This window comes from Streptomyces sp. NPDC003393 (genome assembly GCF_053589015.1).
The window spans coordinates 57,198-152,555 of sequence record NZ_JBSFRB010000016.1 but is presented as its reverse complement, the minus strand read 5'-3'; the positions used below and the strand labels follow the sequence as shown (position 1 = coordinate 152,555).

General features: G+C 70.2%; 80 protein-coding genes, 3 pseudogenes and 1 riboswitch (1 of these 84 cut by a window edge). Of the genes and pseudogenes, 43 read left to right on the top strand and 40 right to left on the bottom strand.

The window, feature by feature from the left end:
- Positions 1 to 163: 163 nt before the first annotated feature.
- From ACWDUZ_RS18220 to ACWDUZ_RS18210, 3 genes are all read right to left on the bottom strand, one after another.
- Entirely contained in the window at positions 164 to 1,339 is a 1,176-nt protein-coding gene (locus tag ACWDUZ_RS18220; RefSeq protein WP_451632811.1) for a hypothetical protein, read from the bottom strand.
- Positions 1,336 to 3,978 carry an ATP-binding protein gene (locus ACWDUZ_RS18215; protein WP_451632810.1) on the bottom strand — a complete coding sequence of 881 codons (2,643 nt, stop codon included), beginning with the start codon at positions 3,976 to 3,978 and terminating at the stop codon, positions 1,336 to 1,338. The genes ACWDUZ_RS18220 and ACWDUZ_RS18215 overlap by 4 nt, the downstream gene beginning before the upstream one ends.
- Positions 3,979 to 4,139: 161 nt before the next feature.
- Entirely contained in the window at positions 4,140 to 5,321 is a 1,182-nt protein-coding gene (locus ACWDUZ_RS18210) for an HNH endonuclease (RefSeq protein ID WP_451632809.1), read from the bottom strand.
- A 683-nt stretch (positions 5,322 to 6,004) separates the two neighbouring features.
- Between ACWDUZ_RS18210 and ACWDUZ_RS18205 the strand changes: the two are divergent.
- Positions 6,005 to 7,356: pseudogene (locus ACWDUZ_RS18205) on the top strand (PP2C family protein-serine/threonine phosphatase).
- A gap of 383 nt (positions 7,357 to 7,739) precedes the next feature.
- On the top strand, positions 7,740 to 8,627 hold the full coding sequence (locus ACWDUZ_RS18200) for a haloalkane dehalogenase (protein ID WP_451632808.1): 888 nt from the start codon (positions 7,740 to 7,742) through the stop codon (positions 8,625 to 8,627).
- A gap of 466 nt (positions 8,628 to 9,093) precedes the next feature.
- On the opposite strand, the gene ACWDUZ_RS18195 is transcribed toward ACWDUZ_RS18200, so the two are convergent.
- On the bottom strand, positions 9,094 to 9,585 hold the full coding sequence (locus ACWDUZ_RS18195) for an SPW repeat protein (RefSeq protein WP_451632807.1): 492 nt from the start codon (positions 9,583 to 9,585) through the stop codon (positions 9,094 to 9,096).
- A 731-nt stretch (positions 9,586 to 10,316) separates the two neighbouring features.
- On the opposite strand from ACWDUZ_RS18195, the gene ACWDUZ_RS18190 reads away from it, so the two are divergent.
- Positions 10,317 to 10,778, top strand: a complete 462-nt coding sequence (locus tag ACWDUZ_RS18190) for a GNAT family N-acetyltransferase (RefSeq protein ID WP_451632806.1) — start codon at positions 10,317 to 10,319, stop codon at positions 10,776 to 10,778.
- Between the two features lie 192 nt (positions 10,779 to 10,970).
- On the opposite strand, the gene ACWDUZ_RS18185 is transcribed toward ACWDUZ_RS18190, so the two are convergent.
- The 6 genes from ACWDUZ_RS18185 to ACWDUZ_RS18160 all read right to left on the bottom strand — a co-directional run bounded on the left by ACWDUZ_RS18185 (position 10,971) and on the right by ACWDUZ_RS18160 (position 17,134).
- Positions 10,971 to 11,492 carry a DivIVA domain-containing protein gene (locus tag ACWDUZ_RS18185; RefSeq protein ID WP_451632805.1) on the bottom strand — a complete coding sequence of 174 codons (522 nt, stop codon included), beginning with the start codon at positions 11,490 to 11,492 and terminating at the stop codon, positions 10,971 to 10,973.
- 49 nt (positions 11,493 to 11,541) lie between these two features.
- Entirely contained in the window at positions 11,542 to 12,648 is a 1,107-nt protein-coding gene (locus ACWDUZ_RS18180) for a globin domain-containing protein (protein WP_451632804.1), read from the bottom strand.
- An 87-nt stretch (positions 12,649 to 12,735) separates the two neighbouring features.
- Positions 12,736 to 13,149 carry a globin domain-containing protein gene (locus tag ACWDUZ_RS18175; protein WP_451632803.1) on the bottom strand — a complete coding sequence of 138 codons (414 nt, stop codon included), beginning with the start codon at positions 13,147 to 13,149 and terminating at the stop codon, positions 12,736 to 12,738.
- Between the two features lie 497 nt (positions 13,150 to 13,646).
- Complete coding sequence (locus ACWDUZ_RS18170) at positions 13,647 to 14,039, bottom strand: hypothetical protein (protein ID WP_451632802.1); 393 nt, start codon at positions 14,037 to 14,039, stop codon at positions 13,647 to 13,649.
- Complete coding sequence (locus tag ACWDUZ_RS18165) at positions 14,039 to 16,531, bottom strand: DUF4132 domain-containing protein (protein WP_451632801.1); 2,493 nt, start codon at positions 16,529 to 16,531, stop codon at positions 14,039 to 14,041. The genes ACWDUZ_RS18170 and ACWDUZ_RS18165 overlap by 1 nt, the downstream gene beginning before the upstream one ends.
- Before the next feature lie 177 nt (positions 16,532 to 16,708).
- The gene (locus ACWDUZ_RS18160) at positions 16,709 to 17,134 is read right to left on the bottom strand and encodes a nuclear transport factor 2 family protein (RefSeq protein ID WP_451632800.1); all 426 of its coding nucleotides are present in this window, start codon (positions 17,132 to 17,134) and stop codon (positions 16,709 to 16,711) included.
- Positions 17,135 to 17,268: 134 nt separating this feature from the next.
- Here ACWDUZ_RS18160 and ACWDUZ_RS18155 point away from each other — a divergent pair, with 134 nt between their 5' ends.
- Positions 17,269 to 18,063, top strand: a complete 795-nt coding sequence (locus ACWDUZ_RS18155) for a helix-turn-helix domain-containing protein (RefSeq protein WP_451632799.1) — start codon at positions 17,269 to 17,271, stop codon at positions 18,061 to 18,063.
- Between the two features lie 346 nt (positions 18,064 to 18,409).
- Positions 18,410 to 20,212: a beta-ketoacyl-[acyl-carrier-protein] synthase family protein gene (locus ACWDUZ_RS18150; protein ID WP_451632798.1), complete on the top strand. Its 1,803-nt coding sequence runs from the start codon at positions 18,410 to 18,412 to the stop codon at positions 20,210 to 20,212.
- Positions 20,213 to 20,379: 167 nt separating this feature from the next.
- On the opposite strand, the gene ku is transcribed toward ACWDUZ_RS18150, so the two are convergent.
- Positions 20,380 to 21,459, bottom strand: coding sequence for a non-homologous end joining protein Ku (ku, locus tag ACWDUZ_RS18145; protein WP_451632797.1), 1,080 nt, complete (start codon positions 21,457 to 21,459; stop codon positions 20,380 to 20,382).
- Positions 21,460 to 21,531: 72 nt separating this feature from the next.
- Between ku and ligD the strand changes: the two genes are divergently transcribed.
- Positions 21,532 to 22,413 carry a non-homologous end-joining DNA ligase gene (ligD, locus tag ACWDUZ_RS18140; RefSeq protein WP_451632796.1) on the top strand — a complete coding sequence of 294 codons (882 nt, stop codon included), beginning with the start codon at positions 21,532 to 21,534 and terminating at the stop codon, positions 22,411 to 22,413.
- A 37-nt stretch (positions 22,414 to 22,450) separates the two neighbouring features.
- Here ligD and ACWDUZ_RS18135 read toward each other — a convergent pair whose 3' ends face one another.
- Complete coding sequence (locus tag ACWDUZ_RS18135; RefSeq protein ID WP_451632795.1) at positions 22,451 to 23,296, bottom strand: nuclease-related domain-containing protein; 846 nt, start codon at positions 23,294 to 23,296, stop codon at positions 22,451 to 22,453.
- Positions 23,297 to 23,592: 296 nt separating this feature from the next.
- Between ACWDUZ_RS18135 and ACWDUZ_RS18130 the strand changes: the two are divergent.
- From ACWDUZ_RS18130 to ACWDUZ_RS18120, 3 genes and pseudogenes are all read left to right on the top strand, one after another.
- A pseudogene (locus ACWDUZ_RS18130) lies at positions 23,593 to 24,324 on the top strand (ATP-binding protein); the annotation flags it as partial.
- A gap of 147 nt (positions 24,325 to 24,471) precedes the next feature.
- Positions 24,472 to 24,975 (top strand): SH3 domain-containing protein, encoded by a 504-nt coding sequence (locus tag ACWDUZ_RS18125; protein WP_451632794.1) that lies wholly within the window; start codon positions 24,472 to 24,474, stop codon positions 24,973 to 24,975.
- A 62-nt stretch (positions 24,976 to 25,037) separates the two neighbouring features.
- Positions 25,038 to 25,487 (top strand): annotated as a pseudogene (locus ACWDUZ_RS18120) (FtsW/RodA/SpoVE family cell cycle protein); the annotation flags it as partial.
- Positions 25,488 to 25,529: 42 nt separating this feature from the next.
- Here ACWDUZ_RS18120 and ACWDUZ_RS18115 read toward each other — a convergent pair.
- On the bottom strand, positions 25,530 to 26,642 hold the full coding sequence (locus ACWDUZ_RS18115; RefSeq protein ID WP_451632793.1) for a ferritin-like domain-containing protein: 1,113 nt from the start codon (positions 26,640 to 26,642) through the stop codon (positions 25,530 to 25,532).
- Between the two features lie 161 nt (positions 26,643 to 26,803).
- Between ACWDUZ_RS18115 and ACWDUZ_RS18110 the strand changes: the two genes are divergently transcribed.
- From ACWDUZ_RS18110 to ACWDUZ_RS18095, 4 genes are all read left to right on the top strand, one after another.
- Positions 26,804 to 27,742 (top strand): AurF N-oxygenase family protein, encoded by a 939-nt coding sequence (locus ACWDUZ_RS18110; protein WP_451632792.1) that lies wholly within the window; start codon positions 26,804 to 26,806, stop codon positions 27,740 to 27,742.
- Between the two features lie 118 nt (positions 27,743 to 27,860).
- The gene (locus ACWDUZ_RS18105) at positions 27,861 to 28,517 is read left to right on the top strand and encodes a TetR/AcrR family transcriptional regulator (RefSeq protein WP_451632791.1); all 657 of its coding nucleotides are present in this window, start codon (positions 27,861 to 27,863) and stop codon (positions 28,515 to 28,517) included.
- The gene (locus ACWDUZ_RS18100; protein ID WP_451632790.1) at positions 28,510 to 28,836 is read left to right on the top strand and encodes a hypothetical protein; all 327 of its coding nucleotides are present in this window, start codon (positions 28,510 to 28,512) and stop codon (positions 28,834 to 28,836) included. The genes ACWDUZ_RS18105 and ACWDUZ_RS18100 overlap by 8 nt, the downstream gene beginning before the upstream one ends.
- A gap of 105 nt (positions 28,837 to 28,941) precedes the next feature.
- Entirely contained in the window at positions 28,942 to 30,267 is a 1,326-nt protein-coding gene (locus ACWDUZ_RS18095) for an NlpC/P60 family protein (RefSeq protein ID WP_451632789.1), read from the top strand.
- Here the strand turns inward: ACWDUZ_RS18095 and ACWDUZ_RS18090 are convergent.
- From ACWDUZ_RS18090 to ACWDUZ_RS18070, 5 genes are read right to left on the bottom strand one after another with little or no spacing between them, the layout of a single operon-like run.
- Positions 30,231 to 31,493, bottom strand: coding sequence for a styrene monooxygenase/indole monooxygenase family protein (locus ACWDUZ_RS18090; RefSeq protein ID WP_451632788.1), 1,263 nt, complete (start codon positions 31,491 to 31,493; stop codon positions 30,231 to 30,233). The genes ACWDUZ_RS18095 and ACWDUZ_RS18090 overlap by 37 nt on opposite strands.
- Positions 31,494 to 31,508: 15 nt before the next feature.
- Positions 31,509 to 32,120 carry a GTP-binding protein gene (locus ACWDUZ_RS18085; RefSeq protein ID WP_030170383.1) on the bottom strand — a complete coding sequence of 204 codons (612 nt, stop codon included), beginning with the start codon at positions 32,118 to 32,120 and terminating at the stop codon, positions 31,509 to 31,511.
- Positions 32,101 to 32,553 carry a DUF742 domain-containing protein gene (locus ACWDUZ_RS18080; RefSeq protein ID WP_451632815.1) on the bottom strand — a complete coding sequence of 151 codons (453 nt, stop codon included), beginning with the start codon at positions 32,551 to 32,553 and terminating at the stop codon, positions 32,101 to 32,103. The genes ACWDUZ_RS18085 and ACWDUZ_RS18080 overlap by 20 nt, the downstream gene beginning before the upstream one ends.
- Before the next feature lie 20 nt (positions 32,554 to 32,573).
- Positions 32,574 to 33,077 carry a roadblock/LC7 domain-containing protein gene (locus tag ACWDUZ_RS18075; protein WP_451632787.1) on the bottom strand — a complete coding sequence of 168 codons (504 nt, stop codon included), beginning with the start codon at positions 33,075 to 33,077 and terminating at the stop codon, positions 32,574 to 32,576.
- Positions 33,074 to 36,067, bottom strand: coding sequence for a nitrate- and nitrite sensing domain-containing protein (locus tag ACWDUZ_RS18070; RefSeq protein WP_451632786.1), 2,994 nt, complete (start codon positions 36,065 to 36,067; stop codon positions 33,074 to 33,076). Before ACWDUZ_RS18070 ends, ACWDUZ_RS18075 begins: the two co-directional genes overlap by 4 nt.
- A 415-nt stretch (positions 36,068 to 36,482) precedes the next feature.
- Here ACWDUZ_RS18070 and ACWDUZ_RS18065 point away from each other — a divergent pair, with 415 nt between their 5' ends.
- On the top strand, positions 36,483 to 37,271 hold the full coding sequence (locus tag ACWDUZ_RS18065) for a protein phosphatase 2C domain-containing protein (RefSeq protein ID WP_451632785.1): 789 nt from the start codon (positions 36,483 to 36,485) through the stop codon (positions 37,269 to 37,271).
- A gap of 55 nt (positions 37,272 to 37,326) precedes the next feature.
- On the opposite strand, the gene ACWDUZ_RS18060 is transcribed toward ACWDUZ_RS18065, so the two are convergent.
- Positions 37,327 to 37,830, bottom strand: a complete 504-nt coding sequence (locus ACWDUZ_RS18060) for a MarR family winged helix-turn-helix transcriptional regulator (RefSeq protein ID WP_451632784.1) — start codon at positions 37,828 to 37,830, stop codon at positions 37,327 to 37,329.
- 274 nt (positions 37,831 to 38,104) lie between these two features.
- Here ACWDUZ_RS18060 and ACWDUZ_RS18055 point away from each other — a divergent pair, with 274 nt between their 5' ends.
- Complete coding sequence (locus ACWDUZ_RS18055; protein ID WP_451632783.1) at positions 38,105 to 39,091, top strand: lysozyme; 987 nt, start codon at positions 38,105 to 38,107, stop codon at positions 39,089 to 39,091.
- A gap of 75 nt (positions 39,092 to 39,166) precedes the next feature.
- Here the strand turns inward: ACWDUZ_RS18055 and lon are convergent, their stop codons facing one another.
- Positions 39,167 to 41,590 (bottom strand): endopeptidase La, encoded by a 2,424-nt coding sequence (gene lon, locus ACWDUZ_RS18050; protein ID WP_451632782.1) that lies wholly within the window; start codon positions 41,588 to 41,590, stop codon positions 39,167 to 39,169.
- A 337-nt stretch (positions 41,591 to 41,927) separates the two neighbouring features.
- Here lon and ACWDUZ_RS18045 point away from each other — a divergent pair, with 337 nt between their 5' ends.
- The 7 genes from ACWDUZ_RS18045 to ACWDUZ_RS18015 all read left to right on the top strand — a co-directional run bounded on the left by ACWDUZ_RS18045 (position 41,928) and on the right by ACWDUZ_RS18015 (position 51,150).
- Positions 41,928 to 42,605: a spermine/spermidine synthase domain-containing protein gene (locus tag ACWDUZ_RS18045; protein WP_451632781.1), complete on the top strand. Its 678-nt coding sequence runs from the start codon at positions 41,928 to 41,930 to the stop codon at positions 42,603 to 42,605.
- A gap of 124 nt (positions 42,606 to 42,729) precedes the next feature.
- Positions 42,730 to 43,467 (top strand): response regulator transcription factor, encoded by a 738-nt coding sequence (locus ACWDUZ_RS18040; protein WP_189902244.1) that lies wholly within the window; start codon positions 42,730 to 42,732, stop codon positions 43,465 to 43,467.
- Complete coding sequence (locus tag ACWDUZ_RS18035) at positions 43,464 to 44,570, top strand: ATP-binding protein (RefSeq protein WP_451632780.1); 1,107 nt, start codon at positions 43,464 to 43,466, stop codon at positions 44,568 to 44,570. Before ACWDUZ_RS18040 ends, ACWDUZ_RS18035 begins: the two co-directional genes overlap by 4 nt.
- 290 nt (positions 44,571 to 44,860) lie before the next feature.
- Positions 44,861 to 48,670, top strand: a complete 3,810-nt coding sequence (locus ACWDUZ_RS18030) for a multifunctional oxoglutarate decarboxylase/oxoglutarate dehydrogenase thiamine pyrophosphate-binding subunit/dihydrolipoyllysine-residue succinyltransferase subunit (protein ID WP_451632779.1) — start codon at positions 44,861 to 44,863, stop codon at positions 48,668 to 48,670.
- Between the two features lie 95 nt (positions 48,671 to 48,765).
- A complete protein-coding gene (locus ACWDUZ_RS18025; RefSeq protein ID WP_003992906.1) occupies positions 48,766 to 48,945 on the top strand; it encodes a DUF6104 family protein in 180 nt (59 codons plus the stop codon).
- 263 nt (positions 48,946 to 49,208) lie between these two features.
- Positions 49,209 to 50,105: a DUF4097 family beta strand repeat-containing protein gene (locus ACWDUZ_RS18020; RefSeq protein WP_451632778.1), complete on the top strand. Its 897-nt coding sequence runs from the start codon at positions 49,209 to 49,211 to the stop codon at positions 50,103 to 50,105.
- A 1-nt stretch (position 50,106) separates the two neighbouring features.
- Positions 50,107 to 51,150, top strand: coding sequence for a helix-turn-helix transcriptional regulator (locus tag ACWDUZ_RS18015; protein WP_451632777.1), 1,044 nt, complete (start codon positions 50,107 to 50,109; stop codon positions 51,148 to 51,150).
- 87 nt (positions 51,151 to 51,237) lie between these two features.
- Here ACWDUZ_RS18015 and ACWDUZ_RS18010 read toward each other — a convergent pair whose 3' ends face one another.
- Positions 51,238 to 52,203: a zinc-binding dehydrogenase gene (locus ACWDUZ_RS18010; protein WP_451632776.1), complete on the bottom strand. Its 966-nt coding sequence runs from the start codon at positions 52,201 to 52,203 to the stop codon at positions 51,238 to 51,240.
- A 193-nt stretch (positions 52,204 to 52,396) separates the two neighbouring features.
- Positions 52,397 to 53,620, bottom strand: a complete 1,224-nt coding sequence (locus ACWDUZ_RS18005) for an NAD(P)-dependent malic enzyme (protein ID WP_451632775.1) — start codon at positions 53,618 to 53,620, stop codon at positions 52,397 to 52,399.
- 548 nt (positions 53,621 to 54,168) lie between these two features.
- Here ACWDUZ_RS18005 and ACWDUZ_RS18000 point away from each other — a divergent pair.
- The 3 genes from ACWDUZ_RS18000 to ACWDUZ_RS17990 are packed head-to-tail and all read left to right on the top strand — an operon-like array spanning position 54,169 to position 56,901.
- A complete protein-coding gene (locus tag ACWDUZ_RS18000) occupies positions 54,169 to 55,128 on the top strand; it encodes an ABC transporter substrate-binding protein (protein ID WP_451632774.1) in 960 nt (319 codons plus the stop codon).
- A 31-nt stretch (positions 55,129 to 55,159) separates the two neighbouring features.
- Positions 55,160 to 56,098, top strand: coding sequence for an amino acid ABC transporter permease (locus ACWDUZ_RS17995; protein WP_451632773.1), 939 nt, complete (start codon positions 55,160 to 55,162; stop codon positions 56,096 to 56,098).
- Between the two features lie 50 nt (positions 56,099 to 56,148).
- Positions 56,149 to 56,901, top strand: a complete 753-nt coding sequence (locus ACWDUZ_RS17990; RefSeq protein ID WP_451632814.1) for an amino acid ABC transporter ATP-binding protein — start codon at positions 56,149 to 56,151, stop codon at positions 56,899 to 56,901.
- A 114-nt stretch (positions 56,902 to 57,015) separates the two neighbouring features.
- On the opposite strand, the gene ACWDUZ_RS17985 is transcribed toward ACWDUZ_RS17990, so the two are convergent.
- Positions 57,016 to 57,792: a class I SAM-dependent methyltransferase gene (locus ACWDUZ_RS17985; RefSeq protein ID WP_451632772.1), complete on the bottom strand. Its 777-nt coding sequence runs from the start codon at positions 57,790 to 57,792 to the stop codon at positions 57,016 to 57,018.
- A 98-nt stretch (positions 57,793 to 57,890) separates the two neighbouring features.
- Here ACWDUZ_RS17985 and ACWDUZ_RS17980 point away from each other — a divergent pair, with 98 nt between their 5' ends.
- Positions 57,891 to 58,541 (top strand): CGNR zinc finger domain-containing protein, encoded by a 651-nt coding sequence (locus ACWDUZ_RS17980; protein WP_451632771.1) that lies wholly within the window; start codon positions 57,891 to 57,893, stop codon positions 58,539 to 58,541.
- Here ACWDUZ_RS17980 and sodX read toward each other — a convergent pair.
- Positions 58,424 to 58,858 carry a nickel-type superoxide dismutase maturation protease gene (sodX, locus tag ACWDUZ_RS17975; protein WP_451632813.1) on the bottom strand — a complete coding sequence of 145 codons (435 nt, stop codon included), beginning with the start codon at positions 58,856 to 58,858 and terminating at the stop codon, positions 58,424 to 58,426. The genes ACWDUZ_RS17980 and sodX overlap by 118 nt on opposite strands.
- A 145-nt stretch (positions 58,859 to 59,003) precedes the next feature.
- Between sodX and sodN the strand changes: the two genes are divergently transcribed.
- Positions 59,004 to 59,399 carry a superoxide dismutase, Ni gene (gene sodN / locus ACWDUZ_RS17970; RefSeq protein WP_451632770.1) on the top strand — a complete coding sequence of 132 codons (396 nt, stop codon included), beginning with the start codon at positions 59,004 to 59,006 and terminating at the stop codon, positions 59,397 to 59,399.
- A 222-nt stretch (positions 59,400 to 59,621) separates the two neighbouring features.
- Positions 59,622 to 60,404, top strand: coding sequence for a VOC family protein (locus ACWDUZ_RS17965; protein WP_451632769.1), 783 nt, complete (start codon positions 59,622 to 59,624; stop codon positions 60,402 to 60,404).
- A gap of 29 nt (positions 60,405 to 60,433) precedes the next feature.
- On the opposite strand, the gene ACWDUZ_RS17960 is transcribed toward ACWDUZ_RS17965, so the two are convergent.
- The 3 genes from ACWDUZ_RS17960 to ACWDUZ_RS17950 form a co-directional block, all read right to left on the bottom strand.
- Positions 60,434 to 61,066, bottom strand: a complete 633-nt coding sequence (locus ACWDUZ_RS17960; protein ID WP_451632768.1) for a GNAT family N-acetyltransferase — start codon at positions 61,064 to 61,066, stop codon at positions 60,434 to 60,436.
- A gap of 264 nt (positions 61,067 to 61,330) precedes the next feature.
- Positions 61,331 to 62,530 carry a family 2 encapsulin nanocompartment cargo protein polyprenyl transferase gene (locus ACWDUZ_RS17955; RefSeq protein WP_451632767.1) on the bottom strand — a complete coding sequence of 400 codons (1,200 nt, stop codon included), beginning with the start codon at positions 62,528 to 62,530 and terminating at the stop codon, positions 61,331 to 61,333.
- Between the two features lie 130 nt (positions 62,531 to 62,660).
- On the bottom strand, positions 62,661 to 64,067 hold the full coding sequence (locus ACWDUZ_RS17950; RefSeq protein ID WP_451632766.1) for a family 2B encapsulin nanocompartment shell protein: 1,407 nt from the start codon (positions 64,065 to 64,067) through the stop codon (positions 62,661 to 62,663).
- A 219-nt stretch (positions 64,068 to 64,286) separates the two neighbouring features.
- Here ACWDUZ_RS17950 and ACWDUZ_RS17945 point away from each other — a divergent pair, with 219 nt between their 5' ends.
- Positions 64,287 to 65,195 (top strand): 1-aminocyclopropane-1-carboxylate deaminase/D-cysteine desulfhydrase, encoded by a 909-nt coding sequence (locus ACWDUZ_RS17945; RefSeq protein WP_451632765.1) that lies wholly within the window; start codon positions 64,287 to 64,289, stop codon positions 65,193 to 65,195.
- A gap of 34 nt (positions 65,196 to 65,229) precedes the next feature.
- Here ACWDUZ_RS17945 and ACWDUZ_RS17940 read toward each other — a convergent pair whose 3' ends face one another.
- On the bottom strand, positions 65,230 to 66,825 hold the full coding sequence (locus ACWDUZ_RS17940) for a Na+/H+ antiporter (protein ID WP_451632764.1): 1,596 nt from the start codon (positions 66,823 to 66,825) through the stop codon (positions 65,230 to 65,232).
- Positions 66,826 to 66,903: 78 nt separating this feature from the next.
- On the opposite strand from ACWDUZ_RS17940, the gene ACWDUZ_RS17935 reads away from it, so the two are divergent.
- The 3 genes from ACWDUZ_RS17935 (at position 66,904) to ACWDUZ_RS17925 (ending at position 69,086) form a co-directional block, all read left to right on the top strand.
- Positions 66,904 to 67,164: a UBP-type zinc finger domain-containing protein gene (locus ACWDUZ_RS17935; protein ID WP_451632763.1), complete on the top strand. Its 261-nt coding sequence runs from the start codon at positions 66,904 to 66,906 to the stop codon at positions 67,162 to 67,164.
- Positions 67,165 to 67,413: 249 nt separating this feature from the next.
- Positions 67,414 to 67,830 carry an ATP-binding protein gene (locus ACWDUZ_RS17930; RefSeq protein WP_100828178.1) on the top strand — a complete coding sequence of 139 codons (417 nt, stop codon included), beginning with the start codon at positions 67,414 to 67,416 and terminating at the stop codon, positions 67,828 to 67,830.
- 17 nt (positions 67,831 to 67,847) lie between these two features.
- Positions 67,848 to 69,086 (top strand): RNA polymerase sigma factor SigF, encoded by a 1,239-nt coding sequence (locus tag ACWDUZ_RS17925; protein ID WP_451632762.1) that lies wholly within the window; start codon positions 67,848 to 67,850, stop codon positions 69,084 to 69,086.
- A 237-nt stretch (positions 69,087 to 69,323) separates the two neighbouring features.
- Here ACWDUZ_RS17925 and ACWDUZ_RS17920 read toward each other — a convergent pair whose 3' ends face one another.
- Complete coding sequence (locus ACWDUZ_RS17920; protein ID WP_451632761.1) at positions 69,324 to 69,779, bottom strand: hypothetical protein; 456 nt, start codon at positions 69,777 to 69,779, stop codon at positions 69,324 to 69,326.
- A 115-nt stretch (positions 69,780 to 69,894) separates the two neighbouring features.
- Here ACWDUZ_RS17920 and ACWDUZ_RS17915 point away from each other — a divergent pair, with 115 nt between their 5' ends.
- Together ACWDUZ_RS17915 and ACWDUZ_RS17910 are read left to right on the top strand one after the other, a co-directional pair.
- Positions 69,895 to 70,863, top strand: coding sequence for a diacylglycerol/lipid kinase family protein (locus tag ACWDUZ_RS17915; protein ID WP_451632760.1), 969 nt, complete (start codon positions 69,895 to 69,897; stop codon positions 70,861 to 70,863).
- Between the two features lie 320 nt (positions 70,864 to 71,183).
- Complete coding sequence (locus ACWDUZ_RS17910; RefSeq protein WP_003992873.1) at positions 71,184 to 71,441, top strand: WhiB family transcriptional regulator; 258 nt, start codon at positions 71,184 to 71,186, stop codon at positions 71,439 to 71,441.
- 300 nt (positions 71,442 to 71,741) lie between these two features.
- Here the strand turns inward: ACWDUZ_RS17910 and ACWDUZ_RS17905 are convergent, their stop codons facing one another.
- Both ACWDUZ_RS17905 and ACWDUZ_RS17900 read right to left on the bottom strand, forming a co-directional pair.
- Positions 71,742 to 73,217, bottom strand: a complete 1,476-nt coding sequence (locus ACWDUZ_RS17905) for a sensor histidine kinase (RefSeq protein ID WP_451632759.1) — start codon at positions 73,215 to 73,217, stop codon at positions 71,742 to 71,744.
- 463 nt (positions 73,218 to 73,680) lie between these two features.
- Positions 73,681 to 74,331, bottom strand: a complete 651-nt coding sequence (locus tag ACWDUZ_RS17900; RefSeq protein ID WP_451632758.1) for a TetR/AcrR family transcriptional regulator — start codon at positions 74,329 to 74,331, stop codon at positions 73,681 to 73,683.
- Positions 74,332 to 74,422: 91 nt separating this feature from the next.
- Here ACWDUZ_RS17900 and ACWDUZ_RS17895 point away from each other — a divergent pair, with 91 nt between their 5' ends.
- Entirely contained in the window at positions 74,423 to 75,211 is a 789-nt protein-coding gene (locus tag ACWDUZ_RS17895; RefSeq protein WP_451632757.1) for an SDR family oxidoreductase, read from the top strand.
- 173 nt (positions 75,212 to 75,384) lie between these two features.
- Positions 75,385 to 76,170 (top strand): glucosamine-6-phosphate deaminase, encoded by a 786-nt coding sequence (gene nagB, locus ACWDUZ_RS17890; RefSeq protein WP_451632756.1) that lies wholly within the window; start codon positions 75,385 to 75,387, stop codon positions 76,168 to 76,170.
- 325 nt (positions 76,171 to 76,495) lie between these two features.
- Here nagB and ACWDUZ_RS17885 read toward each other — a convergent pair whose 3' ends face one another.
- The 4 genes from ACWDUZ_RS17885 to ACWDUZ_RS17870 form a co-directional block, all read right to left on the bottom strand.
- Entirely contained in the window at positions 76,496 to 78,001 is a 1,506-nt protein-coding gene (locus tag ACWDUZ_RS17885) for a glycoside hydrolase family 3 protein (protein ID WP_451632755.1), read from the bottom strand.
- A gap of 9 nt (positions 78,002 to 78,010) precedes the next feature.
- Positions 78,011 to 78,865: a carbohydrate ABC transporter permease gene (locus tag ACWDUZ_RS17880; RefSeq protein ID WP_451632754.1), complete on the bottom strand. Its 855-nt coding sequence runs from the start codon at positions 78,863 to 78,865 to the stop codon at positions 78,011 to 78,013.
- Between the two features lie 5 nt (positions 78,866 to 78,870).
- Positions 78,871 to 79,857, bottom strand: coding sequence for a carbohydrate ABC transporter permease (locus ACWDUZ_RS17875; RefSeq protein ID WP_451632753.1), 987 nt, complete (start codon positions 79,855 to 79,857; stop codon positions 78,871 to 78,873).
- 125 nt (positions 79,858 to 79,982) lie between these two features.
- Positions 79,983 to 81,266: an extracellular solute-binding protein gene (locus tag ACWDUZ_RS17870; protein ID WP_451632752.1), complete on the bottom strand. Its 1,284-nt coding sequence runs from the start codon at positions 81,264 to 81,266 to the stop codon at positions 79,983 to 79,985.
- 474 nt (positions 81,267 to 81,740) lie between these two features.
- Here ACWDUZ_RS17870 and ACWDUZ_RS17865 point away from each other — a divergent pair, with 474 nt between their 5' ends.
- The 7 genes from ACWDUZ_RS17865 (at position 81,741) to ACWDUZ_RS17835 (ending at position 90,417) form a co-directional block, all read left to right on the top strand.
- Positions 81,741 to 82,505 (top strand): GntR family transcriptional regulator, encoded by a 765-nt coding sequence (locus ACWDUZ_RS17865; RefSeq protein ID WP_451632751.1) that lies wholly within the window; start codon positions 81,741 to 81,743, stop codon positions 82,503 to 82,505.
- A 417-nt stretch (positions 82,506 to 82,922) separates the two neighbouring features.
- A complete protein-coding gene (locus ACWDUZ_RS17860) occupies positions 82,923 to 83,195 on the top strand; it encodes a DUF3311 domain-containing protein (RefSeq protein ID WP_451632750.1) in 273 nt (90 codons plus the stop codon).
- On the top strand, positions 83,192 to 84,802 hold the full coding sequence (gene mctP / locus ACWDUZ_RS17855; RefSeq protein ID WP_451632749.1) for a monocarboxylate uptake permease MctP: 1,611 nt from the start codon (positions 83,192 to 83,194) through the stop codon (positions 84,800 to 84,802). Before ACWDUZ_RS17860 ends, mctP begins: the two co-directional genes overlap by 4 nt.
- A 106-nt stretch (positions 84,803 to 84,908) precedes the next feature.
- Positions 84,909 to 85,415: a GNAT family N-acetyltransferase gene (locus tag ACWDUZ_RS17850; protein WP_451632748.1), complete on the top strand. Its 507-nt coding sequence runs from the start codon at positions 84,909 to 84,911 to the stop codon at positions 85,413 to 85,415.
- 62 nt (positions 85,416 to 85,477) lie between these two features.
- Positions 85,478 to 85,638, top strand: a riboswitch (cobalamin riboswitch).
- A gap of 122 nt (positions 85,639 to 85,760) precedes the next feature.
- The gene (locus ACWDUZ_RS17845; RefSeq protein WP_451632747.1) at positions 85,761 to 88,130 is read left to right on the top strand and encodes a ribonucleoside-diphosphate reductase subunit alpha; all 2,370 of its coding nucleotides are present in this window, start codon (positions 85,761 to 85,763) and stop codon (positions 88,128 to 88,130) included.
- Entirely contained in the window at positions 88,130 to 89,152 is a 1,023-nt protein-coding gene (locus ACWDUZ_RS17840; RefSeq protein WP_451632746.1) for a ribonucleotide-diphosphate reductase subunit beta, read from the top strand. The genes ACWDUZ_RS17845 and ACWDUZ_RS17840 overlap by 1 nt, the downstream gene beginning before the upstream one ends.
- A 299-nt stretch (positions 89,153 to 89,451) precedes the next feature.
- Positions 89,452 to 90,417, top strand: a complete 966-nt coding sequence (locus ACWDUZ_RS17835) for a GlxA family transcriptional regulator (protein ID WP_451632745.1) — start codon at positions 89,452 to 89,454, stop codon at positions 90,415 to 90,417.
- A 130-nt stretch (positions 90,418 to 90,547) separates the two neighbouring features.
- On the opposite strand, the gene ACWDUZ_RS17830 is transcribed toward ACWDUZ_RS17835, so the two are convergent.
- From ACWDUZ_RS17830 to ACWDUZ_RS17810, 5 genes are all read right to left on the bottom strand, one after another.
- Positions 90,548 to 91,924, bottom strand: a complete 1,377-nt coding sequence (locus tag ACWDUZ_RS17830) for a bifunctional albaflavenone monooxygenase/terpene synthase (protein WP_451632744.1) — start codon at positions 91,922 to 91,924, stop codon at positions 90,548 to 90,550.
- The gene (gene cyc1, locus ACWDUZ_RS17825) at positions 91,921 to 93,006 is read right to left on the bottom strand and encodes an epi-isozizaene synthase (protein WP_451632743.1); all 1,086 of its coding nucleotides are present in this window, start codon (positions 93,004 to 93,006) and stop codon (positions 91,921 to 91,923) included. The genes ACWDUZ_RS17830 and cyc1 overlap by 4 nt, the downstream gene beginning before the upstream one ends.
- A 308-nt stretch (positions 93,007 to 93,314) precedes the next feature.
- Positions 93,315 to 93,965: a peptide deformylase gene (gene def, locus ACWDUZ_RS17820; protein ID WP_451632742.1), complete on the bottom strand. Its 651-nt coding sequence runs from the start codon at positions 93,963 to 93,965 to the stop codon at positions 93,315 to 93,317.
- A 104-nt stretch (positions 93,966 to 94,069) separates the two neighbouring features.
- Positions 94,070 to 95,050, bottom strand: a complete 981-nt coding sequence (locus tag ACWDUZ_RS17815; protein ID WP_451632741.1) for a tetratricopeptide repeat protein — start codon at positions 95,048 to 95,050, stop codon at positions 94,070 to 94,072.
- 105 nt (positions 95,051 to 95,155) lie between these two features.
- Positions 95,156 to 95,358, bottom strand: partial view of an HD-GYP domain-containing protein gene (locus tag ACWDUZ_RS17810; RefSeq protein WP_451632740.1) — the end only. 1,036 nt of this gene lie beyond the right edge of the window; the window shows 203 of its 1,239 coding nt (coding positions 1,037–1,239); the start codon falls outside the window, past its right edge — the gene reads right to left on this strand; it ends in the stop codon at positions 95,156 to 95,158.

Below are 95,358 nucleotides of genomic sequence, written 5' to 3'. Positions count from 1 at the left end.
GACCGCGGCCAACTCCCCACCCAGCACACCCCGTCAACGACACACCCGATCAAACGGACACGCCACCGGCGAGTGAACCTGACCAAGCCCTACTACCCCTCCGCTCTCGCACCCCAGACCGTGTTCGGCTCGGCGCCTTGCCGACTCGACATATACTCAGAGGTCACGAGCGCTCGAACGTCAAAATGACTTCCTCCTTCATCCTCCCGTCGAGGGCACCAGTAGCTTCCCTGGGCGGTGGCAAGTAGCGTCGACTTTCAGGCAACGGACGGGAAACGCGCCCTGTTCTCGATAGTCCGTTCCGACTAGCAACACGCAGCAGTATTTCCTCGATCGAAATATCCACGCCATTCATTCGTGCGTTAGCCATCACCAATGAAACCGGGCTGCCAGGCTTAACGACCCTCGCAATTTCAGCCATCACCTCATCCATGTCACGAACATAGCGCCCGAGAATGCGACGGCTACGCTCAGAAAGATCTCCAGCGTACGAGGCTCGGGCTACCTCCTGGAGGTCTGGGTCCACCAAAAGCCCAGCTTCAGAGCCGATGTTGCCGGAGCGTAGGGCGCGCAAATATGAGATCGAATACCCCATCCAGACCAAACTCATCCGATGCCCACGAAGGTAGTCGATGGCGATAAGGTAAGGGGGGCTAGTCATTACTGCGTCTACGGAACCCGATGCTAGGGGCAGTCTGCGAGCATCAGCACGCACTATCGTTGGTGACAGCGAGCCATCAATGGTCCCATTCTCAAGTCGGGAAGCAGAAACGCGTTTGGCGACAGCATTGGCAGACGCGGCAAACTTCTCGATGGGATCGAACGATGCAGACTCACGGACCCTATGAGGGCGAGAGTGTGATACATCCCGGGCCCGAGAAGCCCCAGCATCTTTCGCAATAATCAAACGCGAGAATGCACACCAAAGTGGCGCAATCAGATGTCTAGGGCGACTTTCGATGGACACCGCCAGCGCAGCAAGACTCAAGCGTGCCTCAGCATCGAACCAGAAATCAATGAACTTGGACGTCTCCGAGTCAACGCGAATATCGATGCCGCGAACTCGTTGGGCTTGGCTGACAACGGATGCGGCAGCAGAGAGGAACTCGGCGAGGTCGTAGTCGTCAGCGAGAGTGTGCGCAATTACGAGAGCCAGAGGGTCCGTGTCGCATCCAATGGCGCTGTGTCCAGCCCTAGCAGCAGTAAGTGGGAAGGTTCCAGACCCCATCATCGGGTCCAGGACGACCGCCCTGCCCTTCAGATGAGATACCTTGGCGGCAGCCAGCTCTGGGGCCATCCGGGCAGGAAACGGATGCACAGCCGCCCGAGTAACGATCACGATCCTTCTCCTTCTCGCTGCCTCGGAACAGGCACCGCGCTCCTATAGGTATCAGTCAGGCGACTCGGGTATTCGCTTAGAGTTTGTGCAAGCTCACCCAGCAGCCCTTGTGGTGTGGCATTGAGTGCAACCAACTGACCATCGAAGTACATGGTTACCGGCGCCAAGGCAGCAAGCCCCCGGACGATCGCAGTCGCTTCCTCACGATCCAGATCGATCCCGCGACGCTCGTAGACGGCCGTCATAAGCGTATCGATCGTGACAGGCGTACGCCGTTCGGAGTATTGCACTAGGAGGTCAATGACTTCGGCCACAGGAGGGGCTGCGGGAGCTGCTTGGCCTGCGATCTTGTTGACGTATTCCCTGACCGTATCCGGAGTGTGCAACTGGAACATTTCCCTCAACTTCAGTGGGGAAAGCCTACGGAGAGGAAAGAGTTCAACCAGCCGTGCAAAGTCTTCAACGGTGATGGGCGTGATTCCGTCATTGCGGCAAATTTCGCCGATAAGCGCCCTACTGTCGCCGTCACCTTGGAATCCAGGGGCAACGAGCAGCGTGTAGGTTGGCGCGATCTCAAGCTTGAACTGTTCCGCAGCCCTCTCGCGATGAACCCGTAGTACAGACGTACGTGCGGTCCCAGCCTGGATGCGCGGTGTTTTGGCTGCCGATTGTTTGGTATTCGGATCAAGCATGCGCTGCGCATCCGACCCGCTTGACTTGGCATCGTACGTGAGAGCATAGCTCTCGCTTTTCTCTCCGTCACGACGCCCCAGACGTACCGTGGCAATGCCGTCCGGTGTCCCGCTCCCTCCTACACGCTGGACGTGATATCCCATCACGGAGAGAGCGTCGGCAACGGCGTCTTCGAGCAGCTTCTCGTCATTGCTGGCATCACGAAGGTTCTTAGCAATCACTGGAGCTGTGCGGGGGTGGTAGCTCACGAGATCACGAAGGAAAGCATCGCGCCGTTTCATGATGCGGTTAACAGTTACCGCGTCAATATTTTCGTCCAGCATGTAGGCCTGCGTCAGCAGCTCGGTAAGGCCGAGTAGTTGCAGTGCTTCCTGGGTACCCTTGTAGTCGACGTAATTACTAATGAAGGGGTGCGACTGGTTAATTACCGCGGCTCGACGTCGAGGATCATAGGAAATCAGGCGACTCTCTTCACTGGACGGTTCGACTAGAATCTGGGCGAGAACTTCGTTCTCACCTTGGTCGAAGATCTCAGGAACTATCGCGTCATCCGGCTTGATTCCCAGCGAGTCGCGTACTGCCGCATCTCCCTGAGAGGCTCTTTTCAGCATGCGCCTGAGTGGGCCCTGGGTGAGGCCTGGAGGCGGATTGGAGATTCGTCCTTGCTGCGTCAGGACGCTCATGTGGTCTTTTGCGTCGATCGCCGAGAGGGTAGAGCGAGCTCTGTTGAAAACCGCCAGCATGTAGTCTTTTAGCTCACGAACTTCCGGCGAGTCTCGGATACTCTCACGCGGGCTAGCAACTAGCTCATCGAGGTCATCGGCGTTGATGACCATATTGAACCTTGTGAGAGTTCCATGCCTGAGTTCAGGCCCGACGTTGAAGGTGGGATCGTCAAGATTAATGAGTCGATTGCGGACTCTGACAAAGAAGCCGTGGCTTCGGCCGAGCTTTTCGCTGTTTCCCTTCTGCAAGGAATCTGCGAAGAGCTGAGCGTTACCCCACACCCTCCCTGCTAGAGGAAGGGTGTACGTGGGAACTTCGGTACCGTCCAACGTCGCTCGACCGGCCTTACCGACCCTCTTTTCAGGCGGGAGGCTTTCTTCTGACTCGCCAATGGTGAATCGCCAGATGACCTCACCTTGAGCCTTAGATGCCTCGATTGGGTCACCGTTGTAGTACAGGTTGAACGACGGATTGAGTGGAATGGCGCTCGACAGTACCCACTTGAGTCTGCCTTGCTGGATCTGCTGTGCCGGCTTTTTCAGACGGGTCATAACAGCGGCGGTCCAGTTTTCTGGTCCACATCCTTGATCCGGGAAGAAGTTTTCCATAACCATCTTCATCCGGATGCCATAGTCGCGCAGGTTCGAGAGGAGAGTCTCTTTGGCCTCATCCTTCGTCAGCTCAACGACCTCGAGAGTGAGCGTGTGAGGGTCACTCATGTCACCCTGAACCATCTGATAATCCATGGTGACAGCGCGGTAGGTTCCGTCCTTAAATACGAGGTAAGTCAGCTCTTCGGCGAGCACATAGGTTGCCAGCTTACCGATGCCGAACTTGCCAATCGGCTCTCTTTTACCCCGCCGTCCCTCTTCACGCTTTCGTGACTTCCCGATTCGCCAGAGGTCTTGCAACCCCTCGACGTCCATTGACTCGCCGTCATCCATGACCAGGATCGACGCGCTTGGGGTAGCGAGGTCACTCGGCATGAAGACCCAAACGTTTTCCGCGCCCGCGTCGTATGAGTTGGATACAAGCTCTTCGAAGGTCTTATTAGGAGAGCTGTAGAGACCCTCAGAGAATCGCTCAATAATGGCCAAGGAGATTCGTACGGGAACGAGATCCGTCGCGTCACGCGAGGTGGCTACAAACGGCGCAGGGCTGATGCTCACCGCCTCACCAAAGGACAGCTGCTCCGCCTCGCCGCTCACGACGTCTGCCATCGTCTCCCCGCCCCCCTGCCGACTCACTGTCATGACACCTAGGCACCATGATTGTCTATGCTCGACGCAGCGCAGTCTACGAGGCGTCAGCTGACAGTCTTCGGAAGGGTCCAGGCAGTCGGTCAAGTTGACGATCGGTCATGGCTCTGCGGAGCCCTCGCTTACTTCCTGCGGGTCACGCCGACCCGCTCCAGCCACCTTGCGTACCGCCACTCCAGGGCCTCGCGGTGCGGCCCCCGCTCAAGGTCCCGGAGGTGGGGTGTCGCTATGTGGAGGTCCTCGAGGGTGGGACCTCCGGGCTGTGTGACAACCTCCAAGGTGTCAGGGTCAATGGCGAAGAGGTGAGCGTCAAAGGCCCGGTGCAGGCCCGCGCTAAGGGGAAGGCCGTTCCGCGGGTCATCGGTACCGTCGTCCTGCACAGGGCGCAAGTGAGCAGCTTCGATCATCTGGGGAACCGCAATGCCGGTGAGGGGACATCGAGGCCCGTAGCGCTGGAAAACACGCAACTTGAATCGGGCCTGGTCAGGGCGCTCTTGCACATCGCGCTGCCGCCTGCGCCGGCGGTTCCCCACAAGGTCGAAGGGCTCCTGGTCCGACTCATCTCTCTTCAAAACTTCCTGGGGAGCTGCCTCGCCGTACGTGATGAGGAACTGCTCGCTCTTGTCCTCCCAGCCCTCTACCCAGGCAAGGCGCACGACCCGTACTGGCGAGCTCGGGGTTGGCTTAGCCATGACGAAGATCGGCAACTTCAGGTCAGCCGCGGACTTGGTGGCCGCGATCTCGGACTCGTCGCGCCCCGGCTGGCGGCCTGTCTTCGGATAGTGGTAGAGGGCTGATCCTTCCCCAAGAACGTCGGCGTAATGGGCTCCTGTGTGGAGCACACCCACCGTGACACCGCCTCCCCGGATGTGACGCGTGCGGCTGACATCCACCCAGATGCCCTGTCCTCCGCCGTAGGCTCCAAGAGCTCGAAGAACGTTGGGGGCAACTTGCTGAACGTTCTGTGTCGTCCGCAGGTGCTCCCAGATGGCCAGGCGCCAGGCGAGTTCACCCTCTACTGTCACGGGGCGGCCATCGACGACCGAAAATCCAAGTTGTTCCAACAGCCTGTTGCTGTGCGCGAGGCCTCCGCTGATGGTTCGACGTGCTTCCGCACCGTGCTGGTGGCGGTACGCAACGTTTGCGATCGCCTTCGCGTCGTACAGTGCGCCTTCGAACTGGACGTAGTACTGGTTAGCCTCGTCGAACCCGTGCTCCTGGAGGAATGTGCTCCGGCCACGCTCCCGATACTGCTTCATGGCGAACAGCACAGCTTCACGGTCCGTCAGCTTTGGGTGGGTCATCGCTCGCTCCCCCGGCTCATCGTCAGTGATGCGGAAGATACGCCACACCACTGACAGTCGTTCCCGGACCATGTGTGGACGGCAGGAGCGAGTTCCGCCGCTGACAGCCCTGTGACCAGGCCAGAAGCGGGCCTATGAAAGGGCCTCCGGAGCCGTGTGCGCAGGTTCGAATCCTGCCGGGGGCACTCGCCAACCAGGCAGCGTGAATCATCCGCTGACCAGCGCGAATGCCGACATGAGAAAGCGGGAGTCAGTCTCACTGGCTCCCGCTCTTTCTTGTTGTCTCTCACTGTCCGCGCACCATCTGCGATACACGCGAACGCACGTGTGGACGTCACGCGGCGGCAGCAGGAAGCGGATATGCCCAAGCCGACACTGTGTGGGGGGCGGGACCCACAAGGTTCCACCCGCTCGGCGCGTCCGCGCCCAAGCGGTCGCGGCCGACACCGCCCGAGCGCTGCCAGACACCGGGGAAAGCGCCATGGCCAGCGCCTGCGCACGGCACCGAGCCCTTTGCCACCGGTCCGCCGCAAGGTTGGCTATATGTGGACAAACCGGCAGGCTTGGCAGTGTTGCCGGTTACCAGCGCAGTAGTGGCAGGAGACGAGCGGTGACACAGCCAGGGTCAAGCGCGGACGGACACCGCAAGGTGGACGGGCCCGACGGTCGCGTGCCCACGGGCGATGGCTGGCTCTCGAGTGCCCGACGCGCCTCCGGCACTTCCAGGCCGTCCGGTGCCTTCGGGCCGTCCAGGGGCCGTGCGGAGGAACCCCCGCGCGGCGGTGGCCGGCCAGAGCATGCGTCGCGCGCCGACCCTGGCCACCGCTACAGGGCCGGGGGCGGGGCCGCGGGGTCCGCCTGGTACAAGCAGGTGCCGGGCAGCGTTCTCCTGGCTCAGGCTGTCCCCTCTGCTCACTCCCGTCCGACCCGCGGGCGACCAACTCCTCGCACCCGGCGGCAGCAGGTGGACCCGCGTGGCGCGCGTCCTAGTCTGGCTGGCACCGTGGGTGCTCCTCGCGGGCGCCCTGTGCCTCGAGGCGATCGTGCCGGCACGCTACAGCGGCCTCCTGGCGATCTTCGTGGTGGCACCGCTGATCGCCGCGCCGTTCTACCGGATGCCGTACGTGATGATCGTCAACGCGATCGCGCTCATCGGCGTCGTGGCGCGCAACGCCGATCGCATGTCGGTCGGCTCCTCCAACGGCATCACCCAGATCAGTACCTCCTTCGCGGTGGCCCTCCTCACCGTGCTCATCAACCGCGTCGTGGACCGGGGCTACACCCTGCTCGTCTCCGCGCGCGAGATCGCCTTCGCCGCCCAGCGCGCGATGCTGCCCCAACCGGCCGAACGTATCGCCGGGCTGGAGGTGGCGGCGCACTACGAGGCGGCGCAGGCGGGCGCGCACATCGGCGGCGACCTGTACGCCGTACAGGACACCCCGTGGGGCGTACGGGTCCTGGTCGGCGACGTAAGGGGCAAGGGGATGGGCGCGGTGGCCGCCGTCGCCGCGCTGATCGGCGCCTTCCGGGAGGCCGCCGACGAGGCGTCCTCGCTGGAGACAGTGGCGCAGCGGCTCGACCGCGCACTGGCGAGAGAGGCCGCGACGCGACGTGGCGAGGAGGTCTTCGAGGAGTTCGCCACCGCTGTCTTCGCCGAGATCCCGCACGACGACGGCACCGTCCGGATCGTCAACCGCGGTCACCCTGGCCCTGGATCGTATACGCGGACGGAGCTCTACAGGAGGTGGCAACCGAGGAGGGCTCGCTGCCGCTCGGCATGTCCGAATTGGGTGTTTGGTCGCCGCAGTCCCAGAGCCTCGCTTTCCCCCAGGGAGCGATCCTGCTCATGTTCACCGACGGGGTCACCGAGGCCCGCGACGCACAGGGCATCTTCTTCGACCCCGTCGCAAACCTGAGCGGGAGGGCGTTCAACGCGCCGGGCAGGCTGCTGAGCGTCGTCGTGGAGGAGGTCCGCCGGCACACCGCCGGCGTCGGCGCGGACGACCTCGCGCTGCTGGCGGTGCGCCGGCCGTGAGGTGGGGGCTGCCGTGCCGGAGTGCGGGGCGGGTGAGGCCGGCACGTGCGCGGGCGTTCACGCGGCGGGCTCGTAGGCGCGGTTGAACACGTAGAGCGGACACGCGCCGCTGTGCTCGGGAATGCTGACTGCCCCTGGTGGCGGCCCTGCCCCTTGTCCGTCCAGCAGGTGATGCCAGCCCGCCCGTCCACACAGGACGCGACGCTACCGGAACGGAGATGACATCTGGGCCGCCGCATCCGCCGCCAGCAGTACGCGACTAATATCACCAATGAATGTAACTTGTGAGCGTATGGCCAGTTATGGTGTCGAATGCCCGGTACCCAAGATCCATGGCGTGGGCCGGTCATGACGCTCGGTTGCTACATGAGGGAGAGGCGAACATGATCTCCGCGGCATTTCCGTACCAGAAGCAGCGCCGACGGGTTCTCGGTCTTGAGATGGCCTACGTGGAGATTGGAGAGGGCGACCCCATCGTGCTGCTGCACGGCAATCCCACCTCGTCATATCTCTGGCGTAACGTGCTGCCGTATCTACAGCCGCGGGGCCGCTGCATCGCCCCCGACCTGATCGGCATGGGTGATTCTGACAAGCTGCCTGACAGTGGCCCCGACTCGTATCGCTTCATCGAGCACCGCCACTACCTCGACGCCTTGCTGGAGGATCTGGACGTGCGTGAGCGTGTCACGCTCGTCGTCCATGACTGGGGCTCGGGTCTCGGCTTCGACTGGGCCAACCGTCACCGCGAGGCGGTGAAGGGCATCGCGTATATGGAGGCGATCGTGCGGCCGCAGGCCTGGGACCACTGGGACAAGATGGGACAGCGCTCGCTCTTGCAGGCGCTGCGTTCTGAGGCCGGCGAGGCGATGGTTCTGCAGGACAACGTCTTCGTGGAGGAATTGCTGCCGCAGGCCGTCTTGCGCACGCTCTCCGTCGAGGAAATGGAGGCGTACAGAAGGCCGTTCGCTGAGCCCGGGGAGGGGCGGCGGCCGACGCTGTCATGGCCTCGGCAGATCCCCATCGAGGGCGAGCCCGCCGACGTGGATGGGATCGCGGCTTCATACGCAGATTGGCTGGCTACGAGCGATGTGCCCAAGCTGTTCCTGAAAGCCGAGCCCGGTGCGATCCTCGCCAGCGACTGGTTGCTCGACTTCGTCCGTGGGTGGCCGGCGCAGACCGAGGTGACGGTGGCAGGCATCCATTTCGTCCAGGAAGATTCGCCGGACGAGATCGGGCAGGCCATCGCCGAGTGGATGGGCTCGTTGGAGTGACGGAGCCGGACAGGCCATGATGGCGCGACGCCGTGCCACAGATGCAGCGAGGTCACGCGCAGTTGCTTCATCCCGCGAGGCGAACACGGCGGGCGGATCATGCGGGCTGTCGGCGGGGGCTGGCCAGTACCGAGGCGCCGTCAGACGCTCGCCGGGCGGCACCAACCACTCCTCTGCCGCGCGCCCACCAGCAAGAGTCTGGTGTCCCGGCCTTCGCAGCGGCAGCCTCCGAGAAGGCCACGCAGAACTCATCGCTGGTCAAGAAGGGGATGCGGAGGAGGTGCGGCGCTGGCGTCACGGGCGGCCTGCAAAGCGGCCGTTAGCCTGAGCTGTGGACGGCAGCATCTTGGGGTGACGTCCTGAGACCCGGAATGCGAGCCTCGAGGCGCCCCCCACAGCCTCCTCCGGAACGGGGCCACCGGCCCTGACTTTCCTTGTGGCGGGGCGCCCTGTCCCCCACTCCTCGTCAGCTCCGCCCTCCTGTATATGGTTCGGACATACGGCCCGAGGTTGTCCGGTCCCGGCCTGTCGGGCGGCCGATCATGGCGGCCATGAGGGCCACCAGCAGGCCTATGACACCGACGATGATGTTGTTTGTGATGGTCTTGGTTGTGGCGACGTCACCGGACACGACCCACGGTGCAATGATCGTCCACACGCTCAGCGCACAAGCTGCCCACGCCATGCTGTGCACACGGTCATAAGCCCGGCCGAAGCCACCGCTCATGATGAGCGCGTAGGCGATGCCGACGATCAGGTTGTTGACCGTCAGGGTGGAAAAGCCGTTGAAGCCCGTGATCCACGGTGACGCAGCGAGGTAAAGTCCGGTGAGGAGGGCCAGCGTGTCGATGGCTTGTGCCCTCGGAGTGCTCGTGCTGCGCTCGGCCATCTCGTGGCGTTCGCGCATGGCGAGGATGTCAGGATGGGTCGCCATGTCCGACCGAGGAGTGGTCGCCATGCCAATCACCTCCAAAGCTATCGATTTCGCATAGTTCGGTGTGCGGGTACCCAAAAGGGGCGCGCCAACCGCAGCAGATCAAGCGCCATCACGCTGCCACCGGAGTCACGCTGCCGGCTCGGATGAGTCGACCCGCGCCGGTACCACGCTCACTCGTGGTCGTAGAGCAGGTTTTCGATACCGCGATCAGCAACTCGTGTCACCGCACAAACACTGTGCGTAGCGGGTCAGCGATACCTCGGCCCCTGCTGCCGGCGCGCTCGCCCACCTGGGTACGGCTAAAGCCCGCGTCGCGTTGAGCCACGTCCAGAGCGCCCCATAACGAAGGTCGTACGGACACCTCGCGAGAGGAGACCACCACGACTGGCGGCAGTGGCGACAACCGGCCGGACCTCCTGCCACACGCGGTAGTGGGAACGCTGGGACGCCCCGGCTCAGGCCGATTCCACGCCTGGCGAGGCTGGCGATGTCGTACACGCGTTCGATCTGGCCGGTCGTCGGCACCCGAGAGAGCAGTGCCGAAGGATGGCTGGGCGGGACAGGGACGGCGGAGCCGCCTTGGACGCGTCCCAGCCCGGCGTGCCGGCCCCGCTCCAGATCGCCTGTGTCACATACGCTGCGAACAGGTCCGACCCGAAGGCCCGACAACGCGTATGCGCGGAGATGCCACTGCCGGCGGCTCTTCACGTGGGTCGGGACGGTGCGGCTGCCGGCTGCGGAAGGGGTGTGGCGTGAGACCCCCCAGCGTTCTCCTACGGGAGATCACCGGCGACAACCGGGATGCCGTCCGTGCCCTTCGCGTCCGACGGGACCAGAAGCAGTTCGTCGCCTCCGTTTCCCACTCCCTCAAGGAGGCGGCGAAGAAACCGGAGGCCAATCCCGGGTACCGCGCCGTGTACCGCGGTGATGAGCCGGTCGGCTTCGTGATGCTGTCGTGGAGACCCCCGGCCGGTCCTTACACAGGGCGTCACTTCATCTGGCGCCTCCTCGTCGACGAGCGGTACCAGGGGCGAGGGATCGGCCGGGAGGCGCTCAGGCAGGTCGCCGCCCTGGTGCGCGCGGACGGCGCCACCGAGCTGCTGACCAGCTACGAGCCTGGCGACGGGGAGCCGTGGCCCTTCTATCGGAAGTTCGGGTTCGAGCCCACCGGGGAGATCGACGACGGCGAGATCGTTCTGCGACTCATCTTCTGATCGCACTGCGACGGCGACGATGTCCGGCGTCCGTCTGGTCGATGTGGTCGGTGAGGCAGCGGTGCCGCACCCGAGCCCGGCCCAACGCGGTCGCATCCTCGGCGTTTCTCGAACTGGTTGACTCGTGGAGCAGTGGGAGCCCGCTCCGCTGTCGTTCCGGGTCCGTACGCTCCGGGCCCGGGGCCGCGTGGGTCAGCCGCCGGGCGGCAGAGTCGTCGCAGGCGTCGGCGGTGCCGTCTCGGCGAGCTTGGAGGCGTATTCGTCCGCGGTCACGTACAGGGACTCCGCGACCTGGCGCAGGTAGGAGATGAGCCGTTCGGTCTCCTGGGGGCCGTCGTCGGTCGCCTGGGTGTGCTTCTCCCAGGTCTGTTGCAGGATCGACTCCGCCTGGGCCCGCGCGGCGCGCACCATGTTGCGGGCCTGTTCGCGGGCGACGCTGACGGTCTGTTCGGCCGCCTGCTGGGCGCGAGCCTGTTGGAGGACGGCGTCCACGGTCGGTACCCCGGTCAGGCTGGTGGTGTCGCCGATGTTGTTGGCGCGGATCCAGTCCCGGTGGCGCTGCATGTCCGTTCGCAGGCGGTCGTTCTCCTCCTGCAGTTCGATCAGGGCCACCGCGCAGCGGCGCAGGGCGTCGTGCACCGCTTCCTCGCTGTAGCCGCGCCGGGTCAGGGAGGCCCGGGGGAAGGTCATCGACCGCAGTGCCTCCGGGGTCACCCGGTGCTCCCTCGGATGGTGCGCTCCTGTCCTGTTCACGTGTCTCCGATCACTGACCGTCTTCGTAGTGCAGCAGCTCGCGGGGAATGCCCGCGCCCGCGAGATCGCGTACCGTCGCGGAGACCATGGCCGGCGAGCCGCAGACATAGATGGAGCGCCCGCGCCACGGGGCGGCGCGCAGAACGGGGCCGGCCAGGCTGCGGTTGTCGAAGGTGCCGGCGTCCGCGCCGATGAGCGGGGTGACCCGGAACCACGGGTGGACCTCGGTCAACCGGTGCAGCGCGGGCTGGTCGTACAGGCCCTGCGGGTCGCGTACGCCCACGAACAGGTCGACCTGCCGTTGCGGTCCGTGCCGGGCGATCTCTTCCACCAGGGCGCGCATCGGGGCCAGGCCGGTGCCTCCGGCAACCAGCACCAGATCCCGGCCGCCGGACGGCTGGAGCCTGAGCCGGTCGCCGACCGGGGCGCCCAGCCGCAGCGTGTCACCGCGTCGCAGCCCGTAGACCAGGGCCGGGCTGACCATGCCGCCGTCGATGGCGCGTACGTGCAGTTCGACCGTCCCGTCGGCGCGCGGCGGGTTCGCGGGGGTGAACGACCGCCAGGTGCTGGGCAGTGCCGGGGTCTCCAACATGACGGACTGGCCCGCCAGATACGCCATCGGCCGGTCCAGGCGCAGGGTCAGGACCGCCAGGTCGAAGCCGCGTTGTTCGTGCCGTACCACCTCGGCGTTCCACCAGGGTGGGTTGACTCTGCTGTCGGCGTCGGCGGCTTCCACCATGGTGCGGGCCACCAGGGTGTATGCCTCGGTCCAGCCGCGTTGCAGTTCCGGTGTCCACGCCTCACCCAGGAAGTAGGCCAGTGTGGCCAGCAGCGCCTGCCCCACCGCCTCGTAGTGCTGCGCCACGACCTGGAACTTCCGGTGGTCGCGGCCCAGCTGCTGGACGTAGGGCACGAGTTGGTCCGGGTTGTCCGCGTCCGCGACGATCCGGCCCAGGGCGGCGACGAGCCGGTCCCGCTGCAGTCCCATGGAGACCGGGAACATCGGCCGGACCTCCGGGGCGATGAGGAACAGGTACGAGTAGAAGTACCGGGGCACCTCGTCCCCCGACTTGCCCACCAGGGCGAAGCTGTCTCTCAGTGCCTGGGAATCGCTCATGCCTGCCCTTCGATGCGTGGTGTCAGGGGTGACCCGCGAACGATGGGGTACCGGGCGTTGGTCCCCGTGCCAGCCTTTGGGGAGGGGTCAGCGCGCGACGGCCTCGCCGGCCTCGACCATGGTGCTGCTGATCACGCCGTAGACCGAGGTCCAGGACTCCTCGACGGCGGGCGTCCAGGCATCGCCCGCGAAGTGCCGCAGGGCGGCTATCAGGCTGTCGCCCACGGCGGGGTAGTGCTCCGCCAGTGCGCCGTAACCGGCGTGGCGGCGCCCGAGGTTCTGCAGCATGCCCACGAGCGTCTCGGTGTTCTCCAGGTTGGCGACCAGAGCTCCCAGCGCGGCCCACAGGCGGTCGCGCTGCTCGTCGAGGTGGGCGGCGAACAGCGGGCGCACGCCGGGGTGGTGGGCGAACAGGTGGTCGTAGAAGTACGCGGTCAGCTCCGGCCCGTGGGGCTGGACGGCCGCGAAGCTGCTTCGGATGAGCGAGGGGTCTGCGGTCATGCTGGCCGACTGTAGTCAGGCGATCACTGATCGAACAAGCTTGGCTCAAGGTTGCCGCCGAGCGGTGGAGTGCCCCCTGCCGGCGGGGCGACCAGGGCTGTCGGCGCGCGGGCCAGTGGCTTCAACTGGCGTGCCGAGGCGTCTCCTTGAGTCCGAGGGCCATGCTGTGACCTTCGCCACTTTGGGGCACGTACCTCTTCTCGGCTAGGCTGCCGAGGATGTCGCCTGGTGGGGATCGCCGGGTGACCCGTCCTTCCGGTACAGCGACCCTGACCGACGGGCGAGTGGGGAGTCATGGCGGGCAGGCGACGGCCTCCCCGCATGGAGTTCCGTGCCCCTATCGGCGCCGTCCGCACTGTCCTCACCTCCGGCCCGGAGAGCCCGATCGTCCTGTGCGGCGACGATGCCGCCGGGGGCGAGGTCTGACCGGAGCCCTGCTCGTCTCGGGCGGGTGCGCGGTGTCGGGCTCGCCTCGGAGGGTGTCAGGTCACGGCCCGTCAGCCGCCGACGAGAGCCACGAGCTTGATGAAGACCAGGTCGGGACCGGCGGTGAGGTCCACGGCCTCGTCGAGGTCCTCGACCTGGCGATCGCCGGCCAGCATGAAGAAGCCGTTGGCCAGGAAGGCTCGTTCGGCGATCTCGGCCTGGCGTTGCCAGTCGATGCGGCGTACTTCGTGGAGTCGGTAGCCGTTCAGCTCCGTCTCGGCGTCGTCGGGGCGGACGAGGCCGTGGAAGCGGTCGGTGGGGCTGGTGTTGTGCTGTGCCACCTCCTCGCGGACGCGCAGTCTGATGAGCTCCCGCACGGTCATCCGGTCGGGCAGGCCGGTTACCTCCCACTCGGCGAGTGTTCTGCCCGTCGCCGTCTCGTCGCGGAAGGTCACGGTGGTCATCAGGCGCCTCGCTTGATCTGGATGAGGATGGACTCGTCGGTGATCTTGGTGTCGGCCGCCAGGAGGAACGCCTTGCTGAGGATGAGGGAGAGCCGGTCGTCCTCGAACGGCAGGAAGACCTTGCCGTGCGACGAGCGCCGTGCCGGGACGATGCACAGATAGCTGTCGTCCGGTTCCATCAGGATGTTGGACGAGCCGAGATGGATCTTGTACGTGCGCAGATCGCCGCGGACGGTCAGGAAGCGGCCGTCGAGCGAGCAGCGGTCGGCGATCTTCAGGCGCGGCAGGATCCGCGCCAGGGCGTCGCGGCGCGCCTCGGCGCTCGCCGTCAGCGCGCCGAACGTGGCCGTCCGCCAGTACACGGCGTAGCGGTCCTCGCCGCGGTCGGTCCAGTCGGGGTCGGCGGCGATCGAGGTGACGCCGACGAACAGGTCGACGTCGCGCATCGCCTCACTGAACACCAGCGGGGGCACCTCGGCGAGCGGGACCTCCCGCCAGCGCCGGCCGTGCCGCCGCTCGAAACGGACCTGGTCGGTCGCGGCGTGCTCGGGTGCGTAGCCACCGTCGTCGTCCGCGGCGGGCTCGTGGTGGAAGCAGGCACGCCACTGGCCGTCGGCGAACCCGGCCCGGGCCGTGCCCTCGTAGCCGCCGTCGTATCGGCCGAGGAAGTTGGCTTGCCAGTCACGCTCCTTGAACAGGGCGTAGAGCTGCCGGTAGTGGACGATGTGGGCGGCGAACCGGTTGGAGTACACGCCCGACGCCTCCTCCGCCGGGGTGAGCAGATAGATCTCCCGGAAGGCCTGTTTGAACGGCTGCCGCAGCCGCTGTGCGACGAGCCGTTCCCGCCACGCCCTGATGTCGTCCTTCGACGCCCGGATCGGGTGCCACAGCCGGACCCGGTTCGGCCGGCCGGGCGGGTCGGCGGCCGGCGCGACCGCACGCCACTCGCCGCCCGCGTCCTGGAACTCCCAGATCAGACGGCGGACGAGCGTCCCGGTGACCGGATGGTCACGGTAGTGGCGGCGCCATTCGTCGTACGGCCACACGCGCCCGGCCGACATCAGCGCCTCGATGCGGGCCCGCTCACCCGACAGGGTGCCCCGCACCTGCTTGGCCAGGACCTTCAGCTCCCGGAGCTCGTCCGGGAAGGTCTCCTTCAGCCCGGTCGGCGCCGTGCGGGACGTCCTGTCGTCCGGGCGGGTGAAGGTGAGGCGCACGGTCGTCGCTTCCTCGATGGCCAGCCGTACCCGGTACCCGCCCAGCTCCCTCTCCAGGGAACCGTCCGGCGCCAGGCCGTGGTCCGGCACACTGCGTTCGACGAGCTGCTGGGCCGTGATGCCCTGCTGCGCGGCAGCCGTCACCAGGGCGGTGTCGAGCTGTTTGCGCAGCGCCCGGTGTCTGATCCGGGACCGCAACCGCGAGAGTGCCTCCAGGGAGGACGGATCGCCGGTCGCGACCAGCGCGTTGATCGCCGCGCCCGCCAGCTTCACGTCCTCGATCACCTCGGTTCCGGGTCCGCCGGCCCGCAGGGCGAGCCTGTCGAGGTGGCGGGCCCGGTCCGGGCCGCCGGTCAGTGCGGCGGCCCAGACGGCGCCGCGCGCCAGGTCGCCGTCGTTCTGGTGGACGAGGTAGTGGTAGTGGTAACCGCCACCCATCCAGCCCGTGTGCGCGCCACTTCCCTTGCTGCACAGCGGATCGCCCTCGGCCAGCGTCCGCAGGACGTCCGCCACCACGTCCCGCGCCGACGCCGCGTCGGCCAGTTCGAGGCACGTCCGCCGCCACCTCTGCGAAGGACGCGGGCCCGACAGGCTCGCCAAGTGCCGTACGAAGTCTGCCAGTTCCGGCGTCGGAGCGGTCTGCGCACGGTCCCTCAGCGGGGCCGCCCAGGGCGCTGCGGGGATCAGCCCCTCGGGGATGTGTGCCTCGTCCACACTCGCGAGCAGCCCGCGCAGACGCTGGGCGAGTGGGGTGCGCAGACGGGCCTCGACCGTGGTGTCCATGAGCTCGGTGTGCGCGTGCCGCAGCCAGGGCGCGACCGCGCGGCGGGCGTCGGGGTCGAGTTGGTCGGCGGCGTTCAGCACCAGCCGCAGCGCGCCGGCGAACCAGAAGCCCATCTCGTACTCGGTGGCACGGAGGAGCATCACGGCGATTTCGCCGGGCGTCCAGCCGCGCACCCGTGCGATCAGGGACGCGATCTCGGCGTCGTACTGCCAGAGGGTCGTGTCGTCGAAGCAGGCGGCCAGCATGAGACACAGACTCGCGGCCCTGCCCTCGTCGTCCGCGCAGGCCGCGAGCCGTTCGCCGATCTCGGCCCGGGTCACGGCAAACTCCGCCTCGGCCCTCTGGTGCTCGGCGCCCATGGAGCGCCGGAGTTCGTTCCGCTGACGTTCCAGGAGATCGACGAGCCAGCGGACACGGCCGAGCGCGGCGAGCCTCACGTCGTCGAGCTCGTCGTTCCTGCGGGATTCGGCCACCAAGGCTTCGTAGAGCATGGCGGGATGATGGCAGGGGGGACTGACAATGCGATCACGTGAACCAACGCGCGGGGAGACCGGCCCGGTTCACGGGTCGCCGTCTGCCGGCACCCGGCGGGCCGGCCGGAGGCTCCGGGCACCCCGGGGCCCCCGGCACGACCCCTCCCCCGCACCCGGCTCACCGGGCTCCGGCGCTCACTCGTGGTGGGCGCCGGGGTCGAAGCCCTCCGGGGGCTGGTCGAGGAAGGTGGTGACGGTGGTGACATGGCCGTCGGGGTCGAAGACCAGGATGTCCGTTCCGGTGGCGAACGGGGTCTTCTCCTGGGTGTCGATCCGCCACATCAGGCGGGCGCGGCCGTGGTGGATCTCCGGTTCCTGCCGGGGCCGGAAGGCGACCGGGCCCATGTGCTGCGCGAACTGCTCGCGGAAGCCGATCAGCGCGGGCGGGCCGCTGAGGACGCCGATCGGGGCGTAGTACCGGACCCCTTCGGTGAAGGTCGCCGACGCGAGGCGCTGCTGCTCCTCCGGGGCGCCGGCGTTCCAGAAGCGTACGTACTGCTCGACGGTCGCCCGGTGTTGCGCGGTGAGGGCGTCGGCGGTCGCGGTGTCGGTGTCGGTCATCGTCGGCTCGCTCCGTTCGTCTCGTGGGCCGGTGCAGCGTGGCTGCACCTCGAGACACTGCGCGTGGTGGCCGCCGCGTGTCGATAACCCGCGAGGTTATTGCCGTTGTGCGCGCGGTCCGTCAGCCTCGGTGCATGGTCACCACGGAACCGGTCGGGCTGCTGGTACGACGCTGGCGGGAGCAGCGGCACCGCTCGCAGCTGGACGTGGCACTGGCCGCCAACCTCTCCACACGGCACCTGAGTTACATCGAGACCGGGCGTGCCACGCCGAGCCGGAACATGATCGAGCGGCTGTGCGACGAACTCGATGTGCCGCTGCGGGACCGCAACGCCCTGTATCTCGCCGCCGGTTTCGCCCCCGTGCACCGCGAACGGTCGCTCGACGATCTCGGCGCGGCCCGTTCCGCGGTGACCGCCGTGCTCGCCGGCCACGAGCCCAGTCCGGCGCTCGCGGTCAACGCCCGGTGGGACCTGCTGACCGCCAACCGTTCTGCCCTGGTCTTCTTCGCCGACCTCCCGCCCGCGTTGCGCACGCCTCCGGTCAATGTCCTGAGGGCCACCTTGCATCCGGACGGGCTGTCACGGCGCATCCGCAACCTCGCCCAGTGGCGGGCGCACGTCCTGCGCCGCGTCCGGCGGCAACTGGCCCGCGCTGCCGTGGAGGGGCTGGCGGAGCTGCTCGCCGAGCTCGAGTCCTATGCCGAGCTCGAGTCCTATGCCTTGCCCGAGGGCCGCGGCGGCGAGGACGTGGCCAGTGACCTGGTCGTTCCCCTGCTGCTCACCTCGGACCACGGTGATCTCAGTCTTCTGTACACCACCACGGTCTTCGGTTTTCCACGGGACGTGACCCTGGACGAGATCGCCATCGAGACGTTCTTCCCGGCCGACGCCGCCACGGCGGAGCTGTTGCGTGCCATGTCCTCGTGATGCGCGCTCTGCGGTGGAGCAGGAGCGGTTCGCAGCGCCCAGGCTGAGATCCCGCTCACAGGGGCCACCGGTACCCAACTGACGTGCCGTACGCCACATGACCGGGACTTCTGCCGTGCGACCAGGGGGAACCTTCGTCCAAGCGCCCACTGAAGGCGCGTGACCTGTCGCACACCCGGGCGGCGGCGCTTCGGTCAACTCAAGGGCCGTCCAGGCGGATTGGGGGCATACGGACAGGAGTCCCTTTTGAGGCCTGTGTGCCCCGCCATAGTTTTTCGGCTGTTTGTCCCTTTCACTCTCGATGGTCCGCCGAACGACACCTCGGGTCACAGGAAGCAGTGCAGATATGCCCAATTCGTCCGAGATGCCTCAAGCCCCCATCCAGCCCTACGCAGTCACCGCCGGCGAGGTGGTGCCCGGCGACCTGGTCGCCCTGACGCAGGAAGAGGTCGAGCGACAGCAGTGGTGTGTCGTGATGCACACCCTTCCCGAGTCGCCGACGACGATCCGGGTCACACTGCGGCCGCCGCTCGGCGGTCTCGACCGTGAGGCGGTCCTGGAGCGGGACCAGGACGTGGTCGTCGCGGGCCGGCGCGTGGACGTGGCGGCCGTTCCGGCCGTGTCGTCGCCGCGGCTGGACGCCGTCGAGTTCCGGGACGGGGACCGCGTCACCCGGCTGCGGGCCGTCGACCCGGAGGGCGTCGAGGTGACGTACGAGCGGCGGTGGGGGATCTGGCACCGTGACCTCGACGACAGGACCGGCGAGACGGTGTCCGACGACGTCGTACGCGGCTGGGCGGCCGACGCCGACCGGGCCGGCTATGTCGTACGTCACCACTCGCGGCCGGCCCGCGAGCCCTCGGCGGCCCGGCGGCGCCGGGTCGTCGTGACCGGGCTCGGCGCCCTCACCCCGCTCGGTGTCGGCGTGGACGAGCTGTGGCGGGGACTGCTCGACGGACGCCACGGCATGCGGGAGCTGGCGGGTGAGGAGTTCCAGGAGCTGCCCGTGCGGGTCGCCGGGGTCGTACCCGTCGATCCCGCCATGATGCTGCCCCGGGCCGCCGCCCGGCGGATGAACCGTGCCGCGCAGTTCGCGGTGCTCGCCGCCCGTGAGGCCTGGCGCGACGCCGGGTTCGCCACGGGCGGGACCCGGGAGAGCGGCCTCGCCCCCGAGCGGGTCGGCGTCAGCCTCGGGGCCATCCTCGGCGACGCCTCCGTGCTCGTCGGCGGGGACCGCAAGCTGCGGGAGAAGGGGCCCCGTGGCGTGTCCCCGCTCACCACGCCCATGACCGTGCCCTCGCAGGCCGCCTCCCAGGTCTCCCTCGACCTGCACATCACCGGTGAGGCCCGCACCGTGACCAGCGCCTGCGCCTCCGGCACCGAGGCCATCGGCGAGGCCATCGACCGCATACGGTACGGCCGCGTCGACGTCGCCCTGGCCGGTGGCGCCGAGGCGGTGATCACCCCGGCGATCATGGCGTCGTTCGCGTCCATGCGGGCACTGTCCGATGTGCGACCGGAGGGCGGCGCCACGCCCTCGCGGCCCTTCGCCAAGGACCGCGCCGGGTTCGTCAACGGAGAGGGCGCCGGGGTGCTCGTGCTCGAGGCCGAGGAACACGCCCGAGCCCGGGGTGCCCGGATCTACTGCGAGGCGGCGGGGTGGGGGCTGTCCGCCGACGCCCACCACATGGCCGCGCCGGACCCGTCCGGCAGCGGCGTCGCGCTCGCGCTGCGGCGGGCCGTGCGGGACGCCGGCGGGCGCGTCGTCGACGTGGTCCACGTGAACGCGCACGCCACCGCCACCGTGGAGGGCGACCTCGCCGAGGCGGGCGCCCTGCGGGCCGTGCTCGGCGGGGGCGGGGGCACGAACGCGAGCAGTGGCGGTGGGGTGCCCGTCACCGCGCTCAAGGGGAACCTCGGGCATCTCCAGGGCGCCGCCGGCGGGGTCGAGGCCGTCGCCGCCGTGCTCACCCTGCACAACCGGCTCGTCCCGCCGACCCTCGGGTGCGAGGAGCTCGACGAGGAGATCGGGCTGGACGTGGTGACCGGCGCGCCGCGCACGCTGCCGGCCGACGGCGACCTCGTCCTCAGCAATTCCTTCGGCTTCGGCGGCCACAACGCCGTGCTGGCCCTGCGCCGCGTGGCGTAGGCGGCGGGACGGGGCGGGACCACGCGGGAGCCGCCCGGCCGCACAGCGACGCACGGCGCCGCACAGCGGCGGAACGGCTCCCGCGCCGGCCCCTGGCGGCACGCGGGCCGGGGCTGCACGGTGATCCGGTGGCCCGGTGATCCGGTGGCCCGGACGGGCCGTAGTGGTCAGGCCGTGCGTTTGCGTGCCGCCGTCTTCTTCGCCGGGGTCTTCTTCGTCGTGGACTTGGCGGTCGCGGCCGTCTTCTTCGGCTGCTGAGCCGACTTGGACGCGGACTTCTTCGTCGAGGACGCCGTCTTCTTGGCCGCCGTCTTCTTGCCCGAAGGGGCCGCCTGCTTCTTCGCGGGCCGCTTCTCGGGGGTCTCGCGGGCGGTCTTGCGGCGCGGCAGGTGTCTGACCTCGGCCTCCGCCGGTTCCTCCGCGGCGGCTTCCTCCGGGCCTTTGGCCTCCTTCGGGCCCGCAACCTCCTCTCCCCTGGACTCCTTGGCCGCCCGGACGCTCTTCTCCAGGGCGGCCATCAGGTCGAGGACCTTGCCGCCGGGGGCCGGCTCGGGGGTCTCCGGGGGTGCCTCGCCGGCGGCCTTGGCCGCGATGACCTCCTCCAGCGCCTCCCGGTACTCGTCGTGCAGGTCGGCCAGGTCCACCTCGCCGAGCGTGTCCATCAGGGCGTCGGCGAGATCCAGTTCCTTGTCGCGGACCGTGACGTCCGCCTCCGGAGCCACGCCCCGGGGGTCGCGGATCTCGTCCGGCCAGAGCAGGCCGTGCATGGCGATGACGTCGTCCACCACGCGCAGCATGCCCAGGCGCTCGCGGCCGCGCAGCGCGAACTTCGCGATCGCCACCTTCCGGCTGCGTTTGAGGGCCTCCCGCAGCAGCGTGTACGGCTTGGCCGCCTGCGCGCCGCCGGGGGCCAGGTAGTAGGCGCTCTCCATCTGGAGCGGATCGATCCGGTCCGCCGGGACGAAGGCCACGATGTCGATCGTCCTCGCGGTCGGGATCGGCAGGTGGGCCAGGTCGTCGTCGGTGATCGGGGTGATCGTGCCGTCCGCGTCCTGGTAGCCCTTGCCGATCTCCGACTGCGCGACCTCGCGGTCCTCCAGTTCGCACACCTTCCGGTAGCGGATGCGACCGCCGTCCTCGGTGTGGATCTGGCGGAAGGAGATGGTGTGGCTCTCGGTGGCGTTCACCAGCTTGATCGGGATGCTGACCAGGCCGAACGAGATGGCACCGTTCCAGATGGATCGCACGTGCAGCACCTTCCGGATCTGTTCGGGACGGTTTGAGACAGTTCGCGGTGAATTCCGTGGTTTTCTTATCGTATGGCGCCGATCACAGAGGTGGAGGGGCGACGGCTCGCGCTCAGCAACCTGGAGAAGGTGCTGTATCCCGCGACCGGATTCACCAAGGCTGAGGTACTGCACTACTACGCGACGATCGCCGAGGTGCTGCTCCCCCATCTGCGGGACCGGCCGCTGTCCTTCCTCCGCTATCCGGACGGCCCGGACGGACAGGTCTTCTTCGTCAAGAACGTGCCGCCGGGTACCCCCGAGTGGGTGACGACCGCTGAGGTGCCCCGGTCGGAGGGGCCGGCGCGGATGGTCCTGGTGCAGGACCTCGCGAGCCTGATGTGGGCGGCCAATCTGGTGACCGAGTTCCACACCCCGCAGTGGCTGATCGAGGACCCGGGCGAGGCCGACCGTCTGGTGTTCGATCTCGATCCGGGGCCGCCGGCGACGGTGGTGGACTGCTGCCGGGTGGCGCTGTGGCTGCGGGAGCGGCTGGCGGCCGACGGGGTCGAGGCGTACGCCAAGACCTCCGGGTCCAAGGGGCTGCACCTGCTGGCCGCCGTGCGCGGATCGTCCAGCGAGCGGACCTCCGAGTACGCGAAGGCGCTGGCAGTGGAGGCCGAGAAGGCCATGCCGCGGTTGGTGCTGCACCGGATGACGCGCAGTCTGCGGCCGGGGAAGGTGTTCGTCGACTGGAGCCAGAACGCGGCGCGGAAGACGACCGCGGCCCCTTATACGGTGCGGGCGCGGGCGGAGCCGACGGTGTCGGCACCGGTGTCGTGGGAGGAGGTCGCGGAGTGCCGGGGAGCGCGGGCGCTGACGTTCCTGGCCTCGGACGTCGTGGGGCGGGTGCAGAGGCACGGGGACCTGCTGGCGCCGCTGCTGGACGCCGAGCGTGCGGCCGAGTTGCCGTGAGCGTGGGGTGGGAGCGCTCGCACCCGCGGCCGGGCGGCTACACCCTCCCCCACGTGTGTCTGTCCCTCGCCATCGCGTACAGGGCCTCCACATCGGCCGGCTTCAGGACGCCGCCCAGGCGCGCCAGGCCGGTCAGGGCCTGGTCGTCGAGGACGCGGACGTCTCTCGGCGCGGTCGTCAGGCGCAGGTCGGCCGGGGCCGTGAGGGCCAGCAGGGGATGGACCTCGGCGGTGAGAGCGTAGGAGGCGCGGTCGGCGGCGGAGCGGGCACCGCGCAGCAGGGGCTCGGGCCCGTGGCGACCCAGTGTGACCATGGGGTCGTCGATCCGCACCCGCTGCTTGCGGGCGTACACGGCGCGGACGGCGAAGAGTCCGCCGGGCCCGATCACCAGGTGGTGGATGCGGTCGCCGCCCGGCAGGGGTATCGAGTGCAGGGCGCGCCAGCCGGCGCCGTCCAGGCTGTCGAGGACGTCACCGACGGTCTGCTCGGCGGTGAGCGCCCGCCGACGTGGGTCGGGGCGGAGGCGGTGGGTGGGGCCGTGGCCGGGTTCCCGGTCCAGGGCTATCAGCAGGGCTTCGCCGGGGCGGTTCGGGGCGAGGTCGTCGTCGGGGTGCAGACTGAGCCGGGCGAGATCGGCGGCCGTCGGCACCGGGGGCGGGCCCACCGCGACCGGGCCGGTCAGATACGGGCCCAGGGCGTCCAGCACGTCCTCCTGCTCGTCCGCGCTGAGCAGATGGACGCGGGCGGCCTCCCGGTCGTACCAGGCGATGTTCCTCCCGTCGGGACGGCAGACGTAGAGCCGTTCCTGTCCGTGGCTCCAGTCCGGTATGACGCGCAGACGGCCGGGGCCGGGGCGGCCGGGCTGTCGACGTGGTCCGCTCATGCACCATCACCCCTATGACCATGGAACAGGCGTGACGCTCCCGCGGCAAGAAGCCGGGAGGGAACGCCGGGCGTCGGGGACTGAAGGGCGGTCGTCCGCAGGGTCTCTTGCCTTCGGCGTGTACCTTCAGCGCTCTTCCGGCCCACTGGTGCTCCATGCCCGCCCCGTCCCGCCCCGCCCTCACCACCGGAGACACCGAAGAGCCGTGTGTCGCCGACGTCCCGCCCTCGTCACCGCCCTGGTCACGCTGCTGCCGGCCACGGCGGCGGGTCGCCGGCGCCACGCCGACCACGGATCGCGACCGGGCGGCCGCGCTGCGCACCCTCACCGAGGACCTGCTGGAGATCTCCCGGCTGGGTGCGGGGCGGGAGCGGCTGACCTCGACGGCGGGCATCTGAGCGCGGTGGCGGAAACGAGCGGTCGGGGCGGCCTGCGCGGTGGGACCCATGGGCGCGGCCGGAACCGCGACCGCGGGTACGGGCGCGGAAAGCGATGCCGGCGCGGGTGCGGGTGCCGGCGGAAGCGCCGCGGAGACCGGGTCCCGGATCACGGGCGAAGGCGGCACGGAGACCGGTACCGGATCGTCGCGGGCGAGAGCGACACGGAGACCGGCACCCGGGTCAGGGTCCTGCGCGGCGTGTGATCGACGTGTACGTGGAGTCCGACCGGCGGCGGCTGGAGCGGGTGCTCGGCAATCCTGTGGTCAACGCGCACAAGCACGGGAGGCCGCCGGTCGCGGTGACCGTGGAGGGGCCGGTCGTCACCGTGCGGGATCACGGCGAGGGCTGTCCGCCGTACCTCCTGGAGCGCGGTCCGCAGCGCTTCCGCACGGAGGGCGGGGCGGCCGGGCACGGCCTCGATCCGGCCATCGCACTGGGGCAGGCGGTGAGGTGCTGGGCGCCCGAATGGAGTTCGGCAGCGGCCCGGACGGCGGCGCCACGGCCGCCCTGACGGTGCCTCAGAAGGCGCTGGACTCACCGGCTGCCGAGGGACCGGTCCCCGACCGGGCGTCATCAACATCCGCCTGACGCCCCATCAGGTGACGCTGTTTTCCGATGGCGCAACGAGGCGGGCGCACACCCAGCCCTGCTCCTAATGTGGCGAACAGTCAGATTTTTCCACCAGGTGCCGGGCGCCCTTCACGCCCCGCCCCACCACCTCAGCCGGAGGTTCCCATGCCGCCCCTGCCCCTTCGCTTCCTCCTCACCCGGCTGGCCGTGGTGGCGGCCGCCGGGGCGCTGCTGACCGCCGCCGCCGTCACGCGCGCCGTCGGCACCGACGGCGCAGGCGACGCCCCCACCCCCTCTCGCGCCGCCGCACCGGCTCCCGGGGCGAGCGCCCCCAGCACCCCGAGCCCCGCTGCCTCCGGGGGCACCACACCTCGGCCCGCGGCCGCCCAGTCCCCGAGCGACGGCCCTGTCGTCGGCTCCGACAACGGCACCCGCTTCTACCGGGGCGTGGTCACGGCCCGCGGTGGCCTGGCCCTGCGTGCCCGGCCGGACCGCGGCAGCCCGGTCGTGCGGCCGGCCCGGAAGGGGGAGGTCGTCTGGATCCACTGCAAGACGCCCGGACAGGACGTGCACGGGAACCCCTTGTGGTACCTGCTCGCCGACGGCGGCTGGACCTGGGGAGCGGCCCGTTACATCGACAACGTCGGGCCCGCGCCGCGTTGGTGCTGACGCGCCACGCGGTGCCGACCTCCACCTCGGCCCGGGATGCCGGTTTTGGGTAGATTCCCGGCATGGCCAAGGCCGGGCCCACCGCGGCGGCGCCACTCCTCTCCCCGCCACACTCCTCCGCGGCGACCGCCACCGTCCGTCTCCCCCGGCGCCGCGGCGTCGAACTCTCCCTGATCGTCCTCGCCGTCCTGCTGTCCGTGTACGGCTACTGCGCCGTCGGACTGGCGAAGCACGGCACCGTCCCGCCCGGCGCCGCCGGCTACGGCGCCGGGCTCGGCGTGCTCGCGCTGCTCGCGCCCACCGCGGTGCGCCTGCGGGCGCCGTACGCCGACCCGCTGCTGCTGCCGATCGGCGTGCTGCTCAACGGGCTGGGTCTGGTGCTGATCCACCGGCTCGACCTGGAGACGCCGGGCGAGGAGGCCGCGCCCGCCCAGCTGGTGTGGTCCGCCCTGGGCGTGGCCCTGTTCACCCTGGTGGTGCTGGTACTGCGCGACTACCGGTGGCTCCAGAAGATGCCCATGGGCACGTACGCCTTGGGTCCCGTCGAAGAGTGATCAGCCGCCGAACCGTCGACCCCCCTCGATCGCCTCCTCCACCTCCGCCACCCGTGCCTTCTCCTCCGCCGCGAACCGCTCGGCGTCGAGTTGTTCGGCGATCTCCTCGTCCTGGGCCATGAGCAGGTCCAGGTTGGAGTCGCCCAGTTCGAAGACGCCCATGTCGACGTAGGCCTCCTGGAGGCGCTTGCCCCACAGGCCGATGTCCTTCACGCAGGGGACGATGCGGCTGAACAGCAGCCGGCGGAAGAGCTGGAGGAACTCGGAACGCTCGCTGAGCTGTTCGGCCTCGGCCTTCGGGATGCCGAAGTTCTCCAGGACCTCCACGCCGCGCAGGCGGTCGCGCATCAGGTAGCAGCCCTCGATGACGAACTCCTCGCGCTCGCGCAGTTCGGCGTCGGTGAGCTGCTTGTAGTAGTCGCGCAGGGCCATGCGGCCGAAGGCCACGTGCCGGGCCTCGTCCTGCATGACGTAGGCGAGGATCTGCTTGGGCAGGGGCTTGTTCGTGGTGTCCCTGATCATGCCGAAGGCGGCGAGGGCCAGGCCCTCGATGAGGACCTGCATGCCCAGGTAGGGCATGTCCCAGCGGCTGTCGCGCAGGGTGTCGCCGAGCAGGGCCTGGAGGTTGTCGTTGATCGGGTAGACCATCCCGATCTTCTCGTGCAGGAAACGGCCGTAGATCTCGGCGTGCCGGGCCTCGTCCATGGTCTGGGTCGCGGAGTAGAACTTGGCGTCCAGGTCGGGGACGGACTCCACGATCCGCGCGGCACAGACCATCGCGCCCTGCTCGCCGTGCAGGAACTGGCTGAACTGCCAGGAAGCGAAGTGCTGCCGCAGCTCACCCTTGTCCTTGTCGGTCATCTTCGCCCAGTACGGCGTGCCGTAGAGGGTCATCGCCTCCTCGGGCGTCCCGAGCGGGTCGCGGGGATCGACCTCCAGATCCCAGTCGATCCGTTTCTGCCCGTCCCACTGTTTGTCCTTGCCCTTCTGGTACAGGGCCAGCAGCCGGTCGCGGCCGTCGTCGTACTCCCAACTGAAGCGGGCCGCCCCGCTCGCGGGCACCGCCCAGTGCGGGTCTCCCGGGTCCCTGGTGTACAGGTCGTAGGTCGGCATACCTCGCAGAGTCACACGTAGACGCCGAGTCAACAAGTCGTGTGCAAGAGATTGACGGGCTTGCTGACAAGCAGTCTTATAAGAGGCGGGTGATCTGACCCGCGAGTAACCACGTAACCGGCCACGCCGGCCACGACCCCGTACGACGAGGTGGGACAGCCATGACGACCGTGACGGAAGCCGACGCGCTCGCCGGACTGCGCGACGCGCTCGGTCTGCTCAAGGACCGCGAGCAGGTCGCCGAGCGGCTGCTCGCCTCCTCCGCCAAGCACTCCTTCGACCCGGACGAGGAGCTGGACTGGGACGCGCCCTTCGAGGAGGGCAAGTGGTTCTGGCCGCCGGAGCTGGTGTCCCTGTACGACACCCCGCTGTGGAAGCGGATGAGCGAGGAACAGCGGATCGCCCTCTCCCAGCACGAGGCCGCCGCGCTCGCCTCGCTCGGCATCTGGTTCGAGCTGATCCTGATGCAGCTGCTGGTGCGGCACATCTACGACAAGGCGGCCACGAGCGCGCACGTGCGCTACGCCCTCACCGAGATCGAGGACGAGTGCCGGCACTCGAAGATGTTCGCCCGCGTGATCGCGCGCGGCGGCACGCCCTGGTACCCGGTCAGCCGCGTCCACCAGAACCTCGGCCGGCTCTTCAAGACGATCTCCACCACCCCCGGCTCCTTCACCGCCACCCTGCTCGGCGAGGAGGTCCTGGACTGGATGCAGCGGCTGACGTTCCCGGACGAGCGGGTGCAGCCGCTGATCCGCGGGGTCACCCGCATCCACGTGGTGGAGGAGGCGCGGCACGTGCGCTACGCCCGTGAGGAGCTGCGCCGCCAGATGCTGACCGCCCCGAGGTGGTCCAAGGAGTTCACCCGGGTGACCTCCGGCGAGTTCGCACGGGTGTTCTCGGTGGCCTTCATCAACCCCGAGGTCTACACGAACGTGGGACTCGACAAGCGGGAGGCCATGGCCCAGGTGAAGGCGAGCGGGCACCGGCGCGAGGTCATGCAGACCGGCGCCAAGCGGCTGACGGACTTCCTGGACGACATCGGCGTGCTGCGCGGTGTCGGACGGCAGCTGTGGCGGTCGTCCGGGCTGCTGGCGTAGTGCGGTCCTCGTGGACCGCGTACCTCCTGGGCCGCAGGCCGTGGGCGGCGAGCGGTGGCGTGGCCGCCGCGCCGCGACGCCCGGCTGGAGCGGCCGGGCAGCGATTACGCTGCCCGGCATGAGCCCTGCCGCGTCCACCCCCGCCTACCGCCGCCTCAGCGTCGAGGAGCGGCGTGCTCAGCTGCTCGACGCGGCGCTGTCCCTCTTCGCGCACCAGGCCCCCGAGGACGTGTCGCTGGACGACGTGGCGGAGGCGGCGGGGGTGTCGCGCCCGCTGGTGTACCGGTACTTCCCCGGCGGCAAGCAGCAGCTGTACGAGGCGGCCCTGCGCTCCGCCGCCGAGGAGTTGCGGCACTGCTTCGACGAGCCGCACGAGGGCCCGCTGCTGCGCCGCCTCGCCCGTGCCCTGGACCGCTATCTGCGCTTCGTGGACTCGCACGACGCCGGCTTCACCGCGCTGCTCCAGGGCGGCAGCGTGGTGGAGACGTCCCGGACGACCGCCATCGTGGACGGTGTGCGCCGGGCCGCCGCCGAGCACATCCTCAGCCACCTGGAGGTCGCGGACCCCGGACCGAGGCTGCGGATGACCGTCCGGGTGTGGATCACGACCGTGGAGGCCGCCTCCCTGATCTGGCTCGACGAGGGCAAACAGCCGCCCGCCGAGGAACTGCGGGACTGGCTGGTCGAGCAGTTCACGGCCGTTCTGAACGTCACCGCCGCCCGGGACCCGCAGACCGCCGCGCTGGTGCGGGCGCTCGCGTCGGCGGATGGCTGACACTGGTGGCGTGAAGAGCGAAGACACCCCGTTCGAGGGCGGGCCCATGGACGGGCGGGTGCTGCCCGTGCTCGTGGGGCCCACCGGGCACCCGCCGAAGACGTATCGCATCCCGGTCCCGGACGCGGCGGGCGGGCCGCCGACCGTGCTCGTCTACCGCCGGGTGCCGCGGGGGCACAGCAAGAGGCTGGGGCTGCCGCGGGGGTGGAAGTACGCGTTCGATCCCGAGGGCGATTCCGGGCCCCGGCTGAAGTGGCCGTGGTCCCGGCCGGCGCCCCGAAACGGCTCGCACGGCAAGCCGGGTGACACGGAAGGGTGATCGCGGTGCGCCGCATGGCGCAGACCTGACCAACATCGTCGGTTGATAGGCCGAATCCTCACGGGTGGGGAGCGGAGAGACCGCTCCCGCACCGGAGGTGATGACGTGTCAGGACGGGTGCTGCGACTGGTGTGCACGGCGGCGGTGGCGGCGCAGGCCGCTCTCGCTCCGACGGCCGCCACGGCCGTCCCGCAGCCGCTTCGGCAACCACAGCCACAGCCACAGCCCCAACCGCAGGCGCTGTCGCAGGCGAAGCCATTGCGACCCTGGCCGTACGGGCCGGCCGGCCCGCTCCGACAACCCGGCCCGTCCGGCCGGCTCGGACAGCGGCCGGAGCCGGGACAGCCGAGGCAGGCCAAGCAGAACGCCCGGCCCGCACACCGCTCCGCCACCGCCCTGCTGAGCGACTTTCAGAAGCTGTACCGGCAGGCCGAGCAGGCCACCACGGCCTACAACACCCTCGCCGCCCGGCTGCAGAAACAGCGGATCGTCGTCGAACGGATGGACGCCGGCCTCACCCGGGCCCGGTCCGCCCTGCGCGGCAGCATGGAGGACGCCGGCCGGCTCGCCCGCCTCCAGTACCAGGGCAACAGCAACTTCTCGCCCTACCTGCGGCTGTTGCTGGCCCGCGATCCGCAGCAGGCACTGGAGGCGGGAGAGATGCTCGGGCGGCTGTCCCGGGAGCAGTCGCGGAAGGTGGGGCGGCTGGAAGCGGACGAGCGGAAGGCGTCCGAACTCGCCCGCGCGGCCCGTACGGCGTACGACGCGCAGCTGATCATCGTCCGGAAACAGCAGCGGGCCCGCGACGAGGTGCGCAAGCGGCTGCTGGACGTGGAGAAGCTGCTCGCCTCGCTGAGCGCCCGGGAGCTGGCGGCGCTCACCGCGGCCGAGCGGAGCGGGAAGGGCGGGATCGGCGAGGCCCAGCGGGAGCTGCTGGCCGCGGGGGCGCTCGTCGCCGGCAGGCCGCCCACCGCGCAGGGCGAGAAGGCGGTGCGCTACGCGGTGCGGCAGCTGGGCAAGCCGTACGTGTGGGGTGCCGAGGGCCCCGACGGGTACGACTGCTCGGGGCTGACCTCGAAGGCCTGGGAGCAGGCCGGGAAACCGATCCCGCGGACCAGCCAGGCGCAGTGGGCGCGGCTGAAGCGGGTGCCGATGAAGGACCTGCGCCCCGGCGACCTGGTCGTCTACTTCCCCGGGGCCACGCACGTCGCTCTCTACCTCGGCGGCGGCATGGTGGTGCAGGCGCCCCGGCCCGGCGCCCGGGTGAAGGTGTCGCCGGTCACGTCCAACCCGGTGCTGGGGGCGGTACGGCCCGACCCGGGCGGGAAGCCCCTGCGGAGCTACATGCCGCCGAGGCTTCCCAAGGGTGCCCTGCGCGGTTCGGACGCGGGCTACTACTCGGCCGCTCCCCCGGCGACCTCGGCCAGGTAGGCCTCGGTCCGGGCCGGCTCGTAGAAGAAGTCCTCGAAGTCGGCCGGGTTGTCGAAGGCGTTGGCGAAGCGGTCGGCGACCGGCTGGAGCTGACCGGCGGCGCCGATCAGGTTGAGGACGTGCTCCGGCGGCGGAGCGAGCATGGCGTTCGTCCACTTGGTCACGTGCTGAGCCGTGTTCCAGTAGCGGTCGAACGTCTGCCGCATCCACTCCTCGTCGAACGGCTTGTCACCGTGTTCGAGGATGGACGCCAGGTAGGCGGCCGCGCACTTGGAGGCCGAGTTGGAGCCCTGGCCGGTGATCGGGTCGTTGGCGACCACGACATCGGCCACGCCCAGCACCAGGCCGCCGCCGGGCAGCCGGCCGACCGGGTTGCGCACGGTCGGGGCGTAGCGGCCGGCGAGGGTGCCGCCGGCGTCCGTCAGCTCGACCTTCGTGGCCCGCTCGTACTCCCACGGCGTGAACGTCCGCATCAGGTCCAGGGTCAGGGCCAGGTGCTGGGCCGGGTCCTTCACGCCCGTGAACGCGTCGAGCGGGCCGCCGGGGATGCCCTCCCAGAACAGGATGTCGGCACGGCCGGAAAGGGTGTACGTCGGCATGACGAACAGCTCGCCGACGCCGGGGACCAGGTTGCAGCGGACCGCGTCGAACTCCGGGTGCTCCGGGCGCGGGCCCAGACCGTGCACGTACGCCACCGCCAGCGCGCGCTGCGGCTCGCTGTAGGGGGACCGCTCCGCGTCCCGTTCGAACATCGACACCAGCTCGCCCTTGCCCGCCGAGACCAGGACGAGGTCGTAGGCGCGGGAGAAGTAGTCGAGGTCGCCGACGGCCGCGCCGTGGATGACCAGCTGGCCGCCGCGCTGCGCGAAGGTCTCCATCCAGCCGGCCATCTTCACCCGCTGGTCGACCGACTGCGCGTACCCGTCGAGCCTGCCCACCCAGTCGATCGCGCGTGCCGCGGGGCCCTCGCTCCAGGAGCCGGGGGCGGCGACCGAGACGCCGAGTCCCTCGATCCTCGGGGCCTGGGACTCCCAGAAGTTCAGCTGCAGGTCCCGCTCGTGCTGGAGCGCGGTGTGGAACATGCACTGCGTCGACATGACCCGGCCGGAACGGATCTCGTCCGCGGTCCGGTTTGACATCAGGGTGACCTCGTACCCGTGCGACTGGAGGCCGAGGGCGAGCTGGAGACCGGACTGGCCGGCTCCGACGACGAGTATCTTCCGCATACGGGTGCTGTTCTCCTACTCGGGTGTTTCGTCCAGCGCGTGGCCGACGAGGGACAGCAGTGTCTCGATCACCGAGATCCGCCGCCTCGCATCCATGATCATGACAGGTATGTGCGCGGGGATCGTCAAGGCCTCCCGCACATCCGCCGGTTCGAACAGCTCGCTGCCGTCGAAGTGGTTGACCGCGACGACGTACGGCAGCCCGCAGCTCTCGAAGTAGTCGAGCACCGGGAAGCAGTCCTTCAACCGCCGCGTGTCGGCCATGACGACGGCACCGATCGCACCGCGCACCAGATCGTCCCACATGAACCAGAACCGCTGCTGGCCCGGCGTGCCGAACAGGTAGAGCACCAGGTCGTCGTCGAGCGTGATGCGGCCGAAGTCCATGGCCACGGTGGTGGTCAGCTTGCCGGGCGTGGCGGTGAGGTCGTCGGTCTCGGCGCTGGCCTCGGTCATCAGCGCCTCGGTCTGCAGCGGCGTGATCTCCGAGACCGCGGTGACGAGCGTGGTCTTGCCGACCCCGAATCCCCCGGCCACCACTATCTTCGTGGCGATGGGGGCCCGGGTGCGGTCCGTCTGCCAGGACTTCAGGTCCTCATCGGTGTCTTCAAAGACGACGGAGTCCACTCAGCACCCTTTCCAGCAGAGCGCGGTCCGGACGGCCGGTGCCGTGACCGGTTCCGGTGCCGTACACACGGATCTTTCCCTGGTCCGCCAGGTCGCTCAACAGCACCCGGACCACACCGAGCGGCATCCTCAGCAGCGCGGCGATCTCGGCCACCGTCCGCATGCGGCGGCACAGTTCGACGATGGCCCGCATCTCCGGCATGACCCGGCTGCTGAGGTAACCTGCCCCACTGCTCAGCGCGTGGGCGGTGCCCCCGGTCAGCTCTTTGTGCTCCTCGGGGGCCTCCAGCGCGGCCGTGCTCCCGACGAACGTCTCCACGAGGAGGACGTGGCCGAAGCGGGTGCGGCCGCCGGTGAGCGAGTAGGGGCGCACGCGGGCGGGTTTTCGGTCCCCGCCGCGGACCGGGAGCTGGTGTTTGGGCCTACCGCTCATCGGGCTGCTCATGGCACTGCTCATCGGGTGCTCCCCGCCGACTCGGACTCCAGTGACTTCCGCAGCTCGCTGCGGAGTTCGGGCGTCAGGACGTGTCCGGCTCGGCCCACGAACAGCGCCATGTGGTAGGCCACCACGCTCATGTCGCACTCGGCCGAGCCGTGCACGCCGAGCAGGGAGCCGTCGCTGATCGACATCACGAACAGGCTGCCCTCGTCCATCGCGACCATGGTGTGCTTGACCGCCCCGAACTCCATCAGCCGGGCCGCTCCGACGGTGAGGCTGCCGATGCCGGAGACGACGGTGGCGAGGTCGGCGGCGGAGCCGCGTGGGCCGCCGGGGGCCGCCGCACGGCTCTGGCGGGCCTCCTCGATGCGGCCCTGGTCGGAAGAGAGCAGCAGCAGACCGTCGGAGGAGACCACGGCGACGGACTCGATGCCGGGCACCTCCTCGACGAGGTTGTTCAGCAGCCAGTGCAGGTTGCGGGCCTCACTGCTCAGTCCGAAGGTGGTGGACGCTGTCAACTGCTTGCCTCCTCGACTGTGCCCCCCGTGGCTTCCTCGGCATGTGTACGGCCGGCGGCCGGTGCCGGCCGCTGGTGCTGCGCCGTCCGTTCCGCGATCTCTGACTCCACGTCGCGGTAGCCCGCCTGGGCGCCCTGGCGGAAGCCGCCCAGGCGGCGGCGGAGCGCCTCGGCGTCCACCGAGCCGGTGCGCTGGCGCGGGGTGTGGGTGGGCGTGGTGATCTTGGGGGTGCGCTTGGGGAGCCCCTTGGCGGTGACGGGCTCCTCGGGTGCGCGGGTGTGTTCGGCCTCGGATTCGCCGTCGGCCCCGGACGCGCTCCCGGCCGCAGCGTCCCGACGGGCTTCGTGGCCGGCTCCGGGTGGCGCCTGCGGGGCGGGCTCGCGGCCGGTGGCCGCGGAACCTGCCTGCGCAGGGCCGGCTTCCGCTGCGGTGCGGGCCTGCCGGCCGACCCGCTCTCCCGCCGGGGGCGGGATCAGCAGGGTCATCGTCGTCTCGGCCGGGGACTCCGGTGGCGTCTCGACGACCGGGGACTCCGGTGCGCTCTCGGTGACCGTGGGCTCGGGCGCACTCTCGACGCTCGACGGCTGCGGCGCCGTCTCGACGGCAGCGGGCTCCGGCGCGCCCTCGGTGACCGGGGACTCCGGCGCCGTCTCGGCCTTCGCGTCCGCCGCCGGCCCGGCGGCGGCCTCCGGGCCCTCCGCGGCCTCCGACCGCCGTACCGTCCGCTCCGCCAGGGCCACCAGTGGGTCGGTGGCGCCGTCCTTGGGCCGGGCGGGCAGGACGTTGGAGTTGACCTCGGCGTCCGCGCCGGGGAGGGAGAACGTTCCGGTGCCGCCGTGGGCCGGCGCCGTCGCGGGCGCCGCGGAGGCGGGGGCCGCCGCCAGGAGCGGCTGGGGTACGACGACGACCGCCGCGATGCCGCCCTGCTTCTGCTCGCGCAGCCGCACCCGGACGCCGTGCCGGTGGGCGAGGCGGGCCACCACGTACAGGCCGAGGCCCAGGCCGCTCTCACCCTCCTGGTCGTAGGGGGCCTCCGGGTCGAACTCGGCGAGGCGGTCGTTGAGCCGGCTGAGCCGATCGTCGGCCATGCCGATGCCCTCGTCCCGGACGGAGAGCATGATCTCGCCGTTCTCCAGGAGCCAGCCGGAGACCTCCACGGGCTGGTCCGGCGGCGAGAACGACGTGGCGTTCTCCATCAGTTCGGCCAGCAGGTGGGAGAGGTCGTCGGCGGCGAAGCCGGCCACATGCGCGTGCGGCGGCAGCGCGGCGATACGGACGCGCTCGTAGCGTTCGATCTCGCTGACCGCGGCGCGCACGACGTCGACCAGCGGGACCGGACCGGCGTGCTGCTGGACGTGCTCGGTGCCGGCCAGGACCAGCAGGTTCTCGCTGTGCCGGCGCATGACCGTGGCGAAGTGGTCGAGCTTGAAGAGGGTGGCCAGGCGGTCCGGATCCTGCTCGCGCTCCTCCAGGCCCTCGATGACGGCGAGCTGTCGCTCGACCAGTCCCAGGGTGCGCAGCGCCAGGTTGACGAAGGTGGAGCCGATGCTGGTGCGCATCCGCTGGAGCTGGGCGTGTGCGGTGGCCAGTTCGGCGCGCAGTTCCTCGCGGGCTTCGGCCATCTTCTGGCGCCCGCCGATCAGGTGCTTGCGGTCGGCCTCCAGGGTGGCGACCCGTTCGGCGAGGGCGGCGGCCTGCGCGTGCAGGGTGTTGACGGAGCGGACGACCTGGGCGAAATCGTCGTTGCGCCCGGTGAACCTGATCGGCTCCTCGGTGCTCGCGTCCTCGGCGCCGGCCAGCCGGGCCGAGCCGAGGCGGAGCACGGCCAGCGGGCGGGTGAGGGTACGGGCGAGGGCCGTGGCGACGCCGATGGCGACGAGCATCAGGGCGCCCAGCAGGGCGATGCGGATCTCCAGTGCGGTGACGTCGTCGTCGCGGAGTTTCGCCAGGTCCTTGGTGCGGTGGTCGTAGAGGGACGCCTCCGCGCCGCGCATCAGGTCGGTGCGGGCGGTGAGGGCGGCGTCCGCCTTCTTGGTGCTGGTCGCCAGGTCGGAGTCGGACAGCGTCGGCTGGTCGGTGAGCTTGGCCAGGTAGCTCGCGGCGGACTTCACCTCGGGGCCGGTGACGGTGGAGTCGTAGGAGGCGCGGGCCGCCTCGGGGGCGGTGGCGCGGAACCCGGCGAGGGCCGCGTCGGAGCGGACCCGGGCCTGCTGGGCGGCGGCGGTGAGCGCGTCGCGCTGCTTGGCGTCGGCCTCGGAGGAGGTGGTGACGGTCGTGGGCAAGCCGGTGACCGGGCTGATCACGGTCTGCTTGGACCGGGGCACGTTCAGGGCGGCGAGGAGCAGCCCGCGGGCGGCGGCGGCCTGCTGCACGCCGGTGTCGAGGTCTGCGAGGGCGTGCGCCCCGGCGCCGGCCCGCGGGGGCATCTGCTCGGCCAGCTGTTCGGCGAGTCGGTGCAGTTCGGCGATGGTGGCGGAGTACGCCTGGTGGGCCTGGAGGGCGGTGGTCCGGCCGGTGAGCGCCGAGCGCCGCACGGCAGCGATGCCGTCCAGGTCCCTGCGCAGCCAGGCGGGCGTGTCGGTGGCGGCGCGCAGCTCCTCGACCTGGCGGTCCACGCGGGTGCTGCGCTGCTCCGAGGGTGCCTTGGACTTGGGACGGCCGGCGGCGACGTAGGAGGTGACCTCGTCGCGTTCGTCGGCGAGCGCGTGGGCGAGGGCGAGGGCGTCCTGGGTCTGCCCGGCGAGCGTCACCAGGTCCTGGGAGTCGCTCAGCTGCCCGGAGGCGGCGATCACCGAGGGGGCGCCGGCCCCGGCCACGGCCGCGGCCACGACGGCGACGGCGGCGATGAGGCGGTTGCGTACGTGGGTCGGGCGGCCCTTGCCCACCGGAACGGCGGACCGGTCGGTGGCGGAGGGAGTGCCGGACGTCCTCTCCGGGCTCCTCCCGGTCGCCGTCTGCTTGCCTGTGCGCCGAGGCCGCGTCTTCTGCACCGGTGCTCGCATTCCTGTACTCGTGTACTCATGGGCCCGGGTGGCGCGCCGTCACCTGGTGCGACTGGTGCGTACACCCTCCCCCCGGCTCTCGGCTGCGCCCGAGCAGGGGACCTGCGTCGGTTTCCGACCCTCCCAGTGCCGGTGGGCAGTGGGCCCGCATCGTCCGACCGGCCACCCGAAGGAGTGAACATCGGAGGAGAGTTGGCGGGCAAGTTCCCCCGGCGCGTACGCGGTACGCCTGCGGCGGGCCGGTTGGACGTCGGCGGCAGGCTTTGGCAATATTCGCCGCCACGCCTTCCCGGAGCGCTCCATTCCCTCCCAAACCAGGCGCCTGACCTGCGGGACTGCATCAATCCCAAGGTGATTGGCCACTTTTGGCGAACCATGTGAAGGCCTCGTGCAGACTGGCCCGATGCGTATGGAGGTTGTTTCGGAAGCGGGCGGGCCGGACCGTCCGAACGAGGACTTCGCCGCCCTGGGAGTGCCCGCTTCCGGGCAGGGGGGCTGCCTTGTCGTCCTGGACGGGGTGACGCCGCCGAGGACGGAGACGGGCTGTCTGCATCCGGTTCCCTGGTTCACCGCGCGACTCGGGGGCGCGCTGACCGAACTGACCGTTTCCTGCCGGGATCTGACGCCCACAGAGATCCTCTCCCGGGCCATCGCGCGAACGGCCGAGGCGCACGCGATCACTTGTGACCTTTCTCACCCTCGCACACCCCAGGCAACCGTGGTGCTCGTTCGCTGGTCGGCCGAAACCGTGGAGTACCTGGTGCTGTCCGACTCGGTGCTCCTGCTGGAGTCGGCGGACGGCTCGGTCGTGCCCGTCCTGGACGACCGGCTGGCCCGCCTGCCCCGGGAGGCGCTCGCCACCGACGCGCTCGTCGACGCCACGCTGCGCAACAAGGAGGGCGGCTTCTTCACCGCGGCGGCGGACCCCTCGGTGGCGGACCGGGCCGTGACGGGCGTCGTGCCGGCCGGTGAGGTCCGGGCCCTGGCAGCGCTGACGGACGGGGCGGCGCGCTGGGTGGAGAAGTTCCACGAGGGCGACTGGGCGCAGTGCCTCCGCACGGTGCGCAAGGAAGGCGCGCGAGCGCTGGTGGAGCGCGTACGGGCCCTGGAGGCGGCGGACCGTCAGGAGCGGGCGTGGCTCGGGCGGAGCAAGACGCACGACGACGCGACGGTGGTGTTCGTGGAGCCGTGAGGATCGGAGCGGGCGGCGGACACCGGGGCGGCGGGGACGCCCCCCGGCTGCCCGGCTACTTGTCGTGCTTGGCCATGACGCCGTTCAACTCGTGCAGCAACCGCGCCAGTTCCGCCACCTCGCGGCGGTCCCAGTGGGCGAGGCGCCGGCCGTAGCGCGCCCGGCGGGCCTCGCGCACCCGGCCGACGCGGCTGCGGCCCTCCGCCGTGAGGGCCACCAGCCAGGCCCGTCCGTCCGCGGGATCGGGCTCACGGGCGACCAGGCCGAGTTCCTCCAGGGCGCGCAGCTGGCGGGACATGGTGGCCTTGCCGACACCGATGTAGGCGGCGAGGTCCGTGGCGCGCTGACTGCCGCACTCCTCCAGACGGATGAGCAGTCCGTAGGCGGAGGACTCCAGATCCGGGTGGACCTCGCGGGCCATCTCGCCCTGGCTGGCCCGGGCACGCCGCAGCAGCACCGTCAGTTCCCGCTCCAGGGCCAGGAACTCGCGGTCCACACCAGTGGGCGAGCCATCGCCGGATGCGGCGGCCTGCCCGTCGCCTCTTGTGTCTTCGTGCACGTCAGCCCCTGCCTGAAGTTTTCGCTGTGCTGAAAGTTTCCGCCCGTCGCCGCCATCGCCGCAGCTGAGCCAGTATTTCGCAGGCGTAGACCAACGACAGCCCGCACCCCTTCCCAGAGCGCATCCGCCTGCTCGGGTTCGACCGCGAGCCTATTGACATGTACACAACATCAACGCTCCCGGCGGGTCTACCGGGACCCGCTCTTTCCTTGTGCAACGGTGGGCCTACCCCCTGTTCCCCCCACCGAACACCACCGAACTTCGGAGGCACGTCATGCCCGTGCACAGACCCGGAACGGCTCGCGCGCGTCGGCTCACCGTCGCGGGAGCCCTGCTCGCAGCGTTCACGGCTCTCTTCACCGTCCCCTCCTCGGCCGAGACCACCCCAGACCGCGGCCCCGCGTACATGGGCATCGACGCGTCGGCACACGACGGCGGCGACGGCTCACCCACCAGCGCCGACACCGTCCCGGCCCGCGGCTCCGCGTACATGGGCATGGGAGTGCTGGCACACGACGGCCGCAGCGGCTCACCCACCAGCGCCGACACCACCCCAGACCGCGGCTCCGCGTACATGGGCATCGGCGTGCTGGCACACGACCGCCGCAGCGGCTCACCCACCAGGGCCGCCGTCACCCAGACCGAAGGCGTCGACGTCGCCAGCTACCAGGGCAACGTCGCCTGGTCCACCCTGTGGAACAGCGGCGTGCGGTGGGCCTACACGAAGGCGACGGAGGGCACGTACTACACGAACCCGTATTTCACGCAGCAGTACAACGGCTCCTACAGCGTCGGCATGATCCGCGGCGCGTACCACTTTGCGACCCCGGACACCGCCAGCGGCGCCTCCCAGGCCAACTACTTCGTGGACCACGGCGGCGGCTGGTCCCGCGACGGCAAGACCCTGCCGGGCGCCCTCGACATCGAATGGAACCCCTACGGCGCCGCCTGCTACGGCAAGTCCGCCAGCGCGATGATCAGCTGGATCGCCGACTTCCTCAACACCTACAAGGCGCGCACCGGCCGTGACGCCGTCATCTACACGGCCACCAGCTGGTGGACCCAGTGCACCGGCAACTACGGCGGCTTCGCCGCCAACAACCCCCTGTGGATCGCTCGCTACGCCTCGACGGTGGGCACCCTGCCGGCGGGCTGGAGCTACTACACGATGTGGCAGTACACCTCGTCCGGCCCGACGGTCGGCGATCACGACAAGTTCAACGGCGCGCTGGACCGGGTGCGGGCCCTGGCCAACGGCTGACCCCCCTGAGCACGGACGGCGAAGGCCCGGGCCTCCCTCACGGGACCCGGGCCTTCCCTCATCCGGCAGCGTCCGTCACGCCGCTACCGGAACCTCGGGCGCCGCGCCGTTCACGGCCGGCGCGAGGGCCAGTTCCAGGACCTGGCGGACGTCGGTGACGGCGTGGACGTCGAGCTTGTCCAGCACCTCGGCCGGGACGTCGTCCAGGTCGGGCTCGTTGCGCTTGGGAATGATCACTGTGGTCACCCCGGCCCGCTGCGCCGCGAGCAGCTTCTGCTTCACGCCGCCGATGGGCAGGACGCGGCCGGTCAGCGAGACCTCGCCGGTCATCGCCACGTCCGTACGGACCAGGCGGCCCGACAGGAGCGAGGCGAGCGCGGTCGTCATGGTGATGCCCGCGCTCGGGCCGTCCTTGGGCACGGCACCCGCCGGGAAGTGGATGTGCACGCCCCGGTCCTTCAGATCGCCCACCGGCAGCTCCAGCTCGGCGCCGTGGCTGCGCAGGAAGCTCAGCGCGATCTGCGCGGACTCCTTCATCACATCACCGAGCTGACCGGTCAGGGTCAGGCCCGCCGCGCCCGTCTCCGGGTCGGCCAGGGACGCCTCGACGAAGAGCACGTCTCCGCCGGCCCCGGTGACCGCCAGGCCCGTCGCCACCCCGGGGACGGCCGTACGGCGCTCGGCCGGGTCCTGAGCGGACTCGGGCACGTGGTGCGGACGGCCGATGAGGTCGCGCAGATCCGCCTCGGTGACGGCGAACGGCAGGTCCCGCTCCCCCAGTTCGTGCTGGGCCGCCACCTTGCGCAGCAGCCGCGCGATGGCCCGCTCCAGGGTGCGCACGCCCGCCTCGCGGGTGTACTCGCCGGCCAGCCTGCGCAGCGCACCCTCGTCGATCGTGACCTCGGTCGGGTCCAGGCCGGCCCGCTCCAGCTGGCGCGGGAGCAGGTGGTCGCGCGCGATGACGACCTTCTCGTCCTCGGTGTACCCGTCCAGGCGGACGATCTCCATCCGGTCCGCCAGCGCCTCCGGGATGGCCTCCAGGACGTTGGCGGTGGCCAGGAAGACGACGTCCGACAGGTCGAGTTCGACCTCCAGGTAGTGGTCGCGGAAGGTGTGGTTCTGCGCCGGGTCCAGCACTTCGAGCAGGGCCGCGGCCGGGTCGCCGCGGAAGTCGGAGCCGACCTTGTCGATCTCGTCCAGCAGGACCACCGGGTTCATCGACCCGGCCTCCTTGACGGCGCGCACGATCCGGCCGGGCAGCGCGCCGACGTACGTACGACGGTGGCCGCGGACCTCGGCCTCGTCGCGGACGCCGCCCAGGGCGACCCGGACGAACTTGCGTCCCATGGCGTGCGCCACGGACTCGCCGAGCGAGGTCTTGCCGACCCCGGGCGGTCCGACGAGCGCCAGGACGGCACCGCCGCGCCGCCCGCCGATCACGCCCAGGCCACGGTCGCCGCGGCGCTTGCGCACCGCCAGGTACTCGGTGATCCGTTCCTTGACGTCCTCCAGGCCCGAGTGCTCGGCGTCCAGGACCGCCTTGGCGCCCTGGATGTCGTAGGCGTCCTCGGTCCGCTCGTTCCAGGGCATCTCCAGGACGGTGTCCAGCCAGGTGCGGATCCAGGAGCCCTCGGGGGAGGCGTCGGAGGCCCGCTCCAGCTTGTCGACCTCCTTGAGGGCGGCCTCGCGCACCTTCTCGGGCAGGTCGGCGGCCTCGACGCGGGCCCGGTAGTCGTCGGACTCCTCGCCGTCCTTCTCGCCGTTGAGCTCGCGCAGCTCCTTGCGGACGGCCTCGAGCTGACGGCGGAGCAGGAACTCGCGCTGCTGCTTGTCGACGCCCTCCTGGACGTCCTTGGCGATGGTCTCGGCCACATCCTGTTCGGCGAGGTGGTCGCGCAACTGCTGGGTGGCGATCTTCAGCCGGGCCACCGGGTCGGCGGTCTCCAGCAGCTCGACCTTCTGTTCGATGGTCAGGAAGGGCGAGTAGCCGGAGTTGTCGGCGAGCGCGGACACGTCCTCGATGGCCTGCACCCGGTCCACGACCTGCCAGGCGCCACGCTTGCGCAGCCAGGCGGTGGCCAGGGCCTTGTACTCCTTGACGAGTTCCGCGACCTGGCCGGGCAGCGGGTCCGGCACGCTCTCGTCGATCCGCGCGCCCTCGACCCACAGCGCGGCACCCGGTCCGGTGGTCCCGGCGCCGATCCGCACGCGGCCGCGGCCACGGATCAGGGCGCCCGGGTCGCCGTCGGCCAGCCGGCCGACCTGCTCGACCGTGCCCAGCACGCCGGTCTTCGCGTACGTGCCCTCGATGCGCGGCACCAGCAGCACTCTGGGCTTCCCGGGCTCCGACCGGGCAGCGGCCTGAGCGGCCTCCACCGCGGCCCGTACCTCGCTGTCGCTCAGATCCAGCGGGACCACCATCCCGGGCAGCACGACCTCGTCGTCTAGCGGCAGCACAGGCAGGGCGAGCGGTGTGAACGCTGCGGACTCAGCAGCCATGATCTCCCCTTCGGCAGTCAAGTTGAGTTACGTCGACTCAATGCACGAGGGGGCTCGAATGTTCCCAGGGGCCTGTTCGCTCTGAGCGATCACTTGCGCGGGGACGAGAAAGGCCAGGTCGCGCCGAGGGAAGCGAGGCCGGGCAGCCGCCGCCGGGGACGCAGGCCGCGCACGGTCGTGCGGCGAGCCCAGCGCGTGGCGTCGGCGGCCGCTGGACGGCGAGACCCCGGCTCCCCCGTGGAAGCGGAACCCGGGGAGCCCGCCACTGTCTCCCCGGAGCCCGTGCGTCACCCCTAAATCATGTGGCCAGGCGGCGCGGTTCGGGCAGGATGGCCCCATGACCGCCTCGTACGAGACTCCTGTGGTGCTGGACCGTCGCGAGGGCCCCTATGGCGAGGTCGCGCTGCGCCGGCACGGCGAGCTGCTTCAGATCATCGCCAACGGCTGCTTCCTGATGGACACCTCCGACGGCCGTTCGGAGCGGCTGCTGGTCGACGCCGCCCTCGCCGCGCTGGACGGCAGGGCGCACCCGCACGTGCTGATCGGCGGCCTGGGCGTGGGCTTCTCGCTCGCGCACGCCGCCGCCGACCCGCGCTGGGGACGGATCACGGCGGTCGAGCGCGAGCCGGCGATCATCGACTGGCACCGCTCCGGTCCCCTCGCCGAGCTCACGGCGGCGGCGCTCGCCGACCCGCGCACCGAGATCGTCGAGGCCGATCTGCTCTCTTACGTCAATGAGACATCCACCACTTTCGACGCGTTGTGCCTGGACATCGACAACGGCCCCGACTGGACGGTCACGGAGGGCAACGGCGGGCTGTACACACCCCCCGGACTGGCAAGCTGCGCAAGGGCGTTGACGCCCGGCGGGGTGCTCGCGGTGTGGTCGGCCAGGCCGTCTCCGGAATTTGAAGGAACCTTGTGGAATGTCGGGTTCCAACAGGTGCGCACCGAAGAGATCCCCGTTGCCCGGGGAGTTCCGGACGTCGTGCACCTGGCCGTCCGCCCTGGATAGCAAAGCCGCGGTGACTCCCCGTACGCTGCTTCCCTGACGCCGATCATTCAAGCGTCAATCGCAACCATGCGCAGTCAAGGAATCACCCCACGGATTCCGGAAGCACACCTCTCAGGGGCGGGCGATGGAGCAGACACACACCTCCCACAACGCGACGTCGGCCGGACCGGGCGCACAGCGCCGGGTCCTGGTGGTTGAAGACGACCAGACCATCCTGGACGCCATCGCCACCCGCCTGCGCGCCGAGGGATTCCTCGTGCAGACGGCGGGCGACGGCCCGTCCGCGGTCGACACCGCCGAGGCCTGGCAGCCCGACCTGCTGATCCTCGACATCATGCTGCCCGGCTTCGACGGCCTGGAGGTCTGCCGCCGTGTGCAGGCCCAGCGGCCCGTGCCGGTCCTGATGCTCACCGCGCGGGACGACGAGACCGACATGCTGGTCGGCCTCGGCGTCGGCGCCGACGACTACATGACCAAGCCGTTCTCGATGCGGGAGCTGGCGGCGCGCGTGCACGTGCTGCTGCGCCGCGTGGAGCGGGCCGCCCTCGCCGCCGCGACGCCGCGCAGCGGCATCCTGCGCCTGGGCGAGCTGGAGATCGACCACGCACAGCGCAGGGTGCGGGTGCGCAGCGAGGACGTCCACCTGACGCCGACGGAGTTCGACCTCCTGGTGTGTCTGGCGAACACCCCGCGTGCGGTGCTCTCGCGCGAGCAGCTGCTGGCCGAGGTGTGGGACTGGGCGGACGCCTCCGGCACCCGGACCGTCGACAGCCACATCAAGGCTCTGCGCCGCAAGATCGGCGCCGAGCGGATCCGCACGGTGCACGGCGTGGGCTACGCGCTGGAGACGCCGACCCCATGAGCGACGGTCCGGCCGCACGGCGGGCCCCGGGACGACCCTGGGGTGACGTACGACCGTTCTCGATCAAGACCAAGCTGGGCACGCTGGTCGTCATCTCGGTGCTGATCACCACCGGTCTCTCCATGATCGCGGTGCACACCAAGACCGAGCTGCGCTTCATCATGGTCTTCTCGATGATCGCCACGCTGCTCATCACGCAGTTCGTGGCCCATTCGCTCACCGCGCCGCTGGACGAGATGAACGCGGTCGCCCGGTCCATCTCGCACGGCGACTACACCCGCCGGGTACGCGAGAACCGCGGGGACGAGCTGGGCACGCTGGCCCAGACGATCAACCGCATGGCCGACGAGCTGGCCGCCCAGGACCGTCAGCGCAAGGAGCTGGTGGCCAACGTCTCGCACGAGCTGCGCACGCCGATCGCGGGCCTGCGCGCGGTGCTGGAGAACATCGTGGACGGGGTCACCGAGGCGGACCCCGAGACCATGCGGACGGCCCTGAGGCAGACCGAGCGGCTGGGCCGGCTGGTCGAGACGCTGCTGGACCTGTCCCGCCTGGACAACGGCGTCGTCCCGCTGAAGCTGCGGCGCTTCGAGGTGTGGCCCTATCTCTCGGGCGTGCTGAAGGAGGCCAACATGGTCGCCTCGGCCCGCGCCGAGATGGCCTCCGGCTCCGGGAGCCACACGCGTACGGACGTCCATCTCAGCCTGGACGTCTACCCGCCGGAGCTGACCGCGCACGCGGACCCCGAGCGGATCCACCAGGTGGTCGCCAACCTGATCGACAACGCGGTCAAGCACAGCCCGCCGCACGGCCGTGTGACGGTGCGGGCGCGGCGCGGTCCGCGGCCGGAGTCGCTGGAGCTGGAGGTCCTCGACGAGGGACCCGGCATTCCCCGCTCCGAGTGGCACCGCGTCTTCGAGCGCTTCAACCGGGGGGCGGTGAGCCGGCCCCACGGTCCGGGCAGCGACGGCGGCACCGGGCTCGGCCTGGCGATCGCCCGCTGGGCCGTGGATCTGCACGGCGGCCGGATCGGGGTGGCCGAATCAGATCGCGGCTGCCGGATCCTCGTCACTCTTCCAGGGCTTCCGCCAGTTCAAAGTTGACGTAAAGTGCGACCGGAACCTCAAGATCCACGAGCCTGCGCCGGCCCGGCCGCAGCTGGACACGTGTGATCAGGCAGGGGCCTGCGTCCGTGCCGGGCCGGGCCCGGGTCCTGCCTTCCCTTCCGCCGCTGAACCACGGTTGTTTCCCGCCATTTCAAGGCCCGAAACACAGCTTTCGATGTGACTTACACGACGATGAACGGGCCCGACCTGACCTTCCCGGCCCCGGAGGCGTAGCCTTTATTCCCGCTGTCCATCACCTTGTGAAGCGGAAGAGGGCGGTTGCCGCCGTGTCGCCACAGTCCCCCAGTAACTCGAGCATCTCCACCTCCGACGACCAGGCCGGGAAGAACCCCGCTGCCGCGTTCGGTGCCAACGAGTGGCTCGTCGACGAGATCTATCAGCAGTACCTCCAGGACCCGAACTCCGTAGACCGCGCCTGGTGGGACTTCTTCGCCGACTACAAGCCGGGCGCCGCCGCGGCTGTCTCCTCGGCACCGTCGGGCACTACGGCCGCGGGGGCCGCAGCGACCGCCACGCCCGCCCAGGCGCCCGCCGCCCCGGCCAAGCCCGCGCAGGCCTCGGCCGCGCCGAAGCCCGCCGCCGCGCAGGCCCCCGCCCCGGCTCCGGCCCCCGCGCCGGCGCAGCCCGCCGCGCCGGCTCCGGCGCCCGCGAAGCCCGCCGCCGCCAAGCCGGCCGCCGCGCAGCCCGCGCCCGCCGCCGAGGCCCCCGCCGGTCCCGAGTTCGTGACGCTGCGCGGCCCGTCCGCCGCGGTCGCCAAGAACATGAACGCCTCCCTGGAGCTGCCCACGGCCACGTCCGTGCGCGCGGTCCCGGTGAAGCTGCTGTTCGACAACCGCATCGTCATCAACAACCACCTCAAGCGGGCCCGCGGCGGGAAGATCTCCTTCACGCACCTCATCGGCTACGCCATGGTCCAGGCGATCAAGGCCATGCCGTCGATGAACTACTCCTTCGCGCAGAAGGACGGCAAGCCCACCCTGGTCAAGCCGGAGCACGTCAACCTCGGTCTCGCCATCGACCTGGTGAAGCCGGGCGGCGAGCGCCAGCTGGTCGTCGCGGCCATCAAGAAGGCCGAGACGCTGAACTTCTTCGAGTTCTGGCAGGCCTACGAGGACATCGTCCGCCGCGCCCGCGACGGCAAGCTGACGATGGACGACTTCACCGGCGTCACCGTCTCCCTCACCAACCCCGGCGGCCTCGGCACGGTCCACTCGGTGCCGCGTCTGATGCCCGGCCAGTCGGTGATCATGGGCGTCGGCTCCATGGACTACCCCGCGGAGTTCCAGGGCACCTCCCAGGACACCCTGAACAAGCTCGGCATCTCGAAGGTCATGACGCTCACGTCGACCTACGACCACCGGGTGATCCAGGGCGCCGCCTCCGGCGAGTTCCTGCGCGTCGTCGCCAACCTGCTCCTCGGCGAGAACGGCTTCTACGACGAGATCTTCGAGGCGCTGCGCATCCCCTACGAGCCGGTCCGCTGGCTGAAGGACATCGACGCCTCGCACGACGACGACGTCACCAAGGCCGCCCGCGTCTTCGAGCTGATCCACTCCTACCGGGTCCGCGGCCACGTCATGGCCGACACCGACCCGCTGGAGTACCGCCAGCGCAAGCACCCCGACCTGGACATCGTCGAGCACGGCCTCACCCTGTGGGACCTGGAGCGCGAGTTCGCCGTCGGCGGCTTCGCCGGCAAGTCGATGATGAAGCTGCGCGACATCCTCGGCGTACTGCGCGACTCGTACTGCCGCACGGTCGGCATCGAGTTCATGCACATCCAGGACCCCAAGCAGCGCAAGTGGATCCAGGACCGCGTGGAGCGCCCGCACTCCAAGCCGGAGCGCGAGGAGCAGCTGCGCATCCTGCGCCGGCTGAACGCGGCGGAGGCCTTCGAGACCTTCCTGCAGACGAAGTACGTCGGCCAGAAGCGCTTCTCCCTGGAGGGCGGCGAGTCCGTCATCCCGCTGCTGGACGCGGTCATCGACTCGGCGGCCGAGTCCCGCCTGGACGAGGTCGTCATCGGCATGGCCCACCGCGGCCGGCTGAACGTCCTGGCGAACATCGTCGGCAAGTCCTACGCGCAGATCTTCCGTGAGTTCGAGGGCAACCTCGACCCGAAGTCGATGCACGGCTCCGGCGACGTGAAGTACCACCTGGGCGCCGAGGGCACCTTCACCGGCCTGGACGGCGAGCAGATCAAGGTCTCGCTGGTCGCCAACCCCTCGCACCTGGAGGCGGTCGACCCGGTCCTGGAGGGTGTCTCCCGCGCCAAGCAGGACATCATCGGCAAGGGCGGCACGGACTTCACCGTCCTGCCGGTGGCGATCCACGGCGACGCGGCCTTCGCGGGCCAGGGCGTGGTGGCCGAGACCCTGAACATGTCGCAGCTGCGCGGCTACCGCACCGGCGGCACCGTCCACGTCGTCATCAACAACCAGGTCGGCTTCACCGCGGCCCCCGAGTCCTCGCGTTCCTCCATGTACGCCACGGACGTGGCCCGCATGATCGAGGCCCCGATCTTCCACGTGAACGGCGACGACCCCGAGGCCGTCGTGCGCGTCGCCCGTCTGGCCTTCGAGTTCCGCCAGGCGTTCAACAAGGACGTGGTGATCGACCTCATCTGCTACCGCCGCCGCGGTCACAACGAGTCGGACAACCCGGCCTTCACCCAGCCGCTGATGTACGACCTGATCGACAAGAAGCGCTCGGTGCGCAAGCTGTACACCGAGTCCCTCATCGGTCGCGGCGACATCACCCTGGAAGAGGCCGAGCAGGCGCTGCAGGACTACCAGGGCCAGCTGGAGAAGGTCTTCACCGAGGTCCGCGAGGCCACCTCCCAGCCCGTTCCGGGCGAGGCCGAGGCGCCGCAGGACGGCTTCCCGGTGGCCGTCCCGACGGCTGTGTCCGCCGAGGTCGTCAAGCGCATCGCCGCGTCCCAGGTGAACGTCCCCGACCACATCACCGTCCACCCGCGTCTGCTGCCGCAGCTGCAGCGCCGGGCGGCCATGGTCGAGGACGGCACCATCGACTGGGGCATGGGCGAGACCCTCGCCATCGGCTCGCTGCTGCTGGAGGGCACCCCGGTCCGCCTGGCGGGCCAGGACTCCCAGCGCGGCACCTTCGGCCAGCGCCACGCGGTGATCATCGACCGCGAGACGGGCGAGGACTTCACCCCGCTGATGTACCTCTCCGAGGACCAGGCCCGCCTGAACGTCTACAACTCCCTGCTCTCCGAGTACGCGGCGATGGGCTTCGAGTACGGCTACTCGCTCGCCCGCCCCGACGCGCTCGTGATGTGGGAGGCCCAGTTCGGCGACTTCACCAACGGCGCGCAGACGGTCGTGGACGAGTTCATCTCGTCCGCGGAGCAGAAGTGGGGCCAGACGAGCGGCGTAGTCCTCCTGCTCCCGCACGGCTACGAGGGCCAGGGCCCGGACCACTCCTCGGCCCGCCCGGAGCGCTTCCTCCAGCTGTGCGCGCAGAACAACATGACGGTCGCGATGCCGACCTCGCCGTCGAACTACTTCCACCTCCTGCGGTGGCAGGTGCACAACCCGCACCACAAGCCGCTGGTCGTCTTCACCCCGAAGTCGATGCTGCGCCTGAAGGCCGCGGCCTCGAAGGCGGAGGAGTTCACCACGGGCGAGTTCCGGCCGGTCATCGGCGACGCGTCGGTCGACCCGAGCGCGGTGCGCAAGGTCGTCTTCTGCGCCGGCAAGGTCTACTACGACCTCGAGGCGGAGCGGAAGAAGCGGGGCGTGACGGACACCGCGATCATCCGTATCGAGCGCCTGTACCCGCTTCCGGGTGCCGAGCTCCAGGCGGAGATCAGGAAGTACCCGAACGCCGAGAAGTACCTGTGGGCCCAGGAGGAGCCGGCGAACCAGGGTGCCTGGCCGTTCATCGCGCTCAACCTGATCGACCACCTGGACCTGGCGGTCGGCGCGGACGTGCCGCACGGCGAGCGCCTGCGCCGCATCTCCCGCCCGCACGGCTCCTCCCCCGCCGTGGGTTCCGCGAAGCGGCACCAGGCGGAGCAGGAGCAGCTGGTGCGCGAGGTGTTCGAGGCGTGACCGCGTAGCCGCTGCTGCGGACCGTACGCGACCGGGCCGCATCCTCGTCCGCGGGGGTGCGGCCCGGCCCGTTGCGCGCCTTTATCCTTGGCCTCATGTACTTCACTGACCGTGGCATCGAGGAGCTGGAGAAGCGGCGCGGCGAGGAGGAGGTCACCTTCGAGTGGCTCGCCGAGCAGTTGCGGACCTTCGTCGACCTGAACCCCGACTTCGAGGTTCCGGTGGAGCGGCTGGCGACCTGGCTGGCCCGGCTGGACGACGAGGACGACGAGTAGCGGTCCAGCGGCGAACGACGTGGGGCGCCCTTCGGGGCGCCCTTCGCCGTTTCCCGGTACCTCGCGGTGCGCCGTTGTCCAGCGGTGCGGTCCGGCCCTGTCCAGCGGCGTGGCTCGGCCTCGCGGTGTGTCTTGACTTTCCGTGTCCGCGATATATCGTGTTTTCAGGAGGGACGCGATATGGCGTGACGCGTCGCTCTCCGGTCCGTCTCCGGCCTTGCGGTTCCGCGTGGTCCGGTCGTCCGTCCCAGGAGGTCTGCACCATGTCCGAGTGGTCCGTGGGCGAGCCCAGGAAGCTCACCTTCGACAAGCCCGTGACCCAGCTCAACGTCCGCATCGTCAACGGAGCGGTGAACGTCGTGGGCACGGACGAGAGTTCCGCGCGCCTGGAGGTCTCCGAGATCGACGGGCCTCCCCTGGTGGTCACCCAGCAGGGGGGCACCCTGACCGTGGCGTACGAGGACCTGCCCTGGAAGGGCTTTCTGAAGTGGCTGGACCGCAAGGGCTGGCGGCGCAGCGCCGTCGTCTCCCTGGCCGTCCCCGCGGACACGCGCGTCGAGGTCGGGGTGGTCGGCGCCGCCGCGATGGTCTCGGGCATCGACGGGCGTACGGAGGTCAAGGGCGTCACCGGTGACACCACTCTGGTGGGCCTCACCGGCCCGGTGCGCGCGGACACGGTGTCGGGGAACCTGGAGGCGCAGGCGCTCTCCGGAGACCTGCGGTTCAACTCGGTCTCGGGCGACCTGACAGTGGTCGAGGGCGCGGGCTCCTCGGTCCGAGCCGACTCCGTGAGCGGCTCGATGATCGTCGACCTGGACCCGGCGGGCCGCCCCACCGACATCAGTCTGACCAACGTCTCCGGAGAGATCGCCATCCGGCTGCCCCACCCGGCGGACGCCGAGGTGGAGGCGAACACCGCCAGCGGGTCGGTGTCCAACGCCTTCGAGGACCTGCGGGTCAGCGGGCAGTGGGGCGCCAAGCGGATCACCGGCCGGCTGGGCACGGGCCACGGCAGACTGAAGGCGACGACGGTCTCCGGCGCGATCGCCCTGCTCCGGCGTCCACCGGCGGAGGACGGGCCGTGGGACTCCGGCCCGGACCCGGACGGCGGCCCCACCCGGTCCGCGACCGACGGCACGACCGACAAGAAGGTGCTCTGACATGCCCCCCGTCTTCGCTCACGGCCGCCTGCGCCTCTACCTGCTGAAGCTGCTCGACGAGGCCCCGCGCCACGGCTACGAGGTGATCCGTCTGCTGGAGGAGCGCTTCCAGGGGCTGTACGCACCCTCGGCCGGCACCGTGTACCCCCGGCTGGCCAAGCTGGAGGCCGAGGGCCTGGTCACGCACACCACCGAGGGCGGCCGCAAGGTGTACGCCATCACGGACGCCGGCCGTGCCGAACTGGCCGACCGCAGCGGTGAGCTGGCCGACCTGGAGCTGGAGATCCGCGAGTCGGTCGCCGAACTCGCCGCCGAGATCCGGGCCGACGTACGAGGTGCGGCGGGCGATCTGCGGCGCGAGATGCGTGCCGCCGCCTCCCAGGCCCGGCAGGGCTCCGGCACGGCCTCGGCAGGGCACGCCTGGTCGGGTGAGGCCGACGACAAGGAGGCCTGGCGGGCCGCCAAGGAGGAGATGCGCCGCGTCAAGCAGGAGTGGAAGGAGCAGGCGCGGCGCGCCAAGGACGAGAGCCGGCGGGCTCGCGAGGAGGCCCAGCGGGCCAGGCGGGTGGCGAAGGAGGCCCAGGAGCGGGCACGGGCGCAGGCGCAGGAGGAGTTCCAGCGCATCGCCCGACGCGTCCAGGACCAGGTGCAGGACCATTTCGCGCGGGGCGACTGGCCGACCGGGGTGCGCGAGGGGCTGACCGAACTGGCCAAGGAGTTCGGCGAGTTCGGCAAGGACTGGGGCAAGGACCTTGGCCGGGACCTCGGCTTCGGCCGTCCGGCGGCCGGCACCGCGACGGCACCGGCCGAATACTCGCAGACCCCGGAGGACTTCCCGGCCGAGTACGAACCGTCCTGGGCGCACGAGGACTTCACCGGTGACCCCGCCCGTGATCTGGACCGCATCCTGGACCGCTTCCGGGACGACATCCGCGACGCGGCCCGCGACCATGGCGTGACGACCGATCAGCTCCGCGACACGCGCCGCCACCTGTCCAGGGCCGCGGCCCACATCACGGCCCTCCTCAACGCGCCGAAGCCCTGACCGGCCTTTCGGCGGGCCCCTGAAACCGGGGCCCGCCAGGGCACGGGCACCGACTCGGCGGCGCGCCGGGGCAGCCGGCCGGATCGTTCAGGCGGTGGTGAGGACGATCTTTCCGAACTGGCCGCCGGACGCCATCCGCTCGAAGCCCTCGCGGGCCCGGTCGAGGGGGAGGATCTCGTCGATGACGGGGCGGACGCCGGTGGTCTCGCAGAAGGAGAGCAGGTCCTCCAGTTCGTCCTTGGTGCCCATCGTCGAGCCGACCACCTTCAGCTCCAGGAAGAAGATGCGCGTGAGCTCGGCGTGCGAGGGCCGGTCGCCGCTGGTGGCGCCGGAGATGACGATGGTGCCGCCGGGACGGAGCGACTTCACCGAGTGGGACCAGGTGGCCGCGCCGACGGTCTCGAGCACGGCGTCCACCCGCTGCGGGAGCCGGGCACCCGACTCGACCGCCTCCACCGCGCCGAGTTCCAGCGCCCGCTTGCGCTTGGCCTCGTCCCGGCTGGTGGCGAAGACCTTGAGGCCGGCCGCCTTGCCCAGCACGATGGCGGCCGTGGCGACACCGCCTCCGGCGCCCTGCACGAGGACGGAGTCGCCGGGGCGTACGCCCGCGTTGGTGAAGAGCATGCGGTAGGCGGTGAGCCAGGCCGTGGGCAGGCAGGCGGCCTCCTCGAAGGAGAGCCCCTTGGGCTTGGGCAGCAGGTTCCAGGTCGGCACGGCGACCTGCTCGGCGAAGGTGCCCTGGTAGCGCTCGGTCAGAATGGACCGGGGCTCCTTGGGCCCGACACCGTGCCCGGTCTGTCCGATCACGGAGTGCAGGACGACCTCGTTGCCGTCCTCGTCGACGCCGGCGGCGTCGCAGCCGAGGATCATGGGCAGCTTGTCCTCGGACAGGCCCACGCCCTTCAGGGACCAGAGATCGTGATGGTTCAGGGAGGCGGCCCTGACGTCGACGGTGCTCCAGCCGGGGCGGGCCTCGGGGGCCGGGCGCTCCCCCGACTCCAGACCGTTCAGCGGCTGGTCGCGGTCGATTCGGGCGGCGTAGACAGCGAACATGACCTTGACGATAGGGCTGTGCCGACGCCGACGGAACCGCGGGCGCCTGTGACACACGCCCTCTTGCCAAGCTTTGTCGCCCGCCGGGCACCAATGGACGCGGCCGGCACGGGCGCATGTTCGTGTCCACACGGCGAACGGCCCCGTCCCACCGGGACGGGGCCGTTCGGGTCACGCCTGCGACGGGGGCACGTCAGCGACGGGCCACGCCTTCCGCGCGCGCCGCCGCCGCCACGGCCGCTGTCACCGCCGGGGCCACCCGCTCGTCGAACGGCGAGGGGATCACATAGTCCGCGGCGAGGTCGTCGCCGACGACCCCGGCCAGCGCTTCGGCGGCCGCGATCTTCATGCCCTCGGTGATCCGGGACGCCCGCACCTGGAGCGCGCCCGCGAAGATACCGGGGAACGCCAGGACGTTGTTGATCTGGTTGGGGAAGTCCGACCGGCCGGTCGCCACGACCGCCGCGTACTTGTGCGCGACGTCCGGGTGCACCTCGGGGTTCGGGTTGGCCATGGCGAAGACGAAGGCACCCTTGGCCATCGACGCCACGGCCGACTCCGGCACCGTACCGCCGGAGACGCCGATGAAGACGTCGGCCCCGGCCAGCGCGTCCTCCAGCGACCCGGTGATGCCCGCCTTGTTGGTGAACTCGGCCAGCTCCCGCTTGACCGGCGTAAGGTCCTCCCGGTCCGCCGAGACGACGCCCTTGCGGTCCGACACCGCCACGTCCCCGATGCCGGCCTCGACCAGCATCCTGGCGATGGCGACACCGGCCGCGCCCGCGCCGGAGATGACGGCCCGCAGCTCGCCGATGCCCCGGCCGCTCAGCCGGGCCGCGTTGCGCAGTGCCGCGAGGGTCACGACCGCCGTGCCGTGCTGGTCGTCGTGGAAGACCGGGATGTCCAGGCGCTCCTGGAGCTTGCGCTCGATCTCGAAGCACCGGGGCGCCGAGATGTCCTCCAGGTTGACTCCGCCGAAGGACGGCGCGAGGCGCACCACGGTCTCGACGATCTCGTCGGCGTCGGTGCAGTCGAGTGCGATCGGGACCGCGTCCACGCCGCCGAACTGCTTGAAAAGGATCGCCTTCCCCTCCATCACCGGGAGGGAGGCTTCTGGGCCGATGTCCCCGAGGCCCAGCACGGCCGTTCCGTCGGTCACGACGGCGACCACGGACGACTTCCACGTGTAGTCGTGGACCAGTTCCGGCTGCTCGGCGATGGCGGTGCACACCCGCGCGACGCCGGGCGTGTACGCCAGGGACAGGTCGTCCTTGTCACGGACGGGCACGGTGGCCTGCACGGCCATCTTGCCGCCACGGTGCAGCGCGAAGGCGGGATCGAAGGAATCGAGCGGCTCTGCCCCGCCGTCCTGATCCGTACCGCTGTCGCTGCGAGGATTGACGATCTCCGCTGCCACTTGGTTTTACCCCTTAAGTGTTCATGGTGTGAGGGTGGCCACTCCTGGTGAGGGGTGGGCGGGACCGCGCACGGCCCAGTGAGTGATGCGTTCGGGCACAGACGCGACGGGCGCGCCGCACACGCGCCCTGAGCCCCGGATGAGGGGTGTAAAGAACCTTCTTACCCGACGGACGGCGTCGGCGACGAGTCCATAACGCGAAGGTCACATGACGACCAGCCGACAGGTACCCCAATATGGGGACAAGTCCGTGTCGAATGTTCGGCAATGCCAGCAAATCGCCCATACACGCCGTTGACGCAGACCACAAGGCGAGGAAGGCCGAAGATCTTCCGGCGAGGAGGAGGGGCTGCCGCAGATGGTCCGGCCTTGCCGAGCCGGCCGATCACACGCCGCAGGTCACCCGTTATCCGATTTTGACATAGAGGGTGCCCTGAATGGCCCAATACGAATGGCAAGATGCGTCAATCACACGAGGTCGCGACACCCGAAGGTGTGTGTTCTCGTCGACCCATCGGCATCTCCACCCATCCGCCGGAGGAACCACCATGACCGCAGGCTTCACCCGTCGTACGACCGCCGCGCACACCCGTTTGGCCGCGGTCGGTGCGATCGCGGTCGCAGGCGCCCTGATTCTCACCGGCTGCGGTGACCAGACCAAGGACAAGGACAAGTCCTCCGGCAGCTCGCCCGCCGCCTCCGCCCCGCTGGCCGACAAGCTGCCGGCGTCGATCCGCGACAAGGGTGTCATCAAGGTCGGCTCCGACATCGCGTACGCGCCGGTCGAATTCAAGGACGACTCCGGCAAGGTCGTCGGCCTCGACCCCGACCTCGCCGTCGCGCTGGGCAAGCAGCTCGGCGTGACCTTCCAGTTCGAGAACGGCACGTTCGACGCCCTGCTCACCGGCATCCGCTCCAACCGCTACGACATCGCCATGTCGGCGATGACGGACAACAAGAGCCGCCAGGACGGCGTCGACCCGACCACGGGCAAGAAGGTCGGCGAGGGCGTCGACTTCGTCGACTACCTGACCGCCGGCGTGTCGATCTACACCCGCAAGGGCGACACCCAGGGCATCACGTCCTGGTCCGACCTGTGCGGCAAGAAGATCGCCCTGCAGCGCGGCACCGTCTCGGAGGATCTCGCCAAGGCCGAGGCGAAGAAGTGCCCGAGCGGCAAGAAGCTCTCCATCGAGGCCTTCGACGACGACCAGCAGGCCCAGACGCGACTGCGCTCGGGCGGCGCCGACGCGGCCTCCTCCGACTTCCCGGTCGCCGCGTACGCGGTGAAGACCTCCGGGGGCGGCAAGGACTTCGAGATCGTCGGCGACCAGGTCGAGGCGGCCCCGTACGGCATCGCCGTGGGCAAGAGCAACACCCAGCTGCGCGACGCGCTGCAGGCCGCGATGAACGCGGTCATCAAGAACGGCGAGTACGACAAGATCCTCCAGAAGTGGGGCGCCCAGGACGGCGCCGTGAAGGAGTCCGTCGTCAACGGCGGCAAGTGACCGAGCGAGCAGCCACCGAGAGGCAACACCCGTGACTGCTGACATCGACAAGACGGCGGGACCCAAGGACACGCCCCCCTCCGCGGCGGAGGCCGTCAAGGCCATCCCGGTCAGGCACTACGGCCGGTACGTGACCGCCCTGATCGCGATCGCGGTCCTGGTCGCGATCGTCTACGCGTTCGGCCAGGGCAAGATCAACTGGCACGCCGTCCCCGACTACTTCTTCGACGACCGGATCATCACCGGCGTCGGCAAGACCCTCCTGCTGACGGTCCTGTCGATGCTGATCGGCATCGTCGGCGGCATCGGCCTGGCGGTGATGCGCCTGTCGAAGAACCCGGTGACCTCCGCGATCGCCTGGTTCTACATCTGGTTCTTCCGCGGCACCCCGGTCCTGGTCCAGCTGTTCCTGTGGTTCAACCTGGGTCTGGTCTTCGAGTACATCAACCTCGGTCCGATCTACAAGGACTACTGGTCGGACTTCATGACGCCGCTGCTGACGGCGCTGCTCGGCCTCGGCCTGAACGAGGCGGCGTACATGGCGGAGATCTGCCGCGCCGGCCTGCTCGCCGTCGACGAGGGCCAGACCGAGGCCGCCCACGCGCTGGGCATGAGCCACGGCAAGACCCTGCGCCGGATCATCATTCCGCAGGCCATGCGGGTGATCGTGCCGCCGACCGGCAACGAGGTCATCAACATGCTGAAGACGACCTCGCTCGTGGCGGCCGTCCAGTATCCGGAGCTGTTCCGTTACGCCCAGGACATCGGGCAGGTCTCCGGCGCCCCGGTGGAGATGTACTTCCTCGCCGCCGCCTGGTACCTGATCATGACCTCCGTGCTGAGCGTGGGCCAGTACTACATCGAGCGGTACTACGCCCGCGGCTCCAGCCGCAGTCTGCCGCCCACGCCGTGGCAGAAGGTGAAGGCGAACATGTTCTCTCTCGGCCGCCCGAAGGGAGGCATGGCATGACCGACAAGCTCGACAAGAAGGACGCGGCCACGCGTGACTCGTCCGTGGCGATGGTCAAGGCCGAGGGCGTGCACAAGTCCTTCGGCCAGGTCGAGGTGCTCAAGGGCATCGACCTGGAGGTCAAGCCCGGCGAGGTGTTCTGCCTGATCGGACCCTCCGGCTCCGGCAAGTCGACCTTCCTGCGCTGCATCAACCACCTGGAGAAGATCAACGCGGGCCGGCTGTACGTGGACGGCGAACTGGTCGGCTACCGCCAGCACGGCGACAAGCTCTACGAGCTGCGTGACCGCGAGGTCGCCATGAAGCGCCGGGACATCGGGATGGTCTTCCAGCGCTTCAACCTGTTCCCGCACATGACGGCCGTGGAGAACGTCATGGAGGCCCCGGTCCAGGTCAAGGGCACGAACCGGGGCCAGGCCAAGGAACGGGCGATGCAGCTCCTGGAGCGCGTGGGCCTGGCCGACCGGGCCGGGCACTACCCCTCGCAGCTCTCCGGCGGCCAGCAGCAGCGGGTGGCGATCGCCCGGGCCCTGGCCATGGACCCGAAGCTGATGCTGTTCGACGAGCCGACGTCGGCGCTCGACCCGGAGCTGGTGGGTGACGTCCTGGACGTCATGCGCGACCTCGCCGAGTCCGGCATGACGATGGTCGTCGTCACCCACGAGATGGGCTTCGCCCGCGAGGTCGGCGACAACCTGGTCTTCATGGACGACGGCGTGGTGGTGGAATCCGGCCACCCGCGGGAGGTCCTGACCAATCCGCGCCACGAGCGCACGCAGTCGTTCCTGTCGAAGGTGCTGTGACCGGCGTGCCGTGACGGGCGCGAGCGTTCCCGCGCGAAGGGGCGGTACGGGTGACCGTACCGCCCCTTCCGCTGTCCCGGCCCACCGCTTCGGGGCCGGCTGGTGCCGCGGCCCCTACTTCACGGCCAGCAGCAGGGTGTCCGACGGCGAGCACCACACCGGGCGGGCCTCCCCGAAGCCCTTCTCGCGCAGCACGCGCGCGTGCCAGGCGGCGGACGGCATGTCGCCGTCGGCGTGCTCGCCGTAGATCTCGAAACGGCGGGCCGTCGGTCCGGCGAGCACCGGGTCGGCGGCGGCCAGCTGCCACCACTCGGCCCAGTCCAGGGCGCCGTCCCGCCTGGCCCGATCCATGCGCTCGTGCCGCTGGGCGCGCTCGGCCGCGTTGATCCGGGGCGTGGTCTCGTCGATCATGTGGTCCGCGTTCATGAAGACACCGCCGTCGCGGACGAGTTCCGCGACCTGACCGTAGAGGGCCGCGAGGGGTTCGCTGTGCAGCCAGTGCAGGGCCGTGGCGGTCAGGACCGCGTCGTAGGAGTCGTACGGCAGTGCGGCCCGCCAGGCCGTGTCCTTCAGGTCGGCCGTCACGAAGGAGACCCGGTGGTCCCCCTCGAAGGTGCCCCGGGCGATGGCGAGCAGGGCCGGGTCGAGGTCGACGCCGGTGCTGGTGGCCCCGGGGAAGCGGGCGAGCAGGCGGGCGGTGATGCTGCCGGTGCCGCAGGCGAGGTCCAGGACGCGCGGCGTGGTGCCGACGAGGGCCTCCACCATGTCCAGCATGATGCGGAAGCGGTCCTCGCGGTCGGGCATGTACCACTCCTGCTGCCGGTCCCAGCTCTCCTGCCAGGCCTGCCAGTCGGCGCCCGCCGCGGTGGTGTCCGTACCCGTGTCCGTCATCGCTGCCTCCCTGACACCGTTCGCGTAATACCCTGAAAGCACGACCGTCTGTTACAGGTCGCGCTCGTCACCATAGAGCTCCCGCGTAAGGACTACAAGTGGAACTGGCCTATTACTCGGACTACGCCGTACGCCTCGTCAACAGCGAGGAGCCGGCCCGGGGCAAGGACAACCTGACCTCGGTGGAGGCGGTGCGGGACCTGTTCGGCGGCAACGCCTCGGCCGCCCGCCGCGCCACCGAGGCCGACGTGACCCGCTTCCGCTCCGTACGGGGCCGGCTGCGTGCCGTCTTCGAGGCGGCCGACCAGGGTGACGAGACACTGGCCGTGGCCCTGCTGAACTCGCTGCTGCTGGAGTTCCCGGTGAGCCCCCAGATCTCCGGGCACGACCACCGGGACGAGGACGGCCGGCCGCTGTGGCACATGCACCTGGCGGACCACCCGTCCAACGCGACCGCCGGGTACGCCGCGATCGCCGCGATGGGCCTGGCCTTCCACCTCACCGAGTACGGCGTGGACCGCCTCGGCCTGTGCGAGGCCGCCCCCTGCCGCAACGCCTACCTGGACACCTCGACCAACCGATCGCGCCGCTACTGCTCCGACCGCTGCGCCACCCGCGCCAATGTGGCCGCCTACCGCGCCCGCAAGCGCTTGGAGGCCGACCGGGCGGAGAGGACGGGCCTGGCCGCCGACAGCACCCAGCGCGCCACCGCCAGCGGCGAGCGCCGGCCGGCCGGGCGCGGCCGGTAACGGAACCACACCTTCCCCAGGATCAGCTCCTCCGGGACGGTCCCGTAGTCGGTGCTGTCCCCGCCCGCGTACGCGTTGTCGCCGAGCACCCACCAGCCGCCCTCGCGCGGCTCCACCGCGCGCTTGACGACCAGCAGGTCCTGCTGGAAGGGATGGCGCAGGACGATCACGTCCCCCGGACGCACGCGGGCGCCGTACTGCACGACGAGCCGGTCCCCGTGGTACAGCGTGGGCACCATGGACGGCCCGGTCACCTCGGCCAGCCCGAAGGGCAGCACGGCGCCCCTGCGCTCGGTCTCCTGCGACAGCTCCGGCATCCCCGGCACCTCCCCGGTCCGTTCCTCCACCAGTCTCAGTCTGACCCTGGACTTTTGTCCTAAGCCCTAGGGGGCACTCGCGAAAACACGCCTTGCAGGGAGTAATGTCCCACCTGAGAAGACGATCACGAGGAAGGAATGCTCCATGCTTTCCCGCCTGTTTGCCCCCAAGGTCAAGGTCAGCGCACACTGCGACCTGCCCTGCGGTGTGTACGACCCGGCCCAGGCCCGCATCGAGGCGGAGTCGGTGAAGGCCATCCAGGAAAAGATGGCCGGCAACGACGACCCGCACTACCAGGCGCGTGCCACCGTCATCAAGGAGCAGCGCGCCGAGCTGGCCAAGCACCACGTCTCCGTGCTGTGGAGCGACTACTTCAAGCCGCCGCACTTCGAGAAGTACCCGGAGCTGCACCAGCTGGTCAACGACACCCTGAAGGCCCTCTCCGCCGCCAAGGCCTCCACCGACCCGGCCACGGGCCAGAAGGCGCTGGACTACATCGCCCAGATCGACAAGATCTTCTGGGAGACCAAGAAGGCCTGACCTTCCGTCAGACTTTCCGGCCCGCGGCCTCCTCGGCCGCTTCGCCTCCCTGACCGCACCCGGCCCGTTCCGTTCGAGGAGGGCCGGGTGCGGTCGTCTGCGACGGGACTCAGGTGGGTGATCTCCGTCACGGGTGACGGGGCTCGCGTGACGCGTCACAGTCACGCCTGTCATCCGAGAACCGCGGCGGCGCCCGCACAAACCTCGCCCTACGATCGCGGGATGAGCATCCGCTGGGTGTACGCCTTCATCGACCGGCCGGGCGATCGGACCGCCCGCGCGCTCGAGTTCTGGACGGCCGTCACGGGCACCCGGGCCTCCGCGCCGCGGGGTGAGCGCGGCGAGTTCGTCACCCTGGTGCCGGACGGGTCCGGCGGCCGAGACGCCTGCGTCAAGTGTCAGGGCGTGGCCTCCGGGGACGGTGGCGCGCATCTCGACCTCGCCGTCGCGGACGTGCCGGTGTTCGTCGCCTCGGTGCTGCGGCTCGGCGGTGAGACCGTCGCCGGGCACGAGGGCTGGGCCGTGCTGCGGTCGCCCGCCGGGCAGTTGTTCTGTGCCGTTCCCTGGCAGGGCGAGTCGGTCCGCCCGCCCGTCGTACGCGACAGCCGGCTGGACCAGGTGTGCCTCGACGTCCCGCCGTCGTCCTACGGCGCCGAAGTCGCCTTCTGGAGCGGACTGCTGACCGCGGCCGGGTGGCGGTCGGTATCCGGATCCCTCCCCGAGTTCCACGTGCTCGAGCCGCCGCACGGTCTGCCGGTGCGCGTCCTGCTGCAACGCCTGGACGAGGAACGGCCCGCCTCCGCCCACCTGGACCTGGCCTGCGCGGACATCGCCGCGACCCGGTCCTGGCACGAGAGCCTCGGCGCCGCCCATGTCGCCGACCGTCCGCACTGGACGGTGCTCCGCGATCCGGCGGGCGGTCTGTACTGCCTGACCGGGCGGGATCCCGAGACGGGCGGACTACCGCCCGCGGTACGCGAAGGGTCCGCGACCGAGGCGGAGTAATGCGGTGTCGCGCCTCCGTGGGCGCGGGCTCAGGGCCTGCCGGAACCCGGGCGGGGCGCCGGCTCACGCCACATCGGCCACATGCGCGGGCCGTCCGGCAGGTCGAGGGTGCGGCCGGTGAAGGTGAAACCCAGGCGCTCGTAGAGCCTGGTGCTGCGCTCGCTGCTGGCCTCCAGATACGCGGGCAGGCCCTCACGGTCGCAGCGGTCCAGGACGCGTTGGACGAGCGCGCCTCCCAGACCCTCGCCCTGACGTTCCGGTACGACGCCGATCATCCACAGGTAGGCGTGGGCACGGTCCGCCGGATGCGACTCGGCCATCAGCCGGGTGATCTCCTCCACCCGCCGGTTCGCCGGGTCGACCGCCTCACGCATCCGTACCGCCTCGTCGGACTCGCCGGGGCCCGCGCCGCCTTCCGAGGCCTCACCGGCGGGCACCGAAAGCCAGAGCGCGCACGCCGAGCCGTCCTCGGTGACGTCGATCCAGCCCTCGGCGAGCACCACGTCGGTGAAGGCGGCCATCAACCGACGGTGGTTCGCACGGCGGTACTCCTCGCCGGGAAAGACCCAACCGCTCACCGGGTCGTCCTGGAAGGCCTCGTCCAGCAGCCGCACGACCAGTTCCCGGTCGTCCTCTCCGGCCGCCCGGATCCCCACGCCCATCTCACGCCCCTTCACGCCAACTACCCGTGATTGTACGGGCGTTGAGCGTATCCGGTGCCGCGGCCGGGGGTGGCGGGGGGCGGGCCCCGCACACCGTGGGGCAGTGCGGGACCCACCGGACCGGAGCCGCCGAGGGCCGTACGGGGTCAGGAGCCGTACGGGACCGGTGGCTCCGGGGCCTGTGCGCGCTCCGGTTCCTCGCGCCCGCGGCCGCCGGTGCCCGGGAGGCGCCCGGTCACGCGCCGCCTCCGCGGACGCGTCCGGTCACGTGGTGCGTCTGGTCACGAACTCGGCCAGGGCCAGCAGGCCGCCCGCGGCGGCAGGGTCCGGGACGGCCCGGGACAGGTCCTGGACGGCCCGGGCCATCCGGTCCGCCGCCTGGGACTGCGCCCAGTCCCGACCGCCGGCCCGCTCCACCATCAGTGCGGCGCCCCCCTCCTCTCCTTCCCTGTGGGGCCGGGCGTACAGCTCGGCGAGTTCACCGGCGGCCGGAGTGCCGGAGGTGAGCGCGGCGACCACGGGCAGCGACTTCTTGCGGGCGGCGAGGTCGGCGCCGGCCGGCTTGCCGGTGCGGGCCGGGTCGCCCCATATGCCGATCACGTCGTCGATGAGCTGGAACGCCAGCCCCGCCTGCCGGCCGAACGCGTCCAGCGCCTCCACCTCCTCCTTCCCCGCCCCCGCGTAGAGCGCGCCGACGGCGCACGCGCACCCGAGCAGCGCGCCCGTCTTGGCCTCGGCCATGGCCAGCACCTCGGCGAGCGTGACCTCGTCCGGGGCACGTCCCTCCAGAGCGGTGTCCGCGTGCTGGCCCGCGCACAGCTCGACGACACAGGCCGCGAGCCGGGCGGCGGCGGCCCGGGACGCCGGATGCGGGTCCTCGGCGAGCAGCCGCAGGGCCAGCGCCTGCAGGGCGTCCCCGGCGAGGATGGCATCGGCGTCGCCGAACACCGTCCACGCCGTGGAGCGGTGCCGCCGGGTGGTGTCCCGGTCCATCACGTCGTCGTGCAACAGCGTGAAGTTGTGGACCAGTTCCAACGCGGCGGCCGCTCGCGCCGCGTCCGCCCGCGCCCGGGCTCCACCGAGCGAGGCAGCCGCGGCGAGGACCAGCGCGGGACGGATGGCCTTGCCCGCGTTGCCCGCGGCCGGGCTGCCGTCCGCGTGCTCCCAGCCGAAGTGGTAGCGCGCGATCCGGCGCATGGGACTGGGCAACGAGGCGATCGCGGACCGCAGTTCCGGATCGACCGAGGCGCGGGCACGGTCGAGGATCGCCGCCGCGTCGTGCCCGTCAGGTGCGACCGCACCCTCATGCGCCTGCACCGCCGAGCCGTCGCTGTGGCCGCCGCCGGCGGCCCGCGGGCCCGGCAGTGGCTCGCCGGGCACCGATCCCACGGTCACCGCGCCCACCGGCCGCGCGGTCCCCGCCGCACGCCGCGCGCCGGGCGGGCGCGGTGTCGTCTCCGTCATGAACTCGCCCATCCGCTCCCCCTCGGAGAGTCCGCGAACACTGGCGTCTGCGCTGCTGGAGCCGGACCCACACCCCCGGGATGTACTACCCGGACCGGCGGGCGGGAACACCGTGAGCGGGCACGGAAGGTCAGCGCCAACGGCCGACCTCGATGTTCTCCAGGACCCCCAGCGCGTCCGGGACCAGTACCGCCGCCGAGTAGTAGGCCGTCACCAGGTACTTGACGACCGCCTGCTCGTTGATGCCCATGAACCGCACGGACAGGCTCGGCTCGATCTCGTCCGGGATGCCCTTGGCGCGCAGCCCGATGACACCCTGGTCCTCCTCTCCGGTGCGCAGCGCGATGATCGAGCTGGTCCGCGCCTCGGTGACCGGGATCTTGTTGCACGGGAAGATCGGCACGCCACGCCAGGTCGGGATGCGGTTGCCGCCGATGTCGATGGTCTCGGGCACCAGCCCGCGCCTGTTGAGCTCGCGGCCGAAGGCGGCGATCGCTCGCGGGTGGGCGAGGAACAGTTTGGTGCCGCGGCGGCGGCTGAGCAGCTCGTCCATGTCGTCCGGGCTCGGCACGCCGTCGTGCGGCTGGATCCGCTGGTCGTACTCGCAGTTGTGCAGCAGCCCGAAGTCGCGGTTGTTGATCAGTTCGTGTTCCTGGCGCTCCTTCAGCGCCTCGACGGTCAGCCGGAGCTGCTGCTCCGTCTGGTTCATGGGCTGGTTGTAGAGGTCGGCAACGCGCGTGTGGATGCGCAGGACGGTCTGCGCGATGCTCAGTTCGTACTCGCGGGGCCTGGCCTCGTAGTCGACGAAGGTGTGCGGGATGTCCGGCTCACCGCTGTGGCCGGCGGCGAGGGCGACCTCCTTCTCTCCGTACTTGTTGGTCCGCTGCCCGGGGATCGAGCGCAGCCGCCGAAGGTGGTCGCGCAGCGAGTCGGCGCGCTCGGTGACCTGCTCGAAGTCGTGCCGGGACAGGATCAGGACGGTGCACGCGGTGTCCGCGCGGACCGTGTACTCCCAGATGGCCTCCGGGTCGAGGAGCGCCTGCTCGCCGAAGTAGGCACCGTCGGCGAGAAAGCCGAGGACCTGGTCGTCGCCGTACGGGCCGGTGCCGACCTTCTCGGCCCTGCCGTGCGCGAGCAGGTACACCTCCTCGGACTGGTTGCCGAACGAGGCGATCACCTGCCCGGCGCCGATCTCCCGCTGCCGGCAGCGCCGGGCGAGCTCGGAGAGCACGTCGTTGTCCTCGTACCCCCGCAGCGCGGGCAGTTCGCCGAGTTCGGCGGGGATCACCTCGACGCGGTCGCCGGTCTTCACGAACGTGATCCTGCCGTCGCCGACGGCATAGGTGAGCCGCCGGTTCACCCGGTACGTACCGCCCTGCACGTCGACCCATGGCAGCATCCGCAGCAGCCAGCGCGAGCTGATCTCCTGCATCTGGGGAACGGACTTGGTGGTGGTGGCCAGGTTCCGCGCGGCCGCGGTGCCGAGGCTCTGCTGCGGCCGGCCCTGCTCCGTGCGGACCTCTTCGCCTACCGACATAGACAATTGCCCTCCCGCTCATGCCCGGCACGTTCGGTACCGGGCATCGATTTGCAGGTGCCAGCCTTCCATCACGCAACGTGCTCGTGCCATTACACGAAAGAGCGGGAATGGATCACCGTCGCGTCGGGCACACATGGGGACCACGCCCGGCAAGATCGAAGCGGCCGCGAGGTCCGGCCACGAACCACCCCGTGGGCGTCCGGCGACAATGGTGCGGTGACCAGCTCCGCCGCACCCGACCCCGCCACACTCTCCCCCCGCCTCCCCTCCCCCGCGCAGGAGCTCGCCGACGACCGCTTCGCGCGCCGCGGCCTGCGCCTGCTGCTCAAGCGCGACGACCTGATCCACCCGGAGCTGATCGGCAACAAGTGGCGCAAACTCGTCCCCAACCTGCGGGCCGCGGGCGGCCGGACGGTCCTCACCTTCGGCGGCGCCTACTCCAACCACCTGCGGGCCACCGCGGCCGCGGGCCGTCTCCTCGGCCTGCGCACGGTCGGTGTCGTGCGCGGCGAGGAGCTGGCCGACCGCCCCCTCAACCCGTCCCTGGCCCGGTGCGTGGCCGACGGGATGCGGCTGCACTTCGTCGACCGGTCGACGTACCGGAACAAGACGGACGCGCGGACGCTGACCGGCATCCTGCACGCGGCCGGCGCCGAGGGGGCGTACGTCGTTCCGGAGGGCGGGAGCAACGCGGAAGCGGTGCGCGGCTGCCGGGCCCTGGGCGAGGAGCTGCGCGGGCATGCCGATGTCGTCGCCCTCGCCTGCGGCACCGGCGGCACGCTCGCGGGCCTCGCCGCCGGCCTGGCCCCCGGGCAGCACGCCCTGGGCATCCCCGTCCTCAGGGGCGGCTTTCTGACCGCCGAGGTACAGGCACTCCAGGAGCGCGCCTTCGGGGGCCGCCGCGGCACCTGGTCCCTCGACGACCGCTTCCACTTCGGCGGCTACGCCCGTACCGGCCCGGAACTCCACGCCTTCGCGGAGGACTTCGAACAGCGCCACGGCGTGCCCGTGGAACGTCTCTATGTCGCCAAGGCGCTGTACGGACTTGTCGCCCTGGCCGACGAGGGCGCGTTCCCGCACGGCAGCACCGTCGCCGCAGTGGTCACCGGACGCCCCTTCCCCTGACGGTCTCGCCTGGTCTGGCCGGCCACAGCACTAGCTAGGCGGCTTCCCGATAGGCGGCCGCCTCCTCGAGGTCGAGCCTGCGCAGCAGCGTGCGCAGCATCTCGTCGTCGATGTAGCGTCCGTCGCGCAGTCGTACGAAGACGGTCCGCTCGGCGTCGATCATCTCCCTGGACAGCCGGCGGTAGGTGTCGTCCACCGATTCGCCGGTGACGGGGTTGGTCTGGCCCAGACGTTCCCAGACGGCGTTGCGGCGGCGTTCCAGGACCGCTCGGAGCCGGCCGACGAGCGGCGGCGGCAGGGCGTTGCGCTCGTCGGCGAGGAGTTCCTCCAGGCGCTGCTCGGCGACCAGTGAGGCCTGCGCCTGGGCGTTGGCCTCGGCGAGCGTGGCGGCCTGCACGTCACGGCCGGGGATCTTCAGGGCGCGGATCATCGGCGGCAGGGTCAGACCCTGCACCACCAGCGTCCCGATGACCGTGGTGAACGTCAGGAACAGCAGCAGGTCGCGCCGCGGGAACGGGCCGCCGTCGTGCATCGTGACCGGGATCGAGAAGGCGATGGCCAGGGAGACCACACCTCGCATCCCGGCCCACGCGGTGACCATCGCGCCTCGCCAGGTGGGGTTCTCCTCCCGTTCCCGGATCCTCCGGAACAGCAGCCGGGGCAGGAACGCGGACGGGTACACCCACACGAACCGGGCCGCGACGACCACGAGGAAGATGGCGACCGCGTAGCAGGCCGCCTGGGCCCCGGTGTACTCCCGCAGGCCCCCGAGGACGATCGGCAGCTGCAGTCCGATCAGGGCGAACACCGCGGACTCCAGGACGAACGCGACCATCGTCCACACCGCCCCCTCCTGGAGCCGGGTGGCGAAGTCGACCTCCCAGGCGCGGTGCCCGAGGTACAGGGCGACGGTGACGACCGCGAGCACCCCGGAGGCGTGCAACTGCTCGGCGACGGCGTAGGCGGCGAACGGGATCAGCAGGGAGAGCGTGTTCTGCAGCAGCGCCTCCCTCAGGTGCGTGCGCAGCCAGTGCAGCGGCGCCATCAGCACCAGGCCCACGCCCACCCCGCCGAACGCCGCGACCAGGAACTCCTCGACTCCGCCCGCCCAGGTCGCGCCCTCGCCGACGGCCGCGGCCAGCGCGACCTTGTACGCGGTGATCGCGGTGGCGTCGTTGAGCAGGGACTCGCCCTGCAGGATCGTGGTGATCTTCGAGGGCAGTCCGACCCTGCGGGCCACCGCCGTCGCCGCGACCGCGTCCGGCGGCGCCACCACCGCGCCCAGCACCAGCGCCGCCGTCAACGGCAGCCCCGGCACGATCAGATACGCGGCGCAGCCGACCACGACGGTCGCGAACAGCACGTATCCGACCGAGAGGAGCGCCACGGGCCGCAGTTGCGCGCGCAGGTCGAGGTAGGAGCTCTCGATGGCCGACGTGTACAGCAGCGGAGGCAGCAGCAGCGGCAGCACGATCTCGGGATCGAGCGTGTAGCCGGGCACGCCCGGGATGTACGAGACCGCCAGGCCCGCGGCGACCAGCAGCAGCGGCGCCGGCACGGGGGTGCGCCGGGCGGCTCCGGCCACCGCGGCGCTGCCCGCCACCAGCAACAGCAGCGGCATCACGTCCATCTTCCTCGCCCGCCCATCGTCGTCGTCCCGCCCGCTTTTCCGCGCGGTCACCCGCGCGCCCGTCGTAACCTGGCAATCATGAAACAGTGCACGCACGCCGGCGCGCTGCCGCATCCGGAGCCCGAGCCCCGCAGCGAGACGTGTCTGGAGTGCCTGGCGGAGGGTACGCACCCGGTCCAGTTGCGGCTGTGCCTGACCTGTGGTCACGTGGGGTGCTGCGACTCCTCGCCGCACCAGCACGCGACGAAGCACCACAAGGACAGCGGCCACCCGGTGATGCGGACCTTCGAACCCGGCGAGGACTGGCGTTGGTGTTTCGTGGACCACGTGCTGGTGTGACCGAGATTTCGGACGGTTCGAGCGTGTGACGTCTGGGTACGTCAATCCGGCGCGCGCTGTTCCCATTTGGGCCCGCCGAACCCCTAGCCACGGAGCGTATCCGTAGGTTTACTATGAGTGACACACTGGGGTCGGGGTCCCGGGACAGGAATGCCGAGAGCGCGGTAGCGTCACCGCTGAACCACCAATCGCGTGACCCGGGGGCTTACCCTCGGCCCCGAGAGAGCTTGTACCACCTTGGAGGTGAGGGTGTCCCAGATCGCAGGCGAGCCCGCGGCGAACCAGGACTTCGTAGAGGTCCGGCTGCCGGCTGCGGGTGCCTACCTGTCGGTGCTGCGCACGGCCACAGCCGGCCTGGCGGCCCGTTTGGACTTCACCCTCGACGAGATCGAGGACCTGCGCATCGCGGTGGACGAGGCCTGCGCGATCCTGCTCCAGCAGGCCGTGTCCGGCTCGGTGCTCAGTTGTGTCTTCCGGCTGGTCGACGACTCACTCGAGGTCACCGTCTCGGCGCCCACCACGGACGGTCACGCCCCTTCGCGGGACACCTTCGCCTGGACCGTCCTGTCCGCTCTGGCGGGCAAGGTCTCCTCTGCCGTGGACGAGGACAAGACCGTTTCGATCAGCCTCTACAAACAGCGCGGCGCGGGACCCGGGCCGGCGTGAGGAACGGGGACGGGCCGGTGCGGGACGAAGAACGCGGCACACGGGAGCTGCCGGTCGAGGGCGGGATTCCGCCCCGCGCGGACGGGGCCGGAGCCCGGAGCGAGGACGGTCCGGCCGACCTCGGCGCTCCGGCCGGTCAGAGCGGTCCAGGCCGTCAGAACGGCTCGGGCGGTCAGGGCGGGCAGGCCGGTCCGACGGGGCCTGCGCACCCTGTCGGCATCGACGGCATCCCCGAACAGGCACGGCCGCACCCCGACGACGAACCGCTTCCGCTCGGCCTGCCGGGCGAGGAGCGGCCGGAGCGGGACGACGCCGTTCAGAGCTTGCCTCCACCGGCGCGGAGCGATGCCTCCGCCGCCCATGGGGGTCCCTCCACTCGGCCCAGGCCGAGGGCGGGGGAGGAGGCGAGGGCTCGGGGAAGGGCAACGGGCGGGACGATGAGCGGGCACGAGCGAAACTCCGAGGACGAGGCGCACACCGTGCACGGCACCCACCACGCCTCGCAGGACCGCAGTGGCGCACGCGCGATGTTCGTCGAGCTGCGGGCCCTGAAGGAGGGCAGCCCGCAGTACGCCGAGCTGCGCAATCAGCTCGTCCGCATGCACCTGCCGCTCGTCGAGCACCTCGCGCGCCGCTTCCGCAACCGCGGGGAGCCGCTGGACGACCTGACCCAGGTGGCCACGATCGGCCTGATCAAGTCGGTCGACCGGTTCGACCCGGACCGCGGCGTGGAGTTCTCCACGTACGCCACCCCGACGGTCGTCGGCGAGATCAAGCGGCACTTCCGGGACAAGGGCTGGGCGGTGCGCGTGCCGCGGCGGCTGCAGGAGCTGCGGCTGGCGCTCACCACGGCGACCGCCGAACTGTCCCAGCTGCACGGGCGCTCCCCCACTGTCCACGAACTCGCCGAGAAACTCGCCATCTCCGAGGAGGAGGTCCTGGAGGGCCTGGAGTCGGCCAACGCCTACTCCACGCTGTCGCTGGACGTCCCTGACACCGACGACGAGTCCCCTGCGGTCGCGGACACCCTCGGCGCCGAGGACGAGGCGCTGGAGGGCGTGGAGTACCGCGAGTCGCTGAAGCCGCTGCTGGAGGACCTTCCGCCGCGCGAGAAGCGCATCCTGCTGCTGCGCTTCTTCGGCAACATGACCCAGTCGCAGATCGCACAGGAGGTCGGCATCTCCCAGATGCACGTCTCCCGGCTGCTGGCCCGCACCCTGGCCCAGCTGCGCGAGAAGCTCCTCGTGGAGGAGTGACATCCGGACAGGGGCCGCCCGGTCACCCCCCGGCCCCTCCCGCCCCGTCCCGGACCACCGCACGGCCACCGCCGCGCCCCCGGGACACCGCCCGGGCCTTCGCTACGGCCCCTCCCCCGCGCACGTCCCTCAGGCCCTCACGGATCCGTCCCGGAGATCACACGGCTTCCGCGGTCCCAGCCTTGTCGGACCCGGGCGACCGCTCAGCCTCTCCGAGCGAGGCGGGCTCCTGCGCTGCTACTGCTGTCCGGACTCGCGGGTGCGGCCCGGGCCCTTGATGCCGAGGGCCCGCGTGGTGGCCGGATTGACGAGCAGGACCAGAGCGAGGACCGCCACGACGGCGAGCCCGACGCCGGCCGGGATGGCCACGCTGTCGGCCTGGAGCAGGCTGTAGGCGACGGGCAGCGCCATGATCTGGGTGATCACCGCGGGACCTCGGCTCCAGCTGCGCCGCAGCAGCAGCCCACGGGCGGCCAGCAGCGGCAGCAGCGCGAGCACCAGCACGGTGACCCCGGCGGTGACGGCCCCCTGCCGGTCGTCACCCGTGACACCGAGGACGAGCATCCAGACGCCGCCGACGAGCAGCGCGAGCCCCTCCAGCGCGCACAGCGCGGCCGCGTAGGTCAGCCGCCGCGGGCGTGGCCCGGTGGCGGTGTCCGTGGTCCGAGGGGCGGGGTTCTGCTGACTGCTCACGTGATGAAGGGTAGCCCTCGCGACCGGGGCCGCCGTGTCCAGGCTCACGCCCGGCTCTTACCCGATCCCTACCTCGCCCTGGGCCGAGTACCACCCAGTAGGTACGCTGCACCCCATGCGTGCACTACTCGTGGTCAACCCGGCGGCAACCACCACAAGCGCACGTACGCGCGATGTCCTGATCCACGCGCTCGCCAGCGAGATGAAACTGGACGCGGTCACCACCGAGTACCGCGGCCACGCGCGCGACCTCGGCCGGCAGGCCGCGGACAGCGCGGAAATCGACCTGGTCGTGGCCCTCGGCGGCGACGGCACGGTGAACGAGGTCGTCAACGGCCTGCTGCACCGGGGCCCCGATCCCGAGCGCCTGCCGCGTCTGGCCGTGGTGCCCGGCGGCTCCACCAACGTCTTCGCCCGCGCTCTGGGCCTGCCCAACGACGCCGTCGAGGCCACCGGAGCGATCCTGGACGCCCTGCGCGACAGCAGCGAGCGCACGGTCGGCCTGGGCCTGGCGTCCGGGACCCCCGGCACCGACGACGCGGCGGTCCCCGCACGCTGGTTCACCTTCAACGCCGGCCTCGGCTTCGACGCGGGCGTGGTCGGGCGCGTCGAACAGCAGCGGGAGCGCGGCAAGAAGTCGACGCACGCGCTGTACGTACGGCAGGTGGTCCGCCAGTTCCTCGGCGAGCCGCACCGCCGGAACGGTTGCATCACGCTCGAACGGCCCGGCGAGGACCCGGTCGGCGATCTGGTGGTGGCGATAGTGTCGAACACCTCACCGTGGACGTATCTGGGCAATCGCCCGATGTACACATCGCCTAAGGCGTCGTTCGACACGGGGCTCGATGTGCTCGGTCTCAGCCGCCTGTCCACTGCCGCGGTTGCCCGGTATGGCACACAGTTGCTCACTTCGTCCCCCGAGCGCGGACCCAAAGGCCGGCACGCCTTCTCGACACACGATCTGAGCCGGTTCACCTTGCATTCGAAGGTGCCGCTCCCCCTTCAGATGGACGGTGACCACCTGGGACTGCGCACAAGCGTGACGTTCACAGGCGTACGCCGTGCACTGCGTGTGATTGTGTGAGTGGAAGGCGGCAAAGTCCTTTCACTCGAACGTTTAGGCCAGGATCCACCCCATGGAAGTACGGCTGTGACCTAGTCGACACCGAGGAATCAAAAAAAACTTTCCGGAAGGGGTTGTATCCGTCGCCGAGGTTTGCGAGTCTCTACGTGGCGATCGGGACGGCCCACCACAGAGGGCCCCAGAGATCACCGGAACCCCTCTTCAAACCACAGGACCACGGCAGGGAAACCTGACGGTCGGCCCTTCACTTGTCGGGGGATTCGTGAAAGCGTTCACATTCACAAGCACCTAGCACGTAATACCAAGGAGAGGTAGCAGCCATGGACTGGCGTCACAACGCCGTTTGCCGCGAGGAAGACCCCGAGCTCTTCTTCCCCATCGGCAACACCGGTCCTGCGCTGCTGCAGATCGAGGAAGCCAAGGCCGTCTGCCGCCGCTGCCCGGTGATCGAGCAGTGTCTGCAGTGGGCGCTCGAGTCCGGTCAGGACTCCGGCGTCTGGGGTGGTCTCAGCGAGGACGAGCGCCGCGCGATGAAGCGCCGCGCCGCCCGCAACAGGGCTCGTCAGGCCTCCGCCTGACCACAGCCACCCCGCTGACAGCCTGAGCTTGGCGGCGCGTACAGCGAGTACGCATCTCCCGCCCCCGAGCCGCAGCGCGCAGTACCCCCGATGCTCCCCCGAGCTCTTCGAGCAGGGGGTACCGCCCCTCGAGATGATCGAGACGGGCAGCACGAGCGACTGGCCCCGGACCGTACACGGTCCGGGGCTCTTTGCTGTGCACGGCCGCACACGGCGGGACCACGTGCGCGCCCGGTCGGCCCGCCACGCGCCGTACGCGCTACGTGCGCGCCCGGCCGATCACCTGCCGTGCCGGACGGACTACTTGTGCGTGCGGACCGGGATGTCGAGGATCACCCGCGTACCACGCTCCGGAGCGGGCACCATGTCGAAGGTGCCGCCCAACTCGCCCTCGACCAGGGTGCGTACGATCTGCAGCCCGAGGTTGCCGGAGCGGTGCGGGTCGAAGTCCTGGGGCAGGCCCACCCCGTCGTCCTGGACGGTGACCAGCAGCCGGGCCTCGCGCGTGGTGCCACCGCGCACCGCGGAGACCTCCACCGAGCCGGTGTCGCCCTCGCGGAAACCGTGCTCCAGGGCGTTCTGGAGGATCTCGGTCAGCACCATGGACAGCGGGGTGGCGACCTCGGCGTCCAGGATCCCGAACCTGCCGCTGCGCCGCCCGGTGACCCGGCCCGGAGAGATCTCCGCCACCATCGCCAGCACCCGGTCGGCGATCTCGTCGAACTCCACGCGCTCGTCCAGGTTCTGCGACAGCGTCTCGTGCACGATCGCGATCGACCCGACCCGGCGCACCGCCTCCTCCAGTGCCTCCCGGCCGCGCTCGGACTCGATGCGCCGAGCCTGGAGCCGGAGCAGGGCCGCGACGGTCTGGAGGTTGTTCTTGACCCGGTGGTGGATCTCCCGGATGGTCGCGTCCTTGGTGATCAGCTCGCGTTCGCGGCGGCGCAGTTCGGTGACGTCCCGGAGCAGGACCAGCGAACCGATGCGGGTGCCCTTGGGTTTGAGCGGGATCGCCCGGAACTGGATCACCCCGTCATGGGCCTCGATCTCGAACTCGCGGGGCGCCCAGCCGCTGGCCAGCTTGACCAGCGCCTCGTCCACCGGTCCCCGGGACGGAGCGAGTTCGGCCGTGGTCTCGCCGAGGTGCTGGCCGACGAGATCGGTGGCGAGGCCGAGGCGGTGGTACGCGGACAGCGCGTTCGGCGAGGCGTACTGGACGACGGCGTCGGCGTCCAGACGGATGAGCCCGTCACCGACCCGCGGCGAGGCGTCCATGTCGACCTGCTGGTCGGGGAACGGGAAGGAGCCGGCCGCGATCATCTGCGCCAGGTCGGAGGCGCTCTGCAGATACGTCAGCTCCAGCCGGCTGGGGGTGCGCACGGTGAGCAGGTTGGTGTTGCGTGCGATGACGCCGAGGACGCGTCCCTCGCGACGGACCGGGATGGACTCGACGCGGACCGGCACCTCCTCGCGCCACTCCGGGTCCCCCTCGCGCACGATCCGGCCTTCGTCCAGTGCCGCGTCCAGCATCGGCCGACGGCCGCGCGGCACCAGGTGGCCGACCATGTCGTCCTGGTAGGAGGTCGGGCCGGTGTTGGGCCGCATCTGGGCGACGGAGACGTAGCGGGTGCCGTCCAGGGTGGGGACCCACAGGACCAGGTCGGCGAAGGAGAGGTCGGAGAGCAGCTGCCACTCCGAGACCAGCAGGTGGAGCCACTCGAGATCGGAGTCGTCGAGGGCGGTGTGCTGGCGTACGAGTTCGTTCATGGAGGGCACGTCTGCGAGCGTACCCGGACGTTTGTACGGCCCTGAAATGTGCGGCGCCGCAGGAGCTCACGGGCCCACGGGCCCCGAAGACACCCGCGGGCCGCGGCGCCTGGGAGGGACCCTCAACCCTCCCGGCACCGCAGCCCGGAGCAGTATCGGCCGTGGGGTGTGCGGTCCCGGTCGGCCGAAGGATGAGGAGCCGGGGCAGTCAGGGCAGAGAGCACCGGTTCCTCGGTCCGTCCTCCTGTGCGGGGAGGACGGAGGTTCATGCGTGCACATCATGCGCGCGGACGTGCCGCCCGCTCCGCTGTTCGACTTCTCCTCGATTGTGGACTAGACCAGTTGCGCCTGTCCATGTACGGGGAGGAGTTCGTTGCCGCTTCTTCATCGAGCGGCCGCACCGGGACGGGCCCGGCCGGCCGGATGACGGGTTCTGCCGCCACCCACCGGCATGCAGCCTAACCCGCCCGGCTCAGCCACGGGGCCAGATGGCCATGGCGATTTCCGCGAGAGCCTGCAGTTCCTCCCTGCTCGCGCCGTCGCGCGCCTGCTGCGACATGCCCTGGATCAGCGCCCCGACGTACCGGGCGAGCACGCCGGCCTCGGTGTCCGCGGGCAGTTCCCCCGCGGTCACATCAGCTCTTATACGACTCTCGAAGGCGGCGATGTTGGCGTTGCGCCGCTCGCGCAGCAACTCCTCGACCTCCGGCGTCGTGCAGTTGGTCGCGGCGTGGACGATCAGGCAGCCGAGCGGGCGGCCGGGGTCGGTGTACTCGACGGCGGCCTCCCGCAGCGTCCGCTCCACGGCGGCCCGCGCGCTGGGCTCCTCGACCAGGGCACGGTCGCCGAAGGCGCCGTAGCGCTCGCCGTACTCGTGCACGACCTCGGCGAAGAGCGCCTGCTTGTCACCGAAGGCCGCGTAGAGGCTGGGGGCGCCGATGCCCATGGCCCGGGTGAGGTCCGACACGGAGGTGGCTTCGTACCCGCGCTCCCAGAAGGCGAGGAGCGCCTTCTCCAGCGCGGTCGCACGATCGAAGGAACGGGGGCGTCCGCGCCGGCGTACCCCGGCATCGCCCGATCCACCCGTCGCGACCTGCTCTTTCGCCTCCTGCTTCGCCACCATGGGGTGATTTTATAACGGGCGCTAGAGAAATGTCGGCGGACTGCTGTACGGTCTTTTTGTAGCGACCGCTTGAGAAATGCGAGGCGTTGACATGCGTACGGACCTGCGCACCGGCACCGGCACGGCCCCGGGCGCCCTCGCGGGCAGGACGGCACTGGTCACGGGCGGCGGCCGGGGCATCGGGCGAGGCATCGCCGAGCGACTGGCCCGGGACGGGGCACGGGTGGCCGTGCACTACGGCAGCAACGAGACGGCGGCGAAGGAGACGGTCGCCACGATCGAGGCGGCGGGCGGATCGGCCTTCGCGATCGGCGTGGAGCTGGGGCGGCCCGGCGACGCCGAGGCGCTCTGGGAGGCCTTCGACCGGCGCGCGGACGGTCTGGACATCCTCGTGAACAACGCCGGGATCGGCACGGCGCCGCCGGTCGGGGAGATCGACGAGCAGGAGTACGACCGGGTCTTCGCGGTCAACGTGAAGGCGCCGTTCTTCATCGTCCGGCAGGGCCTCGGGCGGCTGCGCGACGGCGGCCGGGTCATCAACATCTCCTCCGGTCTCGCCCGTACCGCGGTGATGCCGGACAAGGTGGCCTACGCCATGACCAAGGCCGCCCTGGACGTGTTCACCAGGGACCTGTCCAAGGTGCTGGGCCCCCGCGGGATCACGGTCAACTCGGTGGCGCCGGGCATCATCGACACGGACAACACGTCCGGGCTGCTGCACGGAACACCCGACGGCTGGACGAGCGCGGCGGCGATATCGGCCCTCGGCAGGGTGGGCGCACCGGCCGACGTGGCGGACGTGGTGGCCTTCCTCGCCTCGGACGACGGACGGTGGGTGACGGGCAGCTGGGTGGACGCGACGGGAGGTTCACTGACCTAGTAGTGCTGCGACAGGCCAGAACGACCGGTTGCGGGAGCGGTGGCCGTGCCCCGGGAGCACGGCCGCGCCAAGAGCGTCACGAGGGGCCATTCTGCTAGATTGGTCTAAACCACATGGCCCTCGTTACCGGGCCCGGTCCTCTTCTCGGCTCTCCTCAGATCGGCAGGCCCACCGTGGAAGTTGTCATCGTTCCGGACGCCAGAGCGGGCGGCGAGCTCATCGCCGAGGCCATCGCGGGGCTGCTGCGGCGCAAGCCCGGCGCGCTGCTCGGCGTGGCCACGGGTTCCACCCCGCTGCCCGTCTACGAGGCGCTGGCGGCCAAGGTGCGTTCCGGTGCCGTGGACACCTCACGGGCGCGGATCGCCCAGCTCGACGAGTACGTGGGGCTCCCCTCCGACCACCCCGAGTCCTACCGCTCCGTCCTGCGCCGGGAGGTGCTGGAGCCTCTCGGCATCGGGATGGAGGCGTTCCTGGGCCCCGACGGCACGGCCGAGGACGTGCAGGCCGCGTGCGAGGCGTACGACAGGGTGCTGACCGAGGTCGGCGGTGTGGACCTGCAACTGCTGGGCATCGGGACCGACGGGCACATCGGGTTCAACGAGCCGTGCTCCTCGCTCGCCTCCCGGACGCGGATCAAGACGCTGACCGAGCAGACCCGCGTGGACAACGCGCGCTTCTTCGACGGCGACGTCGACCAGGTGCCGCACCACGTCATCACCCAGGGCATCGGAACCATCCTGGAGGCCCGGCACCTGGTGCTGCTGGCCACCGGTGAGGGCAAGGCCGACGCGGTGGCCGCGACCGTCGAGGGACCGGTCGCCGCCGTCTGTCCGGCCTCCGCCCTCCAGTTGCACCCGCATGCCACAGTCGTCGTCGACGAGCCCGCCGCCGCCAAGCTGAAGCTCGCCGACTACTTCCGTCACACCTACGCCAACAAGCCGGAGTGGCAGGGCATCTAGCGCTCTCATGCACCCACGAAGCGCGAAGGCGCCGGCCACCCGGAGGAGGTGACCGGCGCCTTCGTCGTAGGGCCGACCCAGGGTGCCGCGGCAGCGACCCGGCAGGTGCGATGCCCGTCGGCGGCCGGCAGCCGACGCCGTGCCTCGGCATCCCGGGCACGGGTCGTCCCCGTGGCAGCGACCAGGACCGGCGCCAGGTCGCGGCGGCGGCCGGGCCGGACCCGGGCGACGGCGCCATCAGGCATGCCGTCACGCCGCCGTGGTCGTGGGGCTGAAGCCGAGGAACCACTGCGACAACGCTGTCACGGGTCGCGGTGGTGTCCCGTCATGCGCCCGCGATCACCTCGGCCGCCGCTCGGCCGCAGACGCGGGCGGCGCCGTGGGTGGCGAGGTGGAGGGCTCCTCGGGGGGGTGCCTGGGGGACGCCCATCTCGACGACGATCGTGTCGGGGCGGGCCTCGAGGAGCACGTCGAGGGCGGTCGTCATCCAGGGGTGGCGGTGCTCGTCGCGGACGACGGCCACCACACGCCGGGGGCCGGCGGCCTCCAGGACCGTACGGCCCGCGTCGTCGCCGGTGAAGCTGCCGGTCTCCGTGCCGGGCAGGAGGCGGAGAAGCTCCGCGGCCACACCCCACGGGGTCTCGTCACCGACGGCGATGTTGGCGACGGGAGTGAGGGCCGCGACGTACGGAGGCTCGGTGAGGGGGGTGAACGGCTCGGCCACGGTGACCCGCAGCGCACGGCGCGCGGCTCGCAGCCCGACCTCCGGGTCGGCGGCGGCGTGGGCCGCCGCCGCGGCGGTCGAGGTCCAGCGGGCCAGGGAGCGCACCCGTTCCGCCGCGTCCGCGAGCCGTTCCTCGGGGAGTTCGCCGGAGCGGACCGCTGCGACCAGGGCGTCGCACAGGCTCAGTACGGTCCCCTCGTCCGCGAGGCCGCCGCCCACGCAGATCGCGTCGGCGCCCGCCGCGATGGCGAGGACGCTGCCCCGCTCGATGCCGTAGGTGTCCGCGATGGCCCGCATCTCCATGCCGTCGGTGACGATCAGGCCGTCGTAGCCCATCTCGTCGCGCAGCAGCTCCGTGAGCACACGGCGGGACAGGGTGCCCGGGCGGTCCGGGTCGAGCGCGGGGACCAGGATGTGGGCGCTCATCACCGCCTTGGTGCGGGCGGCGATCGCCGCGCGGAACGGCGCCAGTTCGCGCGCCTGGAGCACGTCGGTGTCCACGTCGATGCGGGGCATCGCGTGGTGGGAGTCGACCGCGGTGTCGCCGTGACCGGGGAAGTGCTTGGTGCAGGCGGCGATGCCCGCGGACTGCAGGCCGGTGACGTAGGCGGCGGTGTGCCTGGCGGCCAGCTCGGTGGAGGCGCCGAAGGAGCGGACGCCGATCACCGGGTTGTCCGGGTTGGAGTTGACGTCGGCGGACGGGGCCCAGTTGAGGTTGACCCCGCACTCGGCGAGCCGCCTGCCGAGTTCGCGGGCCACGGCCCGGGTCAGCTCCACGTCGTCCACCGCACCGAGTGCGTGGTTGCCGGGGAAGCTGGAGCCCGTGCGCACCTCCAGGCGGGTGACGTCGCCGCCCTCCTCGTCGATGGCGACCAGGACGTCTTCGCGCTCGGCGCGCAACTGGGCCGTCAGCACGGCGAGTTGTTCGGGCGAGGCGATGTTGCGGCCGAACAGGCCGACCGAGGCCAGGCCCTCACCGAGGCGCCGCAGCAGCCAGTCGGGGGCGGTGGTGCCGGTGAAGCCGGGTTGAAGGACGGTCAGCGCGTCGCGTGTGAGGGCGTCCTTCTTGCCCTGGGGCGCAGTGGTGCCGCTGGCGGTTGTCGTCATCTGGTGGCGTTATCCCTTCACGGCGCCGGCGGTCAGGCCCGCGGCCATCTTGCGCTGGACGAGGAGGAACAGGACGACGATGGGCACGGCCATCATGGTGGCTCCGGCCATCATCGGGGCGTACTCGGTGCCGTGCTTGGTGGTGAAGTTGCCGAGCCAGACAGTGGCGGTCTGGTGCTCCTGGCTCAGCAGCATCAGGGCGTACAGGTACTCGTTCCAGGCCTGGATGAAGCCGTAGACCGAGGTGGCGACCAGGCCGGGGGCGAGCAACGGGAAGACCACGCGGATGAAGGCACCCGTGCGCGAGCAGCCGTCGACCATGGCCGCCTCCTCCAGTTCCCGCGGGATGTTGACGATGAAACCGCGCAGCGTCCACACCGTGAAGGGGAGGATGAAGGTCAGGTAGGTGATGATGAGGCCGGTCAGCTTGTCGTACTGGCCCAGGTCGTTCAGCAGCAGGAAGACCGGGATGATCATGGCGACCAGCGGGACCATCTGCACCGCCAGGATGCCCACGATCACGATCTTCCGGCCGCGGAAGGCGAAGCGGGAGATGGCGAGCGCGGCCAGCATGCCGACCACCACGCCGATCACCACCACCGACAGCGACACGGCGAGGCTGCGGCCGACCGGCCCCCAGAAGTCGGCGATGTCCAGGGCTCGGCGGAAGTTGCTCAGCGTGATGCCGGTCGGCAGCAGGCTCGGGTCCGGGTCGATGGCGTCCTTGGCCGGCTTGAACGCCGTGTTCAGCATCCAGTAGAGGGGGAAGCCGGCGACGAGGACGACGACGAGGCCGAGCAGGTTCCAGCCGAGCTTCGACGTCCGGCGGCGGACCGGAGTGGCGGCCGTGCTCGTGCCGCTCATGCTGCTCATTCGACTTCTCCGATCTGCAGCATCTGGCGCATGTAGACGGCGACCACACCCAGCAGCAGCAACACGGTGATCAGGGCGATCGCCGAGCCCTGCGCGTAGTCGTTGACCACGAAGGCGCGGTCGTAGGAGTAGGTGTTGAGGATCTGGAACTCCGCCTCGGGGTGGCCGTTGCGCATGACGAACACCTGCGGGAAGACGCCCATGTCCCAGATCACCGACAGCGTCGTGAGCATCACGATGATCGGTTTGAGGATGGGCAGGGTGACGTGGCGGAAGACGCCCCAGCCGCCCGCGCCGTCCAGCCGTGCGGCCTCCTCCAGTTCCTTGGGCACCTGGGTCAGGCCGGCGCTGAGCGTGATGACCACGAACGGCACCGCGCCCCACACCACCAGCAGCGTGATCACGGCCAGGCCCTGGGGACCGCTGGCGAACCAGTTGTGGCCGACCATGTCGACCCCCGGCAATTTGCTGAGCAGCGCGTTGAAGACGCCGTAGTCGGAGTCGAAGAGCCACTTGAAGACGGTGGTGGCCACGATGACGGGCATGCCCCAGCTGGCCACCAGCACGATGTTGATCAGCGTCTTCACCCAGCCCGAGACCCGCTGCAGCAACAGTGCGAGGGCCATGCCGGCGACCATCGTGAGGACCACGCAGCCGACGGCGAAGACGACCGTGCGCACGACGACCGCCCAGAACTCGCTGTCGCTCAGCACGCCCGCGAAGTTGCTGAAGCCGACCCAGTCGGGGGACTGGAAGCCCCACAGCTGCGGCTGGCCGAACTTCTGGAAGGACAGGGTCACCAGCCGCGCCAGCGGATAGGCCATGACCAGGGCCAGGGTCACCAGGCAGGGCGCGAGCAGCAGCCAGGGGGTCGCGGCCCCGCCCGGCGTCCGCTGTCTGCGAGTCCGGCCCGGGCCGGCCGGTGGCGGCGCCTGCCGCGGCGGCGGCACCTTGGCAGGGGTGGTCGTGTCTGCGGCACTCATCGCGCGCTCCTCAGCGGTCCCTCAGGTCATACGGAGGCATAGCCCTGCACGGCCGCGCGGGAGCCGAACCCACTGCGCGGCCGTGCGAGAAGCAGGGCCCCGCCGGTGACGGGACCCTGCGCCGGTCACTTGGTGTTGATGACCTTGTCGATCGCGGCGTCCGCCTCCTTGGCGGCGGTCTCGACCGACTTCTTGCCGGTGCCGATGTTCTGCAGCATGGTCTGGAGCACCTGGGCCTTCTCGACCTGGCCCCAGCCCGGGGCCATCGGGACGAACCAGTTGGACTCGGCCGCGGTGGCCGGGACGGCGGTCGTCGGGTCGCTCTTCAGCGTCGCGAGGTCCGTCTTGTTGTTGGGCAGGTTGCCCTTGGCGATCAGGCCCTTCTGGCCGGCGGGGCCGGTGAAGGCGTTGATCCACTCGGCGGCGAGGCCCTGGGCCTTGGACTTCACCGGGACGGCGAGGTCCGAACCACCGAGGAACACCGGCATGTTCTTGCCGGACGGGCCGGGCATCACGAAGTTCTCGAGGTTGTCCTTGAGCTTGCCGGTCTTGTCGTTCTTCGGGTCGGCGGCGGTCGCGCCCTCCCAGGCGGCGCCGAAGATCATGCCGGACTTGCCCTGGCCGTAGACGATGTAACGGTCGGACTCGTCCTTGGTCTTGTCGCCGTGCATGTACTTGTCGACGATGTTCTTGAACTCGTTCAGGCCCTTGATCGACTCGGGCGAGGAGAGGTTGGCCTTCCACTGGCCGCCCTCCTCCTTGGCGATGGAGCCGCCGGCGTCGTAGAGGAAGGACATGGCCGCGTACCAGTCACGGGTGGGCTGGTACCAGGCGTTGAACTTGCCGCCCTGCTTCTTCTGCACCTTGTCCAGGTCGGCGGTGAGCTCCTGGTAGGTCTTCGGGGTCGACTTGACGCCGGCCGCGGCGAAGACGTCCTTGCGCCAGTTGGCGACACGGCCGCCCGCGTAGTAGGGGACGCCGTAGGTCTTGCCGTCGTAGGTGACCGAGGCCTTGAGGCCGTCCAGCCAGGCGGAGGAGTTGTCGAACTTGGCCGGGTCCACCGGGGCGAAGGCGCCCTTGACCATGTAGCCGAGCATCTCGGTGTTGCCCATCTCGACCACGTCGGGGGCCTTGTCGGTGGCGAGGACCGCGTCCAGCTTGGTGTTCTTGTCCGGCCAGCCGTAGTACTCGTGCTTGATCTTCAGGCCCGGGTGCTTCTTCGTCACCGCGTCGTCGGCCGCCTTGACCAGTTCCGGCCAGTTGTTCTGAGCGTCGACGGTGAGCCAGACGGTCAGCTCCTTGGCGTCCGCCCCCTTGTCGGAGCCCCCGTCCTTCTTGTCACTCCCGCACGCGGCGATGGAAACCATCATGCCCGCGATACCGATCGCGGCAACCAGCTTGCGCTTCACGCCACCCTCCTCAGGGATGCCACAAACCCCCCTGCCTCCCCGCGGTTGAGCGACGGTCGAGCGTCAGCGCACACCGCCCTTGGGGCCGGGACCTGGACCAATGGTGTAGACCAGTACGGGGAGCTTGGCCCAGACCAATAGGGCTGTCAAGAGTGCGCCGACCCGCTCAGGTGGTCCGTTACGGGACCGCGATATGCAGGGACCTTTCATTGCCCATCCGGTCAAACGGATGCCGTGATTCCTCTCGGCCGGCGGTGGACCACTGGACGTCATGTCCCCCTCTCCGTACGCCGGTTCGCACGAACCACCACCCCACCCGGTGAAGATGGACTAGACCAGCGGGGGTCACGACGGTATACAGAGGAGATCACGGAGCGTGCGGGTGGCCACCCGAGACACGAAGCCGTGCCACGATGTGAGCCGTGGCCGATGGGGATGTCGGCCGCTTCGGCACTGGAGCCGGGAAGGCAGAGCATGAGCACCGACGTCAGCAGTGCGGAGAACGAGGGTGGGGCGACCGTCCGTACCGCGCGCGTGCCCAAGTACTACCGCCTGAAGAAGCATCTGCTCGACATGACCCAGACGCAGGCGCCCGGGACACCGGTGCCACCCGAGCGGACACTGGCGGCCGAGTTCGACACCTCGCGCACGACGGTGCGCCAGGCGCTTCAGGAGCTGGTGGTCGAGGGCCGACTGGAACGCATCCAGGGCAAGGGCACCTTCGTCGCCAAGCCCAAGGTCTCCCAGGCGCTGCAACTGACCTCGTACACCGAGGACATGCGCGCCCAGGGCCTGGAGCCGACCTCGCAGCTCCTCGACATCGGCTACATCACCGCCGACGACCGCCTCGCGGACCTGCTCGACATCAGCGCCGGCGGGCGCGTGCTGCGCATCGAGCGGCTGCGCATGGCCAACGGCGAGCCCATGGCCATCGAGACCACCCATCTTTCCGCCAAGCGCTTCCCGGCCCTGCGCCGCAGCCTGGTGAAGTACACCTCCCTGTACACGGCCCTCGCCGAGGTCTACGACGTCCACCTCGCCGAGGCCGAGGAGACCATCGAGACCTCCCTGGCCACGCCGCGCGAGGCGGGCCTGCTCGGCACCGACGTGGGCCTGCCGATGCTGCTGCTCTCCCGCCACTCCCTGGACCGCACGGGCCAACCCGTGGAGTGGGTGCGCTCGGTCTACCGCGGGGACCGCTACAAGTTCGTCGCACGGCTGAAGCGGCCCGCGGACTGACACCGGCGGACGTGGAGACCGGCTGGGGGTCCGGGGGTCACCCCCCGGGAACATGCAGCGTCGCACGACTGAAGCGGCCCGCGCACTGACGCCTGCCCGCGGTCAGGCCGGCTGGCATCCCAGGCCTTTCGACACTGCGGCGTGGCACGCCCGATGCAGCCCTGCGGACCGGCGCCGGCACGGCCGCGGGCCGACCGGAGCCCGCTGGCTGATTTTCGACCCAGGGCCGCGGGGCGCGTCCGAAGCGGCCCGCAGACCGGCATCTGCGGCCTGACCTGGCGGTCGGCGTCCAAACCGACCCCTAACCGTTATACGGACAAGGGGTTCCGTATCGAGCCACCGTGACCTAGATTGCCTGCGCATTACACAGGCGATCACAAACGATCACGCTTGCTCAGCGAGGGGACGGAGCCGCACATGTCAGAAGCCCCAGAAGTCGGCAGAGGGGCGGTGACCCCCATAAGGGTCGTCATCGGCCTCTGCCTCGTCGCGCCCTTTGTGGCGATGCTGTGGGTCGGTTCGTACGCCAAGACGGATCCCACGTTCATCGGTATCCCGTTCTTCTACTGGTACCAGATGCTGTGGGTGATCATCTCCACCGCACTGACCATGATCGCCTACCGGCTCTGGCAGCACGACCAGCGCAGCCGTAGGACCAGTGCTCCCGCGGAGGGAGGTGCGGCGGAATGAAGGACGGCGTGAACGGCGTCGCGCTCGGCGTCTTCATCTTCTTCTTCCTGCTCGTCACCGTCATGGGCTTCCTGGCCGCGCGGTGGCGCAGGGCCGAGAACGAGCACACCCTCGACGAGTGGGGCCTGGGCGGCAGGTCGTTCGGCACCTGGATCACCTGGTTCCTGCTCGGCGGCGACCTGTACACCGCGTACACCTTCGTCGCCGTCCCGGCGGCGATCTACGCGACCGGCGCGGCCGGCTTCTTCGCGGTGCCGTACACGATCATCGTGTACCCGCTGATCTTCACGTTCCTGCCCCGTCTGTGGTCGGTCTCGCACCGGCACGGATACGTGACGACCTCCGACTTCGTGCGCGGCCGGTTCGGCTCCAAAGGCCTGTCGCTGGTCGTGGCCATCACCGGCATCCTGGCGACCATGCCGTACATCGCCCTCCAGCTCGTCGGCATCCAGGCGGTGCTGGACGTGCTGGGCATAGGCGGCGGCGACAACACCAACTGGTTCGTGAAGGACCTGCCGCTGCTGATCGCCTTCGCCGTGCTCGCGGCGTACACCTACTCGTCGGGCCTGCGCGCCCCCGCGCTGATCGCGTTCGTCAAGGACGGGCTGATCTACCTCGTCATCGCGGTCGCGATCATCTACATCCCGATCAAGCTGGGCGGATTCGACGACATCTTCGCGGCCGCCAACGCGAAGTTCACCGCGGCGGGCAAGGGTGGCATCGTGACCGCGTCGGGAGGTCAGTGGACGTATGCCACGCTGGCCCTGGGTTCCGCGCTGGCGCTCTTCATGTACCCGCACTCGATCACCGCGACGCTGTCCTCGCGCAGCCGTGAGGTGATCCGCCGCAACACCACGATCCTGCCGTTGTACTCCCTCATGCTGGGCCTGCTCGCCCTCCTGGGCTTCATGGCGATCGCGGCGGGCGTGAAGGTCGACAACGGCCAGCTGGCGATCCCGCAGCTGTTCGAGAACCTGTTCCCGGACTGGTTCACGGGCGTGGCCTTCGCGGCCATCGGCATCGGCGCGCTGGTGCCGGCGGCCATCATGTCGATCGCGGCGGCCAACCTGTTCACCCGCAACATCTACAAGGACTTCATCAAGCCGAACGCGACGGCGAAGGAGGAGACCCGGGTCTCCAAGATCGTGTCGCTGCTGGTGAAGGTGGGCGCGCTGATCTTCGTCCTGACCATGGACAAGACGGTCGCCATCAACTTCCAGCTGCTCGGCGGCATCTGGATCCTGCAGACCTTCCCGGCCCTGGTCGGCGGCCTGTTCACGCGGTGGTTCCACCGCTGGGCGCTGCTCGCCGGCTGGGCGGTCGGCATGCTCTACGGCACGCTCGCGGCCTACGGGGTCGCCTCGCCGACGCAGAAGCACTTCGGCGGCTCGGCCAAGGAGATCCCGGGCATCGGCGAGATCGGCTACATCGGCCTGACGGCGTTCGTGCTCAACGTGGTCGTCACCGTGGTCCTGACCTTCGTCCTCAACGCGGTCAAGGCGCCCGCGGGCGTCGACGAGACCCGGCCCGAGGACTACACGGCCGACGCGGGGGACCCGGGCGTCGCGGTGGAGCTGCCGCCGGCCACGGCCGACAGCGCGCACTGACGGTACGCCTCTGACCCTGCGCCTCTCACCGGGCCGCAGCGTCTCGCAACGGGCCGCCGGAGAAATCCGGCGGCCCGTTGTCGTACCCCTCGTGCACACTCGGCGTATGGACATCGTGATCAGGCCGGCGGAGCCCGGCGAGTACGACGCCCTCGGCGAGATCACCGCCCAGGCCTATCTGGGCGACGGGCTGCTCGACTTCGGGGAGAGCGACGCGTACCTGGGCGAACTGAGGGACGTGGCCAAGCGGGCGGCCGCCGCCGAAGTGCTGGTGGCCGTCGCGGAGGGCAGGGTGCTCGGCGGGGTCACCTTCGTGCCGTCCGGCGGCCCGATGGCCGACATCGCGAGGCCCGGCGAGGCCGAGATACGGATGCTGGCGGTCGCGCGGACCGCGCGCGGCCGGGGCGCCGGCGAGGCCCTGGTGCGGGCCTGTCTGGACCGGGCCCGGCGCACCGAGGGCTGTGTCCGCCTGGTGCTGTCCACCCAGCGCACCATGCACGCCGCTCATCGCATCTACGAACGTCTGGGCTTCGTGCGCACCCCTGAGCGCGACTGGAACCCGCTCCCCCACCTCGACGAGATCACGCTGCTCGCCTACGAGTTGCCGCTCTGACACGCTCCGCAGTCGCCACGACACAACATATGGGGGTGGCCTTCTCACCCAGCACAAGATGTATGCTCATGCTCGCTGTCACCGCAGGGGAATCCGGTGCGAATCCGGAACTGTCCCGCAACGGTGTACTCGTCCGCGTATGCCCGCATGCCGTCATCTCCGGCTGCCCGTGTGCCGTCGTACGAGCGTCAGTCCGAGGACCTGCCGACAGTGCGCCCGGCCGTCCGGTCCGGGTGCCTGACGTCCGGGCCTCGCGGAATGGGCCGGTGGACGCGGCGCCGCGTGCGCCCGTGCGCTGCTCCCTGCCCTCCATGAGGCCCCGTGCCGAGCGAGGGAGAGCCCCACGTGACCATCGCGCCAGCCGATCCGGCTTCAGCGACAGGCTCCATCACCGGTCTGGAGGCCGAAGGTCCCGGTGCCGCGCTGCTGCGGACGCTGACCGAGCTGACCGCCGACCTCCCCGATGCCGACCCCGGCCGGGTGGCCGCCGCCGCGCTGCGCGGGCGTTCGGCGCACGCCGACGAGGCGGAGCTGCGGTATCTGGCCACCGAGGCCGCCGCCGGTCTCATCTCCGAGGACCCCGCCTACTCTCGGCTGGCCGCCCGGCTGCTGACCCTCGCCATCCGGGCCGAGGCCGCCTCGCAGGGCGTGACGTCCTTCACGGAGTCCGTCGCCGTGGGCCACCGCGAGGGGCTGATCGCCGACCGGACCGCCGCGTTCGTACGCCGGCACGCCGAGCGGCTGGACGCCCTGGTCGATCCGGCCGCCGACGACCGCTTCGGCTACTTCGGCCTGCGCACGCTGCACAGCCGCTATCTGCTGCGCCACCCGATCACCCGCAAGGTGGTCGAGACACCGCAGCACTTCATGCTGCGGGTCGCGAGCGGTCTGGCCGAGGACGACACCGCGCGGTCGGTGGACGACGTCGCGGCGCTCTACGGGCTCATGAGCCGCCTGGACTACCTGCCCTCCTCCCCCACGCTCTTCAACTCCGGCACCCGCCACCCCCAGATGTCGTCCTGCTACCTGCTCGACTCCCCCCGGGACGAGCTGGACAGCATCTACGAGCGCTACCACCAGGTCGCGCGGCTGTCCAAGCACGCCGGCGGCATCGGCATCGCCTACTCCCGCATCCGCTCGCGGGGTTCGCTGATCCGCGGCACCAACGGGCACTCCAACGGCATCGTGCCGTTCCTGAAGACCCTGGACGCCTCGGTGGCGGCCGTGAACCAGGGCGGCCGGCGCAAGGGCGCCGCGGCGGTCTACCTGGAGACCTGGCACTCGGACATCGAGGAGTTCCTGGAGCTGCGTGACAACACCGGCGAGGACGCCCGCCGCACCCACAACCTCAACCTGGCTCACTGGGTCCCGGACGAGTTCATGCGCCGGGTCAGCGCCGACGAGCAGTGGTCGCTGTTCTCCCCGTCGGACGTGCCGGAACTGGTGGACCTGTGGGGTGCGGAGTTCGACGCCGCGTACCGCAGGGCGGAGGCGGCCGGACGGGCGAAGAAGACCATGCCCGCCCGGGACCTGTACGGCCGGATGATGCGCACCCTGGCGCAGACCGGCAACGGCTGGATGACCTTCAAGGACGCCGCCAACCGCACCGCCAACCAGACGGCCGAGCCGGGCCACGTCGTCCACTCCTCCAACCTCTGCACGGAGATCCTGGAAGTCACCGACGACGGGGAGACGGCGGTCTGCAACCTGGGGTCCGTCAATCTGGGTGCCTTTGTCGACAAGGCGACCAATGATCTCGACTGGGAGCGCCTGGACGAGACCGTGCGCACCGCCGTCACCTTCCTGGACCGCGTGGTCGACATCAACTTCTACCCGACCGAGCAGGCGGGCCGCTCCAACGCCAGGTGGCGGCCCGTCGGCCTGGGCGCCATGGGCCTCCAGGACGTCTTCTTCAAGCTGCGCCTGCCCTTCGACTCCGCCGAGGCCAGGGCGCTGTCCACCCGCATCGCCGAGCGGATCATGCTCGCCGCGTACGAGGCGTCCGCCGACCTGGCCGAGCGCAACGGGCCGCTGCCGGCCTGGGAGAAGACCCGCGCCGCCCGGGGCGTGCTGCACCCCGACCACTACGACGTCGAGTTCACCTGGCCGGAGCGCTGGGCCGCCCTGCGCGAACGCGTCGCCGCCGTCGGCATGCGCAACGCGCTGCTTCTGGCCATCGCGCCCACCGCCACCATCGCGTCCATCGCCGGCGCCTACGAGTGCATCGAGCCGCAGGTCTCCAACCTGTTCAAGCGCGAGACGCTGTCGGGTGAGTTCCTCCAGGTCAACTCCTATCTGGTGGATGAGCTGAAGGAGCTCGGCGTCTGGGACGCCCGCACCCGTGAGGCGCTGCGCGAGGCGAACGGCTCGGTGCAGGACTTCGCCTGGATCCCCGAGGACGTGCGGGGTCTGTACCGCACGGCCTGGGAGATCCCACAGCGCGGACTGATCGACATGGCGGCGGCCCGGACCCCGTTCCTGGACCAGGCCCAGTCGCTGAACCTGTTCCTGGAGACGCCGACCATCGGCAAGCTGTCCTCGATGTACGCCTACGCCTGGAAGCAGGGCCTGAAGACCACGTACTACCTGCGCTCCCGCCCGGCCACCCGCATCGCCCGCGCGGCACGCGCCACCGTCCCCGTCCAGCAGGTCGCCGACCCCGAGGCGGTCGCCTGCTCCCTTGAGAACCCCGAGTCCTGCGAGGCCTGCCAGTGATGACCAGCACCACCGACCGACCCCAGACCCTCCTCGACCCCGGTTTCGAGCTGACGCTGCGCCCCATGCGCTACCCCGACTTCTACGAGCGCTACCGGGACGCCATCAAGAACACCTGGACCGTCGAGGAGGTCGACCTCCACTCGGACGTCGCCGACCTCGCCAGGCTCACGCCCGCCGAGCAGCACCTGATCGGCCGCCTGGTCGCCTTCTTCGCGACCGGTGACTCGATCGTCGCCAACAACCTGGTGCTGACGCTGTACAAGCACATCAACTCGCCGGAGGCGCGGCTCTATCTGAGCCGGCAGCTGTTCGAGGAGGCCGTGCACGTCCAGTTCTACCTGACGCTGCTGGACACCTATCTGCCCGACCCGGACGACCGCGCCGCCGCCTTCGCGGCCGTCGAGAACATCCCCTCCATCCGCGAGAAGGCCGGGTTCTGCTTCAAGTGGATCAACGAGGTCGAGAAGATCGACCGCCTGGAGACCAGGGCCGACCGCCGGCGGTTCCTGCTCAACCTGATCTGCTTCGCCGCCTGCATCGAGGGCCTGTTCTTCTACGGCGCCTTCGCGTACGTCTACTGGTTCCGCAGCCGGGGCCTGCTGCACGGTCTGGCCACCGGCACCAACTGGGTGTTCCGTGACGAGACGATGCACATGTCGTTCGCCTTCGACGTGGTGGACACCGTCCGCAAGGAGGAGCCGGACCTCTTCGACGACGAACTCGGGCGGCAGGTCACCGACATGCTGCGGGAGGCCGTCGAGGCCGAGCTGCAGTTCGCGCGCGACCTGTGCGGTGCCGGCCTCCCGGGGATGAACACCGACTCGATGCGGCAGTACCTGGAGTGCGTGGCCGACCAGCGGCTGGCGAGGCTCGGCTTCGCTCCGGTGTACGGCTCGGAGAACCCCTTCTCCTTCATGGAACTCCAGGGCGTTCAGGAGCTGACCAACTTTTTCGAGCGGCGTCCCTCGGCGTACCAGGTGGCGGTGGAGGGCACCGTCGACCTGGACGAGGACTTCTGATCCTCCCTTCGCTCCCCGGGGGCCGTGCGGACGAACTCCTCGTCCGCACGGCCCCGGTGGCCCTCTCGGCCCTTCTGAGCCGCCCTCAGCCGGCGGTCGATGCGCCGCTCGTGCACCATGCCGATCACCGAGGGGAGGATCACCAGCACCAGGAGTCCGAAGGCCGCCGGCATTCCGATCAGGGCTTGTGTCTGGTCTGCGTTCATGCACACCACTGTCGCGCCCGATGCTCCTTACCGTCAGTGGCAGGACTGCCGTACACCTTCAAATTCCTGCCACTCACAGGGCAGACTGGGGGCATGCTGCAGAACGTGGCCGCCGTCCTGCTGGACGGCGTGCATCCTTTCGAACTCGGCGTGGTGTGCGAGGTCTTCGGCATCGACCGCAGCGACGACGGACTCCCGGTGTACGACTTCGCGGTGGTCTCGGCGGAGGGCCCGGCGCTGGGCACCCATGTGGGCGGCCTGAGCGTCAGCACGTCCTACGGACTCGACCGGCTCGACGAGGCGGACCTGATCGCGGTACCCGCCGGGAGCGACTACGCCCGCCGGGAGTACCCGCCCGAGCTGCTGGACTCGCTGCGGCGGGCCGTGGACCGGGGCGCGCGGGTGCTGAGCGTGTGCTCCGGGGTCTTCGTACTGGGCGCGGCCGGGCTGCTGGAGGGGCGGCGGTGCGCGGTGCACTGGCACCATGCGGCGGAGCTGACCCGGCAGTATCCGGGCGCGACCGTCGAGCCGGACGTGCTCTACGTCGACGAGGACCCGGTGATCACCTCCGCGGGGACGGCCGCCGGCATCGACGCCTGTCTGCACATCGTGCGCAAGGAACAGGGGCCGGAGGTGGCCAACAAGATCGCCCGGCGGATGGTGGTGCCGCCGCACCGGGACGGCGGTCAGGCGCAGTACATCGAGCGTCCGCTGCCCAAGTCGCCGTGCGACACCGTCGGCGAGGTGCTGGTGTGGATGGAGCAGCACCTCGACGAGGAGGTCACCGTGGAACAGCTCGCCGCCCGCGCCCACATGTCGCCACGCACCTTCGCCCGCCGCTTCCAGCAGGAGACGGGCACCACTCCCTACCGCTGGATCCTGCGTCAGCGGGTGCTGCTGGCGCAGCACCTGCTGGAGGCGACGGACGAGACGATGGACGCCATCGCGGACCGGTCCGGTTTCGGCACGGCGGCGGCGCTGCGGCACCAGTTCGTGCGGGCGCTGGGCACCACCCCGAACGCCTACCGGCGCGCGTTCAGGGGCCCGCAGGCCGCCTGAACACGTGCTCCGGGACGGGTCCCCGGCAAGTCAGCGGGCCGGGGGGCGATGACCGGGGCACCCGTCCGGTCGACCGGCCGTCGCCCCGCCGACCGGCCGGGTGCCGCCCGACCGGCCGGGTGCCGCCCGGTCAGCGGGGCAGGGCCCGCAGCAGCAGGCGGCGCGGGCGCATGGTGATGCCGATGCGCGGCCTGGGGTCGGAGCCGGGGGCCTGCTCGAAGCGGTAGGCGGCGGCGATCGCCGCGGTGATCAGCGTGAGTTCGGCCATCGAGAAGTGGTCGCTCGGGCACTTGCGGTTGCCCACGCTGAACGGCTCCATCGCGTGCTTCGGGACCGTCTTGGACCGCTCCGGGAGCCAGCGATCGGGGTCGAAGTCCTCCGGGCGCTCGTAGGAGCGGTGGTCGTGCTGGATGGCGTACGGACTGTAGATGAGGTCCGCGCCCTCGGGGATGCGGTATCCGCCGAGCCGGGTGTCGGTCACCGCCCGCCGGGTCAGAATCCAGACGGCCGGATACATCCGCATTGTCTCGACGACGACATTCGTGGTGTACCTCAGCTTTCGGACGTCGTCGAATGCGACCGGCCGGTCCCCCGCAACAGTTTTCACCTCGTCCCGGATCTTGCCCCCGAGATCCGGGTGCTCGGCGAGCACGAGGAGCAGCGACATGATCGTGGAACCCACGGTCTCGCTTCCTGCGGTGAGTATCGCGACGACCTGATCGTGGATCTCCTGTTCCCCAATGGGCTCGCCATTCTCGTCCTTCGCCTCCAGCAAAGCCGTCAGCAAATCGTCCGGTTTTTGACCGCTCGCCCGCCGGTCGGCGATGATCTCGTCGACCAGCAGGTGCAAGTCGGCCAAGGCCCGGTTGAATTCGCGGTTCGCCTTGAACGGCACCTTGTATAGCGGTCCGAGGGGTACCACCATGCGCTGGTACATGCCGCTGAACAGGGTGGCCAGCGCGGCGCATATGCGCTCGGCGCGGGAGTCCATGTACCTGCCGCGCATGAGGCAGCGGCCGGCGACGCGGACGGCCACGCGGAAGGACTCGGTCGTGACGTCGAGCACCTTCCCGGAGCTCCAGCGCGTCACCAGTGCATGTGCCTCCTCGGCCATGATCGGCCCGTACTCGGGGATCGCGTCGAGCCGGAAGGCGGGCTGGATGGTGCGGCGCTGACGCCGGTGCTGCGGGCCGTTGGCGGTGGCCACGCCCTCCTTGCCGAGCAGGCCCTCCAGGGACTCCCAGAGCGGGCCGGCGATGATGTAGTCGGGACTGAGGGCCACCGCCCCGGTGAGGGCCGGCGCGGTGACGGCGTACACCGTCTTGGGGCCGAGCCTGAGGCGGACGACGTCGCCGTGGTCGCGCAGCCCGCCCAGGAAGGCCAGCGGGTCGCGGGCCAGTTTCAGGCCGTGTCCGAGGAGCGGGAGCGCCCCCTCGGCCACGGGCGGCTCACGCAGTTCCGCTCCCGGCTCGGGCCGGGTCTCGGACTTCACCGACTCGACGGTCATTTCTCACCTGCCGCTTCGTTGTTGACGTACGGAGGCGTCGACCGGTCGTCCCAGCTGTCGACCATGTACCGGCCGGACTCGTGGTGGAACCAGTAGACGGAACTGAACCAGTTGCGCATATTTCCGATGCAGGCCCGTACGGCGGCACTCAGTTCCTTTCCGCGCACCGTGCCGTCCGCGAGGCCGTCGGCGAAATCTAAAGCCTCCTGCTCCGCGACGAGGAATTCGGAGATGCATTCCTCGACGCGCCTGCGAATTTCCGCGATCGCCTCCTCGAGAGTCAGCCCGTCGTGTTTGACAAGGCTTATCCCGAGGTTGTGCACCTCGTCACCCGCGATTTCCTTGGGCAGCGAACACAGGTCGTTGTACCAGGCGGCGAATTCCTGGCTGAGCAACGCCGGACGCCGATAGGCGGGGTGCTTCCGTACGGCGTCCGGGAGTTCCAGGCCCGCGCTCGGCTCCAGCAGGTCCGTCCAGATCCAGTGCGCGAAGGTGAGTCGGCGCAGGGCGAGGTACTCCTCGACGGTGGGCACGATGCCCTCGGTGCGGTTGTGGAACTCCCGGTCGTACGCCTCGATCACCGTGTGGAAGTGTCGGGCGAAGCGGGCGTTCCATGTGGCCGGCAGGAACGAGTACAGCCGCAGCACGCTGTCCGCGAGCCCCGCGACCAGGGTGTCCTGGTGGTGCAGGTGTTCCCGGGGTGCGTCGAGGGCCGTGTGCAGTGCGCTCCGCAGCCGCCGCCAGGCGACCGGCCGGCCGTGGACGATGTCGCGGTCGTGCCGGTCGTCCCAGAGGAAGAACCAGGCGCTGTAGTCCGCTATGGCCTGGAGCACGTCGTCCGGCGCGCCGATGTAGTAGCCCGCCATCAGGTCGGTGTAGCGCAAGCCGTCGGCATGTTCCTCGATCTTGTCCGCCGGCATGAGCCGTTTTTCCAGCAGCCAGCAGCGGGTCTTCTCCTGGAGTTTGGGCCAATAGGCATGGAGTTGCCTGGGGAACGCGGCCTCGATCACCGGGAGAGCGAGCGATGATGGTACTGCGACCGCAGTCGCTGTCGTTGTGGTGCTGTATGGGAAAGCTGGCACGAACAACCCCTCTCAGCCGCCAGTGGCGCCCGCCCCTTCCGCTGTGCCCGGCGCACGCCGTCGCGTATCCCCGCACTCCCATTCAGCACCACAACTGACCGTTCTGGGAACGGATTTGCTCCACTCACTACCCCGGATGCCGAGAATATCCCCTTGTGTGACTGGTTTTTGCTCGACGGACACGCGCGGGCGATCGAATGCCGACGCACACAAGTGCGGCGCCCGACCGGTCGTTCCGGTCGGGCGCCGTGCACAGGGGACACACGGGACACTCGCGTACGGGGCACCCGCCCCGCGCAACGGGCCCCTCAGTCGTTGGCGACCACGGGGTAGCGCGGCGCGTTCTCGGCCATCTGCCGCAGGGCTTCCTTGCGCTCCCGCTTGGAGAGCCGGTCGATGTAGAGGTAGCCGTAGAGGTGGTCGGTCTCGTGCTGCAAACAGCGCGCGAAGTAGCCGGTGCCGCGCACCTTGATCGGGTTGCCCCGCTCGTCCTGGCCGGTGACCTCGGCGTAGTCCGGGCGGGCCAGCGGCGCGTATGCGGTGGGCACGGACAGGCAGCCCTCGTTGCTGTCGTCCAGGCGGCGGCGGTCGGCGGGCAGTTCGACCAGCTTGGGGTTGCAGACCACGCCGACGTGCCGCACGCCCTCGTCGTCCCCGCAGTCATAGACGAAGACCTTCAGGTCGACACCGATCTGGTTGGCGGCCAGGCCCACGCCCTCGGCGGTGCGCTGGCTGGCGAACATGTCCGCGACCAGCTGCTGGAGCTCGTCGCCGAACTCGGTGACGTCCTTGCACTCCTTGTGCAGCACGGGGTTGCCGACGACCGTGATCGGCCGCGAGGTACCGCGCTCGCGCCACGCCGTCTCGCGCTCCTCGCAGTCCCCGGTGTCGACGACATAGCCCTCGTCGTCCACGGGGAGCACGCCCGCGTGCTGCTGATCGGTGTCCTGCTGCGCCATGACCGACGTACGCCTTCCTGCAAGCCTGAGAGATTCTGCCAGTACAGCCTAAGGGGGCCGACGGACACTCGGGTCTCCGTCGGGACACCGGCGGCGGACGGGGGTCAGCAGACCTCTTCCAGGTCCCGCCAGTCCCGGGAGTCCGGGCTGTCCGCGACCCACCCGTCCAGCAGCCCCCGGACGAGGGCCGCCGGTGCGGCCAACCCGCACTCGCGCTCGGGCACCCACAGCTGTCCGTCGGTGCGGTGGCCCAGCGGCCCGGGGTGCCCCGGCTCGCTGTGGTCGTGGGGGTCCAGGTGCACGCCGTCGCCCTCGTCGGACGGCATCCGCGACTCCGAGCAGGTCCGGCACAGCAGCCGCACCGACGAGGACCAGTCCTCGGCGGCGAAGCCAGCGTCGGCGGCGAGCTGCTCCAGGGCGTCCCGGTCGGCCTCGGTGGCCGCCTCCAACAGGACCACCCAGGTGGGCACGGGCGAGGGCGCCCACAGCTCGATCTCGTCGAAGACCGGGTAGCTGTGCCCGGCCGCGGTGGTCCGCTCGCCGTGCGGCACCCCGTCGTGCAGTACGACCTCGCCCCAGCGCCGCCCGGAGGAGGGCAGCGGGATGGACAGCACCTCGATCCGGGCGGGGTCCAGCCGGCGGCCCCAGACCACCTCGGCCTCGCCCTCCGGCGACAGCCGCACGGCCGCGCTGCCCAGCTCCATGCCCACCGGTTCCCCGGCGGCGGCCGCCCCGCCGGGCACCTTCAGGCCGTAGGCCTGCCAGGCGCGCCGGGCCAGCGGCCAGTCCTGCAGGGCGGTGGCGGCGATCCCGACGTTCCACCAGTCCGGCGCGCCGGACTCCTTCTCCAACAGGGCCACGGCCCGCAGCCCGGCCGTCCTGGCCTGCTCCCAGTCGTGCCGGAACTTGTGCAGCAGGGCGAGGTTGAACCAGGACTCCGACAGCCAGGGCTCCAGGTCGGCCGCGCGCGTCAGCAGCGCGCCCGCGTCCTCGTACCGGCCGTCGCCGATCAGGGTGAACGCGCGGTCGGTGGCCTGCCGCCAGGAGGCGGAGGGCCGGTGCCGTCCCTTGCCGAAGATCCTCACGATTCCCGCCTGCCAGTTCCGTTGTGTGGGCTGGCTCCTGCCCCCGGTTTCCCTTTCCTTCGCATCCAACCACGTACGGCTTGAAGGGCGCTCATTACCCATGGGTTACCCCGTGGCGGGCGGCGTCAGACAGTCCCGCGACAGCACCCGGGCCAGCGATTCGACCACCTCGGGCGCGTAGTCGCCGGCCGTGGCCAGCCGCAGCTCCTCCAGTGCCCTGAGCGGTCCGCCGGGTCCGGCGTCGCGCGCCTTCTCGTCGTAGGCGTTCACGGCCCGCACGATCCGGGCGGGCAGCGGCTGCTCCCGGC

Coding starts and splice junctions, on each gene's coding strand:
- ACWDUZ_RS18215 (WP_451632810.1), bottom strand. CDS start 3,978: ATGGCAGACGTCGTGAGCGGCGAGGCGGAGCAGCTGTCCTTTGGTGAG.
- ACWDUZ_RS18210 (WP_451632809.1), bottom strand. CDS start 5,321: ATGACCCACCCAAAGCTGACGGACCGTGAAGCTGTGCTGTTCGCCATG.
- ACWDUZ_RS18200 (WP_451632808.1), top strand. CDS start 7,740: ATGATCTCCGCGGCATTTCCGTACCAGAAGCAGCGCCGACGGGTTCTC.
- ACWDUZ_RS18195 (WP_451632807.1), bottom strand. CDS start 9,585: ATGGCGACCACTCCTCGGTCGGACATGGCGACCCATCCTGACATCCTC.
- ACWDUZ_RS18180 (WP_451632804.1), bottom strand. CDS start 12,648: ATGAGCGATTCCCAGGCACTGAGAGACAGCTTCGCCCTGGTGGGCAAG.
- ACWDUZ_RS18175 (WP_451632803.1), bottom strand. CDS start 13,149: ATGACCGCAGACCCCTCGCTCATCCGAAGCAGCTTCGCGGCCGTCCAG.
- ACWDUZ_RS18170 (WP_451632802.1), bottom strand. CDS start 14,039: ATGACCACCGTGACCTTCCGCGACGAGACGGCGACGGGCAGAACACTC.
- ACWDUZ_RS18165 (WP_451632801.1), bottom strand. CDS start 16,531: ATGCTCTACGAAGCCTTGGTGGCCGAATCCCGCAGGAACGACGAGCTC.
- ACWDUZ_RS18160 (WP_451632800.1), bottom strand. CDS start 17,134: ATGACCGACACCGACACCGCGACCGCCGACGCCCTCACCGCGCAACAC.
- ACWDUZ_RS18155 (WP_451632799.1), top strand. CDS start 17,269: ATGGTCACCACGGAACCGGTCGGGCTGCTGGTACGACGCTGGCGGGAG.
- ACWDUZ_RS18150 (WP_451632798.1), top strand. CDS start 18,410: ATGCCCAATTCGTCCGAGATGCCTCAAGCCCCCATCCAGCCCTACGCA.
- ligD (WP_451632796.1), top strand. CDS start 21,532: ATGGCGCCGATCACAGAGGTGGAGGGGCGACGGCTCGCGCTCAGCAAC.
- ACWDUZ_RS18135 (WP_451632795.1), bottom strand. CDS start 23,296: ATGAGCGGACCACGTCGACAGCCCGGCCGCCCCGGCCCCGGCCGTCTG.
- ACWDUZ_RS18125 (WP_451632794.1), top strand. CDS start 24,472: ATGCCGCCCCTGCCCCTTCGCTTCCTCCTCACCCGGCTGGCCGTGGTG.
- ACWDUZ_RS18115 (WP_451632793.1), bottom strand. CDS start 26,642: ATGCCGACCTACGACCTGTACACCAGGGACCCGGGAGACCCGCACTGG.
- ACWDUZ_RS18110 (WP_451632792.1), top strand. CDS start 26,804: ATGACGACCGTGACGGAAGCCGACGCGCTCGCCGGACTGCGCGACGCG.
- ACWDUZ_RS18105 (WP_451632791.1), top strand. CDS start 27,861: ATGAGCCCTGCCGCGTCCACCCCCGCCTACCGCCGCCTCAGCGTCGAG.
- ACWDUZ_RS18100 (WP_451632790.1), top strand. CDS start 28,510: ATGGCTGACACTGGTGGCGTGAAGAGCGAAGACACCCCGTTCGAGGGC.
- ACWDUZ_RS18090 (WP_451632788.1), bottom strand. CDS start 31,493: ATGCGGAAGATACTCGTCGTCGGAGCCGGCCAGTCCGGTCTCCAGCTC.
- ACWDUZ_RS18080 (WP_451632815.1), bottom strand. CDS start 32,553: ATGAGCGGTAGGCCCAAACACCAGCTCCCGGTCCGCGGCGGGGACCGA.
- ACWDUZ_RS18065 (WP_451632785.1), top strand. CDS start 36,483: ATGCGTATGGAGGTTGTTTCGGAAGCGGGCGGGCCGGACCGTCCGAAC.
- ACWDUZ_RS18055 (WP_451632783.1), top strand. CDS start 38,105: ATGCCCGTGCACAGACCCGGAACGGCTCGCGCGCGTCGGCTCACCGTC.
- lon (WP_451632782.1), bottom strand. CDS start 41,590: ATGGCTGCTGAGTCCGCAGCGTTCACACCGCTCGCCCTGCCTGTGCTG.
- ACWDUZ_RS18045 (WP_451632781.1), top strand. CDS start 41,928: ATGACCGCCTCGTACGAGACTCCTGTGGTGCTGGACCGTCGCGAGGGC.
- ACWDUZ_RS18040 (WP_189902244.1), top strand. CDS start 42,730: ATGGAGCAGACACACACCTCCCACAACGCGACGTCGGCCGGACCGGGC.
- ACWDUZ_RS18035 (WP_451632780.1), top strand. CDS start 43,464: ATGAGCGACGGTCCGGCCGCACGGCGGGCCCCGGGACGACCCTGGGGT.
- ACWDUZ_RS18025 (WP_003992906.1), top strand. CDS start 48,766: ATGTACTTCACTGACCGTGGCATCGAGGAGCTGGAGAAGCGGCGCGGC.
- ACWDUZ_RS18020 (WP_451632778.1), top strand. CDS start 49,209: ATGTCCGAGTGGTCCGTGGGCGAGCCCAGGAAGCTCACCTTCGACAAG.
- ACWDUZ_RS18015 (WP_451632777.1), top strand. CDS start 50,107: ATGCCCCCCGTCTTCGCTCACGGCCGCCTGCGCCTCTACCTGCTGAAG.
- ACWDUZ_RS18010 (WP_451632776.1), bottom strand. CDS start 52,203: ATGTTCGCTGTCTACGCCGCCCGAATCGACCGCGACCAGCCGCTGAAC.
- ACWDUZ_RS18000 (WP_451632774.1), top strand. CDS start 54,169: ATGACCGCAGGCTTCACCCGTCGTACGACCGCCGCGCACACCCGTTTG.
- ACWDUZ_RS17990 (WP_451632814.1), top strand. CDS start 56,149: ATGGTCAAGGCCGAGGGCGTGCACAAGTCCTTCGGCCAGGTCGAGGTG.
- ACWDUZ_RS17985 (WP_451632772.1), bottom strand. CDS start 57,792: ATGACGGACACGGGTACGGACACCACCGCGGCGGGCGCCGACTGGCAG.
- sodX (WP_451632813.1), bottom strand. CDS start 58,858: ATGCCGGAGCTGTCGCAGGAGACCGAGCGCAGGGGCGCCGTGCTGCCC.
- sodN (WP_451632770.1), top strand. CDS start 59,004: ATGCTTTCCCGCCTGTTTGCCCCCAAGGTCAAGGTCAGCGCACACTGC.
- ACWDUZ_RS17965 (WP_451632769.1), top strand. CDS start 59,622: ATGAGCATCCGCTGGGTGTACGCCTTCATCGACCGGCCGGGCGATCGG.
- ACWDUZ_RS17960 (WP_451632768.1), bottom strand. CDS start 61,066: ATGGGCGTGGGGATCCGGGCGGCCGGAGAGGACGACCGGGAACTGGTC.
- ACWDUZ_RS17955 (WP_451632767.1), bottom strand. CDS start 62,530: ATGACGGAGACGACACCGCGCCCGCCCGGCGCGCGGCGTGCGGCGGGG.
- ACWDUZ_RS17950 (WP_451632766.1), bottom strand. CDS start 64,067: ATGTCGGTAGGCGAAGAGGTCCGCACGGAGCAGGGCCGGCCGCAGCAG.
- ACWDUZ_RS17940 (WP_451632764.1), bottom strand. CDS start 66,825: ATGGACGTGATGCCGCTGCTGTTGCTGGTGGCGGGCAGCGCCGCGGTG.
- ACWDUZ_RS17935 (WP_451632763.1), top strand. CDS start 66,904: ATGAAACAGTGCACGCACGCCGGCGCGCTGCCGCATCCGGAGCCCGAG.
- ACWDUZ_RS17915 (WP_451632760.1), top strand. CDS start 69,895: ATGCGTGCACTACTCGTGGTCAACCCGGCGGCAACCACCACAAGCGCA.
- ACWDUZ_RS17910 (WP_003992873.1), top strand. CDS start 71,184: ATGGACTGGCGTCACAACGCCGTTTGCCGCGAGGAAGACCCCGAGCTC.
- ACWDUZ_RS17900 (WP_451632758.1), bottom strand. CDS start 74,331: ATGGTGGCGAAGCAGGAGGCGAAAGAGCAGGTCGCGACGGGTGGATCG.
- ACWDUZ_RS17895 (WP_451632757.1), top strand. CDS start 74,423: ATGCGTACGGACCTGCGCACCGGCACCGGCACGGCCCCGGGCGCCCTC.
- ACWDUZ_RS17885 (WP_451632755.1), bottom strand. CDS start 78,001: ATGACGACAACCGCCAGCGGCACCACTGCGCCCCAGGGCAAGAAGGAC.
- ACWDUZ_RS17880 (WP_451632754.1), bottom strand. CDS start 78,865: ATGAGCGGCACGAGCACGGCCGCCACTCCGGTCCGCCGCCGGACGTCG.
- ACWDUZ_RS17875 (WP_451632753.1), bottom strand. CDS start 79,857: ATGAGTGCCGCAGACACGACCACCCCTGCCAAGGTGCCGCCGCCGCGG.
- ACWDUZ_RS17865 (WP_451632751.1), top strand. CDS start 81,741: ATGAGCACCGACGTCAGCAGTGCGGAGAACGAGGGTGGGGCGACCGTC.
- ACWDUZ_RS17860 (WP_451632750.1), top strand. CDS start 82,923: ATGTCAGAAGCCCCAGAAGTCGGCAGAGGGGCGGTGACCCCCATAAGG.
- mctP (WP_451632749.1), top strand. CDS start 83,192: ATGAAGGACGGCGTGAACGGCGTCGCGCTCGGCGTCTTCATCTTCTTC.
- ACWDUZ_RS17850 (WP_451632748.1), top strand. CDS start 84,909: ATGGACATCGTGATCAGGCCGGCGGAGCCCGGCGAGTACGACGCCCTC.
- ACWDUZ_RS17840 (WP_451632746.1), top strand. CDS start 88,130: ATGACCAGCACCACCGACCGACCCCAGACCCTCCTCGACCCCGGTTTC.
- ACWDUZ_RS17835 (WP_451632745.1), top strand. CDS start 89,452: ATGCTGCAGAACGTGGCCGCCGTCCTGCTGGACGGCGTGCATCCTTTC.
- ACWDUZ_RS17830 (WP_451632744.1), bottom strand. CDS start 91,924: ATGACCGTCGAGTCGGTGAAGTCCGAGACCCGGCCCGAGCCGGGAGCG.
- def (WP_451632742.1), bottom strand. CDS start 93,965: ATGGCGCAGCAGGACACCGATCAGCAGCACGCGGGCGTGCTCCCCGTG.